This window comes from Streptomyces sp. NPDC028991, from assembly GCF_055564775.1.
Map to the genome: position 1 here is coordinate 1 of NZ_JBVHVP010000010.1, position 112,706 is coordinate 112,706.

104 protein-coding genes, 1 tRNA gene and 1 pseudogene (1 of these 106 running past the window's edge) are annotated in these 112,706 nt (G+C 71.4%); 51 read left to right on the forward strand and 55 right to left on the reverse strand.

The annotated features are described in order from the left end of the window. The 4 genes and pseudogenes from ACZ4V1_RS20540 to glgB form a co-directional block, all read left to right on the forward strand. Positions 1-711, forward strand: a pseudogene (locus ACZ4V1_RS20540) (alpha-1,4-glucan--maltose-1-phosphate maltosyltransferase); the annotation flags it as partial. After that, positions 708-2,408, forward strand: coding sequence for a maltose alpha-D-glucosyltransferase (treS, locus tag ACZ4V1_RS20545; RefSeq protein ID WP_468337951.1), 1,701 nt, complete (start codon positions 708-710; stop codon positions 2,406-2,408). The pseudogene ACZ4V1_RS20540 and the gene treS, both read left to right, overlap by 4 nt. 99 nt (positions 2,409-2,507) lie before the next feature. Continuing rightward, positions 2,508-3,902, forward strand: coding sequence for a maltokinase N-terminal cap-like domain-containing protein (locus tag ACZ4V1_RS20550; protein WP_468337954.1), 1,395 nt, complete (start codon positions 2,508-2,510; stop codon positions 3,900-3,902). Positions 3,903-3,942: 40 nt separating this feature from the next. Further along, positions 3,943-6,483 (forward strand): 1,4-alpha-glucan branching enzyme, encoded by a 2,541-nt coding sequence (gene glgB / locus ACZ4V1_RS20555; RefSeq protein ID WP_468337957.1) that lies wholly within the window; start codon positions 3,943-3,945, stop codon positions 6,481-6,483. 13 nt (positions 6,484-6,496) lie between these two features. On the opposite strand, the gene ACZ4V1_RS20560 is transcribed toward glgB, so the two are convergent. The 4 genes from ACZ4V1_RS20560 to ACZ4V1_RS20575 all read right to left on the reverse strand — a co-directional run bounded on the left by ACZ4V1_RS20560 (position 6,497) and on the right by ACZ4V1_RS20575 (position 11,207). Further along, the gene (locus ACZ4V1_RS20560) at positions 6,497-8,794 is read right to left on the reverse strand and encodes a HelD family protein (RefSeq protein ID WP_468338536.1); all 2,298 of its coding nucleotides are present in this window, start codon (positions 8,792-8,794) and stop codon (positions 6,497-6,499) included. 85 nt (positions 8,795-8,879) lie between these two features. Next, the gene (locus ACZ4V1_RS20565; protein WP_468337959.1) at positions 8,880-9,209 is read right to left on the reverse strand and encodes a thioredoxin family protein; all 330 of its coding nucleotides are present in this window, start codon (positions 9,207-9,209) and stop codon (positions 8,880-8,882) included. Next, positions 9,206-9,604 carry a MerR family transcriptional regulator gene (locus ACZ4V1_RS20570; protein WP_468337962.1) on the reverse strand — a complete coding sequence of 133 codons (399 nt, stop codon included), beginning with the start codon at positions 9,602-9,604 and terminating at the stop codon, positions 9,206-9,208. The genes ACZ4V1_RS20565 and ACZ4V1_RS20570 overlap by 4 nt, the downstream gene beginning before the upstream one ends. A 208-nt stretch (positions 9,605-9,812) precedes the next feature. Next, complete coding sequence (locus ACZ4V1_RS20575; RefSeq protein ID WP_468337964.1) at positions 9,813-11,207, reverse strand: cation:dicarboxylate symporter family transporter; 1,395 nt, start codon at positions 11,205-11,207, stop codon at positions 9,813-9,815. A 153-nt stretch (positions 11,208-11,360) separates the two neighbouring features. Here ACZ4V1_RS20575 and ACZ4V1_RS20580 point away from each other — a divergent pair, with 153 nt between their 5' ends. From ACZ4V1_RS20580 to ACZ4V1_RS20605, 6 genes are all read left to right on the forward strand, one after another. Beyond that, positions 11,361-13,079, forward strand: coding sequence for a sensor histidine kinase (locus ACZ4V1_RS20580; protein ID WP_468337967.1), 1,719 nt, complete (start codon positions 11,361-11,363; stop codon positions 13,077-13,079). Next, positions 13,076-13,777 carry a response regulator gene (locus tag ACZ4V1_RS20585; RefSeq protein ID WP_468337970.1) on the forward strand — a complete coding sequence of 234 codons (702 nt, stop codon included), beginning with the start codon at positions 13,076-13,078 and terminating at the stop codon, positions 13,775-13,777. The genes ACZ4V1_RS20580 and ACZ4V1_RS20585 overlap by 4 nt, the downstream gene beginning before the upstream one ends. Before the next feature lie 106 nt (positions 13,778-13,883). Continuing rightward, positions 13,884-15,254, forward strand: a complete 1,371-nt coding sequence (locus ACZ4V1_RS20590) for an extracellular solute-binding protein (protein ID WP_468337973.1) — start codon at positions 13,884-13,886, stop codon at positions 15,252-15,254. Further along, complete coding sequence (locus tag ACZ4V1_RS20595; protein ID WP_468337977.1) at positions 15,251-16,213, forward strand: carbohydrate ABC transporter permease; 963 nt, start codon at positions 15,251-15,253, stop codon at positions 16,211-16,213. Before ACZ4V1_RS20590 ends, ACZ4V1_RS20595 begins: the two co-directional genes overlap by 4 nt. A 1-nt stretch (position 16,214) precedes the next feature. After that, a complete protein-coding gene (locus ACZ4V1_RS20600) occupies positions 16,215-17,072 on the forward strand; it encodes a carbohydrate ABC transporter permease (RefSeq protein ID WP_468337980.1) in 858 nt (285 codons plus the stop codon). Between the two features lie 110 nt (positions 17,073-17,182). Beyond that, positions 17,183-17,896 carry a helix-turn-helix domain-containing protein gene (locus ACZ4V1_RS20605; RefSeq protein ID WP_468337984.1) on the forward strand — a complete coding sequence of 238 codons (714 nt, stop codon included), beginning with the start codon at positions 17,183-17,185 and terminating at the stop codon, positions 17,894-17,896. 35 nt (positions 17,897-17,931) lie between these two features. On the opposite strand, the gene ACZ4V1_RS20610 is transcribed toward ACZ4V1_RS20605, so the two are convergent. After that, positions 17,932-18,957 (reverse strand): ATP-dependent 6-phosphofructokinase, encoded by a 1,026-nt coding sequence (locus tag ACZ4V1_RS20610; protein ID WP_375914768.1) that lies wholly within the window; start codon positions 18,955-18,957, stop codon positions 17,932-17,934. A 269-nt stretch (positions 18,958-19,226) separates the two neighbouring features. Here ACZ4V1_RS20610 and pta point away from each other — a divergent pair, with 269 nt between their 5' ends. The 3 genes from pta to pyk all read left to right on the forward strand — a co-directional run bounded on the left by pta (position 19,227) and on the right by pyk (position 24,067). Then, positions 19,227-21,320: a phosphate acetyltransferase gene (gene pta, locus ACZ4V1_RS20615; protein ID WP_468337987.1), complete on the forward strand. Its 2,094-nt coding sequence runs from the start codon at positions 19,227-19,229 to the stop codon at positions 21,318-21,320. Further along, a complete protein-coding gene (locus ACZ4V1_RS20620; RefSeq protein WP_468337991.1) occupies positions 21,317-22,528 on the forward strand; it encodes an acetate kinase in 1,212 nt (403 codons plus the stop codon). Before pta ends, ACZ4V1_RS20620 begins: the two co-directional genes overlap by 4 nt. 108 nt (positions 22,529-22,636) lie before the next feature. After that, positions 22,637-24,067 (forward strand): pyruvate kinase, encoded by a 1,431-nt coding sequence (gene pyk / locus ACZ4V1_RS20625; RefSeq protein ID WP_468337994.1) that lies wholly within the window; start codon positions 22,637-22,639, stop codon positions 24,065-24,067. Positions 24,068-24,183: 116 nt separating this feature from the next. Here the strand turns inward: pyk and ACZ4V1_RS20630 are convergent, their stop codons facing one another. The 4 genes from ACZ4V1_RS20630 to ACZ4V1_RS20645 all read right to left on the reverse strand — a co-directional run bounded on the left by ACZ4V1_RS20630 (position 24,184) and on the right by ACZ4V1_RS20645 (position 28,587). Next, complete coding sequence (locus tag ACZ4V1_RS20630) at positions 24,184-25,611, reverse strand: hypothetical protein (RefSeq protein WP_468337997.1); 1,428 nt, start codon at positions 25,609-25,611, stop codon at positions 24,184-24,186. Then, complete coding sequence (locus ACZ4V1_RS20635) at positions 25,601-26,206, reverse strand: DUF6114 domain-containing protein (RefSeq protein WP_468338000.1); 606 nt, start codon at positions 26,204-26,206, stop codon at positions 25,601-25,603. The genes ACZ4V1_RS20630 and ACZ4V1_RS20635 overlap by 11 nt, the downstream gene beginning before the upstream one ends. A gap of 118 nt (positions 26,207-26,324) precedes the next feature. Next, positions 26,325-26,957 carry a DUF6230 family protein gene (locus ACZ4V1_RS20640; protein ID WP_468338003.1) on the reverse strand — a complete coding sequence of 211 codons (633 nt, stop codon included), beginning with the start codon at positions 26,955-26,957 and terminating at the stop codon, positions 26,325-26,327. 652 nt (positions 26,958-27,609) lie between these two features. Then, entirely contained in the window at positions 27,610-28,587 is a 978-nt protein-coding gene (locus ACZ4V1_RS20645) for a tetratricopeptide repeat protein (protein ID WP_468338006.1), read from the reverse strand. 239 nt (positions 28,588-28,826) lie between these two features. Between ACZ4V1_RS20645 and ACZ4V1_RS20650 the strand changes: the two genes are divergently transcribed. Next, entirely contained in the window at positions 28,827-29,549 is a 723-nt protein-coding gene (locus tag ACZ4V1_RS20650; RefSeq protein WP_468338009.1) for a TetR/AcrR family transcriptional regulator, read from the forward strand. Here ACZ4V1_RS20650 and ACZ4V1_RS20655 read toward each other — a convergent pair whose 3' ends face one another. The 5 genes from ACZ4V1_RS20655 to ACZ4V1_RS20675 all read right to left on the reverse strand — a co-directional run bounded on the left by ACZ4V1_RS20655 (position 29,550) and on the right by ACZ4V1_RS20675 (position 32,962). Beyond that, the gene (locus tag ACZ4V1_RS20655; RefSeq protein WP_468338012.1) at positions 29,550-31,250 is read right to left on the reverse strand and encodes an acyl-CoA mutase large subunit family protein; all 1,701 of its coding nucleotides are present in this window, start codon (positions 31,248-31,250) and stop codon (positions 29,550-29,552) included. Positions 31,251-31,342: 92 nt separating this feature from the next. Then, positions 31,343-31,684: a DUF3817 domain-containing protein gene (locus ACZ4V1_RS20660; protein WP_468338015.1), complete on the reverse strand. Its 342-nt coding sequence runs from the start codon at positions 31,682-31,684 to the stop codon at positions 31,343-31,345. 56 nt (positions 31,685-31,740) lie between these two features. After that, the gene (locus ACZ4V1_RS20665) at positions 31,741-32,250 is read right to left on the reverse strand and encodes a MarR family winged helix-turn-helix transcriptional regulator (protein WP_468338018.1); all 510 of its coding nucleotides are present in this window, start codon (positions 32,248-32,250) and stop codon (positions 31,741-31,743) included. A 77-nt stretch (positions 32,251-32,327) separates the two neighbouring features. After that, entirely contained in the window at positions 32,328-32,621 is a 294-nt protein-coding gene (locus ACZ4V1_RS20670; protein WP_282084332.1) for an MTH1187 family thiamine-binding protein, read from the reverse strand. Then, positions 32,618-32,962, reverse strand: a complete 345-nt coding sequence (locus tag ACZ4V1_RS20675; RefSeq protein ID WP_019326818.1) for a DUF3817 domain-containing protein — start codon at positions 32,960-32,962, stop codon at positions 32,618-32,620. Before ACZ4V1_RS20675 ends, ACZ4V1_RS20670 begins: the two co-directional genes overlap by 4 nt. Positions 32,963-33,145: 183 nt before the next feature. On the opposite strand from ACZ4V1_RS20675, the gene ACZ4V1_RS20680 reads away from it, so the two are divergent. The 4 genes from ACZ4V1_RS20680 (at position 33,146) to ACZ4V1_RS20695 (ending at position 35,780) form a co-directional block, all read left to right on the forward strand. Then, entirely contained in the window at positions 33,146-33,778 is a 633-nt protein-coding gene (locus ACZ4V1_RS20680) for an AIM24 family protein (RefSeq protein ID WP_468338022.1), read from the forward strand. A 1-nt stretch (position 33,779) separates the two neighbouring features. Beyond that, positions 33,780-34,430, forward strand: coding sequence for an AIM24 family protein (locus tag ACZ4V1_RS20685; protein WP_468338025.1), 651 nt, complete (start codon positions 33,780-33,782; stop codon positions 34,428-34,430). Then, the gene (locus tag ACZ4V1_RS20690) at positions 34,427-35,203 is read left to right on the forward strand and encodes an AIM24 family protein (RefSeq protein ID WP_468338027.1); all 777 of its coding nucleotides are present in this window, start codon (positions 34,427-34,429) and stop codon (positions 35,201-35,203) included. The genes ACZ4V1_RS20685 and ACZ4V1_RS20690 overlap by 4 nt, the downstream gene beginning before the upstream one ends. Positions 35,204-35,303: 100 nt before the next feature. Beyond that, positions 35,304-35,780, forward strand: a complete 477-nt coding sequence (locus tag ACZ4V1_RS20695) for a MarR family winged helix-turn-helix transcriptional regulator (RefSeq protein WP_217254511.1) — start codon at positions 35,304-35,306, stop codon at positions 35,778-35,780. A gap of 37 nt (positions 35,781-35,817) precedes the next feature. Here ACZ4V1_RS20695 and ACZ4V1_RS20700 read toward each other — a convergent pair whose 3' ends face one another. Both ACZ4V1_RS20700 and ACZ4V1_RS20705 read right to left on the reverse strand, forming a co-directional pair. Then, entirely contained in the window at positions 35,818-37,245 is a 1,428-nt protein-coding gene (locus ACZ4V1_RS20700; RefSeq protein WP_468338030.1) for a sensor histidine kinase, read from the reverse strand. After that, on the reverse strand, positions 37,242-37,964 hold the full coding sequence (locus tag ACZ4V1_RS20705; RefSeq protein ID WP_468338034.1) for a response regulator transcription factor: 723 nt from the start codon (positions 37,962-37,964) through the stop codon (positions 37,242-37,244). Before ACZ4V1_RS20705 ends, ACZ4V1_RS20700 begins: the two co-directional genes overlap by 4 nt. Positions 37,965-38,098: 134 nt before the next feature. Here ACZ4V1_RS20705 and ACZ4V1_RS20710 point away from each other — a divergent pair, with 134 nt between their 5' ends. After that, positions 38,099-38,851, forward strand: coding sequence for a PepSY domain-containing protein (locus ACZ4V1_RS20710; protein WP_468338037.1), 753 nt, complete (start codon positions 38,099-38,101; stop codon positions 38,849-38,851). Between the two features lie 294 nt (positions 38,852-39,145). On the opposite strand, the gene meaB is transcribed toward ACZ4V1_RS20710, so the two are convergent. After that, the gene (gene meaB, locus ACZ4V1_RS20715; RefSeq protein ID WP_468338040.1) at positions 39,146-40,102 is read right to left on the reverse strand and encodes a methylmalonyl Co-A mutase-associated GTPase MeaB; all 957 of its coding nucleotides are present in this window, start codon (positions 40,100-40,102) and stop codon (positions 39,146-39,148) included. A 67-nt stretch (positions 40,103-40,169) separates the two neighbouring features. After that, positions 40,170-41,384 carry an acetyl-CoA C-acetyltransferase gene (locus ACZ4V1_RS20720; RefSeq protein WP_468338043.1) on the reverse strand — a complete coding sequence of 405 codons (1,215 nt, stop codon included), beginning with the start codon at positions 41,382-41,384 and terminating at the stop codon, positions 40,170-40,172. A gap of 149 nt (positions 41,385-41,533) precedes the next feature. Here ACZ4V1_RS20720 and mce point away from each other — a divergent pair, with 149 nt between their 5' ends. The 7 genes from mce (at position 41,534) to ACZ4V1_RS20755 (ending at position 51,498) form a co-directional block, all read left to right on the forward strand. Next, the gene (mce, locus tag ACZ4V1_RS20725; RefSeq protein ID WP_468338046.1) at positions 41,534-41,974 is read left to right on the forward strand and encodes a methylmalonyl-CoA epimerase; all 441 of its coding nucleotides are present in this window, start codon (positions 41,534-41,536) and stop codon (positions 41,972-41,974) included. Positions 41,975-42,206: 232 nt separating this feature from the next. Continuing rightward, positions 42,207-46,190: a polarized growth protein Scy gene (gene scy, locus ACZ4V1_RS20730; protein WP_468338048.1), complete on the forward strand. Its 3,984-nt coding sequence runs from the start codon at positions 42,207-42,209 to the stop codon at positions 46,188-46,190. 207 nt (positions 46,191-46,397) lie between these two features. Continuing rightward, positions 46,398-47,333 carry a cellulose-binding protein gene (locus tag ACZ4V1_RS20735; RefSeq protein WP_468338051.1) on the forward strand — a complete coding sequence of 312 codons (936 nt, stop codon included), beginning with the start codon at positions 46,398-46,400 and terminating at the stop codon, positions 47,331-47,333. A gap of 96 nt (positions 47,334-47,429) precedes the next feature. Further along, positions 47,430-48,440, forward strand: a complete 1,011-nt coding sequence (locus ACZ4V1_RS20740) for an ABC transporter ATP-binding protein (protein ID WP_468338053.1) — start codon at positions 47,430-47,432, stop codon at positions 48,438-48,440. Beyond that, entirely contained in the window at positions 48,437-49,213 is a 777-nt protein-coding gene (locus ACZ4V1_RS20745) for an ABC transporter permease (RefSeq protein ID WP_468338056.1), read from the forward strand. Before ACZ4V1_RS20740 ends, ACZ4V1_RS20745 begins: the two co-directional genes overlap by 4 nt. A 141-nt stretch (positions 49,214-49,354) precedes the next feature. Then, positions 49,355-50,632 carry an ABC transporter ATP-binding protein gene (locus tag ACZ4V1_RS20750; RefSeq protein WP_468338059.1) on the forward strand — a complete coding sequence of 426 codons (1,278 nt, stop codon included), beginning with the start codon at positions 49,355-49,357 and terminating at the stop codon, positions 50,630-50,632. Beyond that, positions 50,629-51,498 (forward strand): ABC transporter permease, encoded by an 870-nt coding sequence (locus ACZ4V1_RS20755; protein ID WP_468338062.1) that lies wholly within the window; start codon positions 50,629-50,631, stop codon positions 51,496-51,498. The genes ACZ4V1_RS20750 and ACZ4V1_RS20755 overlap by 4 nt, the downstream gene beginning before the upstream one ends. A 10-nt stretch (positions 51,499-51,508) precedes the next feature. On the opposite strand, the gene ACZ4V1_RS20760 is transcribed toward ACZ4V1_RS20755, so the two are convergent. Next, on the reverse strand, positions 51,509-51,841 hold the full coding sequence (locus ACZ4V1_RS20760) for an ATP/GTP-binding protein (protein ID WP_468338065.1): 333 nt from the start codon (positions 51,839-51,841) through the stop codon (positions 51,509-51,511). A gap of 252 nt (positions 51,842-52,093) precedes the next feature. Between ACZ4V1_RS20760 and ACZ4V1_RS20765 the strand changes: the two genes are divergently transcribed. Next, complete coding sequence (locus ACZ4V1_RS20765) at positions 52,094-53,122, forward strand: LLM class flavin-dependent oxidoreductase (protein ID WP_468338068.1); 1,029 nt, start codon at positions 52,094-52,096, stop codon at positions 53,120-53,122. 79 nt (positions 53,123-53,201) lie between these two features. Here the strand turns inward: ACZ4V1_RS20765 and ACZ4V1_RS20770 are convergent, their stop codons facing one another. After that, positions 53,202-53,594, reverse strand: coding sequence for an SCO5389 family protein (locus ACZ4V1_RS20770; RefSeq protein ID WP_055421911.1), 393 nt, complete (start codon positions 53,592-53,594; stop codon positions 53,202-53,204). Positions 53,595-53,873: 279 nt separating this feature from the next. Between ACZ4V1_RS20770 and nucS the strand changes: the two genes are divergently transcribed. Further along, positions 53,874-54,545 (forward strand): endonuclease NucS, encoded by a 672-nt coding sequence (nucS, locus tag ACZ4V1_RS20775; protein WP_468338071.1) that lies wholly within the window; start codon positions 53,874-53,876, stop codon positions 54,543-54,545. Between the two features lie 134 nt (positions 54,546-54,679). Here the strand turns inward: nucS and ACZ4V1_RS20780 are convergent, their stop codons facing one another. The 3 genes from ACZ4V1_RS20780 to ACZ4V1_RS20790 form a co-directional block, all read right to left on the reverse strand. Next, positions 54,680-57,343 (reverse strand): ATP-binding protein, encoded by a 2,664-nt coding sequence (locus ACZ4V1_RS20780; protein WP_468338074.1) that lies wholly within the window; start codon positions 57,341-57,343, stop codon positions 54,680-54,682. Between the two features lie 296 nt (positions 57,344-57,639). Then, the gene (locus tag ACZ4V1_RS20785; RefSeq protein WP_003973611.1) at positions 57,640-57,963 is read right to left on the reverse strand and encodes an STAS domain-containing protein; all 324 of its coding nucleotides are present in this window, start codon (positions 57,961-57,963) and stop codon (positions 57,640-57,642) included. Between the two features lie 193 nt (positions 57,964-58,156). Further along, positions 58,157-59,005, reverse strand: coding sequence for a 3-hydroxyacyl-CoA dehydrogenase family protein (locus tag ACZ4V1_RS20790; protein ID WP_468338077.1), 849 nt, complete (start codon positions 59,003-59,005; stop codon positions 58,157-58,159). 445 nt (positions 59,006-59,450) lie between these two features. Here ACZ4V1_RS20790 and ACZ4V1_RS20795 point away from each other — a divergent pair, with 445 nt between their 5' ends. Beyond that, entirely contained in the window at positions 59,451-60,023 is a 573-nt protein-coding gene (locus tag ACZ4V1_RS20795) for a cob(I)yrinic acid a,c-diamide adenosyltransferase (protein WP_468338080.1), read from the forward strand. On the opposite strand, the gene ACZ4V1_RS20800 is transcribed toward ACZ4V1_RS20795, so the two are convergent. Beyond that, on the reverse strand, positions 60,020-60,214 hold the full coding sequence (locus ACZ4V1_RS20800; protein ID WP_468338083.1) for a DUF5708 family protein: 195 nt from the start codon (positions 60,212-60,214) through the stop codon (positions 60,020-60,022). The two genes, ACZ4V1_RS20795 and ACZ4V1_RS20800, sit on opposite strands and share 4 nt — an antisense overlap. Beyond that, positions 60,211-60,801: a hypothetical protein gene (locus tag ACZ4V1_RS20805; RefSeq protein WP_468338086.1), complete on the reverse strand. Its 591-nt coding sequence runs from the start codon at positions 60,799-60,801 to the stop codon at positions 60,211-60,213. Before ACZ4V1_RS20805 ends, ACZ4V1_RS20800 begins: the two co-directional genes overlap by 4 nt. Before the next feature lie 152 nt (positions 60,802-60,953). On the opposite strand from ACZ4V1_RS20805, the gene ACZ4V1_RS20810 reads away from it, so the two are divergent. The 3 genes from ACZ4V1_RS20810 (at position 60,954) to ACZ4V1_RS20820 (ending at position 64,744) form a co-directional block, all read left to right on the forward strand. Further along, the gene (locus tag ACZ4V1_RS20810; protein WP_468338089.1) at positions 60,954-62,150 is read left to right on the forward strand and encodes a sensor histidine kinase; all 1,197 of its coding nucleotides are present in this window, start codon (positions 60,954-60,956) and stop codon (positions 62,148-62,150) included. Continuing rightward, on the forward strand, positions 62,147-62,788 hold the full coding sequence (locus ACZ4V1_RS20815; protein WP_468338092.1) for a response regulator: 642 nt from the start codon (positions 62,147-62,149) through the stop codon (positions 62,786-62,788). Before ACZ4V1_RS20810 ends, ACZ4V1_RS20815 begins: the two co-directional genes overlap by 4 nt. Positions 62,789-62,920: 132 nt before the next feature. Further along, positions 62,921-64,744 carry a glycosyl hydrolase family 18 protein gene (locus ACZ4V1_RS20820; RefSeq protein WP_468338095.1) on the forward strand — a complete coding sequence of 608 codons (1,824 nt, stop codon included), beginning with the start codon at positions 62,921-62,923 and terminating at the stop codon, positions 64,742-64,744. Between the two features lie 65 nt (positions 64,745-64,809). Here ACZ4V1_RS20820 and ACZ4V1_RS20825 read toward each other — a convergent pair whose 3' ends face one another. The 26 genes from ACZ4V1_RS20825 to ACZ4V1_RS20950 form a co-directional block, all read right to left on the reverse strand. Continuing rightward, a complete protein-coding gene (locus tag ACZ4V1_RS20825) occupies positions 64,810-65,256 on the reverse strand; it encodes a DUF2550 domain-containing protein (protein ID WP_468338098.1) in 447 nt (148 codons plus the stop codon). Between the two features lie 142 nt (positions 65,257-65,398). After that, positions 65,399-65,773: a F0F1 ATP synthase subunit epsilon gene (locus tag ACZ4V1_RS20830; protein ID WP_468338101.1), complete on the reverse strand. Its 375-nt coding sequence runs from the start codon at positions 65,771-65,773 to the stop codon at positions 65,399-65,401. 130 nt (positions 65,774-65,903) lie between these two features. Further along, positions 65,904-67,340, reverse strand: coding sequence for a F0F1 ATP synthase subunit beta (atpD, locus tag ACZ4V1_RS20835; protein ID WP_468338104.1), 1,437 nt, complete (start codon positions 67,338-67,340; stop codon positions 65,904-65,906). Continuing rightward, positions 67,340-68,257, reverse strand: coding sequence for a F0F1 ATP synthase subunit gamma (locus ACZ4V1_RS20840; RefSeq protein ID WP_468338107.1), 918 nt, complete (start codon positions 68,255-68,257; stop codon positions 67,340-67,342). The genes atpD and ACZ4V1_RS20840 overlap by 1 nt, the downstream gene beginning before the upstream one ends. A gap of 21 nt (positions 68,258-68,278) precedes the next feature. Continuing rightward, positions 68,279-69,868, reverse strand: coding sequence for a F0F1 ATP synthase subunit alpha (gene atpA / locus ACZ4V1_RS20845; RefSeq protein WP_468338111.1), 1,590 nt, complete (start codon positions 69,866-69,868; stop codon positions 68,279-68,281). Between the two features lie 156 nt (positions 69,869-70,024). After that, the gene (locus ACZ4V1_RS20850) at positions 70,025-70,840 is read right to left on the reverse strand and encodes a F0F1 ATP synthase subunit delta (protein ID WP_468338114.1); all 816 of its coding nucleotides are present in this window, start codon (positions 70,838-70,840) and stop codon (positions 70,025-70,027) included. After that, positions 70,837-71,391: a F0F1 ATP synthase subunit B gene (locus ACZ4V1_RS20855; protein WP_121749216.1), complete on the reverse strand. Its 555-nt coding sequence runs from the start codon at positions 71,389-71,391 to the stop codon at positions 70,837-70,839. The genes ACZ4V1_RS20850 and ACZ4V1_RS20855 overlap by 4 nt, the downstream gene beginning before the upstream one ends. 40 nt (positions 71,392-71,431) lie before the next feature. After that, positions 71,432-71,662, reverse strand: coding sequence for an ATP synthase F0 subunit C (atpE, locus tag ACZ4V1_RS20860; protein ID WP_009321656.1), 231 nt, complete (start codon positions 71,660-71,662; stop codon positions 71,432-71,434). 77 nt (positions 71,663-71,739) lie between these two features. Continuing rightward, positions 71,740-72,582, reverse strand: a complete 843-nt coding sequence (gene atpB / locus ACZ4V1_RS20865; RefSeq protein ID WP_468338118.1) for a F0F1 ATP synthase subunit A — start codon at positions 72,580-72,582, stop codon at positions 71,740-71,742. A gap of 210 nt (positions 72,583-72,792) precedes the next feature. Next, positions 72,793-73,227 carry a hypothetical protein gene (locus tag ACZ4V1_RS20870; protein WP_468338121.1) on the reverse strand — a complete coding sequence of 145 codons (435 nt, stop codon included), beginning with the start codon at positions 73,225-73,227 and terminating at the stop codon, positions 72,793-72,795. Positions 73,228-73,516: 289 nt separating this feature from the next. Beyond that, positions 73,517-74,842, reverse strand: a complete 1,326-nt coding sequence (locus tag ACZ4V1_RS20875) for an MraY family glycosyltransferase (protein WP_468338124.1) — start codon at positions 74,840-74,842, stop codon at positions 73,517-73,519. Positions 74,843-74,972: 130 nt separating this feature from the next. Continuing rightward, positions 74,973-76,229, reverse strand: coding sequence for a serine hydroxymethyltransferase (locus ACZ4V1_RS20880; protein ID WP_468338127.1), 1,257 nt, complete (start codon positions 76,227-76,229; stop codon positions 74,973-74,975). 111 nt (positions 76,230-76,340) lie between these two features. Beyond that, complete coding sequence (locus tag ACZ4V1_RS20885; RefSeq protein ID WP_468338130.1) at positions 76,341-77,018, reverse strand: arsenate reductase/protein-tyrosine-phosphatase family protein; 678 nt, start codon at positions 77,016-77,018, stop codon at positions 76,341-76,343. Continuing rightward, entirely contained in the window at positions 77,015-77,662 is a 648-nt protein-coding gene (locus tag ACZ4V1_RS20890; protein ID WP_468338133.1) for an L-threonylcarbamoyladenylate synthase, read from the reverse strand. Before ACZ4V1_RS20890 ends, ACZ4V1_RS20885 begins: the two co-directional genes overlap by 4 nt. A 49-nt stretch (positions 77,663-77,711) precedes the next feature. After that, positions 77,712-78,551: a peptide chain release factor N(5)-glutamine methyltransferase gene (prmC, locus tag ACZ4V1_RS20895; RefSeq protein ID WP_468338136.1), complete on the reverse strand. Its 840-nt coding sequence runs from the start codon at positions 78,549-78,551 to the stop codon at positions 77,712-77,714. 79 nt (positions 78,552-78,630) lie between these two features. Beyond that, complete coding sequence (prfA, locus tag ACZ4V1_RS20900) at positions 78,631-79,707, reverse strand: peptide chain release factor 1 (protein ID WP_468338139.1); 1,077 nt, start codon at positions 79,705-79,707, stop codon at positions 78,631-78,633. A gap of 109 nt (positions 79,708-79,816) precedes the next feature. Beyond that, positions 79,817-80,041, reverse strand: coding sequence for a 50S ribosomal protein L31 (gene rpmE, locus ACZ4V1_RS20905; RefSeq protein ID WP_019326867.1), 225 nt, complete (start codon positions 80,039-80,041; stop codon positions 79,817-79,819). Between the two features lie 151 nt (positions 80,042-80,192). Beyond that, positions 80,193-81,335 (reverse strand): LCP family protein, encoded by a 1,143-nt coding sequence (locus ACZ4V1_RS20910; protein ID WP_468338142.1) that lies wholly within the window; start codon positions 81,333-81,335, stop codon positions 80,193-80,195. A gap of 341 nt (positions 81,336-81,676) precedes the next feature. Continuing rightward, positions 81,677-83,476: a trypsin-like serine protease gene (locus ACZ4V1_RS20915; protein ID WP_468338144.1), complete on the reverse strand. Its 1,800-nt coding sequence runs from the start codon at positions 83,474-83,476 to the stop codon at positions 81,677-81,679. A 212-nt stretch (positions 83,477-83,688) separates the two neighbouring features. Next, the gene (rho, locus tag ACZ4V1_RS20920; RefSeq protein ID WP_468338147.1) at positions 83,689-85,797 is read right to left on the reverse strand and encodes a transcription termination factor Rho; all 2,109 of its coding nucleotides are present in this window, start codon (positions 85,795-85,797) and stop codon (positions 83,689-83,691) included. Between the two features lie 426 nt (positions 85,798-86,223). Then, positions 86,224-87,141: a homoserine kinase gene (thrB, locus tag ACZ4V1_RS20925; RefSeq protein ID WP_468338150.1), complete on the reverse strand. Its 918-nt coding sequence runs from the start codon at positions 87,139-87,141 to the stop codon at positions 86,224-86,226. A gap of 338 nt (positions 87,142-87,479) precedes the next feature. Next, positions 87,480-88,538: a threonine synthase gene (thrC, locus tag ACZ4V1_RS20930; protein ID WP_121749205.1), complete on the reverse strand. Its 1,059-nt coding sequence runs from the start codon at positions 88,536-88,538 to the stop codon at positions 87,480-87,482. A gap of 6 nt (positions 88,539-88,544) precedes the next feature. Continuing rightward, positions 88,545-89,837, reverse strand: a complete 1,293-nt coding sequence (locus tag ACZ4V1_RS20935; protein ID WP_468338154.1) for a homoserine dehydrogenase — start codon at positions 89,835-89,837, stop codon at positions 88,545-88,547. Between the two features lie 209 nt (positions 89,838-90,046). Next, positions 90,047-91,438, reverse strand: coding sequence for a diaminopimelate decarboxylase (lysA, locus tag ACZ4V1_RS20940; RefSeq protein ID WP_468338157.1), 1,392 nt, complete (start codon positions 91,436-91,438; stop codon positions 90,047-90,049). Between the two features lie 18 nt (positions 91,439-91,456). Further along, positions 91,457-92,590 carry an ArgS-related anticodon-binding protein NrtL gene (gene nrtL / locus ACZ4V1_RS20945; protein WP_468338160.1) on the reverse strand — a complete coding sequence of 378 codons (1,134 nt, stop codon included), beginning with the start codon at positions 92,588-92,590 and terminating at the stop codon, positions 91,457-91,459. Positions 92,591-92,684: 94 nt separating this feature from the next. Beyond that, on the reverse strand, positions 92,685-93,194 hold the full coding sequence (locus ACZ4V1_RS20950) for a response regulator (protein WP_468338163.1): 510 nt from the start codon (positions 93,192-93,194) through the stop codon (positions 92,685-92,687). 142 nt (positions 93,195-93,336) lie between these two features. Here ACZ4V1_RS20950 and ACZ4V1_RS20955 point away from each other — a divergent pair. Beyond that, positions 93,337-93,408: transfer RNA gene (locus ACZ4V1_RS20955), tRNA-Arg, on the forward strand. A gap of 508 nt (positions 93,409-93,916) precedes the next feature. Beyond that, on the forward strand, positions 93,917-94,048 hold the full coding sequence (locus ACZ4V1_RS20960; RefSeq protein ID WP_468338166.1) for a hypothetical protein: 132 nt from the start codon (positions 93,917-93,919) through the stop codon (positions 94,046-94,048). Positions 94,049-94,385: 337 nt separating this feature from the next. On the opposite strand, the gene ACZ4V1_RS20965 is transcribed toward ACZ4V1_RS20960, so the two are convergent. Further along, the gene (locus ACZ4V1_RS20965; RefSeq protein WP_468338169.1) at positions 94,386-96,257 is read right to left on the reverse strand and encodes an FAD-dependent oxidoreductase; all 1,872 of its coding nucleotides are present in this window, start codon (positions 96,255-96,257) and stop codon (positions 94,386-94,388) included. A gap of 372 nt (positions 96,258-96,629) precedes the next feature. Here ACZ4V1_RS20965 and ACZ4V1_RS20970 point away from each other — a divergent pair, with 372 nt between their 5' ends. The 10 genes from ACZ4V1_RS20970 (at position 96,630) to ACZ4V1_RS21015 (ending at position 104,970) form a co-directional block, all read left to right on the forward strand. Continuing rightward, positions 96,630-97,862: a SchA/CurD-like domain-containing protein gene (locus tag ACZ4V1_RS20970; protein WP_468338172.1), complete on the forward strand. Its 1,233-nt coding sequence runs from the start codon at positions 96,630-96,632 to the stop codon at positions 97,860-97,862. A 179-nt stretch (positions 97,863-98,041) separates the two neighbouring features. Continuing rightward, entirely contained in the window at positions 98,042-98,554 is a 513-nt protein-coding gene (locus ACZ4V1_RS20975; protein WP_468338175.1) for a cupin domain-containing protein, read from the forward strand. Continuing rightward, positions 98,551-99,822 (forward strand): beta-ketoacyl-[acyl-carrier-protein] synthase family protein, encoded by a 1,272-nt coding sequence (locus ACZ4V1_RS20980; RefSeq protein ID WP_468338178.1) that lies wholly within the window; start codon positions 98,551-98,553, stop codon positions 99,820-99,822. The genes ACZ4V1_RS20975 and ACZ4V1_RS20980 overlap by 4 nt, the downstream gene beginning before the upstream one ends. After that, positions 99,819-101,111 carry a ketosynthase chain-length factor gene (locus tag ACZ4V1_RS20985; RefSeq protein WP_468338181.1) on the forward strand — a complete coding sequence of 431 codons (1,293 nt, stop codon included), beginning with the start codon at positions 99,819-99,821 and terminating at the stop codon, positions 101,109-101,111. Before ACZ4V1_RS20980 ends, ACZ4V1_RS20985 begins: the two co-directional genes overlap by 4 nt. A gap of 71 nt (positions 101,112-101,182) precedes the next feature. Then, positions 101,183-101,452, forward strand: coding sequence for an acyl carrier protein (locus tag ACZ4V1_RS20990; protein ID WP_468338184.1), 270 nt, complete (start codon positions 101,183-101,185; stop codon positions 101,450-101,452). A 1-nt stretch (position 101,453) separates the two neighbouring features. Continuing rightward, entirely contained in the window at positions 101,454-101,933 is a 480-nt protein-coding gene (locus ACZ4V1_RS20995) for an SRPBCC family protein (RefSeq protein WP_468338187.1), read from the forward strand. A gap of 99 nt (positions 101,934-102,032) precedes the next feature. After that, entirely contained in the window at positions 102,033-102,368 is a 336-nt protein-coding gene (locus ACZ4V1_RS21000) for a TcmI family type II polyketide cyclase (RefSeq protein WP_468338190.1), read from the forward strand. Between the two features lie 264 nt (positions 102,369-102,632). Beyond that, the gene (locus ACZ4V1_RS21005; RefSeq protein ID WP_468338193.1) at positions 102,633-103,589 is read left to right on the forward strand and encodes a DUF3152 domain-containing protein; all 957 of its coding nucleotides are present in this window, start codon (positions 102,633-102,635) and stop codon (positions 103,587-103,589) included. Positions 103,590-103,655: 66 nt separating this feature from the next. After that, complete coding sequence (locus ACZ4V1_RS21010; RefSeq protein WP_468338196.1) at positions 103,656-104,090, forward strand: PPOX class F420-dependent oxidoreductase; 435 nt, start codon at positions 103,656-103,658, stop codon at positions 104,088-104,090. Positions 104,091-104,223: 133 nt separating this feature from the next. Further along, positions 104,224-104,970 carry a DUF4142 domain-containing protein gene (locus tag ACZ4V1_RS21015; protein WP_468338199.1) on the forward strand — a complete coding sequence of 249 codons (747 nt, stop codon included), beginning with the start codon at positions 104,224-104,226 and terminating at the stop codon, positions 104,968-104,970. Positions 104,971-105,000: 30 nt separating this feature from the next. On the opposite strand, the gene ACZ4V1_RS21020 is transcribed toward ACZ4V1_RS21015, so the two are convergent. Then, positions 105,001-105,537 carry a MarR family winged helix-turn-helix transcriptional regulator gene (locus ACZ4V1_RS21020; RefSeq protein ID WP_468338202.1) on the reverse strand — a complete coding sequence of 179 codons (537 nt, stop codon included), beginning with the start codon at positions 105,535-105,537 and terminating at the stop codon, positions 105,001-105,003. Between the two features lie 183 nt (positions 105,538-105,720). Here ACZ4V1_RS21020 and ACZ4V1_RS21025 point away from each other — a divergent pair, with 183 nt between their 5' ends. The 5 genes from ACZ4V1_RS21025 to ACZ4V1_RS21045 all read left to right on the forward strand — a co-directional run bounded on the left by ACZ4V1_RS21025 (position 105,721) and on the right by ACZ4V1_RS21045 (position 109,219). Next, entirely contained in the window at positions 105,721-106,254 is a 534-nt protein-coding gene (locus ACZ4V1_RS21025; RefSeq protein WP_468338205.1) for a nitroreductase family deazaflavin-dependent oxidoreductase, read from the forward strand. Positions 106,255-106,492: 238 nt separating this feature from the next. After that, positions 106,493-106,996 (forward strand): hypothetical protein, encoded by a 504-nt coding sequence (locus ACZ4V1_RS21030; protein WP_468338208.1) that lies wholly within the window; start codon positions 106,493-106,495, stop codon positions 106,994-106,996. A gap of 22 nt (positions 106,997-107,018) precedes the next feature. Further along, on the forward strand, positions 107,019-107,672 hold the full coding sequence (locus ACZ4V1_RS21035) for a TetR/AcrR family transcriptional regulator (RefSeq protein ID WP_468338211.1): 654 nt from the start codon (positions 107,019-107,021) through the stop codon (positions 107,670-107,672). A gap of 46 nt (positions 107,673-107,718) precedes the next feature. Further along, positions 107,719-108,438, forward strand: a complete 720-nt coding sequence (locus ACZ4V1_RS21040) for an ABC transporter ATP-binding protein (RefSeq protein ID WP_468338214.1) — start codon at positions 107,719-107,721, stop codon at positions 108,436-108,438. Further along, entirely contained in the window at positions 108,425-109,219 is a 795-nt protein-coding gene (locus ACZ4V1_RS21045) for a hypothetical protein (RefSeq protein WP_468338217.1), read from the forward strand. The genes ACZ4V1_RS21040 and ACZ4V1_RS21045 overlap by 14 nt, the downstream gene beginning before the upstream one ends. A gap of 6 nt (positions 109,220-109,225) precedes the next feature. Here ACZ4V1_RS21045 and ku read toward each other — a convergent pair whose 3' ends face one another. After that, positions 109,226-110,374 carry a non-homologous end joining protein Ku gene (ku, locus tag ACZ4V1_RS21050; RefSeq protein WP_468338220.1) on the reverse strand — a complete coding sequence of 383 codons (1,149 nt, stop codon included), beginning with the start codon at positions 110,372-110,374 and terminating at the stop codon, positions 109,226-109,228. A gap of 86 nt (positions 110,375-110,460) precedes the next feature. Between ku and ligD the strand changes: the two genes are divergently transcribed. Further along, the gene (gene ligD / locus ACZ4V1_RS21055) at positions 110,461-111,342 is read left to right on the forward strand and encodes a non-homologous end-joining DNA ligase (RefSeq protein ID WP_468338223.1); all 882 of its coding nucleotides are present in this window, start codon (positions 110,461-110,463) and stop codon (positions 111,340-111,342) included. Between the two features lie 33 nt (positions 111,343-111,375). On the opposite strand, the gene ACZ4V1_RS21060 is transcribed toward ligD, so the two are convergent. Continuing rightward, positions 111,376-112,179, reverse strand: coding sequence for a nuclease-related domain-containing protein (locus ACZ4V1_RS21060; RefSeq protein WP_468338226.1), 804 nt, complete (start codon positions 112,177-112,179; stop codon positions 111,376-111,378). A 107-nt stretch (positions 112,180-112,286) separates the two neighbouring features. Between ACZ4V1_RS21060 and ACZ4V1_RS21065 the strand changes: the two genes are divergently transcribed. Further along, on the forward strand, positions 112,287-112,706 hold the 5' portion of the coding sequence (locus tag ACZ4V1_RS21065; RefSeq protein WP_468338229.1) for a protein-tyrosine phosphatase family protein. It continues 87 nt past the right edge of the window; only the first 420 of its 507 coding nucleotides appear in the window; it begins with the start codon at positions 112,287-112,289; the stop codon falls past the right edge of the window.

A 112,706-nucleotide genomic window follows, 5' to 3' on the forward strand; every position in this document is an offset into this window, starting at 1 on the left:
CAGCAGTCCTACACCTACTTCACCTGGCGCAACACCAAACAGGAACTGACCGAGTACCTCACCGAACTGACCGGGGACGCCGCCGCCTACATGCGGCCCAACTTCTTCGCCAACACCCCCGACATCCTGCACGCCTACCTCCAGCACGGCGGCCGCCCCGCCTTCGAGGTCCGCGCCGTCCTCGCCGCCACCCTCTCCCCCACCTGGGGCATCTACAGCGGCTACGAACTCTGCGAGAACACCCCCCTGCGCGAAGGCGGCGAGGAATACCTCGACAGCGAGAAGTACCAGCTCAAACCCCGCGACTGGGCCACCGCCGCCCGCGAGGGCACCACCATCGCCCCCCTCATCACCAAGCTCAACACCATCCGGCGCCAGAACCCGGCCCTGCGCCAACTGCGCGATCTGCACTTCCATCCCACGGACAAGGAGGAGGTGATCGCCTACTCGAAGCGGCATGGGTCGAACACGGTTCTGGTGGTCGCCAACCTCGACCCCCACCACACCCAGGAGGCGACGGTCTCGTTGGACATGCCGCAACTCGGCCTGGACTGGCACGAGTCGGTGCCGGTGCGCGACGAGCTCACCGGCGAGACCTACCACTGGGGCAGGGCCAACTATGTGCGCCTGGAGCCGGGCGTCACGCCCGCGCACGTCTGCACGGTTCTGCGACCGTCCCACCCGCAGATCGGAGGGTCACCCACCACATGATCGTCAACGAGCCCGTGCCGGACACCTTCGAGGACACACCGGCCAAGGACCGTGACCCGGACTGGTTCAAACGAGCCGTCTTCTACGAGGTCCTCGTCCGCTCCTTCCAGGACAGCAACGGCGACGGCGTAGGTGACCTCAAGGGCCTCACCGCCAAGCTGGACTACCTGCAATGGCTGGGCGTGGACTGCCTGTGGCTGCCGCCCTTCTTCAAGTCGCCGCTGCGCGACGGCGGCTACGACGTCTCCGACTACACCGCCGTCCTGCCCGAGTTCGGCGACCTGGCCGACTTCGTCGAGTTCGTGGACGCCGCCCACCAGCGCGGCATGCGCGTGATCATCGACTTCGTCATGAACCACACCAGCGACCAGCACCCGTGGTTCCAGGAGTCGCGCCGCGATCCCGACGGCCCGTACGGCGACTACTACGTCTGGGCGGACGACGACAAGCAGTTCCAGGACGCGCGGATCATCTTCGTCGACACCGAGGCGTCGAACTGGACCTACGACCCGGTGCGCAAGCAGTACTACTGGCACCGCTTCTTCTCCCACCAGCCGGACCTGAACTACGAGAACCCGGCCGTGCAGGAGGAGATGATCTCCGCCCTGAAGTTCTGGCTGGACCTGGGCATCGACGGGTTCCGGCTGGACGCGGTGCCCTACCTCTACCAGGAGGAGGGCACCAACTGCGAGAACCTCCCGGCCACACACGCCTTCCTGAAGCGGGTGCGCAAGGAGATCGACGCGCAGTATCCCGACACCGTGGTGCTGGCCGAGGCCAACCAGTGGCCGGAGGACGTCGTCGACTACTTCGGCGACTACTCGGCGGGCGGCGACGAGTGCCACATGGCGTTCCACTTCCCGGTCATGCCCCGCATCTTCATGGCCGTACGCCGCGAGTCCCGCTACCCCGTCTCCGAGATCCTCGCCAAGACCCCGGCCATCCCGTCCGGCTGCCAGTGGGGCATCTTCCTGCGCAACCACGACGAGCTGACCCTGGAGATGGTCACCGACGAGGAACGCGACTACATGTACGCGGAGTACGCCAAGGATCCGCGCATGCGGGCCAACATCGGCATCCGCAGGCGCCTGGCCCCGCTCCTCGACAACGACCGCAACCAGATCGAGCTGTTCACGGCGCTGCTGCTCTCCCTGCCCGGCTCGCCGATCCTGTACTACGGCGACGAGATCGGCATGGGCGACAACATCTGGCTCGGCGACCGCGACGCGGTGCGCACCCCGATGCAGTGGACGCCGGACCGCAACGCCGGCTTCTCGTCGTCCGACCCGGGACGGCTGTTCCTGCCCACGATCATGGACCCGGTCTACGGCTACCAGGTGACGAACGTCGAGGCCTCCATGGCCTCGCCCTCCTCCCTGCTGCACTGGACCCGCCGCATGATCGAGATCCGCAAGCAGAATCACGCCTTCGGCCTGGGCACCTACACCGAACTGCCGTCCTCCAACCCCGCCGTACTCGCCTTCCTGCGCGAGTACGAGGACGACCTGGTGCTGTGCGTCCACAACTTCTCCCGGTTCGCGCAGCCCACCGAGCTGGATCTGAGCGCCTTCGGGGGGCGCCATCCGGTCGAGCTGTTCGGCGGAGTCCGTTTCCCGGCGGTCGGCGAACTGCCGTACCTGCTGACCCTCGGGGGACACGGCTTCTACTGGTTCCGGCTCCGCAAGGACGCCGTTTAGGCCTCACCGGCCCGAACCCCGGCGCGGGGCGGTTTCTGCCGTCCCGCCCGGGGCACGCATCAGTAACACCCCGACGACCCGGGGAAAGGACGCGACGCCATGTCGGAAGCCGTCACACGCACCGTCACGAGCCCGTCAGGCCTTCTGGCGTCACTTGATCCACTGCTGCGGGACTGGCTGCCCCGGCAACGCTGGTTCGCGGGCAAGGGACGCCCGGTCACCGGATTCTCGCTGGTGGCCGCCACGGAGCTGCTTCCGGCCGACTCCCGTCTCGGCCTCTACCACGTGCTGGTGCGCGCCCACCAGCAGCGGTTCGCGGCCACGGGCGCGCCCGAGGAGCCCGGCGACTGCTACCAGCTCCTCATAGCCGCGCGCGAGGCGCTGCCGCCGCGGCTGGCGCCCGCGCTCATCGGACACGTGACCGAGGGCCCGCTGGCCGGCCGCACCGCCTACGACGCCCTGTACGACACCCGGCCCGCCGAGGTGCTCCTGGAGGCGCTGCGCACCGGGGCCCGCATCGGCGGGCTTCGTTTCGAGCGGGAACCGGACCAGGAGATACGCACGGGACTGGTGCCGCGGCTCATGACCGCCGAGCAGTCGAACTCGTCGGTCGTGTATGGAGATACGTTCATTCTCAAGTTGTTGCGCCGGATCGTACCCGGTGTCAACCCCGATCTGGAGCTGCCGCTGGCGCTGGCCCGCGAGGGCTGCCCCCGGGTGCCGGCGCCGACGGGATGGATGGTGGCCGACCTGGCGGGCCGGTCCTGGGTGCTGGGCGTACTCCAGCCCTATGTGCAGGGCGCCACCGACGGCTGGGAGCTGGTCCTGCGGGAACTGGCCAAGGGCGAGGACTTCGCCGCCGAGGCCCGGGCACTGGGCCGGGCCACCGCCGAGGTGCACACCGCCCTGGCCCGCGCGCTGCCGACCGTCACGCTCGGCCACGGGCAGATCCAGCGGCTCGCCGACGGCATGATCGAGCGGCTGGAGGAGGCCGCCCACGCCGTGCCCCTGCTCCGGCCGTACGCGCCCGCACTGCGTACGGCGTTCACGGCGTTGGGCGACCTGGCCGCCGAGGGCCGCACCTGGACCGCCCAGCGTGTCCACGGTGACCTGCACCTCGGCCAGTGCCTGCGCTCGCCCTCCGGCCGGTGGTCGCTGATCGACTTCGAGGGAGAGCCCGCCAAACCCCTGGCCGAGCGGCGGCTGCCGCAGCCGCCGGTGCGGGACGTCGCCGGGATGCTGCGCTCCTTCGACTACGCCGCGCACTCGGCCGACGCCCCGGTGCCGGGCTGGGCCGGGTCCTGCCGGGCCGCGTACTGCACCGGGTACGCGGAGGTCGCCGGCGCCGACCCGCGCACCGACCCGGTGATGCTCCGCGCCCACGAGACGGACAAGGCGGTGTACGAGGTCCTGTACGAGGCCCGGCACCGTCCCGACTGGCTGGCGGTGCCCCTGTCCGCGGTGCGCCGCCTGTCCACGCCCGAACCGGCATGACGCCCGCCCCCGACCCCACTTCGCCCAGGAGGCTCCACCCGTGACCCCCCGCCCCTCGTCCAGCGGTCCCGACCCGAAGAAGACGGCCGAGGAGAAGAGCGCCGCGGAGAAGGCGGCGCCGTCTCAGAAGGCGGTGGCCAAGAAGACGACCACGAAGAAGACGGCCCCGAAGAAGACCGCCACTGCCAAGAAGGCGGCCACTGCCAAGAAGGCGGCCGCGAAGAAGACGGCGGCCGAGAAGGCGGTGGTCACGAAGGCAGCGCGCAGGAAGACGGCGGCCGGGAAGGCAGTGGCCGAGACGACGACGGCCGGGAAGGCGAAGGCCAGGAAGGCGTCCGCCGGGAAACCGGCCGCCGGGAAGGCCGTGAAGGGGGCGGTGCCGGTCGAGGTCGCCGTGTCCCCGGCCATGGACGCCGCCGACCGGGAGCGGCTGCTCGCCGGCACGCACCACGACCCCCACTCCGTGCTCGGCGCCCACCGGGTACCCGGCGGGGTCGCCTTCCGGGTGTTCCGGCCGTACGCCCTGGCGGTGACCGTCCTGTCCGGGGAGCTGCGGGTCGAGCTGCACGACGACGGGGACGGGTTCTTCTCCGGGCTGCTGCCGCTCCAGGAGGTTCCCGTACACCGGCTCCTGGTGACGTACGAGGGGACGGTCCAGGAGACCGAGGACCCGTACCGCTTCCTGCCCACGCTGGGCGACCTGGACCTGCACCTGATCGGCGAGGGCCGGCACGAGCAGCTCTGGCAGGCGCTCGGCGCGCATCCGGCGGCCCACGAGGGCGTCGCGGGCACCCGCTTCACGGTGTGGGCGCCGAACGCGCGCGGGGTCCGGGTGGCCGGCGGCTTCAACTTCTGGGACGGCACCGGTCACCCGATGCGGTCACTGGGCGGCACCGGCGTGTGGGAGCTGTTCCTGCCCGGCATCGGCGCGGGCGAGCTGTACAAGTTCGAGATCACCCGGCCCGACGGCTCGCGCACGTTCCGCGCGGACCCGCTGGCCCGCCGTACGGAGGTCCCGCCCGCCACCTCGTCCGTCGTGCACACCTCGGACTACACGTGGGGTGACGAGCAGTGGCTGGCCCGCCGCGCCGTCGCGCCCGCGCACGAGGCGCCGATGTCGGTCTACGAGGTCCACCTGCCCTCCTGGCGTCCCGGCCTGACGTACCGGCAACTGGCCGACCAGCTCCCCTCGTACGTCGCGGACCTGGGCTTCACGCACGTCGAGCTGATGCCGGTCGCCGAGCACCCCTTCGGGGGCTCCTGGGGCTACCAGGTCACCGGCTTCTACGCGCCCACCGCCCGCCTCGGTGACCCCGACGACTTCAAGTACCTGGTCGACCGGCTGCACCAGGCCGGCATCGGCGTCCTGATGGACTGGGTGCCGGCCCACTTCCCGCGCGACGACTGGGCGCTGGCCGAGTTCGACGGCCGTCCGCTGTACGAGCACTCCGACCCGCTGCGGGCCGCGCACCCGGACTGGGGAACGCTGGAGTTCGACTTCGGCCGCCGGGAGGTGCGCAACTTCCTCGTCGCCAACGCCGTGTACTGGTGCGAGGAGTTCCACATCGACGGGCTGCGGGTCGACGCGGTCGCCTCGATGCTCTACCTGGACTACTCGCGCGAGCCGGGCCAGTGGACGCCGAACGAGCACGGCGGCCGGGAGAACCTGGACGCGGTGGCGTTTCTTCAGGAGATGAACGCGACGGTGTACCGGCGGGTTCCGGGGGTGGTGACCGTCGCGGAGGAGTCGACGGCCTGGGACGGGGTCACGCGGGCCACGCACCACCAGGGGCCGAGCGGCTTCGGCGGGCTCGGGTTCGGGCTGAAGTGGAACATGGGCTGGATGCACGACTCGCTCCAGTACATGAGCCACGAGCCGGTGCACCGCAAATACCACCACGGCGAGATGACCTTCTCCATGGTGTACGCGTACAGCGAGAACTACGTGCTGCCGATATCCCACGACGAGGTGGTGCACGGCAAGAGGTCGCTGGTGTCGAAGATGCCCGGCGACTGGTGGCAGCAGCGCGCGAACGAGCGGGCGTACCTGGGCTACATGTGGGCCCACCCCGGCAAGCAGCTGCTCTTCATGGGGCAGGAGTTCGCGCAGGGCGCGGAGTGGTCCGAGGCGCACGGTCCCGACTGGTGGCTGCTCGACCCGGAGTACGGGGCGGCGGCGGACCACCGGGGCATGCGCGATCTGGTGCGGGACCTGAACACCGTCTACCGGGGCACGCCCGCGCTGTGGCGGCTCGACACCCACCCCTCCGGGTTCGCCTGGGTGGTCGGGGACGCCGCCGAGGACAACGTCCTCGCGTTCCTGCGGCTGGACGCCGACGGCACCCCGCTGCTCGCGGTGTCGAACTTTGCCCCGGTCGTCCGCCCCGACTACCGCCTCGGCGTCCCCGACGACGTCCCCGCCTGGCACGAGGTGCTCAACACCGACGCCGCACGGTACGGGGGCGGCGACGTGGGCAACCCCGGCCCGGTCAAGCCGGAACCGCAGGGGTGGCACGGCCGGCCGGCGAGCATCCGGCTGACCCTGCCGCCCCTGTCCACGGTGTGGCTGCGCCCGGCCTAGCGGGCCGTTCGCCTCACCCGTCCACCAGACCCTTGGGCAGCGGCCCGGTGTGCAGCACGCCGAGCCGCTGGGTGGCCCGGGTGAGGGCCACGTACAGGTCGCTCGTGCCGTAGCGGCCGGGTTCGACGACCAGCACGGAGTCGAACTCCAGGCCCTTGGACTGGCGCGGGTCGAGCAGGACGACGCCGCGCGTGAGGTCCGGCTCGGCGCCCGCCGTCACCCCGTCCAGCCGGGCGGCGAGCGCCTGGTGCAGCTCGCGCGGGGCGATGACGGCGAGGCGGCCGTCCTCGGGGGCCAGCTCCCGGGCGGCCTCGGCGACGGCGGCCGGGAGGTCGCCGGTGGCGCGGATCCAGGGCCGTACGCCCGTGGACCGAACCGAACTCGGCGGGGCGAAGGCGGGGTCCTCGGCGCGGACGACGGCCGCCGCCAGGTCCATGATCTCGGCCGGGGTCCGGTAGTTGACGCCCAGGCGGGTGTGCTCCCAGCGGTCCTCGACGTACGGCGCGAGGATCTTCGACCAGGAGCCGACGCCGGCCGCCTCCGCGGTCTGCGCCGGGTCGCCGACCAGGGTCATCGAACGGGTCGGGCAACGGCGCATCAGCAGCCGCCACGCCATCGGGGACAGCTCCTGCGCCTCGTCCACGATGATGTGCCCGAACGCCCAGGTGCGGTCGGCCGCGGCGCGCTCGGCGGCGCTGCGGTGGTCGTCCTCCTCCTGGCGTTCGGCGAACCGCTCGGCGTCGATGATGTCGTGCGCCGACAGCACCTCCGCGTCCTCCTCGTCCTTGTCCTCGAACTCGTAGGTCCGGGACGCGTACGACACGTCGAGCACGCCCTGCGCGTAGGCGATCTGCTGTTCCCGCTCGCGTTCGGCACGGGAGCGGGCGATCCGGTCGTCCTCGCCGAGCAGCTCGGCGGCCTCGTCGAGGAGGGGTACGTCGGCGACGGTCCAGCGCCGGGTCACCGGGCGTCGGACGGCTGCGGCGTCCTCGGCGGGGACGAAGGCCTCGGGGGCGGCGAGGAAGTCGGCGACCAGGCGCTGCGGCGTCAGCCGGGGCCACAGCCGGTCGATGGCCGACCAGACCTCGGGGTTCTCGGCGAGTTCGTCGCGGATCTGGGTGATGTCGCTGGGGTCGAGGAGGTTGGTGCCGTCGTAGGGGTCGGTGCCGATGCGTTCGGCGACCATGTCGGTGAGGGTGTTGAGGATGTGGCCCTCGAAGTGCTCGCGGGCCGCGTTGTGCGGCAGCTTCGCGGCCCGGGTGCGCTCGCGGGCGACGTTGGCCAGGTCGTCGTCCAGCATGAGGATCTCGCGGTCGTGCTCGATCGCGATGACCGGGTCGGGCAGCGCCTGCCGGTCGCGGACCACCTCGGCGAGGACCTCCGCCATGCCGGCCCGGCCCTTCACCGCCGCCGCCCCGGGCGTGTCCGTCGCCGTGGCCTTCACGCCGGGGAACAGCTCGCCGACGGTGGCGAGGAGCACGCCGGTCTCGCCGAGCGAGGGCAGCACCTCGCCGATGTAGCCGAGGAAGGCGGGGTTGGGGCCGACGATGAGGACCGCGCGCTTGGCGAGCAGTTCGCGGTGCTCGTAGAGCAGGTAGGCGGCGCGGTGCAGGGCGACGGCCGTCTTGCCGGTGCCGGGGCCGCCCTCGACGACCATGACGCCGCGGTGCGGGGCGCGGATGATGCGGTCCTGGTCGGCCTGGATGGTCTGCACGATGTCGCCCATGCGGCCGGTGCGGGCCGAGTTCAGCGCGGCGAGCAGCACGGCGTCGCCGGACGGGTCCTCGTGGCCGGTGCGCGTCTCGTCGCCGACGTCGAGGAACTCGTCGTGCAGGGCGGTGACCCTGCGGCCCTCGCTCGCGATGTGCCGGCGGCGGCGCAGGCCCATCGGGGTGTGGCCGGTGGCCAGGTAGAAGGGGCGGGCGACCTCGGCCCGCCAGTCGATCAGGACCGGGGTGCGTTCGGCGTCGTCGGCGCGGAGCCCTATGCGGCCGATGTGGTGGCCGGCACCGGAGGTGAGGTCGATCCGGCCGAAACAGAGGGAGCCGTCCACCGCGTCGAGGGCGGCGAGCAGCCCGGAGCGCTCGGCGACCAGGATGTCCCGCTCCAGGCGGGCCTGCATGGGGGTGCTGCCCTGCGCGAGCGCGTCCGTGACCGAGACCTCGGTGTCGCCGCGCAGCGCGTCCACCCGTGCGTACAGCCCGTCGATGAATTCCTGCTCGTGCCGCAATTCATCGTCCGGAAATTCGGTGTTTGACAATTCCACTCCCGCCCGGATATACTCTGCCCATGAACTTCTTCGTGTCCTCATTGATTTGAAGGCGCGAATCAACGAATATACGCAAAGCAATCCCCCGAGCGCAATTGCTCGGGGGATTTCTCGTGGGACGCGCGGGTCAGAGCACGTCGGCCAGCTCCGCCAGCAGCCGCCGCTTGGGCCGGGAGCCCACCATCGACTTCACCGGCTCCCCGCCGCGGAACACCATGAACGTCGGCATGGACAGCACCTTGTACGCGTTCGTGGTCGCCGGGTTCCGGTCGACGTTCAGCTGCACCACCCGGAGCCGGTCGCCCTCCTCCTCGGCCAGGGCGCTGAGTACCGGAGCCATCTGCCGGCACGGCGGGCACCAGTCCGCGGTGAACTCCACCAGCACCGGCAGCTCGCTGCCCAGCACCTGCGTACCGAACTCCGCGTCCGTCACCTCGGTGACCCCGATGCCCGTCATACGTGCCCTCCCAGTTCGCACTTCGGCTCCGGACCCCCCGGAACCGCCGCCTCGGCCCGCGCCAGCTGCGCACCGACCTGTTCCCGCACCGACGTCAGTTGCTCGATCAGGGCGTCCAGCTCCGCCAGCTTGCGCCGGTAGACCACGAGGGAGGCCGGGCAGGAGTCGCCCTCGGGGTGCCCGGCGCGCAGGCACTCCACGAACGGGCGGGTCTCCTCCAGGTCGAACCCGAAGTCCTGGAGCGTCCTGATCTGCCGCAGCAGCTTCAGGTCGTCCTCGTCGTACGTCCGGTAGCCGTTGCCGGTGCGCCGCGCGGACAGCAGCCCCCGCGACTCGTAGTACCGCAGCGTCCGCGTCGTGGTCCCGGCCCGTGCGGCCAGCTCGCCGATTCGCATGGACACGAACGTAGGCCTTGACGCGGACGTCAAGGCAAGAAGCCCCGCGCCGGAAGGCGCGGGGCAAAGCACCGGAGAGGGGCCGGGGCGGGGACGGGGGGTGGGGACGGGGGTGGGGACGGGGGAGGCAGGGAGAGGGGGAACCGGGCGGCCGAGCAAGCGGGGGGAGCACCTCAGCCGCCCGGAGTGGGTGGGCGTGGCGCGGGCCTCAGGCCCTGGCCAGCTCCTTCTCGCCGCCCTGCTCGGGCACCTCCGGGGTGCCGTCCGCCTCGTCGGCGCCGTCGTGGTCGTCGAGGAGGGTCTTCTCGTCGAACGGTGCGTGCCCGGCGAGCACCTCGTCCACCCGGGACTTGTCGATCTCCTTGGTCCAGGTGCCGATCAGGACCGTGGCGATGGCGTTGCCCGCGAAGTTGGTCAGGGCGCGGGCCTCACTCATGAAGCGGTCGATGCCGACGATGAGGCCGATGCCGTCCACCAGGGCGGGCTTGTGCGAGGACAGCCCGCCGGCCAGCGTGGCGAGCCCGGCACCGGAGACACCGGCCGCGCCCTTCGAGGCCACCAGCAGGAAGAGCAGCAGCGGGATCTGCTCACCGATCGACATCGGCGTACCCATGGCGTCGGCGATGTACAGCGAGGCCATGGTCATGTAGATCATGGTGCCGTCGAGGTTGAAGGAGTAGCCGGTCGGGACCGTGATGCCGACCACCGGCTTGCTGACGCCCATGTGCTCCATCTTCGCGATGAGGCGCGGCAGCGCCGACTCCGACGAGGAGGTGGAGAGAATCAGCAGGAACTCGCGGCCCAGGTACTTGAAGAGCGAGAAGACGTTGACGCCGGCGATGATCCGCAGCAGCGCGCCCAGCACCAGGAAGACGAAGAGGAAGCAGGTGACGTAGAAGCCGAGCATCAGCACGGCCAGGCTCTTGAGCGCGTCGACGCCGGCCGAGCCGGTGACCGCGGCGATGGCGCCGAAGGCACCGACCGGGGCGGCCCACATGATCATCGCCAGGACGCGGAAGACGAGTCGCTGGATGTGCTCGATGCCGCGCAGGACGGGCTGCCCGGCGGAGCCCATGGCCTGCAGGGCGAATCCGCAGAGCAGGGCGATCAGCAGGGTCTGCAGGACCTCGCCCGCGGTGAACGCGGAGACGATCGTGGTCGGGATGATGCCCAGGAGGAACTCGACGGTGCCCTTGGCCTCCGCGTCGACCTGCGCCTGACCGGTCTCCTTGACGGCGTCGGTGACCGCGAGGCCCGTACCCGGGTCGAGGATGTTGCCGACGACCAGGCCGATGGCGAGGGCCACCAGCGACATCACCAGGAAGTAGCCCAGGGCGATACCGCCGACGGCGCCGACCTTGGCGGCCTTGCGCACCGAGCCGATGCCCAGCACGATCGTGCAGAAGATGATCGGCGAGATCATCATCTTGATCAGGCTCACGAAGCCGCTGCCCAGCGGCTTCAGCTCGGTCGCGAAGTCGGGGGCGGCAAGACCGACGGCGATACCGAGGGCGACCGCGATGATCACCGCGATGTAGAGATAGTGCGTGCGGTCCCGCTTGGCTTTGGGTGCGGCAGCTGCCGTAGCGGCTTTGCTGGTCACGGCGGCCCTCCTTGACGACGTCGTCGGCATCACCGGCGTGCGGCTCACGTCCGGGGGTTTGTTTCGGGGATGCGGTGACTATCTCCCGGGCTGTGAGCGCGGTCACCCTTGCGTTCATTTAGTTCACAATCAGCCAAGAGGGAGACTGGCGACATGCCCCTCCGCGTCCCGAGACCCCGCAGCCTGGCCGGTCAGCTCTTCGCCATGCAGGCCGTGCTCATAGCGGTCGTCGTCGCCGGGTACGCGCTGTTCACCTACGTCAGCGACCGGCAGCAGGCCCAGGAGGCGGCCGGGCGGCAGGCCAGGTCGGTGTCGCTGGCGATCGCCGACTCGCCGTCCGTGCTGGAGGCGATCCGCACGCCCGACCCGACGGCGCGGCTCCAGCCGTACGCGGTGCGGGTCATGCGGGACACCGGCGTGGACTTCGTGACGATCATGAATCCGCAGGGCATCCGCTGGACCCACCCGGACCCGAAGCAAATCGGCCATCCCTTCCGCGGTCACATCGAGCGCGCGCAGCGGGGCGAGACGTTCACCGAGACCTACACGGGCACGCTGGGGCCGTCGGTGCGGGCGGTGACGCCCGTGGAGGACGCCGGGCGGGTGGTCGGCCTGGTCAGCGCGGGAATCAAGGTCGAGGAGATCAGTAAGCGGGCGCAGGACCAGCTGACGGCCCTGCTCGGGGTGGCCGCCGGTGCGCTGCTGCTCGGTGCGGTCGGCACGTACGTGGTCAACGCGCGGCTGCGCCGGCACACGCACGGGATGAACGCGGACGAGCTGAGCCGGATGCACGACTACCATCAGGCGGCGCTGCACGCGGTGCGCGAGGGACTGCTGATGCTGGACGGACAGTACCGGGTCGCGCTGATCAACGACGGCGGACGGGAGCTGCTCGGTGTGACGGGTGACGTGGTGGGCGCCTCCGTCGCGGACCTGGGGCTGCCGGCGCAGCTGACGGGGGCGCTGCTGGCCTCGGAGCCGCGGGTGGACGAGGTGCACCTGGCGGCGGAGCGGGTGCTGGTGGTGAACACCTCGCCGGTCTCCGGCGGCGAGCGCCGGGGCACGGTGGTGACGCTGCGCGACGTGACCGAGCTGCAGTCGCTGACGGGCGAGCTGAACTCGGAGCGCGGCTTCACGCAGGCGTTGCGCTCGCAGGCGCACGAGGCGGCCAACCGGCTGCACACGGTCGTCTCGCTGATCGAGCTGGGGCGCGCGGAGGAGGCCGTGGACTTCGCGACGGCCGAGCTGGAACTGGCGCAGGCGCTCACCGACCAGGTGGTTGCGGCGGTCGGCGAGCCCGTGCTGGCCGCGCTGCTGCTGGGCAAGACGGCACAGGCCAACGAGCGTGGAGTGGAGCTGGTGGTGTCGCGGGACAGCCGACTGGACGACGGGCTGCTGCCGCCGTCTCTGCCCGCCCGGGACCTGGTCACGATCCTGGGCAACCTGGTGGACAACGCGGTGGACGCGGCCCAGGGCGGGGTGCCCTCGCGGGTGACGGTGGCGGCGTACACGGAGGCGATGGGCGGACGGCGGACGGCCGGGGGCGAGGACGTCTCCGGTGCGGACCCGGCGGCGGGTGGCTCCGAGCTGGTGCTGCGGGTGTCGGACACGGGTGCCGGGGTCGATCCCGCCCATGCCGACCTGGTCTTCCAACGGGGTTTCTCGACGAAGCCGGCCGGTGAGGGCGGCCGTGGTCTGGGGCTGGCGCTGGTCAGTCAGGCAGTGCAGCGGCACGGCGGCACCCTGACCGTGACGGAGGCCGAGGGCGGCGGCGCCCGTTTCGAGGCCCGGCTGCCGCTGGACGACCCCGGGGGTCACGTGCCGGCCCCGGATGCCCTGGCGGGCAGACACGAGTTCGGGGGCGCCGTATGAGCACCGCCCCGCAGCCGATCCGTGTCCTGGTCGTCGAGGATGACCCCGTCGCCGCCGACGCGCACGTGATGTACGTCGGCCGGGTGCCGGGGTTCACGGCCGTCGGCAAGGCGCACACGGGGGCGGAGGCCCGGCGCGTGCTCGACCGTACGCCGGTGGATCTGCTCCTGCTCGACCTGCATCTCCCGGACGTGCACGGGCTGCAGCTGGCCCGTTCGCTGCGGGCGGCGGGGCATCACACCGACGTGATAGCGGTGACGTCGGCGCGGGACCTGACGGTCGTGCGGGAGGGAGTCTCGCTGGGTGTCGTCCAGTACGTGCTGAAGCCGTTCACCTTCGCCACCCTGCGGGACCGGCTGGTGCGGTACGCCGAGTTCCGGGGCGCCGCCGGGGAGGCGAGCGGCCAGGACGAGGTGGACCGGGCACTGGCCACACTGCGGGCTCCCGGCCCTGCCGCCCTCCCGAAAGGGCTGAGCGGGCCGACGCTGGAGCGGGTGACGGGCGCGCTGCGCGGCACCGAGGAAGGGCTCACGGCGGCCGGGGTGGCCGAGGCCGTGGGCATCTCCCGGATCACGGCCCGGCGTTACCTGGAACATCTGGTGGACGCGGGGCGGGCGGGACGAAGCCCGCTGTACGGGCAGGTGGGGCGGCCGGAGTTGGTGTACCGGTGGGTCCGCGAGGTCGAGCGGGGCCGATGAACACAGGTTGTCCACCGCACACGCATTGACCTGACTAGACCAGTCCTCTTACGTTCGCCGAGCAGCCGTCCCGGCCACAGCGTCGTGCCCGTAGGAGGTCGTGCCCGTGCGTCCCACCGTCCGGATCACCGCTCTGTTCACCCTCACCGCGCTCGCCTCCACCACCCTCGCCGCCTGCGGAAGCGGCTCCGGCAGCGACCCGGACACGGTGAAGGTCTCCTTCAAGCAGTCGACGGACAACTCCATCAAGGTGATGGACACCTATCTCGCCGACGTCAAGAAGCAGTTCGAGAAGGCCAACCCGGGCAAGAAGGTCGAACTCGTCCCCATCAAGGCCCCGGACGCGGAGTACTACACCAAGCTCCAGCAGATGCTCCGCTCCCCCAAGACCGCGCCGGACCTGGTCTACGAGGACACCTTCCTCATCAACTCCGACATCACCAGCGGGTACTTGAAGCCCCTCGACGAGTACCTGGCGAAGTGGAAGGACTGGGACCAGTTCATCGACACCGCGAAGGCGGCGGCGAAGGGCGAGGACGGCAAGACGTACGGCGTACCGGACGGGACGGACACCCGGGGCCTGTGGTTCAGCAAGGACGTCTTCGCCAAGGCCGGCCTGCCCGCCGACTGGCAGCCGAAGACCTGGGACGAGGTGCTGGCCGCGGCCCGCGCCATCAAGGAGAAGGTGCCGGGCGTCGTCCCCCTCAATGTGTACACCGGCAAGCCGGCCGGTGAGGCGGCCACCATGCAGGGCTTCGAGATGCTGCTGTACGGCACGAACGACGGCACCACCGACCCGCTGTACGACAAGGGCAGCAAGAAGTGGATCGCGGCCGGGCAGGGGTTCGAGGACTCGCTCGCCTTCGTCGAGACCGTGTACCAGGAGCAGCTCGGCCCGGAGGTCTCCGACGCGCTCGACCCCAACTTCGGCACCAAGGTCCGCGGCGAACTCCTCCCGCAGGGCAAGCTCGGCATCGCCCTGGACGGGTCCTGGCTGCCGCAGGACTGGCTGGAGGGCAGCGGGCACGAGTGGCCCGAGTGGTCGCGGGAGCTGGGGCTGGCGGCCATGCCGACGCAGAACGGCCAGGCTCCGGGCAAGGTGAGCATGTCCGGCGGCTGGACCTGGTCGATCCCGGCCAAGGCGGGCAACCCGGACCTGGCCTTCGAGTTCATCAAGACGATGCAGACCAAGGCCAACGCCCAGAAGTGGTACATCGCCAACTCCGGCATCGCGGTCCGCGAGGACGTCGCGAACGACCCCGCGTACGTCGACGCCCAGCCCGGCATCAAGTTCTTCACCGACCTCGTCGAGAGCACGCACTACCGGCCCGCTTACCCGGCGTACCCGAAAGTCTCCGTCGCCATCCAGGAGGCGATGGAGGGCGTGACGACCGGTGACATGTCGGTCGAGGAGGCGGCGCGCGGCTACGACGAGGCGCTCAAGGAGGCCACCGACAACCAGGTGGTCCGCAAGTGACGGCGGCCACGCCGCAGCACACGGGTCCGGGGCCGGGGCCGGAAGTCCGTAAGGCGCCGCCGGGCCCGCCCGTCCCGGCCCGTCGCGCGAGGTCCGCCACCACTCGCCGCGCCCTCTTCCGTGCCCTGCCCGTCTCCCCCGCCGTCGTCCTGCTGCTGCTCTTCCTCGCCGGCCCCATCGCCTACTGCGTCGTCATCGCCTTCACCGACCTCCAGCTCACCGGGCAGGCCGAGTCGTCCTTCGTCGGCTTCGAGAACTTCCGGCGGGCGTTCCAGGACGAGGCGTTCCTCAACGCCGTGTGGCTGACCCTCGTGTTCACGGTGCTGTCGTCGCTGATCGGGCAGAACACCCTGGGGCTCGCGCTGGCCTCGCTGATGCAGCGGGCGTCCAAGCCGGTCCGTACGCTCACCGGCGGCATCGTTGTCACGGCGTGGGTGCTGCCGGAGGTGGTGGCGGGCTTCCTGCTCTACGCCTTCTTCCGCCGCGAGGGCACCCTCAACGCCATCCTCGACTGGCTCCATCTGCCGTCCCAGAACTGGCTGTTCACGCTGCCGATCCTGGCGGTGTCGTTCGCCAACGTGTGGCGGGGCACGGCGTTCTCGATGCTGGTGTACTCGGCCGCACTCAACGAGATCCCCAAGGAGGTCACCGAGGCCGCCGAGGTGGACGGGGCGAGCGGCTGGCGCCGGATGTGGCACATCACGCTGCCGATGATCCGGCGTTCCATCGGCACCAACCTCATGCTGAACACCCTGCAGACCCTGTCGGTGTTCGGACTGATCTGGGTGATGACGCGGGGCGGTCCGAGCGGCAAGAGCCAGACGCTGCCGCTGTTCATGTACGAGCAGGCCTTCCAGAACAGCCTGATCGGCTACGGCACGGCGGTGGCACTGCTGCTGCTGCTGATCGGCTCGCTGTTCTCGGTCGTGTACCTGCGCCTGCTGCGGACGGAGGTCTGACATGGCATCCGCCTTCGCGTCCCGCCGCGCCCCCTCCTCCCGGCGCAACCGGCGCCGGCTGGCCGCCGACGCCGGGCTGCTGGTGGCCGCCGCCGCGTTCGTGCTGCCACTGGCCTGGGTGGTGCTGTCCGCCCTGGACCCGCGCGCGAGCCTGCGGGTGAAGGTCCCCGACGGACTGACGCTGGAGAACTTCGACGCGATCCTCACCCCTGAGATCACCTTCACCCCGCTGCTCAACAGCCTGATCCTGTGCGGCGGCGCGACCCTGCTGACGGTGGTGTGCGCGGCGCTCGCGGCCTATCCGCTCTCCCGTTTCCGGTCGCGGCTGAACCGGCCGTTCCTGCTGACCATCCTGTTCGCGACCAGCCTGCCGATCACGGCGATCATGGTGCCGGTCTACGCCCTCTTCGTGCGGGTGAACATGATCGACACCATGCAGGGGACGATCTTCTTCTTCGCCGCCTCCCAGCTGCCCTTCGCGATCTGGCTGATGAAGAACTTCATGGACGGTGTGCCCAAGGAGCTGGAGGAGGCGGCGTGGACGGACGGGGCGTCGTCGTTCCAGTCACTGCTGCGGATCGTGCTGCCGCTGATGGGGCCGGGCGTGGCGGTGGTGACGGTGTTCTCGTTCGTGATGATGTGGGGGAACTTCTTCGTCCCCTTCATGCTGCTGCTCTCCCCGGACCAGATGCCCGCCTCGGTCAGCATCAACGACTTCTTCGGCAACCGGGGCATGGTGGCGTACGGGCAGCTGGCGGCCTTCTCGATCGTGTACTCGACGCCGGTCATCCTGCTGTACGTGCTGATCTCCCGGCGGCTGGGCGGGGGGTTCGCGCTGGGCGGGGCGGTGAAGGGGTGAGCGGGATGCGTCGGTTGCGCCCGCAATACGCCCGTCATACCCCCGTAGGTTCGTACAATCCGTATCGCTGGCTGAACAGCCCGTAGTCAGCACCGCACCGGCCCCCTACGGTGTGGCCCGTGCGCCGACCCTCACCTCACCCGAACCAGTCGGGTCCCCCGTTCAACGCCCTCGCCGCCCGCCGGCTCCGTGCCGCCCTCAACATGGGGCCCGAGCACGTCGCCCACGGCATGCGGGTCTCGTACGGGCTGCCGTACGTCACCCCGGATCTCGTCATCGCCTGGGAGCGGGGCGTCGCCTCCCCCCAGAACCACGAGCTGACCGCGCTCGCGGGGGTGCTGTGGTGCTCGCCCGGTGATCTGATCGGGCGGCCGCAGACCCTGCGCGAGCACCGCATCGCCCGTTCCCTGGCGCCGGAGGACGTGGCCCGTGCCGTCGGGATCGCGCTTTCGGCGTACCTGCGGATGGAGGAGACGGACGGCTGGCGCGGCAACGACCGCCAGTCGGCCGCGCTCGCCGACGTGCTCGGCCTCGGCCTGCCCGACTTCGTGACCGTCACGGGGCGCGAGGAGAAGCTCGCCGACCTGCTGACGAGCGCCGTCAAGACCCGCTGGCAGGGCTATGTGCGCCCGGTCGCCAAAGTGGCACCGCTGGACCGGCGGGTCCTGGAGAACGTCCTCCAGGTACTGCACCAGGACTACCAGGGGCACATGGCCGCCACCCTCAGCTGGGGCGGCGGCAGCGGCGACTCCCACGAGGCGGGCCGCGACTTCCTCGACCGGATCGTGGAGCACTTCTGGACGGCGGTCGAGAAGCACCCCTGAACGGTGGCGTCCGGCGGAGCGGTGGCGTCCGGCGGCTAGAAGACCGACTCCGCCTCGTCCATCCGGTCCTTCGGCACCGTCTTCAGCTCGGTCACGGCCTCCGCCAGCGGCACCATGACGACGTCCGTGCCGCGCAGCGCGGTCATCCGGCCGAAGTCGCCCCGGTGCGCGGCCTCCACCGCGTGCCAGCCGAAGCGGGTGGCGAGCACCCTGTCGTAGGCGGTGGGCACGCCGCCGCGCTGGACGTGGCCGAGGATGACCGGCTTGGCCTCCTTGCCGAGCCTGCGCTCCAGCTCGTACGCCAGTGCCGTGCCGATGCCCTGGAAGCGCTCGTGGCCGAACTTGTCGATCGCGCCCTTGCCGTAGTCCATGGAGCCCTCGGCGGGGTGGGCGCCCTCGGCGACGCAGACGACGGCGAACTTCTTGCCGCGGGAGAAGCGCTCCTCGACCATCTTGACCAGGTCGGCGGGGTCGAAGGGGCGCTCGGGCAGGCAGATGCCGTGGGCGCCGGCGGCCATGCCGGACTCCAGGGCGATCCAGCCGGCGTGCCGGCCCATGACCTCGACGACCATCACGCGCTGGTGGGACTCGGCGGTGGTCTTGAGGCGGTCCATCGCCTCGGTGGCCACGCCGACCGCCGTGTCGAAGCCGAAGGTGCGGTCGGTGGAGGAGATGTCGTTGTCGATGGTCTTCGGCACGCCGACCACCGGGAGGCCGGCGTCCGACAGCATCCGGGCGGCCGTCAGCGTGCCCTCGCCGCCGATCGGGATGAGCGCGTCGATGCCGAAGCTCTGGATCATGTCGCCGGCGTTCTCGCAGGCCTCGCGGAGCCGGTCGCGCTCCAGCCGGGAGGAGCCGAGGATGGTGCCGCCGCGGGCCAGAATGCCGCTGACCGCGTTCAGGTCGAGGGTGCGGTAACGGCCGTCCAGCAGGCCCGCGTAGCCGTCCTCGAAGCCGATGACCTCGTCGCCGTAGTTGTCGACCGCTCGGTGCACGACCGACCGGATCACTGCGTTCAGGCCGGGGCAGTCGCCGCCTGCGGTGAGAACTCCGATACGCATCGTGCTGTGTCTCCTGCTCACTGTTGATACCGGGGAGCCGATCCAATTGTTCCACGGCCGGAGCGCCGACGAGCACTGACGGACGCCGACGGGCACCGGGGGCACTGGCGGGCTCGGTCGCCGCCCGGCCGCCGCCCGGCCGCCGCTCGGCCGGGCGCTGACGGGCGCCTTAGCCACCGCCGGAGGTATTGTCAAGAGGGTTCCGCTCACCCCGGTGGGCGATTTTGTGTGCACGGGACAGCCGCCACCAGACGAAACGGAGAGCACGCGTGACGCGCAGCGTGTACGTGACCGGCATCGACCGCGGCGACGGCCGCCAGGTCGTCGAACTGGGGGTCATGGAGCTCCTGACCCGGCAGGTCGACCGGGTCGGCGTCTTCCGTCCGCTGGTCCACGACGGGCCCGACCGGCTCTTCGAGCTGCTGCGCGCCCGCTACCGGCTCGCGCAGGACCCGGCGACCGTGTACGGCATGGACTACCAGGAGGCGTCCGCCCTCCAGGCCGAACAGGGCACGGACGAGCTGGTGTCCGCGCTGGTCGACCGGTTCCACCTGGTGGCCCGGGACTACGACGTCGTCCTCGTCCTCGGCACCGACTACGCCGACACCCAGTTCCCGGACGAGCTGTCGCTGAACGCACGGCTCGCCAACGAGTTCGGCGCCTCGGTCGTCCCGGTCGTGGGCGGCCGCAAGCAGCCCGCGGAGTCCGTGCTCGCCGAGACCGTCAACGCCTTCCGCGCCTACGACGGGCTGGGCTGCGACGTCCTGGCCATGGTGCCCAACCGGGTCGCCCGCGAAGACCGGGACGTGATCGCCGAGCGGCTGGCGAACCGGCTGCCGGTGCCGTGCTGGGTGGTGCCGGACGAACCCGCGCTGTCGGCGCCGACCGTCTCGCAGATCGCGCACGCCCTCGGTGCCAGGGTGGTCCTCGGCGACGACTCGGGGCTCGCCCGCGACGCGCTCGACTTCGTCTTCGGCGGGGCCATGCTGCCCAACCTGCTGAGCGCCCTGACCCCGGGCTGCCTGGTCATCACCCCCGGCGACCGCGCCGACCTGGTGGTCGGCACGCTCGCCGCGCACAGCGCCGGCACCCCGCCGATAGCCGGCGTCCTGCTGACCCTGAACGAGGTGCCCGGCGACGGCATCCTCACCCTCGCCGACCGCCTCGCCCCCGGTACGCCGGTGCTCTCGGTGACCGGCAACAGCTTCCCCACCGCCGAGCGGCTCTTCTCCCTGGAGGGCAAGCTCAACGCGGCCACCCCGCGCAAGGCGGAGACCGCTCTCGGCCTCTTCGAGCGGTACGTCGACACCGCGGACCTCAGCAAGCGGGTCTCCGCACCGAGCAGCGACCGCGTCACGCCGATGATGTTCGAGCACACGCTGCTGGAGCAGGCCCGTTCCGACCTCCGCCGGGTCGTCCTGCCGGAGGGCACCGAGGAGCGGGTGCTGCACGCGGCGGAGGTGCTGCTGCGCCGGGGCGTGTGCGAACTGACGCTGCTCGGCCCCGTCGAGCAGATCCGCAAGAAGGCCGCCGACCTGGGCATCGACCTGGAGAACGCGCGGCTGATCGACCCCGCGGTCTCCGAACTGCGCGACTCCTTCGCCGAGAAGTACGCCGCCCTGCGCGCCCACAAGGGCGTCACGGTGGAGCTGGCGTACGACGTGGTCTCCGACGTGAACTACTTCGGCACGCTGATGGTGCAGGAGGGGCTGGCCGACGGCATGGTGTCGGGGTCGGTGCACTCGACGGCGGCGACGATCCGTCCGGCGTTCGAGATCATCAAGACCAAGCCGGAGGCGTCGATCGTCTCGTCCGTCTTCTTCATGTGCCTGGCCGACAAGGTCCTCGTCTACGGCGACTGCGCGGTCAACCCCGACCCGAACGCCGAGCAGCTCGCCGACATCGCGACCCAGTCGGCGTCCACGGCGGCGCGGTTCGGGGTGGATCCGCGGATCGCGATGCTGTCGTACTCGACGGGCACGTCCGGTTCCGGCGCGGACGTCGACAAGGTGCGCGAGGCGACGGAGCGGGTCCGCTCGCGCCGCCCGGACCTCAGGGTCGAGGGGCCGATCCAGTACGACGCCGCCGTCGAGCCGTCGGTGGCCGCGACCAAGCTGCCCGGCTCCGAGGTCGCCGGGCAGGCCAGCGTGCTGATCTTCCCGGACCTGAACACCGGCAACAACACATACAAGGCCGTGCAGCGTTCGGCCGGCGCCATCGCCGTGGGCCCGGTGCTCCAGGGCCTGCGCAAGCCGGTCAACGACCTGTCCCGGGGCGCGCTCGTCCAGGACATCGTCAACACCGTCGCCATCACGGCGATCCAGGCCCAGCAGTCCCCCAGTGAGAAGGCGTCCGACCTGTGAGCCCGACCCCGTCCCGCGTCCTCGTCCTCAACTCCGGCTCGTCGTCGGTGAAGTACCAGCTGCTCGACATGCGCGGCGGCGACCGGCTGGCGGTGGGCCTGGTCGAGCGGATCGGCGAGGAGAACTCACGGCTCAAGCACACCCCGGCGGGCGGCGGGAGCCGGGAGTGGAGCGGGTCCGTTCCCGACCACGACGCGGCGCTGAAGGCCGTGGCGGCGGAGCTGGCCAAGGACGGCCTCGGCCTGGACTCGCCCGAGCTGGCCGCGATAGGGCACCGGGTGGTGCACGGCGGGAAGCGCTTCACCGAGCCGACCGTCGTGGACGACGCGGTGCTCGCCGAGATCGAACGGCTGATCCCGGTCGCCCCGCTGCACAACCCGGCCAACCTCACCGGCATCCGCACGGCGCAGGCGCTGCGCCCCGACCTGCCGCAGGTCGCCGTCTTCGACACCGCGTTCCACACGACCATGCCGGAGTCCGCGGCCCGCTACGCGATCGACGTCGAGACCGCCGACGCGCACCGCGTCCGGCGGTACGGCTTCCACGGCACCTCGCACGCCTACGTCTCGCGGGAGACCGCGCGGCTGCTGGGCCGGGCGCCCGAGGAGGTGAACGTCATCGTGCTGCACCTGGGCAACGGGGCGTCCGCCTCTGCGGTGCGGGGCGGTCGCTGTGTGGACACCTCCATGGGGCTGACGCCCTTGGAGGGGCTCGTGATGGGTACGCGCTCGGGTGACATGGATCCGGCCGTCATCTTCCATTTGATGCGTGTTGGTGGAATGTCCGCCGACGAGATCGACACTCTTCTCAACAAGAGGAGCGGTCTGGTCGGTCTGTGCGGAGACAACGACATGCGGGAGATCCGCCGCCGTGTCGACGCCGGCGACGAGCGGGCGCGGCTGGCCTTCGACATCTACGTTCACCGGCTGAAGAAGTACATCGGTGCCTATTACGCCGTTCTCGGACGGGTGGACGCCGTGGCCTTCACCGCCGGGGTCGGGGAGAACGCGGCACCGGTGCGGGAGGCCGCCGTGGCGGGCCTGGAGGGGCTCGGCCTGGTGGTCGACGCCGGGCTGAACGCCGTACGCGGGGACGGGGCGCGGCTGATCTCGCCCGCGGACGCGCGGGTGGCGGTGGCCGTGGTGCCGACCGACGAGGAAATGGAGATCGCGACCCAGGCCTACGCTCTGGTCGAAAAGGAAAGGTGAGGGCATCCCAGGACAGCTGAATAAATCTCTTGTGAGCACCGAGGCGCCCATTTGTATCTTCCGCCAGACGGAATATTCCGCAGCGAAACAAACCGATAGGATCGCCCCATGCGCCGTTCGAAAATCGTCTGTACTCTCGGCCCCGCGGTCGACTCCCACGAGCAGCTCGTATCGCTGATCGAGGCCGGCATGAACGTGGCCCGCTTCAACTTCAGCCACGGCACCCATGCGGAGCACCAGGGGCGTTACGACCGTGTCCGGGCCGCCGCCAAGGAGACCGGCAGGGCCATCGGTGTCCTCGCCGACCTCCAGGGTCCGAAGATCCGCCTGGAGACCTTCGCCGAGGGTCCCGTCGAGCTGGTGCGCGGTGACGAGTTCACCATCACCACCGAGGACGTGCCGGGCGACCGGACGATCTGCGGCACGACGTACAAGGGCCTGCCCGGTGACGTCACCAAGGGCGACCAGGTGCTCATCAACGACGGCAACGTCGAGCTGAAGGTCACCGAGGTCGAGGGCCCGCGGGTGCGGACGATCGTCATCGAGGGCGGCGTCATCTCCGACCACAAGGGCATCAACCTGCCCGGCGCGGCCGTGAACGTCCCCGCGCTGAGCGAGAAGGACGTCGAGGACCTCCGGTTCGCGCTGCGGATGGGCTGCGACCTGGTCGCCCTCTCCTTCGTCCGGGACGCCAAGGACGTCGCCGACGTCCACCGCGTGATGGACGAGGAGGGCCGCCGCGTCCCCGTCATCGCCAAGGTGGAGAAGCCCCAGGCGGTGGAGAACATGGAGGGCGTCGTCGCGTCCTTCGACGCCGTCATGGTCGCCCGTGGCGACCTGGCCGTCGAGTATCCGCTCGAGAAGGTCCCCATGGTGCAGAAGCGCCTGATCGAGCTGTGCCGGCGCAACGCCAAGCCGGTGATCGTGGCGACCCAGATGATGGAGTCGATGATCACCAACTCCCGTCCGACCCGCGCCGAGGCCTCGGACGTGGCCAACGCGATCCTGGACGGCGCGGACGCGGTCATGCTGTCGGCGGAGTCGTCGGTGGGCGCGTACCCGATCGAGACGGTCAAGACGATGTCGAAGATCGTCACCGCCGCCGAGCAGGAGCTGCTGTCCAAGGGCCTGCAGCCGCTGGTGCCGGGCAAGAAGCCGCGCACGCAGGGCGGTTCGGTGGCCCGTGCCGCCGCCGAGATCGCCGACTTCCTGGGCGGCAAGGGCCTGGTGGCCTTCACCCAGTCCGGTGACACCGCGCGCCGGCTGTCCCGCTACCGCGCCGCCCAGCCGATCCTCGCCTTCACCACCGACGAGTCGACCCGCAACCAGCTGGCGCTCAGCTGGGGCGTCGAGCCGCACGTGGTGCCGTTCGTGAACAGCACCGACGAGATGGTCGACCTGGTGGACCAGGAGACGATGCGCCTCGGCCGGTTCAACGACGGCGAGATCGTCGTGATCACCGCCGGTTCGCCCCCCGGCGTGCCCGGCACCACCAACATGGTCCGCGTGCACCACCTGGGCGAGACCCGCCGCGCCTGACGGTCCCGCACACGGCTTCCGCCGGCTTCTGTACGGCGTTGAGGGCGCCCCCTGCGCGCAGGGGGCGCCCTCAGCGGCGTCGCGGCTCCCGAACGGGCTTACCCGGGCGGGCCCGGTCAGGTCGTGTACTGGTGCAGCCCCGGAATGTGGAGCGTGCCGCCGAACTGGCCGGCCTGGACGACCGTCACCTTCGTGAAGTAGATCAGCGGAATGTCGAGCGGCGGCGGGTTCTCGGGGTCGAAGGTGACCGGGATCAGCCCGAGCAGGTTGCCCGAGATGCTCTCGGTGTACATCACCGTCTTGCCGTCGCGGATCGTGGACGTGGAGCCCTCGGCCGCCTGCACGTGGTACGTCTTGCCGGACTGCTCGTCCTTGACCGTCTGGTGCAGGTCGCCGATGTCGGTGCCGTTGGATATGACGTACTTCAACACCTTCTTGGTGCTGCCGTTGGCCGTCCTCACCTCGACGATGCCCTCGTAGGCAGCGCCCTTCAGCAGCAGCGAGCTGGCGTTGAGCTGCCAGGGGTCGTCGGGCAGCGGCACCGTGTTGTCGACGCCGCCCTCCTTGTCCGTGGCGACCGGGCAGTCGTCCGGGTCCGTGCCGGCGCTCTCGGAGGCGCTGGGAGTGGGGCTGGGCGAGGCGGTGGCCTCACCGGCCGCCTCCTTCGCCTCCTTCGCCTCCTCGGCCGCCTTGTCCGCCGATTCCCCGGTGTCCCCGGCCGTTCCGGACGCCGCGTCGGTCGTGTCCTCGACGGCGTCGTCCGCCGCGTCGGTGACCTTGTCGGCGGCCTCGCCCGTGTCCTTGCCGGTGGTCTCCTTCGCCGGGTCGGACGCGCCGTCGCCGGCGCCCTGGGACGCCGACGCCGAGGGGCTCGGCGTAGGACTCGGGCTCTCCTCGGCCTTCTCGCCGCCGGTGAAGATGCCCTCGACGGCGTCGCCGATGCCTTCCAGCACACCGCCGCCGGACTCGGAGGGGGACGGCGCCGCGGTGCCCTCGCCGGCCTCCTCCCCGCTCTGCGGCTCCTTGCTCTGCGACTCCCGCGACGCGGACGTGCTCGGGGCGGGGCCGGTCTCGTCGGCCGTGTCGCCCTCGTCGTCGGAACCTGAATCCGACGAAGATGACTCACCCGTGTCCGCGTCCGCGTCCGTGTCCGCGTCCTTGCCGGAGGCCGAGGGGCCGGGCTCCGTCTCGTCGCCCTTGTCGCCCTTGTCGTCGTCGGCGCCGTCGGTCGCCGAGGGTGACGGCGTGGGCGACTCGGACGTGCCCTTCTCGGCTTCCTCCAGGGCCGCCACGCAGTCCTTGTACTCGTCGGCCGTCAGGCTGTTGGAGGTCGGCGCGGAGTCGTTGCCGTCGGCGAGGGCCAGCGTAGGCGTGAACCCCATCCCCATGAGGACGGCCGTGGGCATCGCCGCCAGGGCTATCGCCTTCCCGGCCGGCATGTGGAACCTCGTGAACAACGGCTTCTTGGGTGCCGCGTGGCGCGGCCCGGTTCTCACACGGGACGACTCCACGTCAGTCCCGCGGGTCACCTCGTCAGCCGGCACTTTGCCTCCCGTTCGCCCCGTTGGCCGGGCTCGTTCCTGACAGGTCATTCGGATCGTCCGCCCCGTCCCGCGGCTGCGGAATCGTGGCGTCGGGCATCGGCGTTCCGGGCACCGGGGTGCCGGGCACGGTGGTGCCGGGGACCACGCCCTCGGGGGCGTCGCCCGTTCCCTTGCCCTCCACCGGAGGCTCGGCCTGCGGCGGCTCACCCGGCACCCACGACACGGCCATCGCCCCGCCGATCAGCGAGAGCAGGAAGCCGATGAAGAAGCCGCCGAGGTTGGACACGGGGAGGGACACCAGCGCCAGCAGGATCGCCGCCACGCCCGCGAAGACCCGGACGTGCTTCTGGAACCACAGGCTGACGCCCAGGACGACCAGCAGCACACCGATGATCAGGGACCCGGCGCCCGCGGTGGTGGCCATCGCCAGCGTCAGGTGCCCGATCTGGAGGTTCGCGTACGGGAAGTAGGCGATGGGGAGTCCGCCGAGCGCGACGAACAGGCCGGCCCAGAACGGCCGCGCGCCTCGCCAGGCACGGAACTGCAGCCTCCGGCGGGTGAACTGGCCGGCTGCGACAGGAGTCTCGGCGCTCATGGAAAACAGCTCCCTGGTACGGCTTTGCTGTGGTGGAGATGTGGGCCGCGAGTGAAGGCACGGCCGGAGAGTGGGACGGGCGGGGGCGCCACCGGCTCCCCCGCCCGTCAGCGAGTGCTTAGTAGCACTCCTTGACACCCTTGGACAGCGACATCTTCAGTCCGCTGAGCTTGAAGGTTCCGGCAGTGGTGGCCCACGCCGTCTGCTTCACGTTCTTCAGCGTGGCCGAGTCGGCCTGCTGCGCGAATCCGAACGGGTTCGCGGTGTCGCCCTTCTTGATGCCGGGACCCTTGCTGGCGTCCTTGGCGGCCACGCCGATGTCGATGCCGCGGAAGGTGGCATCGGCCTCGAGTTCCTCGACGTCGATGTACAGGTTCTGGGCCTCGACCGGCTTGCTGCCGCCGCCCGCCTTCAACATGAGGCTGACCGAGCCGATCAGCGGGATGTCCGGGGTGACCACGGACTGGCACATGTTCTGGATCGACGCGGACTTGAACGCCGAGACGGCGACGGGGTGAGCCGTCTTCTTGCCGTCGAGCGTGTAGCCCGAGTCAATGGCCCCGTACTGGGAGAAGCCCGTACCGTCGAGCCGGTCCGCCGTCACCTTGAACGACTGACCGGAGACGCTGAACGACGCGGCCAGGGCACCCTGCCCCAGCGCGACGCCTATCGCAGCCGTGGCGGCCACGCTGGGCACCATCACCACAGCGAACCGCTTCCATCTGGTCCCGCCACGCACCTGGGACTCCATATTTCCTCCTTCTCGGACGTACATCTCCTGGCCTCGGCCGGCCCCCGGGATCGGCGGCTCGGCCTGGCAGGGATGGGAGAAGTGCTACGTCCTCGGGAAGGAGAGCGCCCGCGCTCGGCGGCACGTACAACGCACCCGAATCACCGGCGATCACCCCCGAGCGACAACCACTGGTCGCGCCTGACACGATCACGCACAACCCTGCTGGACAGGCTTCGCCGGGTGGGCGAAGACCCCCCTGCCCAAGAGCCGGCTCCACTGCCGCCGGCTCTGCTCGGTGGGGACCCAGGAACCCCCGCGACCCGACTGGCTTTCGGGGTACGGGAATGGACCGAGCGTCGCCGATCGTGGTGCATTCTCGCCGCCGACACAAGGGGGTTCGTTACTCACTAGTAACGGCCGGATAACCGCGGGACGACGCACCGGCCCCGAACGGCGACGCTCGGTGTGCCATGGGGGCGGAACAAAACAATTGATCGCTGGACAGAATCCGACAGACCGACGGCATCGACTTACTGGCAGTAACAGCGGCCGCGATTGCCAAGATTTGGCAAAGCGCGGCCGCATTGGCGTCCCGTCGACAGCTCTTTCACTCGGGCACCACGCGGACGGTCGGTCGGCGACCGGTCGGCGAAGCGAGCCCGAACCGCCCCTAGAACAGGGCGCGGGCCAGCGCCCTGCGCGCCGCGGCGACCCGCGGGTCGTCGGCGCCGACCACCTCGAACAGCTCCAGCAGCCGCAGCCGTACGGCGTCCCGGTCGTCCCCGGCCGTGACGCGGACCGTGTCGATGAGGCGCGCGAAGGCGTCCTCCACGTGACCGCCCACCAGGTCCAGGTCGGCGGCGGCGATCTGCGCCTGGGCGTCACCCGGCTTGTCGGCCGCGTCCTGACGGACCCGCTGCGGGTCGGCGTCCTGCACCCGCTGGAGCAACTCGGCCTGGGCGAGACCCAGTTTGGCCTCCGTGTTGCCGGGGTCCTGGCCCAGCACGTTCTTGTACGCCTGGACGGCTCCGGCCAGATCGCCCGCGTCCAGCGCCTGTACGGCGGCCTCCAGGGCCGCGTCGTGCGGGCCGGCCGGACGCTCGGGGGCGGCGGCGGGCTGTGCGCCCGGCTCCGCTTCGGGATCGACGGCGAGACCGGTCAGGCCGAAGCGCTCCTCGGCGACCTGCACCAACTGGTCCAGGGTCTGACGGATCTGCGCCTCACCGGCGGCGCCCTGGAAGAGCGGCAGCGCCTGTCCGGCCACGACCGCGAACACGGCCGGGATGCCCTGGACACCGAACTGCTGCATCAGCATCTGGTTGGCGTCGACGTCGATCTTGGCGAGGACGAAGCGACCGCCGTACTCGACGGCGAGCCGCTCGAGGACCGGGCTCAACTGCTTGCAGGGCTCGCACCACTCGGCCCAGAAGTCGATGACGACCGGGACCTCGGTGGACCGCTGCAGGACATCACTCTCGAAGCGGGCCTCGTCGACGTCGATGACGAGATCGGCCGGGGAGACGGCACCCGTGCCGCCGTTCCGGGCCGCCTCGGCGCGAGCCTGCTCCGCCTTCGCCTTGGCCTCCTGGGCCGCCTTCACCGCGGCGAGGTCGACGACCCCGCTCATGGACATGTTCCGTGGCTGCATGGGCCTATCCTCCCCCGTAGTCCGCGCGTGCGTGAAAAGCGGGTCGAAAGCCCGCTCTGAAGTGTTGTGCCGGCACCGGGTCCCCACCCGCGCCCGTGGTCGTCGCTGGGGCACGGGCGAACCGCCCATGCTTTCGCTACGACCCGTAGCGTAATGCCACGAGGGGCCGCGGGAACACCCCTCCCCCGTGATCTTCCTCACGGCCGCTCGCGGGGTTACCCGCCGGTTAAGGTCGGGGAATGCAGAGCAGCACCCCCGCCGGCCGTACCGGGCGCCCGCGCAGCGCCGCGGCGGACACCGCGATCCTGGCCGCCACGCGGGCGGCCCTGGTCGACCTGGGCTGGTCGAAGCTCACCCTGGGAGACGTGGCCGCGCGGGCCGGGGTTGCCAAGACGACGCTCTATCGCCGCTGGGCGGGCAAGAACGAACTGGTGGTCGACGCGGTCGCCGAGCTCTTCGACGAACTGCGGCTCCCCGACCGCGGCTCACTGGCCGCCGACATCGAGGGCGTGGTGCTCCAGTTCGCGGCGATCCTGGCCCGCCCGGAGGCCAAGAGCGGCCTGATGGCGGTAGTCGCCGAGTCCACCCGCGACGACGCGCTGCGGGAGCGCATCCGCGCGTCGATCGTCGAGCGGCAGAAGCGCCTGGTACTGGAGGGCAGGGCGCGCGCCCAGGCGCGGGGTGAACTGCCCCCCGAGACCGACCCGGCGGAGGCCGCCCGCACCGCGGACCTGATCTTCGACGTGGTGGCGGGCGCGGTGGTCCACCGCACCCTGGTCAGCGCGGAACCGGCGGACGGGGAGTGGGTGCGGGGCCTCACCCGGGTGTTGCTGTGGGGGCTGGCCGCTCAGCCGGCCGAGTCGGACGGCGGGTGGCATAGCCCCGCGGCTCCAGGGCACGAAGCCCCGCGGCTCCAGGAGGCGAAGCCCCCTGGAGCCGCCCGCACCGGTCAGGGCACCTGACTAGAAGCCCGCCGGTTCCGTGTACACCCCCCACTCGTCGCGGAGCACCCCGCAGATCTCACCGAGCGTCGCCTCGGCGCGCACCGCGTCCAGCATCGGTCCGATCATGTTGCCGCCGGAGCGGGCCGCGGCCAGCATGCCGTCCAGCGCGCCGCGCACGGCGGCGTCGTCGCGGGCCGTCCTGCGCTCGCCCAGAACCCGCACCTGCTCGCGCTCCACCTCGTGGCTGACCCGAAGGATCTCCAGATCGCCGGTGACGGAGCCGGTGTGGACGTTGACGCCGACCACCTTCTTGTCGTCCTTCTCCAGGGCCTGCTGGTAGCGGAAGGCGGACTCGGCGATCTCACCGGTGAACCAGCCGTCCTCTATGCCGTGCAGGATGCCGGAGGTGATCGGCCCGATGGGGTGCCGCCCGTCGGGGTGGGCGCGCAGGCCCCGCTCCTTGATCTGGTCGAAGATCTTCTCGGCGTCGGCCTCGATGCGGTCGGTCAACTGCTCGATGAACCAGGAACCGCCCAGCGGGTCGGCGACGTTGGCGACACCGGTCTCCTCCATCAGCACCTGCTGGGTGCGCAGGGCGATCTCCGCGGCCTGCTCGCTGGGCAGGGCGAGGGTCTCGTCGAGCGCATTGGTGTGCAGGGAGTTGGTGCCGCCGAGCACCGCCGCCAGGGCCTCCACGGCCGTACGGACGACGTTGTTGTAGGGCTGCTGGGCGGTGAGCGAGACGCCGGCGGTCTGCGTGTGGAAACGCAGCCACTGCGCCTTGTCGGACCGCGCGCCGTACACGTCCCGCATCCAGCGGGCCCAGATGCGCCGGGCCGCGCGGAACTTGGCGATCTCCTCGAAGAAGTCGAGGTGCGCGTCGAAGAAGAAGGAGAGGCCGGGGGCGAAGACGTCGACGTCCAGTCCGCGCGACAGGCCCAGCTCCACGTACCCGAAACCGTCCGCCAGCGTGTACGCCAGCTCCTGCGCGGCCGTCGCACCCGCCTCGCGGATGTGGTAGCCGGAGACCGACAGCGGCTTGTAGTCGGGGATGCCGGCCGCGCAGTACTCCATCAGGTCGCCGATCAGGCGCAGGTGCGGCTCGGGCTGGAAGAGCCACTCCTTCTGGGCGATGTACTCCTTGAAGATGTCGGTCTGGAGCGTGCCGTTGAGCACGGAGGCGTCGACGCCCTGCCGTTCCGCGGCGACCAGGTACATGCAGAACACGGGCACGGCGGGCCCGCTGATCGTCATGGAGGTCGTGACGTCCCCGAGGGGGATGTCCTTGAACAGCAACTCCATGTCGGCGGCCGAGTCGATGGCCACGCCGCAGTGCCCGACCTCGCCGAGCGAGCGCGGGTCGTCGGAGTCGCGGCCCATCAGCGTCGGCATGTCGAAGGCGACCGAGAGCCCGCCCCCGCCGTTGCGGAGGATCATCTTGTAGCGCTCGTTGGTCTGCTCGGCGTTCCCGAAACCGGCGAACTGCCGGATGGTCCACGTCCGCCCCCGGTAGCCGGTCGGATACAGGCCGCGGGTGAAGGGGTACTCCCCCGGCCAGCCGATCCGCTCGAAGCCCTCGTAGGCGTCCCCGGGCCGGGGCCCGTACACCGGCTCCACGGGATCGCCGGAGAGCGTGGTGAAGTCCGCGTCGCGCTTGCGCGCCGCGTCGTACCGGGCCTGCCAGCGAAGGCGGCCCTCCTCTATGGCGTGAGCGTCCATACCCTCGAATTTACTAGGACGTCCAAGTAAATGTCGATGGGGTACCACCGTACGGGGCACCGCACGGTGGTGAGAGGGCTTGACAGGCCGGCTCAGGCCTTCGCGGCAGCGGGCGCCTCGGCCGCGGCGACCTTGGCGTCCAGCTCCTGGCTGACCTTGCGCTCCACGAAGAACGCGGCGGTCGGGATGGTCCCGGCCAGCAGCACCCACAGCTGCTTGCTGACCTTCCACTTCGCCTTGGCGCCCAGGTCGAAGGCGAAGACGAGGTAGACGACGTACAGCCAGCCGTGCGCGATGCTGACGATGCGGGTGAAGTCGGCGGCACCGTCCATGTCCAGCAGATACTTGGCGATCATGCCGAGGCAGAGCAGGATCAGCAGCACACCGGTGACGTACGCCATGACCCGGTAGCGGGTCAGCACGCTCTTTTTCATGCGTCCGAGCGTAACCGTCCGTTTCGCGCGATCTTCGGGCGGGCCCGGCGACTCGCTCAGGCCTCTTCGAAGTCCCCGGCGGCGACCCGCAGCGGCCTGAGCATCGCGAAGATCTCGCCGCACTCCTCGGCGTCGTACGCGCCCAGACCGAAGTCCATCGCCATGAGGTCACGGGTGGCCGCCTCGACCACCTCGCGGCCCCGGTCGGTGATGGTGGCGAGCGTGCCGCGGCCGTCCTTGGGGTTGGGGCGCTTGTCCACCAGGCCCGATCTCACGAGCCGGTCGACGGTGTTGGTGACGGAGGTGGGATGCACCATGAGGCGCTCGCCGATCTTGGACATCGGCAGCTCCCCCGACTTGGAGAAGGTGAGCAGCACCAGCGCCTCGTAGCGCGCGAAGGTCAGCCCGTACGGCTTGACCACCGCGTCGACCTCGGCCAGCAGGATCTGGTGCGCCCGCATGATCGAGGTGATGGCGGGCATGGAGGGCACGCTGCCCCAGCGCTGCTTCCAGAGTTCGTCGGCACGGGCGATGGGATCGAAGGAGAGACTGAGGGGCTTCGGCACGGCATCAGACCCTACCGGCCGGTCATATCCCGGTCAGCCCCGTCTCGCCTTTCGATACCGCCGCCCGCGGCGCACCGCTACCCGGCGAGGTGCCGCTCCACCGTCTCCACCTTCGACGTGAGGCCGTCCGTCACGCCGGGGCGGATGTCCGCCTTGAGGACCAGGGAGACGCGCGGCGCCCGCGCCTCGACGGCGGCGACGGCCCGCCGGACGACGTCCATGACCTCGCCCCACTCGCCCTCGACGGACGTGAACATCGCGTCGGTGCGGTTCGGCAGGCCCGACTCGCGGACCACCCGGACGGCGTCGGCGACGTACTCCCCCACGTCCTCGCCGACGCCGAGCGGCGTCACGGAGAAGGCGACGATCACGCGCCCACGACCCCTTCCCGGCGGGCGCGGGAGGCGATGACCGCGCTCTCGGCCTCACGCTTGAGCCTGCGCTCGGCGAAGAAACCGCCGGTCGGCAGGACCGACATCACGAAGTAGAAGGCGGCGGTGCCGAAGGACCACTTGGCGCGGTTCCAGGCGTCCGCCCAGAAGATCACGTACAGGACGAAGAGAACGCCGTGGACCATGCCCATGACGGGCACCGCGTTGAAGTCGGTGGTCCGCTTCAGCACGGAGCAGACCAGCAGCAGCAGGAACGAGATCGCCTCGGGGCCGGAGACCAGGCGGAGGCGGCGGAGGGCGGAGGCGGTCTTGAGGTCCACGGGTCACCTTCGGTGGGAGAGGGATCGGGAGAGGGATCGATGCGTCGGACACCGCCGGACAGGCGGTTTGTGAACGTGCGCACAAGCGCGCGTCCATTGTGGCAAACCGCCGACGCGCCCGGGCTAGGGGGGCGGGAACCTGTCGGCGGGCCCGCCCGGCGGGCTACCTTCCCATTTGTGGCGATGTTCCGACTTCAGGACAGCAAGGTACTCGCCGTCGACATGACCGGGGACGCCGTGAAGGCGAAGAACGGCTCGATGGTCGCGTACGACGGCGAGATGGCCTTCAAGAAGCTGAGCGGCGGCGGTGAGGGGATCCGGGGGATGGTGACCCGGCGGATCACCGGCGAGCAGATGACGGTGATGGAGGTGAAGGGGCACGGGACCTGCTGGTTCGCGGACCGGGCGTCGGAGATCAACCTCGTGGGTCTCCAGGGCGACACGCTGTACGTCGAGTCCAGTAACTTCCTGGCGGCCGACGCCGGGCTGCGGACGGGCACCAGCTTCACGGGGGCGCGCGGCGCCTCCCAGGGCAACGGGCTGTTCACCACGACCGTGGAGGGACACGGGCAGGTGGCGATCATGTCGGACGGTCCTGCGCTGGTGCTGCGGGTCAGCGCGCAGTACCCGCTGACGGTCGACCCGGGCGCGTACGTCGCGCACCAGGGGAACCTGCGGCAGTCCTTCCAGTCGGGTGTGACGTTCCGCACGCTGTTCGGCGAGGGCGGCGGCGAGGCCTTCCAGATCCGCTTCGAGGGCGACGGCCTGGTGTACGTGCAGCCGAGCGAGCGGAACACGATCGCGGGGGATGTGTGAGATGGCCTTCCAGGAGATCAACTCCAAGATGGTGCGGGCGACCGTGGCCCCCGGGCAGCGGCTGTTCAGTCAGCGCGGCGCCATGCTCGCCTACCAGGGCGAGGTGACCTTCACCCCCGACCTGCGGGGCGGCCAGGGCGGCGTCATGTCGATGATCGGCCGCCGGGTGGCCAACGAGGACACGCCGCTGATGACCGTGGAGGGCAGCGGCACCGTGCTCTTCGGGCACGGCGGCCACCACGTCCAGGTGATCGGCCTCGCCGGCGACACCCTGTACGTGGAGGCGGACCGCCTCCTCGCCTTCGAGGGCACTCTGGAGCAGGGCACGGTGTTCCTGGGCTCGCAGGGCGGGGTCATGGGCATGGTGCGCGGGCAGGTCAGCGGGCAGGGGCTGTTCACGACCACGCTCAAGGGCCACGGCTCGGTGGCGGTGATGGCCCACGGGGGCGTCTTCGAGATCCCGATCACCCCGCAGCGCCCGGTGCGCGTCGACCCGCAGGCCTACGTCGCCCACCACGGCGACGTACGCAACAAGCTGTCCACGGCGATGGGGTGGCGGGACATGGTGGGGCGCGGCTCCGGCGAGGCGTTCCAGCTGGAGCTCAGCGGCAGCGGCACGGTGTTGGTCCAGGCGTCCGAGGAGAAGCTGTGAGCACGGTCCACCACGACCCGGCGACGCTGCCGGCCGATGACAACGTCAACGCGTACACCTTCTGCGTGGAGCTGAAGGGGAGCCAGTGGTTCCTGCAGAAGGGAAAGATGATCGCCTACTACGGGACGATCGAGTTCGACGGGATCGGGCACGGCCGGCTGGACCGTCTGGTGCGCACGTCCTTCCATTCGCCTCTGCACGCGAGCGACTGGGTCGTGGCGGCGGGCTCGGGCAAGATGCTCCTCGCCGACCGGGCCTTCGACGTGAATTCGTATGACCTCGAAGACGGCAACCTGACCATTCGCTCGGGCAACTTGCTTGCTTTTCAGCCAACTCTCGCCCTCAAGCAGTCGATCGTGCCGGGTTTTCTGACACTGATCGGAACCGGAAAGTTCGTGGCCGCGTCGAACGGTCCGGTGGTGTTCATGGAACCCCCGGTCCGGGTCGACCCGCAGGCCCTGGTCGGCTGGGCCGACTGCCCGTCTCCGTGCCATCACTACGACCACGGGTACATGACCGGCCTGATGGGCGGTCTACGTGCGATGACGGGGCTCGGCGGGGCCTCCGGGGAGGAGCACCAGTTCGAGTTCGCGGGGGCGGGCACGGTGCTGCTGCAGTCGAGCGAGGCGCTGATGGCGGAGCAGGCCACGGGGGCCACTCCGCAGCAGGCGGGGGTGCCCGGCGGCGGCGCGTCCGGGGCGCCGGGAGGCCGGTCCGGGGCACCGGGGCTTCCCGGACAGCTGGGGGACCTCCAGCGCCGCTTCGGGCTGTGAGCGGTAATCTGCGGAGTGTGACGTCGAACGCGTGCGCACCGTCACCGTCACGGAAAGCCCTCACTAGTTCGCCTTTCAACATTTTAGGTAGACTTCATTCATGGAGACCGAGACGGCCACCCGCTGGCTGACCGATACGGAGCAGTGTGCTTGGCGCACCCACCTGGAGGTCAACAGGCTGTTGACGCACCAGCTCGAGAAGGACCTGCAGCCGTTCGGCCTGACGATGAACGACTACGAGATCCTGGTGAATCTCTCCGAGTCGGAGGGCGACAGGATGCGGATGAGCGACCTGGCCACCGCCACGATGCAGTCCAAGAGCCGCCTCTCCCACCAGATCACGCGCATGGAGAACGCCGACCTGGTCCGGCGGGAGAACTGCGAGTCCGACCGCCGCGGGCTCTACGCCGTCCTCACCGAGCACGGCCTGGAGACGATGCGGAAGGTCGCACCGCACCACGTGGCGTCCGTCCGCAGGCACTTCATCGACCTGCTGGCCCCCGAGGCCCTGACGGAGCTCGACAAGGCGCTCAAGCCGATCGCGGAACACCTGCGCGGTCAGCGAGGACGTCCCTGACCACGCCCTTGATCACGCCCTTGCGGGCCGGGAGGGCCTAGGCAGCCGGCAGGCGGAGCTCGAACAGGGCGCCGCCTGCCGGGGCCTCGTGGACGGTGAGCGTGCCACCGTGCCGTACGGCGACGTCCCGGGCGATGGCCAGCCCCAGCCCCGCCCCGCCGTCGTCGCGGCTGCGGGCGGCGTCGAGCCGTACGAACCGCTCGAAGATCCGCTCCCGGTCGGCCGCCGGCACTCCCTCCCCGTCGTCGGCCACCGCGACCACCGCCACGTCACCGTCCCGCCGGACGGACACCTCCACCGCCGAGCGGGCGTGCCGCTGAGCGTTGTCGAGCAGATTGGCCAGCACCCGCCCCAGCTGTCCCCGCGAGCCCGCCACCGTCAGGTCACCCGCGCCCTCGGCCCGCACGCTCACCCCGGTCCGTCCCCCGGCCTCCTCCCGCGCGAGCGCCGCGAGGTCGACGCCCGCGTCGGCGGGCCGCTCCCCCGCGTCCAGCCTGGCCAGCAGCAGCAGGTCCGCGGCGAGTCGCTGCAGCCGTACGGTGTCCTCCACGGCGCCGTCGAGGTCGAGCAGCTCCGGGTGGGCGGCGGCCACCTCCAGCTGGGTGCGCAGCGAGGCGATCGGGCTGCGCAGCTCGTGCGAGGCGTCGGCGACGAAGCGGCGCTGCCGCTCCACCGAGGCCTCCAGGGCGGCCAGTGTCTGGTTGGTGGTCGAGGCGAGCCGGGCGACCTCGTCGTGGGTGTCCGGCACCGGGACGCGGCGCGCGAGGTCCTCGCTGGCGGTGATCGCGGCCATCTCCCTGCGGATGCCCGCCACGGGGCGCAGCGCCCGCCCGGTGACCAGCCAGGTCACCCACCCGACGACCCCGAGCAGCAGCGGGAAGCCGATCAGCATGACGGTCAGCGCGGTGTTCACGGCGCCGTGTTCGGCGGAGAGCGGGGCGCCGGCGTAGACGGTGAGGTCGTCCCCGGCCCGGTTCTGCACGGGCACGGCGGCGAAACGGTAGTCCTCGGTGTCGCCGTCGATCGTCGCCGAACCGTCGCTGACGGTGGTCCGCTCGCCGATCTCGCCCGGCTCCAGGGACTCGCCGGAGTCGTCATCGTCGTCGGAGCCGCCGTCGTCGCCGTCACCGGTGGGGGCGGGGGCGGGCCGCGGCTTCACCGCGTCGACGCCGGTGCCGCTGATCCGCTCCAGGTCCTCGCTGGCGGCGACCAGTCCGCCGTCCTCGTCGACGACCTGCACCGGGCGGTCGTCCACGTCCAGCGACAGCTCGCCGTACGGCGTGCCGACGGCCAGCTCGGTGGCGACCTCGCGCGCGGAGCGCTCCGCCTGGGTGCCGGCCTCGCCGAGCAGGTTGGAGCGCAGGGACAGCAGGACCGCGGTGCCGGCCGCGACGAGGGCGACGGCGACCACGAGGGTGGCACCGAGCGTGGCCCGGGCCCGGACCGACCCGAGGAGGCGGCTCATCGCTCCGCCTCCAGCCGGTAGCCGGCGCCGCGCACGGTGCCGATGAGACCGGGGCGCAGCTTGCGCCGCAGGGCGCTGACGTACACCTCGACGATGTTGGGGTCGCCGTCGTAGGCGAAGTCCCAGACGTGTTCCAGGATCTCCGCCTTGGACACGACCTGTCCGGCCCGCACCACGAGCTGCTCCAGTACGGCGAACTCCTTCGCGGTGAGGGTGGCTTCGCGCTCGCCCAGGAAGACCCGGCGGGCGGCGGTGTCGACCTTCAGGTCGCCGTGGACGTGCACGGGTGACGCCCCGCCGCCCTGTGCCCGCCGCCGCAGCAGGGCCTTCACGCGGGCGACGAGGACGACGTAGGAGAAGGGCTTGGTGAGGTAGTCGTCCGCGCCCGTGTCCAGGCCCTCCGCCTCGTCGTACTCGCCGTCCTTGGCGGTGAGCATCAGGATCGGCACGTCGTGCCCGGCGGCGCGCAGGGCGCCGCAGACCCGGTAGCCGTTGAGGCCGGGCAGCATGATGTCGAGGATGACGAGGTCGTAGGTGCCCTCGCCGGCCCGGTGCAGGCCCTCCCGGCCGTCGTGCACGACGTCCACGGCGTAGCCCTCGGCGGTGAGTCCCTTGGCGAGCGACAGGGCCAGCCGCTTCTCGTCCTCCACGATCAAGATCCGAGAGGGGCGGCGCGAAGCGCCTCCGGCAGGGTGGTGGTGGGCGACGGGTGGGCGCATGGCCCAAGGGTCGCAAAGCGAAGCTGAAGATCCCTTCAGGCGGCTTCAGCCTGGCCTCAGCGTCGGGCGGTGACAGTGAAGGCGTCGAAAGCACAGCGACGCGAACGACTCCGTACGACTCGGGAGGAATCAGCATGAAGCACAACATCGTGATCGCCGCCGTCACCGCCGCCGCACTGATCGGAGGCGGTACGGCGACGGCCCTGGCGACCACGGGGGACGACCCCGGTACGACGCGTCAGTCGGACGTCCGGGCCTCGGACGGCGACGCGGACGACGCGCGTGAGGACGCGGACGACCGGACGGACTCCGATGACGACGCCGACGACGCCGGCGCCGACGACCGGGACGGCTCCCGTGACCGCGACGAGGACGGTGCGCGGGCCGCGTCCGCGCAGGTGACGGCCGCCGACGCCATCGCCACCGCGCTGAAGAAGGCGCCGGGCACCGCCGTCTCCGCCGAACTGGACGACGAGGACGGCGACGACGACCGCGAGCGGGCGGTCTGGGAGGTCGACGTCCTCTCCGGTGACGGCACCTGGCACAGCGTGCGCATCGACCCGGCCACCGGCGGGGTCCTCGGCTCGGAGAAGGACGACGAGGACGACACCGACGAGGTGCGGGCCGCGCTCGAGGGCACGTCCGTGGACGCCGCCGAGGCCGCGAGGGCCGCCGCCGGCCACGGCACCGTGACCTCCGTGGAACTGGACGACGACGGCTACCACGGCGACGGCAAGGCGGCCTGGGAGGTCGAGACCCGCTCCTCCGGCAAGGCCGGGCAGGACTGGCGCGTCGACCTGAAGACCGGCGAGGTCACGGCCGATCGCTCACACGGCCCGGACTCCGGCGACCCGGACTCCGACGACTCCGGCTCGGACGACGACTGAGCGGCCCCGGCCGCCCGGTGGACCGACCACGGCGGCGCCCCGACGCCGGCGCCGCCGCCACGGAGACCGCCCCGGACACCGCGAAGCACGCCGGCAGCGGCAGCCGTTCCACCAGCGGTCCCACCGCCCCGCCCCGGCGGAGACGCCCGCGAGGGAGGCGACGAGGGGACGCCGAAGCGCGCGACGGCCGGGTGCGGCGGTCGCGTGCGGGGCGGGCCCTGGGCCAAGAGGAGGAACACGCGGATCGACGTACCGGCGCGGCGCTGCGGCCGCACCGGGTTTCGGGGCTCGGCGTCAGCCGCTCGTCAGTCCGGCCACCAGTTCGTCCGCCGCGCGGTACGGGTCCAGCTCACCCGCGACGATGCGCTGCGCCAGCGCGCCGAGGCGGCGGTCGCCGTGCAGGTCGCCGATGCGTTCGCGCAGGGTGGTGACGGCGATGGTCTCGACCTCGCGGGCGGCGCGGGTCCGGCGGCGTTCGGTGAGGACGTCCCGTTCCCCCATCCACGCGCGGTGCTTCTCCAGGGCCTCGACGACCTCGTCGACGCCCTCGCCGCGCGCGGCGACCGTTTTGACGATGGGCGGGCGCCAGTCGCCGGGGCCGCGGGCCTCGCCCAGGCCCAGCATGTGGTTCAGCTCGCGGGCGGTCGCGTCCGCGCCGTCGCGGTCGGCCTTGTTGACGACGTAGACGTCGCCGATCTCCAGGATTCCGGCCTTGGCCGCCTGGATGCCGTCACCCATGCCGGGGGCGAGGAGGACGACGGAGGTGTCGGCCTGGGAGGCGATCTCGACCTCCGACTGGCCGACCCCGACCGTCTCGACCAGGACCACGTCGCAGCCCGCCGCGTCGAGGACGCGGATCGCCTGCGGCGCCGCCCAGGCGAGGCCGCCGAGGTGGCCGCGGGTCGCCATCGAGCGGATGTAGACGCCCGGGTCGGAGGCGTGCTCCGACATCCGGACGCGGTCGCCGAGCAGGGCGCCGCCGGAGAAGGGGGAGGACGGGTCGACGGCGAGGACGCCGACCCGCTTGCCCTGCCTTCGGTACGCCGTGACCAGCGCCGAGGTGGAGGTGGACTTGCCGACGCCCGGCGAGCCGGTCAGACCGACCACGTACGCCCCGCCGGTCAGCGGTGCCAGGGCCGCCATGACCTCCCTGAGCTGCGGGGACGCCCCCTCCACCAGGGAGATCAGCCGGGCCACGGCCCGCGGCCGGCCTTCCCTGGCCTGGGCGACCAGCGAGGAGACGTCCTGCATCACAGCTCCGTTCAGTGAGAAGTCGCGGCCCGGGTCGTTCCTCGGGCCGTCACCCGGTGGCCCGGACTCAGGCCTTGGGCACCCGCACGATCAGCGCGTCACCCTGGCCGCCGCCGCCGCACAGCGCCGCCGCGCCGACCCCGCCGCCGCGCCGCTTCAGTTCCAGCGCCAGGTGCAGCACGAGGCGGGCGCCGGACATGCCGATGGGGTGGCCGAGGGCAATGGCACCGCCGTTGACGTTCACCTTTTCGGTGGACACGCCGAGGTCCTTCATTGACTGCACGGCGACGGCGGCGAAGGCCTCGTTGATCTCGATCAGGTCGAGGTCCGACACCTCCAGGCCCTCCTTCTTCAGGGCGTGCCGGATCGCGTTGGAGGGCTGCGACTGCAAAGAGTTGTCCGGCCCGGCGACGTTGCCGTGCGCGCCGATCTCCGCGATCCACTCCAGGCCGAGCTCCTGCGCCTTGGCCTTGCTCATGACGACCACGGCCGCGGCGCCGTCGGAGATCTGCGAGGCGGAGCCCGCGGTGATCGTGCCGTCCTTCGAGAAGGCCGGGCGCAGCTTGCCCAGCGACTCGGCGGTGGTGTCGCCGCGGATGCCCTCGTCCTTGCTGAACAGCACCGGGTCGCCCTTGCGCTGCGGGATCTCGACCGGGGTGATCTCGGCCTCGTAGACGCCGTTCTTCTGGGCGGCGGCGGCGCGCTGGTGGGAGAGGGCGGCGATCTCGTCCTGGACGCCGCGCTCGATACCGAGGCGGGTGTTGTGCTTCTCGGTGGACTCGCCCATGGCGACGCCCTCGAAGGAGTCGGTCAGGCCGTCGTACGCCATGGCGTCGATCATCTGGACCGCGCCGTACTTGTAGCCCTCGCGGGACTTGGGCAGCAGGTGCGGGGCGTTGGTCATGGACTCCTGGCCGCCGGCCACCACGACGTCGAATTCGCCGGCGCGAATGAGCTGGTCGGCGAGCGCGATGGCGTCGAGTCCGGAGAGGCACACCTTGTTGACGGTGAGCGCCGGGACGTTCATGGGGATGCCGGCCTTGACGGCGGCCTGACGCGCCGGGATCTGTCCCGCGCCGGCCTGGAGCACCTGGCCCATGATCACGTACTGGACCTGGTCGCCGCCGATCCCCGCGCGGTCGAGGGCGGCCTTGATGGCGAAGCCGCCGAGGTCGGCCCCGGAGAAGGACTTCAGCGAGCCGAGCAGCCGCCCCATCGGGGTGCGGGCACCCGCGACGACGACGGAGGTCGTGCCGTTCGTTCCAGAAGTTGCGGAAGACATGAGCTGCGATCCCCTTTTCCGGCCCGCACAGGCCGAGGAGTGAACGAGGGTTTACTCGAATGTACTGAGCGGTATCCCGCCCGTCACCCGGCGGTCGGTGTGATCGCGCGCACGTTGCGTAACCACCTCCCGCGCGCTGCACTGAATCCATGCTGACGCGAATCGACCACATCGGAATCGCCTGCCACGATCTCGACACGACCGTCGAGTTCTACCGTGCCACCTACGGCTTCGAGGTGTTCCACACCGAGGTCAACGAGGAGCAGGGTGTGCGGGAGGCCATGCTCAAGATCAACGGTACGTCGGACGGCGGCGCCTCGTACCTCCAGCTCCTGGAGCCGACCCGGGAGGACTCCGCGGTCGGCAAGTGGCTCGCCAAGAACGGCGAGGGCGTCCACCACATCGCGTTCGGTACGGCGGACGTGGACGCGGACGCCGCGGACATCCGGGACAAGGGCGTGCGCGTTCTGTACGACGAGCCCAGGCGAGGTTCCATGGGGTCGCGGATCACCTTCCTGCACCCCAAGGACTGCCACGGCGTACTGACGGAACTGGTCACTTCGGCGGCCGTTGAGTCACCTGAGCACTGACTCTCGTACATATGGGCCGGTAGGGTTGGGTGCGGTCGCCGCTCAGTCCAGGGTGACCCGGTCCTGTCGTCTGTGGTGGCGGGACCGCCGGGGTCGTGTTTCGGGGGGCCAACGCCGGGGCAGAAGCGCGTGCTCCGCCGTTGATCTGACACCATTCCCCGGGGGCCCCGTCCGGCGGACGGACGGAGCTCGTTCGGGAAGTTTGCGACCAGGGGACGGATGGGACCGCGCAGTGCGGGGCTACGAGAGCCAGGAGCGAGAGCCGGCGGCTGACGTCGACCACCTCTCTCGGTTCGAGGCCGAGATGAAGCGGCTGAAGACCGAGCGGGAAAAGGCGATCCAGCACGCCGAGGACCTCGGCTACCAGGTCGAGGTGCTGCGCGCCAAGTTGCACGAGGCGCGGCGCACCATCATGTCCCGGCCCGCCTTCGACGGCGGCGACATCGGGTACCAGGCCGAGCAGTTGCTGCGCAACGCGCAGACGCAGGCCGACCAGCTGCGCGCGGACGCCGAGCGGGAGCTGAGCCAGGCGCGGGCGCAGACGCAGCGCATCCTCCAGGAGCACGCCGAGCAGGCCGCCCGGCTCCAGGCCGAGCTGCACCAGGAGGCGGTGACCCGGCGCCAGCAGCTCGACCAGGAGCTGGCCGAACGCCGGCAGACCGTCGAGTCGCACGTCAACGAGAACGTGGCCTGGGCCGAGCAGCTGCGCGCCCGCACCGAGCAGCAGGCCCGCCGGTTGCTCGACGAGTCCCGTGCCGAGGCCGAGCAGGCCATGGCCACGGCCCGCGCCGAGGCGGAGCGGCTCACCTCCGAGGCCCGGCAGCGGTTGCAGAACGACGCCGAGAGCGCCCGCGCCGAGGCCGAGCAGATCCTGCGCCGTGCCCGCGCGGACGCCGAGCGGCTGCTGAACGCCGCCTCCACACAGGCGCAGGAGGCCACCGACCACGCCGAGCAGCTGCGCAGCTCCACCGCCACCGAGTCGGAGTCCACCCGCCGCCAGGTCCAGGAGCTGAGCCGGGCCGCCGAGCAGCGGATGTCCGAGGCCGAGGAGGCGCTGCGCAAGGCGCAGGCCGAGGCCGAGAAGGTGGTCGCCGAGGCCAAGGAGTCCGCGGCCAAGGCGCTCGCGAGCGCGGAGCAGACCAACGAGCAGCGCACCCGCACCGCCAAGGAGCAGGTCGCCCGGCTGGTCGGCGAGGCCACCAAGGACGCCGAGAGCACCAGGACCGAGGCCGAGCAGCTCGTCGCGGACGCCCGGGCCGAGGCCGAGAAGATCGTCGCCGAGGCCGTCGAGAAGGCCCGTACGCTCACCGCCGAGGAGTCGGCCACCCAGCTGTCCAAGGCGGCCAAGACCGCCGAGGACGTGCTGAACAAGGCGTCCGAAGACGCCAAGCGGACCACGAAGGCCGCCGCCGAGGAGGCCGAGCGGATCCGCGGCGAGGCCGAGGCCGAGGCGGACCGGCTGCGCGGCGAGGCGCACGACATCGCCGAGCAGCTCAAGGGCGCGGCGAAGGACGACACCAAGGAGTACCGCGCCAAGACGGTCGAACTCCAGGAGGAGGCGCGCCGGCTGCGGGGCGAGGCCGAGCAGCTGCGGGCCGACGCGGTCGAAGAGGGCGAGAAGATCCGCGCGGAGGCCCGCAAGGAGGCCGTGGCGCAGATCGAGGAGGCGGCGAAGACCGCCGAGGAGCTGCTCGCCAAGGCCAAGGCGGACGCCGACGAGCTGCGGCAGACCGCGACGACGGACAGCGAGAAGGTCCGCACCGAGGCCATCGAGCGGGCGACGACCCTGCGCAGGCAGGCCGAGGAGACCCTGGAGCGCACCCGCGCCGAGGCCGAACGGCACCGCGCGGAGGCCGCCGAGCGTGCCGAGGAGCTCCAGGCGGAGGCCGAGCGGGCCGCCCGCGAGCTGCGCGAGGCGACCGAGCGCGCCGTCGAGGCCCGGCAGGCGGAGGCCGCCGAGGAGCTGACGCGACTGCACACCGAGGCCGAGGAGCGCCGCACCGCGGCCGAGGAGGCGCTGACCGAGGCCCGTGAGGAGGGCGAGCGGACCCGCCGCGAGGCCGCCGAGGAGAGCGAGCGGCTGCGCACCGAGGCGGCGGAGCGGATCCGCACGCTCCAGGAGCAGGCCGAGACGGAGGCCGAGCGGCTGCGCACCGAGGCCGCCGCGGACGCCTCCGCCTCCCGTGCGGAGGGCGAGGCCGTCGCCGTACGGCTGCGTTCGGAGGCCGCGAGCGAGGCGGAGCGGCTGAAGTCGGAGGCGCAGGAGAGCGCCGACCGGGTGCGGGCGGAGGCGCAGACCGCCGCCGAGCGCATCGCCGCCGAGGCGTCGGAGGCGCTGGCCGCCGCGCAGGAGGAGGCCGCCCGGCGCCGCCGCGAGGCCGAGGAGCTGCTCGGCTCCGCCCGGCAGGAGGCCGACCAGGAGCGTGAGCGGGCCCGCGAGCAGAGCGAGGAGCTGCTGGCCTCGGCGCGCAACCGCGTGGAGGAGGCCCAGGCCGAGGCGACCCGGCTGGTCGAGGAGGCCGACCGGCGCGCGACCGAGATGGTGTCGGCCGCCGAGCAGCACGCGCAGCAGGTACGGGAGTCGGTCGCCGGGCTGCACGAGCAGGCGCAGGAGGAGATCACCGGGCTGCGCAGCGCCGCCGAGCACGCGGCGGAGCGCACCCGGCGCGAGTCCGAGGAGGAGGCGGACCGGGTCCGCGCGGACGCCTACGCGGAGCGGGAACGCGCGAGCGAGGACGCCGGACGGCTGCGGCGCGAGGCGCAGGAGGAGACCGAGGCCGCCAAGGCGCTGGCCGAGCGGACCGTGTCCGAGGCCATCACGGAGGCCGACCGGATCCGTACGGACGTCTCCGAGCACGCCCAGCGGGTGCGCACCGAGGCCTCCGACACCATCGCCGAGGCCGAGCAGTCCGCGTCGCGCACCCGGGCGGACGCCCGCGAGGACGCCAACCGCATCCGGTCCGACGCGGCGACGCAGGCGGACACCCTGATCACCGAGGCGCGCTCCGAGGCGGAGCGGCTCACCACCGAGACGGTCGCCGAGACCGACCGGCTGCGCACGGAGACGGTCGCGGAGGCGGAGCGCGTCCGCACCGAGGCGGCGAACGAGGCCGAGCGGGTCCGGACGGAGGCGGTCGACGAGGCGGAGCGGCTGCGGACCGAGACGGTCGCCGAGGCCGAGCGGGTCCGGGCCGAGGCCAGTGCCCGGGCCGAGCAGTTGGTCTCGGACGCCGCCGGGGAGGCGGAGCGGCTGCGGGCCGAGGCCGCCGAGACGGTCGGTTCCGCCCAGCAGCACGCCGAGCGCGTCCGCACCGAGGCCGAGCGGGTGCGGGCCGAGGCGGCGGCGGAGGCCGAGCGCGTCACCACGGCCGCCCGCGAGGAGGCCGAGCGCACCCTCGACGAGGCCCGCAAGGACGCCAACAAGCGGCGCTCGGAGGCGGCCGAGCAGGTCGACACGCTCATCACGGAGACCACGGCAGAGGCCGACAAGCTGCTCACCGAGGCCCGGCAACAGGCCCAGAAGACCACCGCGGACGCCGAGTCGCAGGCCGACACGATGGTCGGCGCGGCCCGCACGGAGGCCGACCGGATCGTCTCGGAGGCGACGGTCGAGGGCAACACCCGGGTGGAGAAGGCCCGCACGGACGCGGACGAGTTGCTGGTCGGCGCCCGCCGGGACGCGACCGCCATAAGGGAGCGGGCGGAGGAGCTGCGCGAGCGGCTCACCTCCGAGATCGAGGAACTGCACGAGCGGGCCCGCCGCGAGGCCGCCGAGACGATGAAGTCGGCCGGCGACCGCTGCGACGCGCTCGTCAAGGCCGCCGAGGAGCAGCTCGCCAAGGCGGAGGCGAAGGCCAAGGAGCTGGTGTCGGAGGCCAACTCCGAGGCCGGCAAGGTGCGCATCGCCGCCGTCAAGAAGGCGGAGGGGCTGCTCAAGGAGGCCGAGCAGAAGAAGGCCACGCTGGTCCGGGAGGCCGAGGAGCTCAAGGCCGAGGCGGTCCGGGAGGCCCGGCGCACGGTCGACGAGGGCAAACGCGAGCTGGAGATCCTGGTGCGGCGCCGCGAGGACATCAACGCCGAGATCTCCCGGGTGCAGGACGTGCTGGAGGCACTGGAGTCCTTCGAGGCGCCGACGGGCGGCGGCAAGGACAACGGGGTCAAGGCCGGTGCCACGGTGGGGGCCCCACGTTCGGGTGGCAAGTCGTCAGACGGCTAGCCTTCGGGGCGGATTCGGTGTCTGCTGGAGATCTTTGGCCGGAGTCCTGACCAGACCCTTGACCAGAACTTTGGCAAGCCATCCGTGGGTCAGCCACCCAAAAGAGGTGTCATTCTCCGTATCAAACGTGCATCCGCTCGATGACACACCGCATTGGCGCCTAGGATTCCCTCTATCACCTCACCGGTCTCTTTCGACAGGAACCCCATGAGCGACACTTCCCCCTACGGCTTCGAGCTTGTGCGGCGTGGGTACGACCGCGCTCAGGTGGACGAACGTATCTCCAAGCTCGTCTCCGACCGTGACAGCGCTCTCGCCCGCATCACCGCTCTGGAAAAGCGCATCGAGGAGCTCCACCTCGAAACCCAGAACGCCCAGGCCCAGGTCAACGACGCCGAGCCGTCGTACGCCGGTCTCGGCGCCCGGGTCGAGAAGATCCTGCGTCTCGCCGAGGAAGAGGCGAAGGACCTGCGCGAGGAGGCCCGGCGCGCGGCCGAGCAGCACCGCGAGCTCGCCGAGTCGGCGGCCCAGCAGGTGCGCAACGACGCGGAGTCGTACGCCGCCGAGCGCAAGTCCAAGGCCGAGGACGAGGGCGTCCGGATCGTCGAGAAGGCCAAGACCGACGCCTCGCAGCTGCGTTCCGAGGCGCAGAAGGACGCGCAGTCCAAACGCGAGGAGGCGGACGCCCTCTTCGAGGAGACCCGCGCCAAGGCCGCGCAGGCCGCCGCCGACTTCGAGACGAACCTCGCCAAGCGCCGCGAGCAGTCCGAGCGCGACCTGGCCTCCCGTCAGGCCAAGGCCGAGAAGCGCCTCGCGGAGATCGAGCACCGCGCGGAGCAGCTTCGCCTCGAGGCGGAGAAGCTGCGCACGGACGCCGAGCGCCGCGCCCGCCAGACCGTCGAGACGGCGCAGCGCCAGGCCGAGGACATCGTGGCCGACGCCAACGCCAAGGCGGACCGGATCCGTTCGGAATCGGAGCGCGAGCTCGCGGCCCTCACCAACCGCCGCGACTCCATCAACGCGCAGCTCACCAACGTGCGCGAGATGCTGGCGACCCTCACGGGCGCCGCGGTGGCCGCCGCCGGTACGCCGGCCGAGGACGAGCCCGTCTCCCGCGGGGTGCCGGCCCAGCAGTCCCGCTGACGCGGGGCGTACGCCGGCCCAACAAGGGCGTAACAAGTACGAAGCCTTCTGTCACTGGGGTGGCAGAGGGCTTCGTCACGTTTTAGCGTGGGCGCCATGATCGAGCTCGAGGGGCTGACCAAGCGGTACGGCGAGAAGGTGGCGGTCAACAATCTCTCCTTCACCGTCAGACCGGGCATCATCACGGGCTTCCTCGGTCCCAACGGCGCGGGCAAGTCGACCACCATGCGGATGGTGCTGGGCCTGGACCGGCCCACCGCCGGGGACGTCCGGATCGACGGCAAGCACTACGACCAGCTCAAGGACCCGCTGACGTACATCGGCGCGCTGCTGGAGGCCAAGGCCTGGCACGGCGGGCGCAGCGCCTACAACCACCTGCTGTGTCTCGCCCAGAGCAACGGCATTCCGGCGAGCCGGGTGCGTGAGGTGCTGGACACGGTCGGGCTCACGGCGGTCGCCCGGAAGAAGACCAAGGGCTTCTCCCTCGGCATGGGCCAGCGGCTCGGCATCGCCGGCGCACTGCTCGGCGACCCGCGGATCCTGATGTTCGACGAGCCGGTCAACGGCCTCGACCCCGAGGGCATCCACTGGATCCGCAACCTGATGAAGACCCTGGCCTCCCAGGGCCGTACGGTCTTCGTCTCCTCCCACCTGATGAGCGAGATGGCGCTGACCGCCGACCACCTGGTGGTCATCGGCCAGGGCAGGCTGCTGGCGGACACCTCGATGGCCGAGTTCATCGCGGAGAACTCGCGCAGCTACGTACGGATCCGCACCCCGCAGCGCGAGCAGTTGCTCGATGTCCTGCACGCGGAGGGCGTCACGGTCGTCGAGTCCGGCGACGGAGTCCTCGAGGTGGACGGCGACAAGGCCGAGACCATCGGCGAGCTGGCGGCGCGGCAGCAGATCGTGCTGTACGAGCTGAGCCCGCAGCGGGCCTCGCTGGAGGAGGCGTTCATGCAGCTGACCGCGGAGTCCGTGGAGTACCACGCGCACGACGGGCAGCCGCCCGGTCCGGTACCGCCGCAACAGCCGCAACAGCAGCAACAGCAGCAACAGCAGCAACAGGGACAGCGGCAGTGGGGCAGCGACTGGAGGAAGGGATGAGCATGGCGGCGACACAGGCCGTACGGTCCGAGTGGACCAAGATCCGGTCGGTCGCGTCCACCGTGTGGACGCTGGGCCTCGCCGTGGTCGTCACCATCGCCCTCGGCATGCTGATCTCGGCGCTGTCGAAGAGCGAGTTCGGCAACATGAGCGAGCAGGACCAGCTCACCTTCGACCCGACCTTCATCAGCTTCGCCGGGACGAGCCTCGGCCAGCTGGCGATGATCGTGTTCGGGGTCCTGGTCGTGGCGAACGAGTACAGCTCCGGCATGATCCGCACCTCGCTGGCCGCCGTTCCGCGGCGCGGCACCTTCCTGTTCAGCAAGATCGCGGTGGCCACCGGTCTCGCGCTCGTCGTGAGCATGATCACCAGCTTCGCCACGTTCTTCCTCGGCCAGGCGATGCTCGGCGATCTCAAGGCCTCGATCGGGGACCCGGGGGTGCTGCGGGCGGTCATCGGCGGCGGCCTGTACATGACCCTCATCGCGGTGTTCTCGATGGGCGTCGCCGCGATGCTGCGCTCGCCGATGCTGTCGCTGGGCATCCTGATGCCCTTCTTCTTCCTGATCTCCAACATCCTGGGCAACGTCCCGGCGACGGAGAAGGTCGGCCGGTTCCTGCCCGACCAGGCCGGCAGCAAGATCATGCAGGTGGTCGCGCCGATCGACGACGACGTCCCCTACGGTCCGTGGGGCGGCCTCGGGATCATGGCCCTGTGGGTGATCGCGGCCCTCGTCGGCGGGTACGTTGTGCTCAAGAAGCGGGACGCCTGAGGAGCGGGCAGACGCTGGAAGGGTTCCGTCCGAGCCCGGATTTTGCCCGGGCTTGAACGGAACCGTCAGCGCCTCGATATCCTCCTAACCCTTACGGGGGCGTGTGCCCTGCTGTCCTGAACCTTCCGATGGGTGCGGAGCATGATCGAGGCTGTCGGCCTGACCAAGCGCTATGGCGACAAGACCGCTGTGTACAACCTCTCCTTCCAAGTGCGGCCCGGCGCCGTCACCGGCTTCCTCGGGCCCAACGGCTCGGGCAAGTCGACGACGATGCGCATGATCCTCGGCCTCGACAACCCCACCGCCGGGCACGTGACCATCGGCGGCCACCCCTACCGCAAGCTGCCCAACGCCCCCCGCCAGGTCGGCGCGCTGCTCGACGCCAAGGCGGTGCACGGCGGCCGGGCCGCCCGCAACCACCTGCTGAGCCTGGCCCAGCTGTCGGGCATCCCGGCCCGGCGCGTGGACGAGGTGCTCGGTGTGGTCGGCCTCCAGGACGTGGCCCGGCGGCGTTCCAAGGGCTTCTCCCTCGGCATGGGCCAGCGGCTCGGCATCGCCGCCGCGCTGCTCGGCGACCCCCAGGTGCTGCTGTTCGACGAGCCGGTCAACGGCCTCGACCCCGAGGGCATCCACTGGGTGCGCAACCTGATGAAGGCGCTCGCGGCGGAGGGCCGTACCGTCTTCGTCTCCTCGCACCTGATGAGCGAGATGGCGCTGACCGCCGACCACCTGATCGTCATCGGGCGCGGTCAGCTGCTCTCCGACATGAGCGTGAAGGACTTCATCTCGGCCAACTCCGCCGACTTCGCGCGCGTACGGACGCCGGACGGCGAGCCGCAGCTGCGCGAGAAGCTGACGTCCGCGCTGACCGAGGCGGGCGGGCACGTGATGTCCGAGCAGGACGGCGCGCTGCGGGTGACCGGGCTGGCGCTCCCCCGGATCAGCGACATCGCGCACAGCGGCGACGTACGGCTGTGGGAGCTCTCGCCGCACCAGGCCTCGCTGGAGGAGGCCTACATGCGGATGACCCAGGGCGCCGTCGACTACCGGTCGACCGCCGACCAGAAGGCCGGGCTCCAGCAGCCGCTGCCGCCCGGCGCGCAGCCGCCGATGCCGGTGCCCGGACAGGGCCAGCCCGGCTGGTACGCCCCGCCGCCGCCCCAGCAGGGCCATCAGCCCTTCCCGGCGCCGCAGGGCGGGCCGGGCCAGGCCCCGGCGGGACCGTACGGCGCCCCGGCCGCTCCCGGTGCGGTGCCGGGCGGGCAGTCCGCCAACCCGTACGCGGCACAGCAGGCGCCGCAAGCCCCGCAGCCCCCGCAGGCGCCGGCCCAGGCACCCGCGCCGCCCGTCGCCGCCCCCTCGCCCACTTCCGCCCCCGCGCCCGTCACCGACCCGACCAAGCCCGAGGACGCACGATGAGCACGCCCCAGCCCCCGACGCAGCAGGCCGCACCCGACTGGCAGGCGGCGCCCGGGTCGCCGTACCCGACCTACACGTCGCCGATCCCGGTGGTGCGCACGCACCTCGGGCACGCGCTCGCGTCCGAGTGGACGAAGATCAAGTCGGTGCGCTCGACGATGTGGACGCTGGGCGTGTTCGTCCTGCTCGTCGTCGGCATCGGCCTGCTGACCGGCCTGGTGGTGGCGAGCTCCTCGACCGACCTGGCCGGTGAGAGCGCGCTCAGCCTCGGCTTCTTCGGCCTGCTGCTCGGCTGCATCTGCCTCATCACCCTCGGCGTGCTGACCACCGCCTCGGAGTACGGCACCGGCATGGTGCGGACCACGATGACCGCCTGCCCCAGTCGCGGCCGCGTCCTCGCCGCCAAGGGCATCGTGTTCTTCCTGGTGGCCTTCGTGGTGACGCTGGTGTCCGTCTCCCTCATCGGCCTGATGCACGTGGCGCTGCTGGAGGGCAACGGCGCCTCGGACCCCACCGGCGGGGAGTGGCTGAAGGGCACCGTCGGCGTCTCGCTCTACGTGGCGCTGCTCGGGCTGCTCGCGCTGGCCATGGGCTCGATCATCCGCCACTCGGCGGGTGCCATCACGATCATGATCGGGGCGCTGCTCGCCCCGCTGGTGATCGCGCTGTTCATGTTCTCGGAGTCGCTGAGGGACGTGCAGCAGGCGCTGTTCGAGTACTCGATCCCCAACCAGATGAGCATCTTCTACGCCAACTCGCTCAGCGAGTCCGGCCCGTCCGGCTGGGACCCGCTGTGGATCATGCTCGGGGTGACGGCCGCCGCGTTCGCCGGCGCCTTCGCGCTGCTGGAGAAGCGGGACGTCTGACCCCGCGCGGTCAGAATTTCGGCGCGTTACGGGACCGCTGCACCCGCGTGGTGCGGCGGTCCTTCGCGTTCCAGCAGGCCTTGTGCCAGTGCCGGCGGTCGTCGACGCCCGAGTGCGCGGGCCAGGCCACCACGTGCGGGACACCGTCCGGAATGAGCTGGTCGCAGCCCGGGCATCGGTACGACTTCCCGTGCGCGCTCGCGCCCGCCACGTGCCGTACGCTCCAGTCGTCGCCCCGCCAGGTCTCCGACGACTGCCAGCCGCCGTACCGGCCGGAGCCGTCCGCCTCGGCGCTCCGGCCGGACGAACCGGCTCCCTTGGGTCGGTTGCGACGCGGGGACACAGAACACCTCACGGAGCTATACAGGGAATACGGGCGGCGACCAGCCTACGCGGCACGGACAGGGGTACGCGTACGCCGCCAACCACCGCAACTCCCCTGCGCTGAGCCGCCCCGGGGCCCGCCGAGGACCTCCACACGGCTGATTCTGCAGACAATCCGCAAATCTCTTCGCCCGGCCGTGTCCTCGGCACGTGTCAGACGGTTATGCCCTGTGGGGGAGCTCCGTGTCGGGGCCGAGGAAGCAGGAAAGCAATGCGCGTAGGAAGTTTCGTGTTGGGCGCCCAGTTCCCGGGCCAGGGCCAGGGGGAGGCGCTGCACCGCGCGGTCCGCTCGGCCGAGGTCGCCGAGGAGGCGGGGCTCGACGCGGTCTGGCTGGCCGAGCACCACTTCGTGCCGTACGGCACATGTCCGTCGGCCGTCACGCTGGCCGCGCTGCTGCTGGGCCGCACCCGTCGCATCCGGGTCGGAACCGCGGTCAGCGTGCTGCCCACCGCCCACCCGGTGGCGCTCGGCGAGCAGGCCGCGCTGCTGCACGTCACGAGCGGCGGCCGGTTCTCGCTGGGCGTGGGCCGGGGCGGCCCGTGGGTGGACCTGGAGGTGTTCGGCGCGGGGCTCGAGGCGTACGAGAAGAACTTCCCCGAGTCACTCGATCTGCTGGTCCGCTGGCTGCGCGAACCGGCCGTCGGCGCCTCGGGCGAACGCTTCCGGTTCCGCGAGGTGCCCGTCGTCCCGCGCCCGTCGGAGTCCCTCACGGAGGGCGCGGGCCCCGAGGTGGTCGTCGCCTGCACCTCCCCGGCGAGCGTGCGCATGGCGGCCGAGCGAGGGCTGCCGATGCTGCTCGGCATGCACGTCGGGGACGAGGAGAAGGCCGAGATGGTCGCGCTGTGGCGGCAGCACGCCCGCGCGGCCGGACGCCCGGCCGCGGAGATCCGCGGCGCGGCCCATGTCTCGGCCGGCGTCTGCCAGATCGCGGACCGGCGCGTCGACGCGGCGGAGACCCTGCTCAAGGCGATGCCCGGCTGGCTGCGGCAGGGACTGGGAGCCCATGTCACGGTGGACGGCCGCGCCCGGCGGATGCGCGACCCGCACGCCTACACCGAACTGCTCTGCGGACTGCACCCGGTGGGCCCGCCCCGGCTCTGCGCGGACCGGCTCGCGGCGACCGGCGAGCGGACCGGCATCAGCCGCTTCGCCCTGCTCGTCGAGGGGTCCGGAGACCTCGCGGCGACCGAGGAGAACGTCCGGCGGCTCGGGGCCGAGGTACTCCCCCAACTCCGCTGAGCACCTGGGCGATGAGCTTGCCGCTCCGGTACGGAACTGCACCTCCCGCGTACGGAACGGCAAGCGGACGACCGTGAGGTCAGCAGTCGCGGAACTCGGGCGACTGGTTCAGGACCTGGCTGCGCACCGAGGTGAAACGGGTCAGCTTCTCGTCGACGGAGGAGTCCAACGGGAACACCGCCACCCGGTGGCAGTTCTGGAAGGCCAGCCGCACACCGAAGTGCCGCTGCAGTGCACCGCGTATGGCGTCACTCGCGAGCGCACGCAGCAGCTGACCGCGCGCCTGCTCGTCCGGCGGGGGCGTCTGGTTGTCGGCGAACGCTCCGCCGTCGACCTTCAGCTGTGCCACCAGGGAGCTGACCATCTCCCATGCGTAGGGCAGGGAAGTCCGGACGCAGTCGACGAAGGCTGCTTCGTCGACCTCGCCTCGCTCGGCCTGTTCGAGTAGGGCCGGTGAGACGTCGAGCGACATGGGTTCTCCTCTCGCACCCCCGACTGACAGGGGTTGCCGGACAGTTAGCGGGAGGGCGATTTCGAACACGCTGAGTACACACCTCGCGACCTCCCGTTCAATACCGTAAGCAACCGATCGGGACGGCACCAGGAGAATGCCCAGATGGGCACCATCCCGTAGGCCCACAATCGGCCAGTGTGCAAGTTGGGGCCAATGGGAGAAGCGGGACAGCGTCCGGAGCCGTCCCGGCACGGGCGAATCGCGTCGGGCCGGGCGCGTCGAGTAGCGTTGCCGACCATGCGTCTCGTCATTGCCCGCTGCTCCGTCGACTACGCCGGACGGCTCACCGCCCACCTGCCCTCGGCTCCCCGGCTGATCCTGGTCAAGGCGGACGGCAGCGTCTCGATCCACGCCGACGACCGGGCCTACAAGCCCCTCAACTGGATGTCGCCGCCCTGCACCCTGAAGGAGGGCGCGGGCGAGGAGGAGGGCGTCTGGACCGTCGTCAACAAGGCGGGCGAGAAGCTCATCATCACGATGGAGGAGATCCTCCACGACTCCTCGCACGAACTGGGCGTGGACCCCGGCCTGATCAAGGACGGCGTGGAAGCACACCTCCAGGAACTGCTCGCCGACCGTATCGAGACCCTCGGCGAGGGCTACACCCTCATCCGCCGCGAGTACATGACCGCCATCGGCCCCGTCGACATCCTGTGCCGGGACGCCGAGGGCCGCACCGTAGCGGTCGAGATCAAGCGGCGCGGCGAGATCGACGGCGTGGAGCAACTCACGCGCTACCTGGAACTGTTGAACCGCGATCCCCATCTCGCCCCGGTGCGGGGCGTGTTCGCCGCCCAGGAGATCAAGCCGCAGGCCCGCGTGCTCGCCACCGACCGAGGCATCGGCTGCCAGGTGCTGGACTACAACGCCATGCGGGGCATCGAGGACGACAAGCTGCGGCTGTTCTGAACGGACGTCACGTACGGCGTTACGGGAGGGCCGGGTCCGTGTGGCGGACCCGGCCCTCCCGTGCTGTCCCGTGCTGTCCCGTGCTCTGTCCCGTGCTGTTCCGGCAAGGCGTTCCGGGAGCCGTTCCGGGAGCGTCAGATGATCTGACCCGTCGCCGGGCCCGGACCGCTCGGCGTCCCCGTGCCCGTGCCGCCGGTCGCGGTGCTGCTCTGCGACGCGGTCGCGGTACCGGCCGGGGAGCCGGCGGTGGTGGGGGGCGTGCCGGGTCCGCTGGCCGTGTCGGACGTGGACGGGCTGGTCGACGGAGGATCGTCCGTCTCCGTCTGGCTGGGACTGGGGTCGGGGTCGCCGGTCGGCGTGGTGGGGTCGGGGTCCGGCTCGGTGTCGGTGGGATCCGGCGAGGACGGGTCCGGCGGCGGCGCGCTGGACGTGGGCGGCCTGGACGACGAGGTCGGGTCCTCCGGCTCGTCCGAGTCACCCGGACCCGGTGAGCCGGGGGCGTCGGGCTCGCCCGAGCCGCTCGCGTCGTCCGAGGGGCTCGGCGACTCGCTCGGCGCCGGGTCGTCCGACGTGCCGAGGGTGCCGTCCGGGCCGGGGTCGGTGGGCCGGGCGGTGTCTTCCGGGTTGGCGCCGTCGTCGGACGGCCGGTCCGCGCCGAGGCTGCCGTCGTCGACGCCCTGGCTGGCGGACGGGTTGACGCCGACCTGGTCGGAGGGGTCGCCGGCGTCGTTCTCCGACGTGGCGCCGAGGGTCACCACCGTGCCGAGCACGGCGACGAGCAGCGCGCCCGCTCCGGCGGCAACCAGATTGCGCCGCGCGAAGCCCTTGATGCCGACGCCCGCCTTGCGGGACGGTCCGGGGGACGTCTCCCGGCTGGTGACCAGGGTCGGCGACTGCGCGGGCGGCTGGAGCGGCGGGAAGGGCGCGGGTACACCGGCGGGCGGCGACGCCGACTCCTCGTTCCGGGCGTCGGGCACCTCCTCCCCCGCGGTCGGACCGGGGCCGGGTCCCACGCCGGCGGCGCCGAGTCCGGCAGCGGCACCGACGGCACCGAACACGCCCGCTCCCGTGCCGAGGCCGGGCGTGTCCCCGGTCCGGTCGGAGACCAGCGCGAGGGCACGGCGGCCCGCGACGGCGCCGCGCTTGTCGGACAGCGCGCCGCGCAGCCCGATGGACGCCTCCAACTCGGCCCGGGCCCGGTCGAGCTGTCCCTCGCACAGCGCGAGGACCCCGAGTTCGTGGTGGAAGTAGGCCTGTTCCGCGACGTCCCCGGCGAGCCGGGAGGCCTCGGTGCCGGAGCGCAGCGCCCGTTCCCAGGCGCTCCAGTGCAGCCCGGCGGCGAACGCGGGCGCCGCGGTGCGGGCGAGCTGGACGGCGGGGCTCTCCTCGTCGTCCGCGGGCGGGGTCGTCGCCGGCGCCAGCACGGCCAGCGCGGCCAGCACGGCGTCGGCCTCGGCGCAGACCCGCTCCGGGGTGACCGAGGGGTGCCCGGCCCACCAGGCGTAGTGCTGGGCCGCGGCCAGCGCCCGCTCCCGTACCTCGTCGGCGTATCCGGCGTCCTCCAGTTGGGTGAGCACACCGGCGGCGAGCCGGTAGCGGGAGCCGACCGGCGAGACCATTGCGCAGTCGGTCAGCTCGCCGAGGGCGGCGTCCGCGTGGGTGTCGCCGACCAGGGCGGGCAGATGCGCCTGGTGCGGCACCTCGCCGCCGAGCGCTACGGCGAGCTCCAGGGTGGTGCGGGCGGAGGCGCTCAGCCGGGAGGCGAGCAGCGGTGCGGGCGCCGCGGCCTCACCGAGGGACGGCAGGGGTACGTCGTCGGCCTCGGCGGCGTCGTAGGGCGTGTCGTCGGCCGGGCGGGCGTCGGCGAAGACGCCGAACTCGTCGACCGCGTCGGCGCCGGCCCGCTGCCGGTCGCGGCGGCGCAGCAGGGCGCCGGCCTGGACGAAGCGCAGCGGCAGGCCCTCGGACTCGAACCAGAGGTCGCCGGCCCAGTTGGCCTCCTCCTCGGTGAGGGTGCGCCCGGCGGCGCGCTCCAGCAGTTCCACGCCGTCCGAGCGGTCCAGGCCGGTGAGGAAGACCTCCTCGACGGCCGAGTCGGCGGAGGGCGCGGGCACGTCCGGGGTGGCGCCGATGAGCCAGGCGCACTCGGGGGTGGCGTCCAGCAGCTCGTCGAGGGCGGCGCCGCCGAACTCGACGTCGTCCAGGACGACGACCGCGCCGACCTCCCGGAGCCGGCCGAGCAGTGCGTCGCGCTCCGGGCGGTGCAGGGGCGCGCGGTGGACGGCGTAGAAGAGGTCGTGGAGCAGGTCGTCGGCGGTGCGGTGGAAGCCGTTCAGCCGGACGACGCCGTCGGGTGCGAGCCCCGCGCAGTCCTCGGCGACGACGTCGAGGAGGCTGGTGCGGCCGGACCCGGCGGGGCCGGTGAGGCGGACGGAACGGCCCCGGGCGAGCAGCCGCACGAGACGCTCGCGTTCCTCCTCGCGGGCCAGCAGCCCCAGCACCGTCCGCACCGGTCCCGGTGGGACGGGCGGCCGCGCGGCACGCTCCGCCTCGGCGCGTTCGGCCGCGGTGAGCTTCCCGGGCCGGGCGGGCCGCTCCGCGGGCGGGCAGAGCTCGATCTCACTGCCGTCGACGGGATTGACGGTGAGCAGGAAGTCGCCGGACACGAGCTGCACCGTGCGGGCGAGCGCGGGCTGTCCGAAGTCGGAGGTGAGAGGGTCCCTGGGCGGGCGCGGGCGCGGCGCCTGGTGGTCGCCGTCTTGGCCGTGCTCCTCGGGTCCCCGGTTGTTCGGGTCCATAGGTTCAAGCCCCCCAAAAGCGTCGTGTGCGGGCCCCGGGTCGAGACCACCCCTCCCGGCCTTGCCGCACACCGCGCTGTCGCTTCTGGTCCGGGCCCGCCAGTGGGTTGCAAGTTAGCGGGCAGCCAGACCCTAAACCTTCGCTCAGTATCTCCGACAGTCCGGGGTACCGGCCCGTCCGAGACGTCACAGTCTCGTGAGGATTGCGTGCGTCGGGCGATTCGCCGAGGGGTGTCCGGGTCTCCCCGGCCGCACCGGTACGTGGCGTCCCATCCCTTGGGCGGCACGCCGAGGGGTCACACCCTGGGCAGGGTCTCCACGCCGATGCCGCCCTCGATGGCCAGGATCCGGTGCAGCCGGGTGGCCACCAGCAGGCGCTGCATCTGCGGCGGTACGCCGCGCAGCACCAGCCGCCGGCCGCAGCGGCCGGCCCGCCGGTGGGCCCCCATGATCACGCCGAGTCCGGTGGCGTCCCAGGAGTCCAGTTCGGACAGGTCCAGCACCAGGTCGCCGACTCCGTCGTCGACGGCCGAGTGCAGGACCGTACGGGCGTCCGCCGCGCTGCGGACGTCGAGGCGGCCCCCGACGACCAGCTCGACGTGGTCGCCCCTGATGTGCATATGCGCTCCCCGGCGTCCGTCTTCGTCGTCTCTTCGGTTCTTCGGTTCTTCGGCTCTTCGTTTCGCTGTGGTCCATCGGCGATATCAGGTGTTGCAACCTCTGACTGGCCGAAACGATCGGAGGTTGCCGCCTGTAAGCGAACCGATACCGAATTCACCCCGGCGTGTGACGTGCTCCGGGGCCGACGCGATCTCAGTGCTTGTAGAAGCCCTGCCCGCTCTTGCGGCCGATGTCACCGGCGTCCACCATCCGGCGCATCAGCTCCGGCGGGGCGAACTTCTCGTCCTGGGACTCGGTGTAGATGTTGCCGGTGGCGTGCAGCAGGATGTCGACGCCCGTCAGGTCGGCGGTGGCCAGGGGCCCCATGGCGTGACCGAAGCCCAGCTTGCAGGCGAGGTCGATGTCCTCCGCGGTGGCGACGCCCGACTCGTACAGCTTCGCGGCCTCGACGACGAGGGCGGAGATGAGGCGGGTGGTGACGAAGCCTGCGACGTCGCGGTTGACGACGATGCAGGTCTTGCCGGTGGACTCGGCGAACTCCCGTGCGGTGGCGAGCGTTTCGTCGCTGGTCTTGTAGCCGCGCACCAGCTCGCACAGCTGCATCATCGGGACCGGCGAGAAGAAGTGGGTGCCGACTACCCGCTCGGGGCGCTCCGTCACGGCCGCGATCTTGGTGATCGGGATGGCGGAGGTGTTGGACGCGAGGATCGCCTCGTCCTTCACCAGCTTGTCGAGGGCGCGGAAGATCTCGTGCTTGACTTCCAGCTTCTCGAAGACGGCCTCGACCACGACGTCCGCGTCGGCGACGGCGTCCATGTCGGTGGTGGCGGTGACGCGCGCGAGGGCGGCCTCGGCGTCGTCGGCGGTCATCTTCCCCTTGGCGACGAACTTGTCGTACGAGGCCCTGATGCCGTCGGTGCCGCGCCGGAGCGCCTCGTCGGTGACGTCGCGCAGGACGACCTCCCAGCCCGCCTGGGCGGAGACCTGGGCGATTCCGGACCCCATGAGACCGGCTCCGATGACGGCGAGCTTCCGTGCCACTGTGCGACTCCCCTGATACGCGCTGATTCTCGTCTCTCGGCCGGAGATTATCGGGCGTGAGGGGCTGTGTGACCGGTTAGTAACGCGCGTCACGTCTCAGATGACGGACATCACACCGAGGAGTGCCATCCGGGTGTCAGCCCGCGCCCCGTACGGCGTAGTTGGGCACCGTCGCACTCAACGGCTCCTGCGTTCGGCCCGGCGGCGGGAGTGCTTCGCGGGAGACCTCCGGCGGTCCGCCGCCGGAGGACAGGCGCTCTCCGACGGCCGCGATGACCGTCCCGTGCGGCCGGTCGGCACGGCTCGCGCCGCCGATCGCCCGTCGCGCCGCCCGCGCACCGGCCGGGCCGGGTGCCGCGGGACGCCACCGTCTTCGCCTCCCCGGCGGTGGTGACGGTGGGCACACGCGTGTTCCGTACCGCCGGAGCCTCACTACGCTGGCCTCATGGTCAACCTGACGCGCATCTACACCCGGACCGGCGACCAGGGCACCACCGCCCTCGGTGACATGAGCCGGGTCCCCAAGACCGACCTGAGGATCTCCGCCTACGCCGACGCCAACGAGGCGAACGCGGTGATCGGCACCGCGATCGCCCTCGGCGGCCTGCACGAGGAGGTCGTCAAGGTCCTCGTCCGCGTCCAGAACGACCTGTTCGACGTGGGCGCGGACCTGTCCACGCCGGTGGTGGAGAACCCGGAGTTCCCGCCCCTGCGGGTCGAGCAGTTCTACGTCGACAAGCTGGAGGCGGACTGCGACCGCTTCCTGGCCGAGGTGGAGAAGCTCCGTTCCTTCATCCTGCCCGGCGGCACGCCCGGCGCGGCCCTGCTGCACCAGGCGTGCACGGTGGTCCGGCGGGCGGAGCGCTCGACGTGGGCGGCGCTGGAGGTGCACGGCGAGACGATGAACCCGCTGACCGCGACCTATCTGAACCGGCTCTCCGACCTGCTCTTCATCCTCGCCCGCGTGGCCAACAAGGAGGTCGGGGACGTGCTGTGGGTGCCGGGCGGGGAGCGCTAGCCGTTCTGCCGGCGCGCCGACCGGAGCAGCCCCCACCCGGCCTGCGCGCCGCCGACGCACGTCATCACGACGCCGGCCTTCGTCAGGTCGACGACGGGGATCTCCACATCCCCGGCGAACAGCCAGAGGCCGAGGCCGACCACGACGGTGGCCGCGCCCTCCCACAGGTTCCGCTTGGGCTGGTACCTCATCGGCGCGCGCCCTCCGTCTCCTTGGCCGCCTCGGACGTGGCCGGGTCCGTACCGGCCGGGGCCTTCTTCGGCCAGATCAGGTACCCGAGGGCCACCAGGCCGTGGATGGCGGCGGCCCGGACGGCCACCCACTGGAAGGCCCGCAGCGACGACACGTCGCCCCCGTCACCGACGTACCAGACGGCGCCCTGGAGCAGCGCGCACGCCACGGCCGCGCCGAGCAGCGTGCGCAGCCACAGCCGGCCCTCGTGCGCGGCCCTGGCCCTGCCGTAACGCGGCGGCTTCGGCGGTGGCGGGCCGCCGCCCAGGCGGTGGGCGGCGTGGCCGTCGAGCCAGCGGATCGTGTAGTGGCCGTACGCGACCGTGTAGCCGATGTACAGCGCCGCCAGGCCGTGCTCCCAGCCCGGCTCGGCGCCGTTCTCGAGGTCGATCGCCGTCACGGCGAACAGCACCAGTTCCAGCACTGGCTCGCACAGCAGCAGGAACACGCTGGTCCGGCGCCACTTCAACAGGTAACGGGCGGCCAGTCCGAGCGCCAGCAGCACCCAGAAGCCGACCTCGCAGGCGATGATCAACGCGACGACCACGACGTACTCCCTTCGTTCACCCCTCCAGGCTCCCGCCGGAACGCGCCCGGTTCGTCGTCGCCGGTGACGAACCTCCGGTACATCGAAAGATGCAGTAAGGGACCGTTCCGCGGGATCAGGCGGGCGGGACGCGGGCCGTGTTGGATGGTGGCATGGCCGTACGACTCCCCCGCCCGCGCCGCTTCGACGCGTACGCCGCGTCGGCCGGTCTGCTGGGCGGCCTGCTGCTGTGGGGCATCGGCCTGGGCGTGCGGCCCGCCGGTCAACCGGTCGTGCTGTTCGACGGCCGCTGGCCGCTGCTGCTCCCGCTCGTCGTCATGGCGGGCTGCGAGCTCCTGCGCCGGGCCGCGCCGCGCACCGGTCTGCTCATCGGCACGGCCGCGCTGATCGTCGACACGGTCACGCAGGGCAGCCTCGTCACGGTGATCATGTACACCGATCTGATGTACGCCGCCGTGCTGTACGGCCCGCCCGCCTCGGCCCGCCGCATCCCGTGGATCACCGGTCTGGTCACGGTGGCCGCGACGGTGGTGCCGTTCGCGGTGTGGCGGGTGCCGGAGGCACTGCTGATCGGTGTGGCCACCGGCATCGTGTCCTTCGCGCCCGCCTCCACCGGGCTGATCGTGCGCAACCACCGCGAGGCCGCCGACGCCGCCCTGCTGCGTGCCGAGCAGACCGCGCTGCTGGCCGAGATGGACCGAGGCCAGGCGGTGACCGCGGAACGGGCCCGGATGGCCCGCGAGTTGCACGACATGGTCGCCAACCACCTCTCCGCGATCGCCATCCACTCCACGGCCGCGCTCTCCCTGGACGACCCGGCGACCACCCGGCAGGCGCTCGGCGTCATCCGCGAGAACAGCGTCGAGGGACTGGCCGAGATGCGACGGCTGATCGGCATCCTGCGGGACGACGGCGGGGACACCGAACCGGCCGCCGTCCCCACCCTCGACGGGCTCGCCGCGCTGGTGGACGGCGCCCGCGCCAACGGGCTCGACGTCACCCTGGAGACGGTGCCCGGCGAGGGGCTGCCGGCGCCGGTCGAGCTCGCCGCGTACCGGATCGTGCAGGAGTCGCTCACCAACGCGCTCAAGCACGCCTCGCGGGGGACGGTACGGGTCTGGCTCACCCGGCACGACGACGTCCTGAGCATCCGGGTGACCAGCCCGTACGGCGACCGGGAGGCCCCGCGCGCCCCCGGCTCGGGTGCCGGTCTGGTCGGCATGCGGGAGCGGGCCGCACTGCTGCACGGCACCATCGAGGCCGGACCCGTCGCGGATCCCGGCTCCACGGGCGGCAAGATCTGGACCGTACGGGCCACCCTGCCCCTCACCGAAGGAGACCTCTCATGATCCGCGTCCTCGTCGCCGAGGACCAGTCCGCCGTCCGTGCGGGACTGGTGCTGATCCTGGGCAGCGCACCGGACATCGAGGTGGTCGGGGAGGCCGCGGACGGCGAGCGGGCGGTCGCGCTGGCCCGGGAACTGCGGCCCGACCTGGTGCTGATGGACGTTCAGATGCCGCGCATGGACGGGGTGACGGCCACCCGGCTGGTGGTCGCCGAGCAACTCGCCGACGTGCTCGTGCTGACCACCTTCGATCTGGACGAGTACGTGTTCGGGGCGCTGCGCGCGGGGGCCGCCGGGTTCCTGCTGAAGAACACGGAGGCGAAGGACCTCCTCGCCGCCGTGCGCACGGTGGCGGGCGGCGAGGGGATCGTCGCCCCGGCCGTCACCCGGCGGCTGATCGCGGAGTTCGCCGCGAAGCCGGTCCGGGAGCCGGCCGCCGATCCGGCGGTACTCGAGGACCTCACCCGGCGCGAGCGCGAGGTGCTGTCCTGTCTCGGCGAGGGGCTGTCCAACGCGGCGGTCGCGGAGCGGCTGGACATGGCCGAGGCCACGGTGAAGACGCATGTCAGCCGCCTGCTGGGCAAGCTGGGGCTGCGCAGCCGGGTGCAAGCGGCGGTGCTCGCGCAGGAGTTGGGGATCTAGTTCCTTCCTCAACTACAGCCCGTAGCACTGGTCCAGACCTATTGACCTATGGTCCAGACCTTTCTATTCTCGCGGCACTGCGGGCATGAGGCTCAGCATGCCCACGACACATCCCCACATAAGGAGGCGCGCATGCGCTTCAGACACAAAGCAGCGGCGCTCGTCGCGGCCCTGGCGCTTCCCCTCGCCGGATTGGTCGGGCTCGCGAGTCCCGCCCAGGCGGCCACCAGCGCGACGGCCACCTTCGCCAAGACCTCGGACTGGGGCACCGGCTTCGGCGGCAAGTGGACCGTGAAGAACACCGGCACCACGACCATCAACTCCTGGAACGTCGAGTGGGACTTCCCCTCCGGCACCAAGGTCACCTCCGCCTGGGACGCCACGGTCACCAACTCCGGTGACCACTGGACCGCCAAGAACGTCGGCTGGAACGGCACCCTCGCCCCCGGGGCGTCGGTCTCCTTCGGCTTCAACGGCAGCGGCCCCGGCTCCCCGTCCAACTGCAAGCTCAACGGCGGCAGCTGCGACGGCACCTCCGTCCCCGGCGACAAGGCACCCTCGGCGCCCGGAACGCCCACCGCGTCGGGCATCACCGACACCTCGGTGAAGCTGTCCTGGTCGGCGGCGACCGACGACAAGGGCGTCAAGAACTACGACGTCCTGCGCGACGGCGCCAAGGTCGCCACGGTCACCGGCACCACCTACACCAACACCGGCCTGACCGCCGGCACCGACTACTCCTACACCGTCCAGGCCCGTGACACCGCCGACCAGACCGGCCCGGTCAGCGGCGCGGTCGCGGTCCGCACCACCGGCGGCGGGGGCGGCAACCCGGACCCCGGCGGCGAGGTCAAGCTCGGCTACTTCACCAACTGGGGCGTCTACGGGCGCAACTACCACGTGAAGAACCTGGTCACCTCCGGCTCCGCCGAGAAGATCACGCACATCAACTACGCCTTCGGCAACGTCCAGGGCGGCAAGTGCACCATCGGTGACGCCTATGCCGACTACGACAAGGCGTACACCGCCGCCCAGTCCGTCGACGGCGTCGCCGACACCTGGGACCAGCCGCTGCGCGGCAACTTCAACCAGCTGCGCAAGCTGAAGGCCCAGTACCCGCACATCAAGGTGCTGTTCTCCTTCGGCGGCTGGACCTGGTCCGGCGGCTTCCCCGACGCCGTGAAGAACCCGGCCGCCTTCGCCAAGTCCTGCCACGACCTGGTCGAGGACCCGCGCTGGGCCGACGTCTTCGACGGCATCGACCTGGACTGGGAGTACCCCAACGCCTGTGGTCTCAGCTGTGACACCACCAGCGCCCCGAACGCCTTCAGCACCATGATGAAGGCCATGCGGGCCGAGTTCGGCGACGACCTGGTCACCGCCGCCGTCACCGCCGACGCCTCCGACGGCGGCAAGATCGAGGCCGCCGACTACGGCGCCGCGGCGCAGTACATCGACTGGTACAACGTGATGACGTACGACTTCTTCGGCGCCTGGGCGAAGAACGGCCCCACCGCCCCGCACTCGCCGCTGACCTCGTACGACGGCATCCCGCAGCAGGGCTTCAACTCCGCCGAGGCGATCGCCGGGTTCAAGGCGGCGGGCGTGCCCTCCGGCAAGCTGCTCCTCGGCATCGGCTTCTACGGCCGCGGCTGGACCGGCGTCACCCAGTCCGCGCCCGGCGGCACGGCCACCGGCCCGGCGACGGGCACGTACGAGGCGGGCATCGAGGACTACAAGGTCCTCAAGAACAGCTGCCCGGCCACCGGCACCGTCGCCGGCACCGCCTATGCGCACTGCGGCAGCAACTGGTGGTCCTACGACACCCCGGCCACCGTCAAGTCGAAGATGGACTGGGCCGAGCAGCAGAAGCTCGGCGGCGCCTTCTTCTGGGAGTTCAGCGGCGACACCGCCAACGGTGAGCTGGTGAGCGCGATCGACAGCGGTCTGAAGTAGGACCCGGCACGTTCCGAACCTCGTCCGCCCTCCCCCGTACTTCCCCTGGGGGAGGGCGCACGTGGTTACGCCACGTTCACCCGCTGTCCGGGCGGGGCCGCCTCCAGCCACGCGAGAAACCCGGTCAGCGCGTCCTCGCTCATCGCCAGCTCGAGCCGCGTGCCCCGGTGCAGACAGGCCAGGACGACGGCGTCGGAGAGCAGCGCCAGCTCCTCCTCGCCGTCGGGGACGCGGCGGCCGGCCACCTCGATCGCGGAGCGCTCCAGGACGCGGCGCGGGCGCGGGGAGTACGAGAAGACGCGGTACCACTCGACCCGGTCGCCGTTGTAGCGGGCCACCCCGTAGGACCAGCCCTTGCCGCCGCCGTCGCCCTCTTTGGGGGCCTCCCAGCGCAGGGAGCAGTCGAAGGTGCCGCCCGACCGCTGGATCAGCCGGCGGCGCAGACCGAAGACGAAGAGTCCGATCACCACCAGGGCGACGACAATTCCGCACACAGTCAGAGCGAGGGCCATCGACACCGACCTCCTCGTCTCCTAGGTAACGGAACGGAAAAAACACCCGGATCTGCCTCAGCCGCGGCCGGGTCCGGATGGCTCCGGTCCCAGCCGCGGCTGAGTGACGTCATGACACGACGCTATCGCACAGTGCTGTGGATCAGCGTCCCGCCGCCGCGCGCAGTCGGACGTCCGCGCGACGCTCGGCGTGGGCGTCGCCCTCCGCCTTCGCGCGCTCGAGCTCCCGCTCCGCGCTCTGGACATCGATCTCGTCCGACAGCTCGGCGATCTCGGCCAGCAGCGACAGCTTGTTGTCGGCGAACGAGATGAAACCGCCGTGCACCGCGGCGACGACCGTCCCACCGTCACTCGTACGAATGGTCACCGGGCCCGACTCCAGCACACCGAGCAGCGGCTGGTGACCGGGCATGACGCCGATGTCGCCGGACGTGGTGCGCGCGACGACCAGAGTGGCCTCGCCGGACCAGACCTCTCGGTCGGCCGCGACCAGCGCGACGTGCAGATCAGCAGCCAAGGTGGCTCCTCGGGTCACCACCCGGCGGGAGAGCCGGGTGTTGGTTACAAGTCTAAGGGGCGTGACGGAGGGGGCGGGACGCGCCCGCCCCCTCCGGTGTGAGCCCTGGGGCTCACGGTGAGCGCGAGGCTCAGGAGACGCCGAGCTCCTTCGCGTTCTTCTTCAGGTCCTCGATGCCACCGCACATGAAGAACGCCTGCTCCGGGAAGTGGTCGTACTCACCGTCGCAGATCGAGTTGAACGCGGCGATCGACTCCTCCAGCGGCACGTCCGAACCGTCCACGCCGGTGAACTGCTTGGCGACGTGGGTGTTCTGGGACAGGAAGCGCTCCACGCGACGGGCACGGTGGACGACGAGCTTGTCCTCCTCGCCGAGCTCGTCGATACCGAGGATCGCGATGATGTCCTGCAGGTCCTTGTACTTCTGCAGGATGCTCTTCACCCGCATCGCGGCCTGGTAGTGGTCCGCCGCGATGTACCGCGGGTCGAGGATGCGGGACGTCGAGTCCAGCGGGTCCACGGCCGGGTAGATGCCCTTCTCGGAGATCGGACGGGAGAGCACCGTCGTCGCGTCGAGGTGGGCGAAGGTGGTGGCCGGGGCCGGGTCGGTCAGGTCGTCCGCGGGGACGTAGATCGCCTGCATCGAGGTGATCGAGTGACCACGGGTCGAGGTGATGCGCTCCTGGAGGAGACCCATCTCGTCGGCCAGGTTCGGCTGGTAGCCCACCGCGGAGGGCATGCGGCCGAGCAGGGTCGACACCTCGGAGCCCGCCTGGGTGAAGCGGAAGATGTTGTCGATGAAGAACAGCACGTCCTGCTTCTGGACGTCGCGGAAGTACTCGGCCATGGTCAGGCCGGCCAGCGCGACGCGCAGACGGGTGCCCGGCGGCTCGTCCATCTGACCGAAGACCAGCGCGGTCTTGTCGATGACGCCGGACTCGCTCATCTCGTCGATGAGGTCGTTGCCCTCACGGGTGCGCTCACCGACACCGGCGAACACGGAGACACCGTCGTGGTTGTTGGCGACGCGGTAGATCATCTCCTGGATGAGCACCGTCTTGCCGACGCCGGCACCGCCGAACAGACCGATCTTGCCGCCCTTGACGTACGGGGTCAGCAGGTCGATGACCTTGACGCCGGTCTCGAACATCTCGGTCTTCGACTCGAGCTCGTCGAAGTTCGGCGCCTTGCGGTGGATCGGCCAGCGCTCACCGGTGTAGGTCTCGTCGACGTTCAGCACCTCACCGAGGGTGTTGAACACCTTGCCCTTGGTGAAGTCGCCGACGGGGACGGAGATGGCCGTGCCCGTGTCGGTCACCGGGGCCTGGCGGACCAGGCCGTCGGTGGGCTGCATGGAGATGGTGCGGACCAGGCCGTCACCCAGGTGCTGGGCGACCTCCAGGGTCAGCGTCTTCAGCTCGCCCGCCTTCGCCGGGTCGGCGACCTCGACGTGGAGGGCGTTGTAGATCTCCGGCATCGCGTCGACGGGGAACTCCACGTCGACGACCGGGCCGATGACCCGGGCGACGCGGCCCGTGGCCGTCGCGGTCTCAACAGTGGTGGTCATTAGTTGTCACTCCCCGCGTTCGCGTCGGCCAGGGCACTGGCGCCACCGACGATCTCGCTGATTTCCTGGGTGATTTCGGCCTGGCGGGCCGCGTTGGCAAGACGGGAGAGCGTGTTGATCAGCTCGCCCGCGTTGTCGGTGGCCGACTTCATCGCGCGCCGCGTGGCGGCGTGCTTGGAGGCGGCCGACTGGAGCAGCGCGTTGTAGATGCGGCTCTCGACGTAGCGCGGCAGCAGGGCGTCGAGGACGTCCTCCGCCGACGGCTCGAAGTCGAACAGCGGAAGGATCTCGTCCTTCGTCGCCGACTCCGCGGCCACCTCGTCGAGGCGCAGCGGCAGCAGCCGGGAGTCGACCGCCGTCTGCGTCATCATCGAGACGAACTCGGTGTAGACGATGTGGAGCTCGTCCACGCCGCTCTCCGCCGTCTCCTTCTCGATGGCCTCGATCAGCGGCGCCGCTACCTTCTTGGCGTCCGCGTAGGAGGGCTCGTCGGTGAAGCCCGCGAACGACTCCGCGACCTTGCGCTCACGGAAGTTGTAGTGGGCCAGACCGCGCCGGCCGACGATGTACGTGTCGACCTGCCTGCCGTCGCGCTCGAGGCGCTCGGTCAGCTGCTCCGCCGCCTTGATGGCGTTGGAGTTGAAGGCGCCGGCCAGACCGCGGTCGCTCGTGAGGAGCAGGACCGCGGCACGGGTCGGGTCCTCCGCCTCCGTGGTGAGCGGGTGCTTGGTGTTCGACCCGGTACCGACCGCCGTGACCGCGCGGGTCAGTTCCTGCGCGTACGGCGTGGAGGCCGCCACCTTGCGCTGCGCCTTGACGACGCGCGAGGCGGCGATCATCTCCATCGCCTTGGTGATCTTCTTGGTCGCGGTGACGGATCGGATGCGACGCTTGTAGACCCGGAGCTGGGCTCCCATGAGTCAGGTCCCTTCCTTACGTCACTTGGCGGTGGACGGGGCGTCCTCGCCGAGCAGCCTGCCGTCCGAGGTCTCGAACTGCTTCTTGAACGCGGTGATCGCCTCGGCGATGGCCTGCAGGGTGTCGTCGGACATCTTGCCGCCCTCGCGGATGGAGGTCATCAGGCCCTGCTCCTGGCGGTGCAGGTACTCGAGGAGCTCCTTCTCGAAGCGGCGGATGTCGGCGACCGGCACCTCGTCCATCTTGCCGGTGGTGCCGGCCCAGACGGAGACGACCTGGTCCTCGGTGGCCATCGGCTGGTACTGGTCCTGCTTCAGCAGCTCGACCATGCGCTGGCCGCGCTCCAGCTGCGACTTCGACGCGGCGTCCAGGTCGGAACCGAAGGCGGCGAACGCCTCCAGCTCACGGAACTGGGCGAGGTCCACGCGCAGTCGGCCGGAGACCTGCTTCATGGCCTTGTGCTGGGCGGAGCCACCGACGCGGGAGACCGAGATACCGACGTTCAGGGCCGGACGCTGACCGGCGTTGAACAGGTCGGACTCCAGGAAGCACTGGCCGTCGGTGATGGAGATGACGTTGGTCGGGATGAACGCCGAGACGTCGTTGGCCTTGGTCTCGACGATCGGCAGACCCGTCATCGAACCGGCGCCCTCGGCGTCGGAGAGCTTGGCGCAGCGCTCCAGCAGACGGGAGTGCAGGTAGAAGACGTCGCCGGGGTAGGCCTCGCGGCCCGGCGGGCGGCGCAGCAGCAGCGACACGGCGCGGTAGGCGTCGGCCTGCTTCGACAGGTCGTCGAAGATGATCAGGACGTGCTTGCCCTCGTACATCCACTGCTGGCCGATGGCCGAGCCGGTGTACGGCGCCAGGTACTTGAAGCCGGCCGGGTCGGACGCCGGGGCGGCCACGATGGTCGTGTACTCCAGCGCGCCGTTCTCCTCCAGCGCGCCGCGGACCGACGCGATGGTCGAGCCCTTCTGGCCGATGGCGACGTAGATGCAGCGGACCTGCTTGCTCGGGTCGCCGGTGCGCCAGTTGTCACGCTGGTTGATGATCGTGTCGACGGCCAGCGCGGTCTTGCCGGTCTGGCGGTCGCCGATGACCAGCTGACGCTGACCACGGCCGATCGGCGTCATGGCGTCGACGGCCTTGTAGCCGGTCTCCATCGGCTCGTGCACCGACTTGCGCTGCATGACGGTGGGGGCCTGCAGCTCGAGGGCGCGGCGGCCCTCGGTCTCGATCTCGCCGAGGCCGTCGATCGGGTTGCCGAGGGGGTCGACCACACGGCCGAGGTAGCCCTCGCCCACCGCGACCGACAGGACCTCGCCGGTGCGGGTGACCGGCTGGCCCTCCTCGACGCCGCTGAACTCACCGAGGATGACGCAACCGATCTCGCGCTCCTCGAGGTTGAGGGCGAGGCCGAGGGTGCCGTCCTCGAACTTCAGCAGTTCGTTGGCCATGGCCGAGGGGAGGCCCTCGACCTTCGCGATGCCGTCGCCGGCAAGGGTGACCGTACCGACCTCCTCGCGCGAGGCCGCGTCCGGCTTGTACGACTGGACGAAGTTCTCCAGCGCGTCCCGGATCTCCTCCGGCCGGATCGTGAGCTCCGCCATCTGAGTTCCCTGCTCTCCTTGTTGGGCCCGAAGTTTCACTTGGGGGGTATTCCACGAGTCGGGGACTCCCCCCAAAAAGAGGTGAATCCTCTGCACGGCCCAACCAGGGCCGTCGTAAGTACGTACTGCTTGCTGTGCTGTTGTCGCGCGGAAGTGTCAGCTCGCCAGTCGGCGGCCTGCGTCCTCCAGGCGGTCCGCGATGGAACCGTTGATGACCTCGTCACCGACCTGCACCCGGATTCCGCCGAGGACCTCGGGGTCCACGTCGAGGTTGAGGTGCATCGGGCGGCCGTAGACCTTCGCGAGGGCCGCGCCGAGGCGCTGCTTCTGCGTGTCGCTCAGCGGCACCGCCGAGGTGACGACGGCGACCATCCGGTCCCGCCGGTCGGCGGCGAGCCTGGACAGGGATTCGAGTCCCGCCTCCAGGCTACGTCCCCGCGGCGCGGTGACAAGGCGCGTCACCAGACGCTCGGTGGTCACGTCCGCCCGGCCGCCGAGCAGGCTGCGCAGCAGCTCGCCCTTGGCCGGGGTGGTGGCCGAGCGGTTGGTCAGCGCGGCGCGCAGCTCGGTGTTCGAGGAGACGATCCGGCCGAACCGGAACAGCTCGTCCTCGACGTTGTCGAGCCGGCCCCGCTTCTGCGCGGCGGTGAGGTCGGCGGTGTTCGCCAGCTCCTCCAGCGCGTCCACCACGTCGCGGGACTGCGACCAGCGGGAGCGCACCAGGCCGGCCACCAGGTCCGCGGTGGTACCGCTGACCTGGGTGCCGAGGAGGCGCTGAGCGAGGTCGGCCTTGCCCTGACCGTCCTGCGCCGGGTCGGTGAGGACCCGACGCAGCGACACCTCGCGGTGGAGCAGCGCGGTGACGGCGGCCAGCTCGTCGGCGAGCGAGCCGGCGTCCACGGACGTGGAGTCCGTCAGCGCGTCGAGACGCTCGCGTGCGGCAGCCAGGGCCTCGCGGCTCGCTCCGTTCATCGCGTTGCCTCTGCCTTCGTCGCCTTGTCGTCCAGCTCGTCCAGGAAGCGGTCGATGACGCGGCTCTGCCGGGCGTGGTCCTCGAGGGACTCGCCGACGAGCTTGCCGGCCAGCTGAGTGGCCAGCTGTCCGACGTCCTGGCGCAGCGCGGACGCGGCGGCCTTGCGGTCGGCCTGGATCTGGGCGTGACCGGCGGCGATGATCTCCTCACGCTGCCGCTGGCCTTCCGCGCGCATCTCGGCGATGAGCGTGGCGCCCTGCTCCTGCGCCTCCTGGCGCAGTCGCGCGGCCTCGTGCCGGGCCTCGGCGAGCTGGGCCTTGTACTGCTCGAGGACGCTCTGGGCCTCGGTCTGCGCGGCCTCGGCCTTCTCGATACCGCCCTCGATGGCCTCGCGACGCTCTTCCAGAACCTTGTTGATGTTCGGGAGCAGCTTCTTGGCGAGGAAGCCGAAGACGATGACGAAGGCGATCAGGCCGATGACAAGCTCGGGGATCGGCGGAATGAGAGGGTTCTCACCCTCTGATGCCGCGATCGTGAGCAGCTGGCTCATGTGGGTGCCTTTCGTCTAGTCGGCTGGTCTGTGTCAGCGATCAGTAGCCGTAGACGAACGGCATGACCAGACCGATCAGGGCGAGCGCCTCACAGAAGGCGAAGCCGAGGATCTGGTTGGCACGGATCAGGCCGGCGGCCTCGGGCTGGCGGGCGAGGGCCTGGGTGCCGTTACCGAAGATGATGCCGACGCCGACGCCGGGGCCGATCGCGGCGAGACCGTAACCGATGGAACCGAGGGAACCTTCGACGGCAGCAAGGGTCTGGGACATGCCAGTTCTTCCTTTTCCTTTACGGACCGGTGGGGGTTGGCCACCGGACGACTTGTTGAGGGCGGGCGGTTGCCGGCTCAGTGGTGCTCGGCCAGCGCGCCCTGGATGTAGGTGCACGTCAGCAGGACGAACACGTACGCCTGCAGGGCCTGGATGAACAACTCGAAGGCGGTCATCACGATGACCATCACGAACGAGACACCCGCGTAGGCGATGCCGACGCCGTTCAGCAGGTACCAGCTGGCGATCGTGAAGAGCAGCAGCAGCGTGTGACCGGCGAACATGTTGGCGAACAGTCGCACGGCGTGGGTGAACGGCCGGATCAGCAGGTTCGAGAAGAGCTCGATCAGCATGGCGAGCGGCAGCACCGCGCCGAGCGACTTGTCGTAGCCGGTGACGTTCTTCCAGAAGCCGACGAAGCCGTGCCGCTTGAAGGTGAGCGAGACCCACAGAACGTAGACGATCAGGGCCAGGACCATCGGGTAGGCGATGATCGAGGTGACCGGGAACTGGGCGACCGGAATGATCGACCAGAGGTTCATCATCCACACGAAGAAGAACAGCGAGACCACGAGGGGGACGTACTTCTCGCCCTCCTTCTTGCCGATGGTCTCGTAGACGACACCGCGCCTGATGAAGTCGTAGCCCGCCTCGGCCACCATCTGCAGCTTGCCCGGAACGACCTGCGGCCTGCGGAAGGCGGCCCAGAAGAAGCCGATGACGATGACCGAGCCGAGCAGCGCCAGCAGCATCGTCTTGTTGAAGTACAGGTTGCTGTCCCCGTCGCCCAAGAGGGGCTGGAACAGGAACGAGTGCAGGCCCGGGGAGACCTCTGCGAAGCCGCAGCCGTCAAAGATGTGACAGTCGGTGTCGAAGGCGAGCACCTGTGTCGGGTCAGCACTCACCGCGGGCTCCTTCATCGTGGCGCATGGGTACGGCAACCTCGTTGTGTCGGCGCGGCGCGCGGCCGCGGTTCGGCACGGGACTGGTGTTACGGATGTGGGGGCGGCTGTGGGGCATCTCGCCTCGCGATTGAGCAGGCGTCAGCTCGGATGCCCGCGCCCGCGATGCCGCAGTTGGCACCGGACGATAGCAGGACTTCACGTGCCTCTTTATCCCGGCCCTACCCCTCACGACGAGTGGCCCGTCTTTTCGGGCTTTTCGCTCGACGAGTCGGGTTCGACGTAGAGAATCTTGGACTTCATGTGGGCGCGCGTCTGGGCGGCGATCCAGGCAAGGGTGCCGGCGACCAGCGTGAGCGCGAAGGCCCGGGAGTTGAACAGCGTCGTGTTCTTGAACGCGGCGACGAAGATGAACAACAGAAGAATCTGTGCCGCGTAGAGCATCAGGCCCATCGCCTGAAAGAGGTGCGGAAGCGATTTCGCGGTGCGCTGCAGGATGTAGAGGCCGAGCCCCATGAAGAGGATCACGACGAGCGTCCCCACCACGGCGCCGACCGCCCCCTTGCCGCCGGCGACCACGGCGCTGACGACGGCGGCTACAGCGCCGACGGCAGCCGTGGGCACGGCAGCCTGAAGCAGGATCCGGACGTCATTGGACGGCATGGCGGCAACTCCGCTTTCACACACAGGGGGCAGGTGTCGTCATGGACGAGCGTAATCCCGGGCCGAACGGAGTCCTCGCGCCCAAGAGACCGTCGCACTACGGTCCTTAGGCTCTACCCGGGGGTTCTCGTGAACCGTATCACAAACTATTTGATGAGGTCTTTACCTGCGGGTGTGCTTGCTGTCACACATGAGAGTGACAGTGCGCGTCTGTGCAATTACTGCACCCACTTGTCTGGTAATGGGGCAGTTCGTTCCCCCACGAGTTGGCAATGCTCTAGTCAGATTCTTACCTTGTCCGCGAACGGGGGCCGACGGCGGTCGCCCCGTTGACCCCCGGCACGCCTGGGCCCCCCGAGACGCCGGCGGCGACCGGGACACGCTCGTCCGCCCGTTCCGCTTCCTCCCCGGCCACGGCGGGCCCGGCCTCGGCCGCCGCCACCGCCTTGCGGCGGCGGTAGCGGGGCGGCACGAAGCGCTCGGCCCAGCGCGGGGCGCGCGGTGTGAAGCGCGGCAGCAGGAGCAGGACCAGGCCGATCGCGCTCAGGAAGACGACGCTCAGCACGATCCACATGGACGCGGCGTTCACGGAGTAGGCGAGCGCGCCGAAGGCGATCAGCGCCGAGAAGAAGTACATGATCAGCACCGCGCGGCTGTGCGAGTGCCCGATCTCCAGCAGCCGGTGGTGCAGGTGCCCCCGGTCCGCGGCGAACGGCGACTGGCCGCGCCAGGTGCGCCGGACGATGGCCAGGATCAGGTCGGCGGCCGGGATGGCGATGATGGTCAGCGGCATCAGCAGCGGGATGTAGACGGGCACCATCTGGTGCACGGTGTTGCGCTCGGACCCGGAGAACAGCCGCATCGCGTCCGGGTCCACCTGTCCCGTCACCGAGATCGCGCCCGCCGCCAGCACCAGGCCGATCAGCATCGACCCCGAGTCGCCCATGAAGATCCGGGCGGGGTGCATGTTGTGCGGCAGGAAGCCCAGGCACATGCCCATGAGGATGGCCGCGAACAGCGAGGCGGGCGCCGCCGCCTCGATGCCGTACGAGTACCAGATCCGGTAGGCGTACATGAAGAACGCCGCCGCCGCGATGCACACCACGCCCGCCGCGAGACCGTCGAGGCCGTCCACGAAGTTGACCGCGTTGATGGTGATGACGACCAGCGCCACCGTCAGCAGGGTGCCCTGCCACTGGGTGAGCGCCACGTTGCCGACGCCCGGGACGGGAATCCACAGGATCGTCAGACCCTGCACCACCATCACGCCGGCGGCGATCATCTGTCCGCCCAGCTTGATCAGGGCGTCGATCTCGAACTTGTCGTCCAGGACGCCGATCAGCCAGATCAGGGCGGCTCCGGAGAGCAGGGCCCGCGGCTCGTTGGACTTCTCGAAGACCTCACTCAGGTTGGTGAGGTGGTCGGCGACCAGCAGGCCCGCGCACAGTCCGAAGAACATCGCGATCCCGCCGAGGCGCGGAGTGGGCTCCCGGTGCACGTCACGTGCCCGGATCTCCGGCATCGCCCCCGCCACGATCGCGAATTTCCGTACCGGCCCTGTCAGCAGATACGTCACCGCGGCCGTGATGCAGAGCGTCAGCAGGTATTCACGCACGGGCTTCCCCACAGGTCTCGCTGGCCATTCCCAGCCCACCACCCTAGCGATGCGCGCATACGGTTGGGGACTTCCGGGTAGCGACGATGGTTGCACGTGTGGCTGTGCACGTGCGTGCGGCTACCCCGGCTCAGTCCGGATAGGGCGGGAATTCCGCGACCAGATCCCGTACGTCGTCCCGCGCCGCGGCGGCGTCCGTGCCGCCCCGGAGCACCCCCGCGAGCAGGGTGGCCACCGCCCGCATCTCCCGCTCCCCCATGCCCTGTGTGGTCACGGCCGCGGTGCCCAGGCGCAGCCCGCGGGCGTCGCCGTGCGGCAGCGCACAGCAGTCCAGGACGATACCGGCCGCCGCGAGCCGGCCGCGCGCGGCCTTCCCGTCGACGCCCAGCGGCGCCGGGTCGGCGGTGATCAGATGCGTGTCGGTGCCGCCGGTGGTGACGACCAGCCCCTCGGCCACCAGATGGGCCGCGAGCGTCCGGGCGTTGGCGATCACCTGATGGGCGTACGCGGCGTACGCGGGGGTCGCCGCCTCACCGAACGCGACCGCCTTGGCGGCGATGGTGTGCATCTGCGCGCCGCCCTGCGTGAACGGGAAGACGGCCCGGTCCACCCGTTCGGCCAGTTCGCTCCCGCACAGGACCATGCCGCCGCGCGGCCCGCGCAGCACCTTGTGGGTGGTGGCGCACACGACGTCGGCGTACGGCACCGGACTGGGAGCCGCTCCCCCCGCGACCAGCCCGATCGGGTGGGCGGCGTCCGCGACGAGGTAGGCGCCCACCTCGTCGGCGACGTCGCGGAAGAAGGCGTAGTCGACGTGGCGGGGGTAGGCGATCGAGCCGCACACGATCGCCTTGGGCCGGTGCGTACGGGCCAGGGTGCGCACCTGGTCGTAGTCGATGAGCCCGGTCTCCGCGTCCACTCCGTAGCCGACGAAGTGGAACCAGCGGCCGGAGAAGTTCGCGGGCGAGCCGTGGGTGAGGTGGCCGCCGTACGGCAGGCCCAGCGCGAGGACGGTGTCGCCGGGGCGCAGCAGCGCGGCGTAGGCGGCCAGCACGGCGGAGGAGCCCGAGTGGGACTGCACGTTGGCGTGCTCGGCGCCGAAGAGCTCCCGGGCCCGCTCCACGGCGAGCCGCTCGGCGACGTCGACGATCTCGCAGCCGCCGTGGTGCCGGGCGCCCGGGTACCCCTCGGCGTACTTGTTGGCCAGCGGTGAGCCGAGGGCGGCCAGCACGGCGGGGGACGTGAAGTTCTCGGCGGCGATCAGCTGGAGGGTCGTCGACTGCCGGCGGCGTTCGGCGAGCAGGATCTCGGCCAGCTGGGGATCCTGGCGCAGCAGGATCCCGAGCATGCTGTCATCGGCCTCGCGGACGTCGTGGGTGACCGACATGATGCGCTCCGGGCGTGCGTCGACGGTGACGTACGACCAATGTAGGCCCGGGTGGCCGCAGGCGCCCGCGTTGTGGCGCCGCCGTGGGGGGCCACCCGGGCGCATCGCCGCCTACGTCCGCGCCGCGACCCCCGTCAGCGCCGTCACCACCGGGTCCAGCGCCTGGTGTATCTCGTCCCCGACCGACCGGAAGAACGTCAGCGGCGCCCCGTACGGGTCGTACACCTCGTCCGCCTCCACCGTCGGCGCCAGCAGCCACCCGCGTAGCGCGGCCGCCGCGCGGACCAGGGCGCGCGCCCGGGTGACCAGGCCCTCGTCCAGGGAGGGCAGGGTGGCGGGGTCGATGGCGTTCACCAGGCGGGTGAACTCCTTGAGGGTGAAGGTGCGCAGCCCCGCCGAGTGCCCCATGGAGATGACCTGGGCGCGGTGGTCCCGGGTCGCCGTCAGCACGAGGTCGGCACGGATGACGTGCTCGTCCAGCAGCTCGCGCCCGGTGAAGCCGGCCGCGTCCGCGCCGAAGTCCGCGAGGACCGTCTCCGCGTTCGCCTCCATGGGCGCGCCCTCGTGGCCCCAGGTGCCCGCGCTCTCCACGATGAGGCCGCCGCCCAGCACGCCGAGCCGCTCCGTCACGAAATGCCGGGTCAGCCGCTCGGTGATGGGCGAGCGGCAGACGTTGCCGGTGCTGACGTGGAGGATGCGGAAGCTGTCGCGCGGAAAGCCGAACGTCGTCGTGATCTCCGCGGCGCGTTCCCCGTTGCCTATGCCACGCCCCGTCTCAGGGGCCGTCAATTCGCCACCTCGAGGTCGGGTACCACCTTGCGCAGTTCCTCGGCCGACAGCGCGCCCGCGCGCAGCAGCACGGGCACCTCACGGGTCACGTCGACGATGGACGACGGGACGTTGCCGGGCGTGGGGCCGCCGTCGAGGTAGACGGAGACGGAGTCGCCGAGCATCTGCTGGGCGGCGTCGCAGTCCTCCGGCGCCGGGTGGCCGGTGAGGTTGGCGGAGGAGACGGCCATGGGGCCGAACTCGGTGAGCAGCTCGATGGCGACGGGGTGCAGCGGCATGCGGACGGCGACCGTGCCGCGGGTGTCGCCGAGGTCCCACTGGAGGGACGGCTGGTGCTTGGCGACGAGCGTCAGCGCGCCCGGCCAGAAGGCGTCGACCAGCTCCCAGGCCATCTCCGAGAAGTCGGTGACCAGGCCGTGCAGGGTGTTCGGCGAGCCGATGAGGACGGGCGTGGGCATGTTGCGGCCCCGGCCCTTGGCGTCCAGCAGGTCGGCGACGGCCTCCGAGGAGAAGGCGTCGGCGCCGACGCCGTACACGGTGTCCGTCGGCAGCACCACGAGCTCGCCACGGCGGACGGCGGACGCGGCCTCGCGCAGACCGGTCACACGGTCGGTCGCGTCGTTGGTGTCGTATCGCCGTGCCATTAGCGGGCCTCCTCGTACACGTACTGCGGGGTTGAAGTCTGGGCGGTGATCACGGCAGTGCCTTGCGGGCGGTCGCGAACCGCGGGCGGTTGTTGAGGTCGGGGTGGTCCGCCGCGTCGGCCCAGCCCCGCTCCTCGGTGAAGATCCACGGCACCTGGCCGCCCTGGGTGTCGGCGTGCTCGACGACGACGACCCCGCCGGGGCGCAGCAGGCGGTGGGCGGTGCGCTCCAGGCCGCGGATCAGGTCGAGGCCGTCCTCGCCGGAGAACAGGGCCATCTGCGGATCGTGGTCGCGGGCCTCGGGAGCGACGTACTCCCACTCGGTGAGCGGGATGTACGGCGGGTTGGAGACGACCAGGTCGACCTGGCCGTCGAGGTCCGGGAAGGCCGTCAGGGCGTCTCCCTGGCGAAGCTCGACCCTGGATCCCTCCACGTTCTTCCGCGTCCACTTGAGGGCGTCCTCGGACAGCTCCACGGCGTACACGCGCGAGCGCGGCACCTCCTGGGCGAGCGCGAGCGCGATGGCCCCCGAGCCGGTGCACAGGTCGACGATGCAGGGCTCGACGACGTCCATGGCGCGTACGGCGTCTATGGCCCAGCCGACGACCGACTCGGTCTCGGGGCGGGGCACGAAGACGCCGGGGCCCACCTGGAGCTCCAGGTAGCGGAAGTACGCGCGTCCGGTGATGTGCTGGAGCGGCTCGCGCGCCTCGCGGCGGGCGACGACCTCCCAGTACCGGGCGTCGAAATCCGCGTCCGGCACGGTGTGCAACTCGCCCCGCTTGACGCCGTGCAGATACGCCGCGAGTTCCTCCGCGTCGGTGCGCGGCGAGGGCACGCCGGCGTCGGCCAGTCGCTGGGTGGCCTGGGCCACCTCCGCGAGCAGCACGCTGCGGGGGTTCGGGGGTCGCCCCCCGTGATGTTGCCGCACGCTGGTCCTCCGAGCTGTCTGACGAGGCTGACGCGGGTTACGCGGCAGCGAGCTTGGCCGCCGAGTCCGCGTCGACGCAGGCCTGGATCACCGAGTCGAGGTCGCCGTCCAGGACCTGGTCCAGGTTGTACGCCTTGAAGCCGACACGGTGGTCCGAGATGCGGTTCTCCGGGAAGTTGTACGTACGGATCTTCTCGGAGCGGTCGACGGTGCGGACCTGGCTGCGCCGGGCGTCCGCGGCCTCCTTCTCCGCCTCCTCCTGCGCCGCCGCGAGCAGCCTCGAGCGCAGGATACGCATCGCCTGCTCCTTGTTCTGCAGCTGGCTCTTCTCGTTCTGGCAGGAGGCGACGACTCCGGTGGGAATGTGCGTGATGCGCACGGCGGAGTCGGTGGTGTTGACGGACTGGCCGCCGGGGCCGGAGGACCGGTAGACGTCGATGCGCAGGTCGTTCGGGTTGATCTCGACGTCGATCTCCTCGGCCTCGGGCGTGACGAGCACGCCGGCCGCGGAGGTGTGGATGCGGCCCTGGGACTCGGTCGCGGGCACCCGCTGCACGCGGTGCACCCCGCCCTCGTACTTCAGCCGCGCCCAGACGCCCTGACCGGGCTCGGTGGCGCCCTGGCCGCCCTTGGTCTTCACGGCGACCTGGACGTCCTTGTAGCCGCCCAGCTCGGACTCGGTGGCGTCGATGATCTCGGTCTTCCAGCCGACCCGCTCGGCGTAGCGCAGGTACATGCGCAGCAGGTCCCCGGCGAAGAGCGCCGACTCGTCGCCGCCCGCCCCGGCCTTGATCTCCAGGATGACGTCCTTGTCGTCGCTGGGGTCGCGCGGGACGAGCAGCAGCCGGAGCTTCTCGGTGAGCTCCTCGCGCCGCTTGTCCAGCTCCTTGACCTCGGCGGCGAAGTCCGGGTCGTCGGCGGCCAGCTCGCGAGCGGTGTCGACGTCGTCGCCGGTCTGCTTCCAGGAGCGGAACGTGGCGACGATCGGGGTGAGCTCGGCGTACCGCTTGTTCAGCTTGCGCGCGTTGGCCTGGTCGGAGTGGACCGACGGGTCGGCGAGCTTCTTCTCCAGGTCGGCGTGCTCGGCGACGAGTTCCTCGACGGCCTCGAACATCTTGGGCTCCTGCTTACTGCTTGGGAAGGGGAAGGCGGGCGACCAAAAACGCCGGTCCCGGCGCTCCCCCGGCTGGGGGCGCGGCCGTGGACCGGCGATTGGGGGCTCGCTACTTCTTGGAGCCGGCGGCAGCCTTGCCGAAGCGGGCCTCGAAGCGGGCCACACGGCCACCGGTGTCGAGGATCTTCTGCTTACCCGTGTAGAACGGGTGGCACTCGGAGCAGACCTCGGCCCGGATGGTGCCGGACTCGATGGTGCTGCGGGTGGTGAACGACGCGCCACAGGTGCAGCTGACCTGCGTCTCGACGTACTCGGGGTGGATGTCGCGCTTCAAGGTGTCTCCTACTGTTCCGGGAGGGCGCCGGGTCGCCGCCGCGGGATGCGGGAGCGTGAACCGGAGCCGACGTACCAGTCTGCCAGGACTGGGGTCTTCTCCCAAAACCGGGGGTCGCGGTCGTCTATTCCCCACGCCGTTCCCGACACCTCTACGGGGCGCTGTTCACCACGCCGTTGGCGCCGCCCGACGCGGTGCCTTCCGTGGCCGCCGCCGGAATCGGCTCGTCGTTCTTCAGGGCCGTCCACACCTGTTCGGCCTGGGTTTTCGCCACCAGGACGCGGTTGGCGTCCGCGGGGTCGTAGATCACCGGCATGGTGACCATGTGCATGTTGGCGGGGCCGATGCCCTTGAGGCCGCTCGCGAAGGACATCAGGGAGTTCACCGAGCCCAGGTCGGAGTCGGTGGTGACGGTCTTGGTGGCGGTGTCGGCGATGTCGTACAGCTTCTTGGGGTTGCCGAGCAGGCCGATGTCCTTGACCTGGTCGACCAGCGCCTTGACGAAGGCCTGCTGGAGCTGGATGCGGCCGAGGTCGGAGCCGTCGCCGACGCCGTGCCGGGTGCGGACCAGGCCGAGGGCCTGCTCGCCGTCGAGCGTGTGGGTGCCGGCCGGCAGGTCGAGGTGACTGTCGGGGTCCTTGATGGCCTCGGTGGTGGTGACGTCGACGCCGCCGAGGTCGTCGATGAGCTGCTGGAAGCCGGTGAAGTCGACCTCCAGGTAGTGGTCCATGCGCAGGCCGCTGACCGACTCGACGGTCTTCACGGCACACGCCGCGCCGCCCGTGGAGTAGGCGGAGTTGAACATCACGTCGGTGGCGGCGGCGTGCTCGCCGCCGTCGGTGTCGGTGCATTCGGGGCGGTCGATGAGGGTGTCGCGCGGGATGGAGACCACGCTGGCCTTCTTGTGGCCCTTGTAGACGTGCACGACCATCGCCGTGTCGGAGCGGGCGGTGCCGTCGTCGGTGCCGCCGCCGAGCTTCTTGTTGCCGCCGGAGCGGGTGTCCGAGCCGAGGACGAGGATGTTCTCGGAGCCGTTGTCGGCCTTCGCCGGCCGGTCGGTGCCGAGGGCCTGGTCGATGTCGACGCTCGTGAGGTTGCCGTTGAGCTTGAAGAACAGGACCCCGGCTCCGGTGCCGCCCAGCACGAGAACGCCCGCGGCGGTCCAGGCCGTGACCAGCAGGGCTTTGCGTCGCTTGTCGCGGGGCCTGCGGCGGCGGCCCTTGCCGCGGCGGCGCGACCCGGCGGCTCCGGACTCCCCCGGTATGCCGGGTTGCGGCGTGCTCTCGGCGGACATGTGCTCCTCGGTTCTCGTTGCGGTCGGGTACCCCCTGGGTGCGATGCCGTGTGCGGTCGGTCAAAACCCGTACGGCACCATCGTCGCTCCGTTCGGTACGACGGAGAAACCGGGGAAAGAGTTGCACAACGGTCTGTGGCGGCCGGGTGGAGCGACGGTCACACAGCGTGTTCGAAGTGCTGCGTCCCGCTCCGCTGACCTGCGGTTACCTCTCAGGCTCGGCAGGTGTTCGCAGTCGGTTACCGAGCGCACGCGTGTGGCGAAGATCGCAGTGTGTCACCGTGCGAAGGGCCGCCCCCGAAGGGGCGGCCCTGGGCTCCACCACGGTGCTACCGGTCGGATCAGCCGAGGAGGTCGAAGGCCCCCCAGCCGCCGCCGACCCGGACCCGGCTCGCGAACGTCGCCGAGGCCGAGCCGGTGCCCTTGTACAGCCACATCACACCGGAGGTGTCGCGGGCCAGCAGGTCGGGCCTGCCGTCGCCGGTGACGTCACCGGCGGTGGCGAAGGCGTCGTACGTGTTCCAGCCGCCGCCGACCCGGATGCGCTTGCCGAGCGCCGGCGAGGCTACGCCGGTGCCCGGGTAGAGCCACAGCACGCCGGAGCCGTCCCGCGCCAGCAGGTCGGGCTTGCCGTCGCGGTTGTAGTCGCCCTTGCCGGTGATGGTGTAGCTCGACCAGCCGCCGCCGATCCGGACGCGGGTGCCGAACAGCCCGTCGCCCTTGCCCGGGTAGAGCCACAGGACGCCGTACTTGTCCTTGGCCACCAGGTCGGGGCGGGCGTCGCCGGAGAGGTCGCCCGGAACGCGGATGTCCTTCATCACGTTCCAGCCGCCGCCGACGCGGATCGACTCGTAGCGGTCGTCCCCGTTGAACGCGAAGTCGTACAGGACGCCGTCCGGCGTGCGGTAGAGGTAGTCCTGGAAGAAGTCGCGGTTCAGGTCGGCCTGGCGCACCAGGCTCAGCCCGCCCCAGTCGCCCAGGGCGACGCGGTCGGCCAGGTAGGGCCACCGGTTGCCGAGGGAGTAGTACTCGTAGGCCTCGCCGCCGGGGGTGCGGGCGAACAGGTCCGCGAGGCCGTCGAAGTCGAGGTCGGCGTCGTCGACGCGCGCGTTGATCGCGCCGACGTAGGAACGGGTCTTGGCGAAGACGCTGTGGGCCCCCTTCGCGACGCAGTCCTTGACGCCCCAGGACACGACACCGGCGATGCGGCCGTTCACCACGAGCGGGCCGCCGGAGTCGCCGTTGCACGGGGAGACCGTGCCGGCGTCCTGGCCGGAGGCCGGGTCGCCGGCGCAGGCCATCCGGCCGGGCTGGAAGTCGGAGCCCCAGTAGGAGGTGCAGGACGCGTCCGACCGCATCGGCACGGTCGCCTTCTTCAGAGTCAGCGAGATGACCTCGCTGGTGGAGCTGGTGCGCCCCCAGCCGTACACCGTCGCCGGGGTGCCGTTCGCGTACGAGACGGTGTCGGAGCTCGATGTCGGCTGCAGCGTCTTGTACGGCAGCGCCTCGCTCAGCGTCAGCACCGCGACGTCACCGGCCAGGGTGGCCGTGTCGTACGTGGGCTCGACCCACTGGCGCCAGACGCCGGCGACCCGGCCGCCGTGCAGGTCGTCGTCGTCCGGCAGCCGGTCGGTGCCGGCGACGACGGCGCCGTGCGTCGCCCAGTCGAGGCCGGACACGCAGTGCGCCGCGGTCAGCACCTTCGCCGGGGCCACCAGGGTGCCGCCGCAGAAGTAGCCGTCGTCGTCGGCCGGGTCCTGGGTGCCCTTGTCGTCGTAGTAGTGCAGCTGCACCATCCACGGCGCCTCGGCGATGGTCGCGCCCGTCCCGCCGATGATCTTCGGGTCGGCGGTGCCGGACGGAGTCTCGGGGCCCGCGTCCGCCTCGGGGTCCGCGTCCGCCCCCTGCTTCGCGCCGGGCACGGCCGCGGTGCCGTCCTGGAGCGCGGTCTTGGAGCCCTGGATCCGCTCCAGCAGCTCGGCCTGGGAGGCGCCCGCCTTCTCGGTGACCGCAGGCTGGGGCGGTACGGGGGCGGCGCCGGACGCCTGGGCGGGGGTGGTCGCGAGGACCGCGCCCGAGAGGGCGAGTGCGGCGACGGCCGCGGGAAGAGCCAGGTGGGCTCTTCGAGGGGTGGATGTCACTCGGGTCTCCTGTCACCGTCGGTGTGCTGACAGGAGAGAAGAACCGGCGGACGCGGACCCGCCGGAGGCAGCACTGACCTCCCCGTGGGCGTATCCGAAAACACGTTCCCCCCCCCACTGCAGCGCGCTGATCCTACAAGGCAGAAGTCCCGCCCCGTCACCTGCGTGACGGGGCGGGACTTCGGTCCGCGCCGCAGTGGGGCGGAGGCGGCTCAGTCGCCGTTGCCGGGCGTCGGAGTCGTCTTCTGGATCTGCAGCAGGAACTCGGCGTTCGACTTGGTCTGCTTCATCTTGTCGAGGAGCAGCTCGATCGCCTGCTGCTGGTCGAGCGCGTGCAGCACGCGGCGCAGCTTCCAGGTGATGGCGAGCTCGTCGCTGCCGAGCAGGATCTCTTCCTTGCGGGTGCCGGACGCGTCGACATCCACCGCCGGGAAGATGCGCTTGTCGGCGAGCTTCCGGTCGAGCTTGAGCTCGGCGTTGCCGGTGCCCTTGAACTCCTCGAAGATGACCTCGTCCATGCGGGACCCGGTGTCCACCAGGGCGGTGGCGAGGATGGTCAGCGAACCGCCGTCCTCGATGTTGCGGGCCGCACCGAAGAAGCGCTTCGGCGGGTACAGGGCGGTCGAGTCGACACCACCGGACAGGATGCGGCCGGAGGCCGGGGCGGCGAGGTTGTACGCACGGCCCAGACGCGTGATCGAGTCGAGCAGGACGACCACGTCGTGGCCCAGCTCCACCAGGCGCTTGGCGCGCTCGATGGCGAGCTCGGCGACCGTGGTGTGGTCCTCGGCCGGACGGTCGAAGGTCGAGGAGATGACCTCGCCCTTGACCGACCGCTGCATGTCGGTGACCTCTTCCGGACGCTCGTCGACCAGGACGACCATCAGGTGGCACTCGGGGTTGTTGTGCGTGATCGCGTTGGCGATCGCCTGCATGATCATGGTCTTGCCGGTCTTCGGCGGGGCCACGATCAGACCGCGCTGGCCCTTACCGATCGGCGCGACGAGGTCGATGATGCGGGTGGTGAGGACGCCGGGGTCCGTCTCCAGACGGAGGCGGTCCTGCGGGTACAGCGGCGTCAGCTTGTTGAACTCCGGCCGTCCGCGGCCGTGTTCGGGCGCCATGCCGTTGACGGAGTCCAGGCGCACCAGCGCGTTGAACTTCTCGCGGCGCTCGCCCTCCTTGGGCTGGCGCACGGCACCGGTGAGGTGGTCGCCCTTGCGCAGCCCGTTCTTGCGGACCTGGGCGAGAGAGACGTACACGTCGTTGGGACCGGGCAGGTAGCCGGAGGTCCGGATGAACGCGTAGTTGTCGAGGATGTCGAGGATGCCGGCGACCGGGATGAGGACGTCGTCCTCGTTGATCTGCGGCTCCTGCACCCCCTCGTCGCGCCCACGGCGGCCACGGCGGTCCCGGTAGCGGCCGCGACGGCCGCGACGGCCGCCCTCGAAGTCGTCGTCGTCCTGCTGCTGGCGGTCGGGGCCGCCGCCCTGCTGCCGGCGCTGCTGGCCGCCGCCCTGGTTCTGCTGGTCGTCGCCCTTGTTGCGGCGGTCGCGTCCGCGGTCCCGGTCACCGCGGTCACGGTCACCACGGTCACGGTCGCGATCGCGATCGCCGCGGTCACGGCGGTCGCGACGGCGGCCCTCGCCGCCGTCACCGTCGGAGCGGGCGTCGCCCTGCCCCTGCTGGTGACCCTGGCCCTGCGACTGCTGCTGGGCGGAGGAATCGGCCTTCGGCTCGCTCTTCGTCTCGACGGCCACCGTCTCGGTGGCGGCGGACGGGCTGCCCGCGTCGGCGGTGGCCCGGCGACGACGGCGCTCGGAGGGGGCCTCGTCGGCGGGGGCGGCGGCCTGGTCGGCCGAGGGCGCGACCTTGGGCGACGGCTGACCGGGGATGTCGATCTGCTGCTGGGCGGCGCTCTTGTCGGCGACCGCCTTCTCCGCCTTCTTCTCGGCCTTGCCGGCCTTCGCCGCCTTCTCGGCGGGGGCCTCGTCGCCCGTACGGGACCGGGAGGTGCTGCGGCGCTTCGGCTTGGTCTCGCCGGCGGCGTCCGCCGCGTCGGGCGCGGCCTTGGCGGGGGCTCCTCCCGCGGCCTGCGCCTCCTTGATGACCTCGATCAACTGGCTCTTGCGCATACGCGCGGTGCCCCTGATGCCGAGGCCGGATGCGACCTGTTGCAGCTCGGCCAGCACCATGCCCTCGAGGCCGGTACCGCGGCGCCGCCGGGAGCCGGCACCGGTGGCAGGCGCGGAGGCGTCCGTGGAGGGCGCGGCAGCGGTCTCCTCGACACGTGCGCCCATCAGATCGGTGGTGTCGCTCACGAAGGGTCCTTCCCTGGAGCGGACGTCGGCCTGTCTGGCTCGGCGACCGGTTGTGCTGTCCGGCTTCGGTCCTTGCTGTGTGAACCGTGCCGGGGCGGTGGTCCGCCTGAACGGCGGAAGAGATATCTGGTGATGGCGCTTCCCCTAGCCGTGGCACCCAGTGGCTGTGTCCTGCGGCGTGGTCGCACCGGTTCCGAAACTCCCCCAGAGGGGGTGCCCCCACCGGTGGGCCGCTCAGTGTCCGCGTCGGCCGTACTGATCACGTACGACGTCCACTACACAATGCGGCTTGGGGGGCTCCCGGAAGAATGTCTGTCCCGGACGGGGACACGAGGCACCTCGCCATGGTGGGGTCGGGTGCAGACTTGAGGTTAACACTACCGGATCCAACAAACATTCCCCCTCTCGAAATCCGGCAACCGTGTGTCAGGTCGCCAGTGGCAGGACGCTCGCGCCCTGCTGGTCCAGGCCGAGCCGGTTGGCCGCCCAGTCCGTCCCGGCCAGCGCCTCGACCTTGTCGGCCGTGTCGGCGTCGGCCAGCGCCATCACCGTGGGTCCGGCACCCGAGATCACCGCGGGGACGCCGTCGCCGCGCAGCCGTTCCACCAGTGCCGCGCTCTCCGGCATGGCCGGGGCGCGGTACTCCTGGTGCAGCCGGTCCTCGGTGGCCGGCAGCAGCAGCTCGGGGCGCCTGGTGAGCGCCTCGACGAGCAGCGCGGCGCGGCCGGCGTTGGCGGCGGCGTCGACGTGCGGGACGCTGCGCGGGAGCAGTCCTCGCGCGGTCTGGGTCAGTACCGGTTTTCCGGGCACGAAAACCACCGGAACGATGGAATCGGCGGGCTCCATCCTGATCGCCCGGGCGGCGCCGGACTCCATCCAGGACAGGGTGAAGCCGCCCAGCAGACAGGCCGCCACGTTGTCCGGGTGGCCCTCGATCTCGGTGGCGAGGTCGAGCAGCGCGGCGTCGTCGAGGCGGGCCTCGCCGCCTATGGTCACCGCGCGCGCGGCGACGATGCCGGCGCAGATGGCGGCGGAGGAGGAGCCGAGGCCCCGGCCGTGCGGAATGCGGTTGGCGCAGACGATCTCGAGGCCGCGCGGCTGTCCGCCCAGGAGGTCGAAGGCGGTGCGCAGGGAGCGGACGAGGAGGTGCTTCTCGTCGTGCGGCAGCGTCTCGCTGCCCTCACCCGCGATGTCGATGTGCAGCCCTGAGTCGGCCACCCGGACGACGACGTCGTCGTACAAGCCCAGCGCGAGACCGAGGGCGTCGAAGCCCGGGCCGAGGTTGGCGCTGGTGGCGGGGACGCGCACCCGGACGGCGGCGGCGCGGAACGCTGGACCGGCCATCGCTTGATGACCCTCCTTGAGCTGCGTGACTGTCGAATGACATTCGATGACGTACGGAACCTGGGGTCGCCGCTGCCCGCCCGACGGCCGGCTGCCGCCTGCCCGACGGCCGGCTCTCCCGGCCGCTTCCCGACCTCGGAGACGGCGCGGCACCGCGGCATATGCGGCGGGCGGGTTCGGTACAGCCTATCGAAGGAAGGTTCTGTGGCGACATAGGGCGCACAGGAGGCGCACGATGCGTGTCGTAAGCCCCCTGTGCACCCCCCATGAATGACTTTCCCGGCTGGACGCCCCTTACGCCCTCTTCGCACGCTGGGCGCGTCGCTCGGGGAGGTCGCTCAGATCAGGCCGAGCCGCTCGGCGGCCGTCGCCGCGTCGACCGGGACGGTGACCGGCTGCGGGGCACCGGCGACGGCCCAGTCCGGGTCCTTCAGTCCGTTGCCGGTGACGGTGCACACGATCCGCTGCCCCGGGTCGACCTTGCCCTGCTCGGCGGCCTTCAGCAGGCCGGCCACCGACGCGGCGGACGCGGGCTCCACGAAGACGCCCTCCTGGGAGGCCAACAGCCGGTAGGCGCGCAGGATCTCACGGTCCGTCACCTCGTCGATGGCACCGCCGGACTCGTCCCGCGCGGCGAGCGCGAAGTCCCAGGAGGCGGGGTTGCCGATGCGGATGGCGGTGGCGATGGTCGACGGGTCCTTGACGACCTCGCCGCGCACGATGGGGGCACTGCCGGAGGCCTGGAACCCCCACATACGCGGCGCCTTCGTGCTGACCCCGTCGGCCGCGTACTCCCGGTAGCCCTTCCAGTACGCGGTGATGTTGCCCGCGTTGCCCACCGGCAGGACGTGGATGTCGGGAGCGTCGCCGAGCATGTCCACGATCTCGAAGGCGGCCGTCTTCTGCCCCTCGATACGCACCGGGTTGACCGAATTGACCAGTGCCACGGGGTAGTTGTCGCTCAGCGCGCGGGCAAGCGTGAGGCAGTCGTCGAAGTTTCCGTCGACCTGGAGGATCTTCGCCCCGTGCACGAGGGCCTGGCCCATCTTGCCGAGCGCGATCTTGCCCTGCGGCACGAGGACCGCGGAGACCATGCCCGCGCGGACACCGTACGCGGCGGCACTCGCGGAGGTGTTCCCGGTCGACGCGCAGATGACGGCCTGCGCGCCCTCCTCCTTGGCCTTGCTGATGGCCATGGTCATACCGCGGTCCTTGAAGGACCCGGTCGGGTTCGCGCCCTCCACCTTGAGGTGGACCTCGCAGCCCGTGCGCTCGGAGAGCACCTGCGCGGGCACGAGCGGTGTGCCGCCCTCACGGAGCGTCACGACGGGCGTGCTGTCGGAGACGGGCAGCCTGTCCCGGTACTCCTCGATGATTCCGCGCCACTGGTGGGTCATTGCTGGTTACTCTCCTTCAACCCGCATGATGCTGGCGACACCCCGCACGGTGTCGAGCTTGCGCAGCGCCTCGACCGTACCGCCGAGGGCGGCGTCGGACGCGCGGTGGGTGACGACGACGAGGGAGGCCTCGCCGTCCTTGCCGGACTGCCGCACGGTGTCGATGGAGACACCGTGCTCCGCGAACACGGTCGCGACCTGGGCGAGCACGCCCGGGATGTCGGCCACGTCGAGGCTGATGTGGTACCGGGTGACGACGTCGCCCATCGGGGAGACGGGAAGCGCCGCGTACGCGGACTCGCCGGGACCGGTCGCGCCGCCCAGCCGGTTGCGGCAGACGGCGACGAGGTCGCCCAGCACGGCGGACGCGGTCGGCGAGCCGCCGGCTCCGGGCCCGTAGAACATGAGCTGCCCGGCGGCGTCGGACTCGACGAAGACGGCGTTGTAGGCGCCGCGCACATTGGCCAGCGGGTGACTGAGCGGGAGCATCGCGGGATGCACGCGCGCGGTCACCGACGCCCCGTCCGCGGCCCGCTCGCAGATGGCGAGGAGCTTGATGGTGCAGCCCATCTCCTTGGCGGAGGCGAAGTCGGCGGCGGTGACCTCGGTCATGCCCTCGCGGTACACGTCGTCGAGGCGCACGCGCGTGTGGAAGGCGATCCCGGCGAGGATGGCGGCCTTGGCGGCGGCGTCGAACCCCTCGACGTCGGCGGTCGGGTCGGCCTCCGCATACCCGAGGGCGGTGGCCTCGTCGAGGGCCTCCTGGTAGCCCGCCCCGGTGGTGTCCATGGCGTCGAGGATGAAGTTGGTCGTCCCGTTGACGATGCCGAGCACCCGGTTGACCTTGTCGCCGGCGAGGGACTCGCGCAGCGGCCGGATCAGCGGGATGGCACCGGCGACGGCGGCCTCGTAATAGAGGTCCTTGTCGTGCTCGTCGGCGGCGGCGTGCAGGGCGGCGCCGTCCTGGGCGAGGAGCGCCTTGTTGGCGGAGACGACGGAGGCGCCGTGCTCGAAGGCGGTGGTGATGAGGGTGCGGGCGGGCTCGATCCCGCCGATGACCTCGACGACGACGTCGAGGTCCCCGCGTTTGACGAGGGCGGTGGCGTCGGTGGTGACGAGCGCCGGGTCGATGCCCTCGCGCACCCGGTCGGGCCGCCGCACGGCCACGCCCGCGAGCTCCACCGGGGCCCCGATCCGGGCGGCGAGGTCGTCGGCGTGCGTCGTCATGATGCGCGCCACCTCTGAGCCGACCACTCCACAGCCCAGCAGCGCCACCTTCAGCGGACGCGTACGCATCATCCGACCTCGTTTCCTCATACCGTCTACGGTTGGACCAGTCTCACGCACCGGACGGCATTTTCTGCCTTTCGTCCGGATCCTGAGACGTTTATTTCATTTTCACAGGGTCGAACGGCGGAAGATCTTCCGCCCCGGCTCGCCACCGGTTCACCCGCACACCTGCTCACCCGCACACCCGCACACCTGCTCACCCGTCCACGCGTCGGGGCTCATCCGACGTCGAGACGCAGCAGGTCCTCCTCGGTCTCCCTGCGCACGATGACCCGCGCCTCGCCGTCCCGTACGGCGACGACGGGCGGACGCGGCACGTGGTTGTAGTTGCTGGCCATGGAACGGCAGTACGCCCCGGTCGCCGGGACGGCGATGAGGTCACCGGGTGCCAGGTCACCCGGCAGGAAGGCGTCCTTGACCACGATGTCCCCGCTCTCGCAGTGCTTGCCGACGACCCGCGCGAGCATGGACTCGGCATCGGAGGTGCGGGAGACGAGGGCGACGCTGTACTCGGCGTCGTACAGCGCGGTGCGGATGTTGTCCGACATGCCGCCGTCGACGGAGACGTACGTGCGCAGTCCGTCGAGGGGCTTGACGGTGCCGACCTCGTAGAGCGTGAAGGCGGTGGGCCCGACGATGGCCCGCCCGGGCTCGACGGAGATGCGGGGCGTGCGCAGCTTCGCGCCCTCGCACTCCCGAGTGACGATCTCGGTGAGCGCCTTGGCGATCTCGTGCGGCTCGCGGGGGTCGTCGTCACTCGTGTACGCGATCCCGAGTCCGCCGCCGAGGTCGATCTCGGGAAGCTCGACGCCGTGCTCGTCGCGAATGTCCTTGAGCAGCCCGACCACCCGGTGGGCGGCGACCTCGAACCCCGACATGTCGAAGATCTGCGACCCGATGTGCGAGTGGATCCCGATCACCTCGAGTCCGTCGAGCCGCAGGGCCCGCCGCACGGCTTCCGCGGCCTGTCCCCCGGCCAGCGGAATCCCGAACTTCTGGTCCTCGTGCGCCGTGGCGATGAACTCGTGCGTGTGGGCCTCGACCCCGACGGTGATACGGATCTGCACCCGCTGCCGCGTGCCCAGCGACTGGGCGATGTGGGCGACACGCACGATCTCCTGGAAGGAGTCGAGCACGATCCGCCCGACCCCGGCCCGGACGGCACGCTCGATCTCCTCCGGCGACTTGTTGTTGCCGTGGAAGGCGATGCGGTCGGCGGGCATCCCGGCGGACAGCGCGGTGGCGAGTTCGCCGCCGGAGCACACGTCGAGGTTCAGCCCCTCCTCGTCCAGCCACCGCACCACGGCACGCGACAGGAAGGCCTTGCCGGCGTAGAAGACGTCGGCATCCGTGCCGAAGGCGGTGCGCCAGGCCCGCGCCCGGGACCGGAAGTCGGCCTCGTCGAGGACGTAGGCGGGGGTGCCGTACTCCTCGGCGAGCTGCGTGACGGTGATCCCGCCGACGGTGACGACACCGTCCGCGTCCCGGTCGACGGTCTGGGCCCAGACCTTGGCGTCGAGGGCGTTGAGGTCGGCCGGCGGGGCGGAGTAGTGCCCCTCGGACAGGACGTCGGCGTGACGGGGCCCGGCGGGGTGTGCGGAACGGCTCATGGCGTCTTCTGTGCTCTCTCAGAGGTGGTCGGGTGCGTCGATACCGAGGAGGGACAGGCCGCCGGCCAGCACCGTCCCGGCGGCTTCGGCGAGGGCGAGCCGGGCGCGGTGGGCGGCCGAGGGTTTCTCCCCACCGCGCGGCAGCACGGTGGGGAGGAAGGGCAGGGCGGCGTCGGCGACGGTGACGAGATGCCGGGCGAGCCGGTCGGGCGCGCGGTGCGCCGCGGCGGCGGCGAGGACGCGGGGGTGGTCGGCGAGGACGACGAGAAGGTCCTGCGCGGCGGCTACGGGACCGGGCTCGGCGGCTACGGGGCCGGGCTCGGCGGCCAGGGGATCGGGCTCGGCAGCAAGGGGATCGGGCCCGGCAGCAAGGGGGCCGGGCTCGGCGGCGAAACCGAGCTCGGCGGCGTTGCGTGTGAGGGCCCGGGTGCGGGCGTGGGCGTACCGCACCCGGAAGAGGGGGTTGCTCTCGCGCTGGACCAGGTGCTCGTCACCGGTCCGGGGCCGGTCGTGGGCGGCGGGGTGGAGCAGGGCCCAGCGGGCGGCGTCGCGGCCGAGAGGCAGGGGGTCGTCCGGGGCGGGTACGGGACGGACCCCGACGGGCAGCTCCGCGGGCGCGGGCCCGGCCGCGTCGACGCGCACGCCGAGGACGGCGGTCCACGCGGAATCGACGGGCGCGGCGCAGCTGGTGCGGACGAGGACGCCCTGGGAGCGCAGGATGCGGGCGGTGGCCTCGGCGACGACGACGGCACGGAGGTCGTGGGCGCAGTGCAGTTGCACGAGGCGGCCGCTCTCCGCGCCGGTCCCGTCGGCGTACCCGTAACGGTCCCCGCGGCGCAGGATTTCGACGACGAGGTCGGCGGGCGCGGTGCCGTGCAGGCTGATGTTGAGGAACCCGGGTCCGGTGAGGACGACGTCCGTGATCCCGTCGACGTCCACGAGATACGGCAGCAGCACCTCGGCAACGCGGTGCGGCGGCTGCCCGGCCGGCCGGGCGAGCTGGAGGGCGATGCCGGTGGCGTAGTCCCCGCAGCCTCCGGGCCCCGGCGGAGCGACCACGGCACGCGCCGGAACGGTCACGTTCAGCTCGCCCGCGTCGACGGCGCGACGCACCGCGTGCAGCACGGTGCGGGAGAGCTCTACGGGGGTCACGGGTCAAGCGTATGGGAGGAAGGGGGTGGGTAGGCGAGCAGGTTTCACACCGGTCCCGACATGTGGACGAAGGGCCCGCTCGCCCCTACGGGAGTCACCCGGCCGATTCAGCCTGAGCAGGCGATTCGCTCTCCCCGCCCACACCGGGCACCGTCTGGAGGGAAGCCGCGCTCCCGTGGGCCTTCCGCTCGACCAACTGCCGCACGAGTGCGACGAGCTCGGCGGGCTCGAACGGCTTGGACAGAAACGCGTCGGCCCCGGCGCCGAACCCGGCGTCCACCTCGTACGGCGTGCAGGCGCTGACGATGGCGATCGGAAGCTCCCGCGTCCGCGGATCGGCACGCAGCCGAGCCACGGTCCGCACCCCGTCCAGCCGAGGCATGACCACGTCCAGCGTGACGGCGTCGGGCCGCACCTGATGAACGACTTCAAGACACTCGGCACCATCGGCCGCGGTCACGACCTCGAAGCCCTCCAGCTCGAGATTGACCCTGATCAGCTGCCGGATGACCTTGTTGTCGTCCACAACAAGAACCCGGCCAGACGCCCTAGGCACAACTCGAGAGTAGGTCCGGACCGGCCACCGCGTCCGGGTTTTCCCCACTTCCGCCCCGTGCGGGGGACAACACCCCCACGGCTGACGCACCCGCACGTCCCGCGACCCGCGAAAACCCGTTCATGACCATCCCGGGGGAGCTGGTAGTGTTCTACCCGTCGCCGCGAGCAACACCGAACGCGACCGACACGCCCCCGTAGCTCAGGGGATAGAGCAACGGCCTCCGGAGCCGTGTGCGCAGGTTCGAATCCTGCCGGGGGCACCCTTAGTAAGGTGCCCAAGACCCCGCCATCAGCGAGTTCGCTGAGAACGGGGTCTTCGCGTATGTGCAGGTGGATGCCGTCGGAAGCAGGCGTTTGCCAGTGATCACGTAATCACGACGTAATGATCTTGGTGGCCCTGTGGACCATCCACGGACAGGTCAGGTCAGGTCAGGTCAGGTCAGGCGATCCCAACGATCTCCGCACCGCACACCCTCCTGCACGTTGCAGCCGCCTCGACTCCTCGCGCGCGATCAATCGCTCAGCCCACGCCAGCTGATCCAAGTGCACCAGATAGCGCGGGGAGCCGCTGGGAACCACGGTGAACGGAGCCAGCCAGGCGAGGCAACACGCTGGTCATTCGCCCAGGTCAGCCCTTGTTCCGGCCTCAAGTGCCCGCAGCTTCCCAATCTGATGTCGTGCACCGGTATGCCGTTCGTGGGGCTGCGGCGGCGGGGCGCCGGTCCCGGCCGAGCGGCATACCGGAACTGGTTCGCCGAAAACCTGCGCGTGGCAGCCGCTCTCGCCGAAGCGGGCTACGACTTCCGCCTTGTCCTGGGAGACGGTGGACACAGCCTCGACCACGGCGGCGTCCTGCTGCCCGACGCACTGCGCTGGCTGTGGCGGCCCAACGGAGATTGATCGATACCTGCTCATCCAACCTGGCGCCGGCAGTGGTGAGGTGGGCTGCGATCTGGTCACCGGTCCCCCACCGCTGCCCGAGCATGTTTCGACGGCACGGCCCGGAGTCACGTCGCCGCAGCCGTCGCGCGTCAGATCGAGCGGACGGACCCAACGAGCTCGTCGCGGTCGCGCGTACGCGGTCAGGTCGGCGCCCGGCACCAACGCCGTGTCCGCCGTGCCCACCCCCTCGCCTACGGGGGCCGCTCCCCGCTTGGCCTCCGAGCGAGACGCCGGCAGGTGGACGGGGAGTGGGCCTCGCGAGGTGGCGGGCGGGGTGGGCAGGGCGGGCCTCAGGTCACGTGCGTGCCAGCACCGTGTTCACGACCTGGCGCAGCATCGACTCCGGGTCCGGGGCCGGGCCCGGGGAGTGCCAGGCGACGAAGCCGTCGGGGCGGACGAGGACCGCGCCGCCGCGGGTCACTCCGTGGGCTTTCGCCCAGTCGGTTTCCTCGTCGTCCGGGGTGAGGTCGGCCTCCGGTGTGCCGCCCACGCGGTACGACTTCAGCGGGACCCGGAGGTCGGCCGCCAGCCGTGTCGCCGCCTCGTGCCAGCCGGTGGGCTGTGCGGCGTCGCTGAGCAGGACCAGGGAGTCCTCGTAGAGGTCGAGGGTGGACACGCGGGCGTCGTCGTCGCTTCGGCGCAGCCAGAGGTGGGGAGCCCGGCTGCCGGGAGCGCCGGTGAGGTCGAGGCTCTCCGGGACCACCGGGGTCGCCGGGTCGGCGCCGACCACCGCGCCCTGGGGGTAGCGGTAGCCGAGGGCGACGTTCAGGATGCCGCGCTGCGGGCTTCCGCCTGGGCCGCCACCGGGGCCACCCGCAGGGGGACCGACAGGACCGCCGGGACCGCCCGCAGGAGGTCCGCCAGGACCACCCCCGGGGCCACCCGCAGGAGGACCGCCCGCAGGAGGACCGCCGGGACCGCCGGGACCACCCGCAGGAGGTCCGCCAGGGCCGCTCCCGGGGCCGTCGGCCGGTGCCCCGCCCCCCATGCCCGGCGGTGGTGCGAACCCCGGGTGGCTGTGTTCGACCGAGCGTCCCGCGGCTCGGGCGCTGGTGGCCTCCGCGACCGGGCGGCGTTCCGCGTCGTAGGTGTCCAGGAGGCCCTCGCCCGCCCAACCCTCCAGGACCGCGGCGAGTTTCCAGGCCAGGTTGTGGGCGTCCTGGATGCCGGTGTTGGAACCGAAGGCACCGGTCGGGGACATCTCGTGGGCCGAGTCGCCGGCCAGGAGGACGCGACCGGAGCGGTAGCTGCGGGCGACGCGCTGGGCGGCGTGCCAGGGCGCCTTGCCGGTGATCTCCACGTCGAGGTCCGGGACGCCGATCGCGCGGCTGATGTGGGCGGCGCAGCGCTCGTCGGTGAAGTCCTCGACCGTTTCACCCTGTTCGGGGTGCCAGGGGGCGTGGAAGACCCAGTTCTCGCGGTTGTCGACCGGCAGGAGGGCGCCGTCGGCGTCCTCGCCGGTCAGGTAGCAGACGATGAAGCGGCGGTCGCCCACGACGTCGGCGAGGCGGCGGGAGCGGAAGGTGATGCTGACGTTGTGGAAGAGGTCGCCGGGGCCGCTCTGCCCGATGCCCAGCTGCTCGCGGACGGGGCTGCGGGGACCGTCGGCGGCGACGAGGTAGTCCGCGCGGATGGTGGTGTGCTCGCCGGTCTCCCGGCTCTTGACGATGGCGGTGACCCCCTCGGCGTCGGGCTCGAACGACAGCAGTTCCGTGCCGAAGCGCAGGTCGCCGCCGAGGTTCGTGGCGTGGGTGAGGAGTTCCGGCTCCAGGTCGTTCTGGGAGCACAGGCACCACGAGCTGGGGCTGAAGCGGGCCAGCCCGCCGCCTGCGTCCATCTCCTTGAACAGCCACTCCCCCGCGTCGCCGACCAGGGTGGGTGTCTGGAAGATGCCGTGGTTGTCGGCCAGGGTGGCGGCGGCCTTCCGGATGTCCGGCTCGGTGCCGGCCACGCGGAAGATCTCCATGGTGCGGACGTTGTTGCCGCGCCCGCGAGGGTGAATGGAGGTGCCGGCGTGGCGCTCCACCAGGGTGTGCCGGATGCCCAGCCGCCCCAGGAACACCGAGGTCGACAGACCCACCAGGGAACCGCCGACGATGAGGACCGGGACGCGGTGGACTCCGCCCCCGGGGGCGGCTCCGCCGGACCGGTCGGCTCTTTCGTTCATTGTTCGTCCTCCGTTGTGACGGACGTTCGTCCCGTGTCGTGACGGACGTCGTCTTCCGTTGTGAGGGACGTGGCCCTTCGCCGTGACGGACGTCTTCCGCAGTGGTGACAGACGTGCGCGCTCCGTACGCCGGACCGTCGTCGTGTGACTCGCCCCGCGACAGGAGTGCGCCGGGGGTCTTCATGCATGCCCCCTGCGGCCCGCGGCGGCTCAGGCTTCACCCGCTTAACCCTCCTGGTTCGCGGTCCCCGCGGGCACGGCCCACGATCGTGCTTACTGCGACCGCCGCACCACGCCGTAGCAATGGCGCACGCCGCGACGATCGCCTCCCCCCAGTCCACGAGGAAGTTCCCCGGAGAAGAGGTGGGCCGGATGACGGTCTCTCCCGTCGTAGCGACGGATACCGTGTCGGCGGATGCCCTGACCACAGACGCCGCGGCGGCATCGGCCGCCGTGGCCGCGGACGCGGGCGGCGTGTCGGTATCCGCGTTCGACGGATCCCGCGTGCGGGTCGTCCTGATGCTGGACATCCACGACGGAATGCAGCAGGAGTTCCTGGACGCCTACGACGGCATCCGGGACCGGGTCGCCGCCGTGCGGGGGCACGTCAGCGACCAGCTGTGCCAGTCCGTGGACAATCCCACCCAGTGGCTGCTCACCAGTGAGTGGGAGAGCGCGGAGCCCTTCCTGGCCTGGGTCAACAGCGAAGAGCACCTGGACACCGTCGAGCCCCTGCAGGACTACGTCCGCGACACGCACTCCCTGCGCTACAGCGTCCTGCGGGAGACCGCCGGCGGGGAGTCCCCGTCCGCCGCGGCGGGCGAGCCGCTGCGGGCCGCTCCCCGGATCGGGAGCAACGTCGTACGGCACGCCCTGACCTTCACCGTGCGGTCCGGCAGCGAGGAGGAGGTCGCCCGGCTGCTGTCCGGCTACGCGCCGCCCGACGCCCGCGTCGACGACTCCGGCCGACTGCTGCGCACCTCGGTCTTCCTGCACGGCAACCGGGTCGTGCGAGCCGTGGAGGTGCAGGGCGACCTGCAGACCGCGCTGCGCCACGTCGCCCGGCAGCCCGCGGTGCGGGCCGTCGAGGAGGCCCTCAACCCGTTCCTGGAGCAGCGGCGGGACCTGGGCGATCCCCGGGACGCCCGCCGGTTCTTCACGCGGGCCGCCATGCCGGCGGTCCACCATGTGGCGACCACCGCCGAGGCCGGCGCGCGCACGCAGCGCGTCGCGCTGCTCTACCCGGTCCGCCCCGGCGCCGGTCCCGAACTGGCCCGACTGCTGGCCCGCCAGGACGCGGCCGCCGCGCAGCATTCGGACAACCCGGTCCTGGCAGCCACCGTCTTCCACCGCGACGACCTGGTCGTACGGCTTCTCGACATGGACGGTGACCCGGACGACGCGCCCGCCTTCGTCCTGGGCCTGCACGGGGCCGCCGAGGCCTCCGGGGCCGCCGCGAGCCCCGGGGTCGCCGTGGCCGAGCGGCTGCTGGACACCGCCGCCGTCGGCATCGACGGGCCACTGACGGAGGCCCGCACGCTGTCCCAGCTGCTCGCGCGGGCCCGTATGACGCCCTTGACCGACCGGCGTTCCCCAGCCTCCTGAACCAGCCTCCTGAACCAGCGTCCGAAGCGCGCGGCCCCAGCACCCGGCCGCACCACGCATCCGAACCGCGCGGCCCCACCACGCGGCCGGGGGCCCAACGGCGCGCCCCGCCGGTCCGTGCGGAACTCCCCGGCCGCCCCGACCTCCCCCACCGCCTCCCGTCACCCGGAGTGAACGACATGACAGACCAGCAGGTACGCATCGTCTCCCTCGGCGACATCGCGCCGAACCGCCGCCGCGGCGGAGACCTCCGCGCCCTTCTCACACCCACCACCGCCGGGTCGACCAGCGGCTTCATGGGCGTGGCCATCGTGCAGCCCGGCGACCGCATCGCCGAGCACTACCACCCGTACTCGGAGGAGTTCGTGTACGTCACCGACGGCGCGCTCGAGGTGGACCTGGACGGGGTGCCGCACGCCCTCTCCACCGGGCAGGGACTGCTGATCCCGCAGGACATGCGCCACCGCTTCCGCAACGCGGGCGACGTCGAGGCGCGCCTCGTCTTCCACCTGGGGCCGCTGGCCCCGCGGCCGGAGCTCGGTCACGTCGACACGGAGGACGCGGCGGGCAACGCCCTCCCGCACGACCGGGACCGCGCCCGGGACCACGGCCAAAGCCACGGCCACGACCACGATCACGCCGGATGCGCGGGGCAGGGGCGTCCCGCCACCACGGCCGAGGTGGTGTCATGACCCGGCGACGGGTCGCCGTCACGGGCATAGGCGTCGTCGCCCCGGGCGGGATCGGCGTACCCCAGTTCTGGGGCCTGCTGTCCGACGGCCGTACGGCGACGCGCCGCATCAGCCTGTTCGACCCGGCCGGGCTGCGTTCGCAGATCGCCGCGGAGTGCGACTTCGAACCGTCCGAGCACGGGCTGGACCTCGCCACCGTCCAGCGGTCCGACCGCTACGTGCAGTTCGCGCTCGTGGCCGCGTCCGAGGCGGTGCGCGACGCGGACCTCGACATGACACGCGAGGACCCCTGGCGGGCCGGCGCCACGCTCGGCACGGCCGTCGGCGGAACGACCCGGCTGGAGCACGACTACGTGCTCGTCAGCGAGCGCGGCTCGCGGTGGGACGTGGACGACCGGCGGGCCGAGCCGCACCTGGAGCGCGCCTTCACCCCGGCGACGCTGTCGTCGGCCGTGGCCGAGGAGTTCGGCGTGCACGGGCCGGTGCAGACCGTCTCCACCGGGTGCACGTCCGGCCTGGACGCGGTGGGGTACGCCTACCACGCGGTGGCCGAGGGACGCGTCGACGTGTGCCTGGCGGGTGCGGCGGACTCGCCGATATCGCCGATCACCATGGCCTGCTTCGACGCCATCAAGGCGACCTCGCCGAACAACGACGACCCCGCGCACGCCTCCCGGCCCTTCGACGCCGACCGCAACGGCTTCGTCATGGGCGAGGGTGCCGCGGTCCTGGTCCTGGAGGACCTGGAGCACGCCCGGGCCCGTGGCGCGGACGTGTACTGCGAGATCTCCGGCTACGCGACGTTCGGCAACGCGTACCACATGACCGGGCTCACCAAGGAGGGCCTGGAGATGGCGCGGGCCATCGACACCGCGCTCGACATGGCCGGACTGGACGGCTCCGCCATCGACTACGTCAACGCCCACGGCTCCGGCACCCAGCAGAACGACCGGCACGAGACCGCGGCCGTCAAACGCTCGCTGGGCGAGCACGCCTACGCGACGCCCATGAGCTCGATCAAGTCCATGGTCGGCCATTCGCTGGGCGCGATCGGCTCGATAGAGCTCGCCGCGTGCGTGCTGGCGATGGCCCACCAGGTGGTGCCGCCCACGGCCAACTACACGACCCCCGACCCCGAGTGCGACCTGGACTACGTGCCGCGCGAGGCACGGGAGCGGACCCTGCGGCACGTGCTGTCGGTGGGCAGCGGCTTCGGTGGCTTCCAGTCCGCCGTCGTACTGAGCGGTTCCGAAGGAGGGCTGCGATGAGCGGACCACAACGGACCAGTCGCCGGAGCAAGGACCCGGGCAGGCGCGGCAGCAGGCGCGCCGTCGTCACCGGGCTCGGCGTGGTGTCCCCGCACGGCATCGGGGCCGAGAGGTTCTGGAAGGCGGTCGCGGACGGCACCAGCAGCCTCGGGCCGGTCACCCGGGAGGGCTGCGAGGACATGCCCCTGCGGGTCGCGGGCGAGGTGCACGGCTTCGACGCGGCCGAGACGGTCGAGGAGCGCTTCCTCGTCCAGACCGACCGGTTCACGCACTTCGCGCTGGCCGCCACCCAGCTGGGACTGGACGACGCCCGTTTCGGTCCCGCCGACATCGAGTCGCCGTTCTCGGTCGGCGTGGTCACCGCCGCGGGATCGGGCGGCGGCGAGTTCGGGCAGCGGGAGCTCCAGAACCTGTGGGGCCAGGGGTCCCGGTACGTCGGCCCTTACCAGTCGATCGCCTGGTTCTACGCGGCCAGCACCGGCCAGATCTCCATCCGCAACGACTTCAAGGGTCCCTGCGGGGTCGTGGCCGCCGACGAGGCGGGCGGCCTGGACGCCCTGGCGCACGCGGCGCTGGCCGTGCGGAACGGCACCGACACGGTGGTCTGCGGCGCGACGGAGGCGCCGCTCGCCCCGTACTCGATCGTCTGCCAGCTGGGTTACCCCGAGCTGAGCCGGGCCGCCGAACCCGACCGCGCCTACCGTCCGTTCACCGGTGCGGCCTGCGGGTTCGCACCGGCCGAGGGCGGTGCCGTGCTGGTGGTGGAGGAGGAAGCGGCGGCCCGGGACCGCGGGGCCGACGTGCGGGCGACGGTGGCCGGGCACGCGGCGACGTTCACCGGCCCGTCCCGCTGGGCGGAGTCCCGTCACGGGCTGGCCCGCGCGATCGAGGGCGCGCTGGCCGAGGCGGGCTGCCGGCCCGAGGAGGTGGACGTGGTGTTCGCGGACGCCCTCGCGGTCCCGGAAGCCGACCGGGCCGAGGCCCTGGCCCTGGCCGACGCCCTCGGCCCGCACGCGCGGCGGGTGCCGGTCACCGCGCCCAAGACCGGGACGGGGCGGGCGTACTGCGCGGCGCCGGTGCTGGACGTGGCGACCGCGGTGCTGGCCATGGAGCACGGGCTGATCCCGCCCACCCCGAACGTGTTCGACGTGTGCCACGACCTGGACGTGGTGGCCGGCCGGGCCCGCCCCGCCGAGACACGCACCGCCCTGGTCCTCGGCCGCGGGCTGATGGGCTCCAACTCGGCGCTCGTCCTGCGGCAGGGCGCCGCGCCGTCCGCGGACCGATGACCGATCCGACCAACACCGACCCACAAGCGCCACTCGGTGGCGCGCCGAACCGAGTCAAGGAGGACATCCACATGACCGACCAACTGGACTACCAGGTGACCGTCGAGGAGCTGGCGACGCTGATGAAGCGCACCGCCGGCGTGCATGTCGACCCGGTCACCCTCCAGCAGCAGTCCGACGCCGGTTTCGACACGTTCGGCCTGGACTCCCTCGGTCTGCTGGGCATCGTGGCCGAGCTGGAGAAGCGGTACGGGCTGGGCCTGCCGGAGCAGGCCGAGCGCTGCAAGACGCCCGCGGATTTCCTCGCGCTGATCAACGGCGCCCTGAAGACGGGAGTGTGACATGGCAGGCCACACCGACAACGAGATCACCATCGCCGCGCCGATGGAGCTGGTCTGGGACATGACCAACGACGTCGACAACTGGCCCCGGCTGTTCAGCGAGTACGCCTCCGTGGACGTGCTCGACCGCGACGGCGACCGCGTCACGTTCCGGCTCACCATGCACCCGGACGCGGACGGCAAGGTGTGGAGCTGGGTCTCCGAGCGCGTCGCCGACCCGACGACCCGCACCGTGCGCGCCCACCGGGTCGAGACCGGTCCCTTCCAGTACATGGACATCGTCTGGGAGTTCAACGAGACCGCGGACGGCACCCGGATGCGCTGGGTCCAGGACTTCGCGATGAAGCCGGACGCGCCGGTGGACGACGCCTGGATGACGGACAACATCAACCGCAACTCGCGGACGCAGATGGCCCTCATCCGGGACCGGATCGAGCAGGCGGCGGGCGAGCGGCGGACCGCCTCGGTGCTCGCCGACTGACCCCGTCGGACGACGGCACCGGGCGACAGCGCCGAACGACACCTCGGAAGACACCGCCGAACGAAACCGCCGAACGAAACCGACGGAGGGCACCTCCCCATGCACCACACCCTGATCGTCGCCCGGATGGCACCGGGCGCCGCACCGGACATCGCGAAGGTGTTCGCCGAGTCCGACAGCGGCGAGCTGCCGCACCTGGTGGGCGTCAACCGGCGCAGTCTCTTCGAGTTCGGTGACGGCGTGTACCTGCACCTCATCGAGAGCGACGAGGACCCGGCCCCCACGATCGGCAGGCTGACCGGGCATCCGGAGTTCCGTCAGGTGAGCGAGCGGCTGGAGCCGTACGTCTCGGCGTACGACCCGGCGACCTGGCGCGGTCCGAAGGACGCGATGGCGCGCTGCTTCTACCGCTGGGAGCGGGCCGCCGCCGGCTGACGTCTCCTCGCCTCCCGCACCGCGCCGGGGCTGCCCGGCTTCCGCCGGGCAGCCCCGGCGCACGTGTGCGCGTGCGGCGGTACCGGGGCTCGCGGACCTCCCGGGACGCCGAAAGGTTGTACCGCCGTAACCGAACACATGCGTGAGAAGCCCCACCCGCGGTCCGGTGATGGTTTCGCACGTCCTTCCGCTTTGATCTTTGGGGCGCAAAAGCACACGGGAGTCCACCGTGCACCCCGCCGACCAGCAGAGAGGACGCACGTCGTGGGCCGACCCACAGCCCGCCGGACCAGCCGGAGAGCCATGCCGGAAGGGGCCGGGCACAGGACCCGCGCCCGCAGACGCAGACGCAGACGCCGCGGTTCCGCCCGCGTCGTCCTGGCCGGCCTGACCTTCGGGGTGGTCCTGCTCGCCGCGGGCGCCGCCGTCGCGTACTGGCGGGACACCCGGCCCCCGGTGACGGACGACCAGGCGGCCGACGTGGCCGACGCCCTGGACGCAGCCGAGCGCACGGCCGGCCCCGGTGCCTCCGGCGGGACACCGTCCGTGTCGCCGAGCCCCTCCGCTTCGCCGTCCGCGAAGACCTCCCCCTCGCCGTCGTCCTCGCCGTCGTCCTCACCCTCGCCGTCGTCGTCCCCTTCCACCATCGCGATCCCCGCGACCGGGCCCGGCACCTTCGCCACCGCCGAGGCCGACGGCACGACCGTGGGCACCGGCAGCCGCGTGCGCCGTTACAAGGTGCTGGTCGAGGAGGGCATCGACGTCCGGCCGAGCGCAGCCGCGGCCGAGATATCCGACGTGCTCGCCGACCGCCGCGGCTGGACCAGGGACGGGACCAACTCGTTCCGCCTGGTCAGCTCGGGCTCCTACGACTTCGTGGTGAAGATCGCCACGCCGGGCACCGTCGACGAGATCTGCGGCGCCTACGGCCTGCTCACCCGGGGCGAGGTGAACTGCGCGGTCGGCACGGACGTCGTGGTGAACCTCAAGCGCTGGGTGCTGGGCTCCCCGCAGTTCGACGGTCCGATCGGCGAGTACCGGGCTCTGATCGTCAACCACGAGGTGGGCCACCGCATCGGCCACGGCCACGAGACCTGCCCCGGCCCCGGCCTGCCCGCCCCGGCGATGATGCAGCAGATCAAGGGCCTCAAGGGGTGCGTCGCCAACGCCTGGCCCTACGACCGCGACGGCGAATACCTGGGCGGTCCCTCGGTCTCCTGAGCCGGCGGGGGCGTCCGGCGGACGTTTCGCGGGACAGCCGGCGGGTCGGGGGGTGATGATCGGCCCATGACCACCACACCGCGCTTCGACCCCCGCGCCCTGCTGGCGGAGAGCCGGCTCGGCGTGCTCGCGACGATCAAGTCCGACGGCCGCCCGCAGCTCTCCCCCGTCATGCCCGCCTACGATCCGGAGGCCGGCGTCATCCGCGTCTCGACCCGGGACGGTCTGGCCAAGACGGCCAACCTGCGCCGCGACCCGCGGGCGACCCTGGAGGTGACCGCCCCGGACGGCAGGTCCTGGGCCACCGCCGAGTGCGTGGCGACCCTCACCGGGCCGGGCACCGACCCGCACGGGCCGGAGGTCGAGGCGCTGGTGGAGTACTACCGCGCCGCCGCCGGGGAGCACCCGGACTGGGACGAGTACCGGATGACGATGGTGTCCGACCGACGGGTGCTGATCACGATGACGGTGGAGCGCGTGTACGGGGCCGACGTCGGCTGAACGGGCGCCGGTCGGCGGCCCGCGAGAATTGTGCCGGAGCGGTGATAGATCCGCCCGCCGTTTCCGTACCTCATGGCGAACGAGTACGAGTACGAGTCGAGTGCGAGTCGCTCGCGTCGCCCCTGGAGGCATCATGCGCCTGTCCCGCAGCAGGATCGGAGTCGTCGTCCTGTTCGGTGCGATGACCCTGACCCTCACCGCGCTGGCCTTTCCGGCCATGCTCGGTCTGGACAAGGCCGACGGCGACCAGAACCGGGTCGTGGCCGCCACCAAGTTCGGGCCGCTCACCGAGGCCGACCGCGACTTCGTGGTCAAGGTCCGGGCCGCCGGGCTGTGGGAGTACCCGCTGGGCGAGATCGTGATGGAGCGCGGTTCGACGAAGGCCATGAAGACGGCCGGGGAACACCTGGTCGTCGGCCACGCCGGTCTCGACGCGATGTGCCGGGAGATCTCCCCCGAGCTGGGCATCACGCTGCCCAACCGGGCCTCCCCGCAGCAGGAGGGCTTCGTGTCGACGGTGAAGGCCAAGAGCGGCAGGGAGTTCGACTCGTCGGCGGTCAACATCATGCGGGTGACCCACGGCCAGATCTTCCCGGCGATCGCCAAGATCCGGGCCACCACCAAGAACACGCTGGTGCGGCAGCTGGCCGATCTGGCCAACGACACCGTCCTGGACCACATCACGGTGCTGGAGAAGACCGGGCTCGTCGAGTACGACCAGGTCACCTTCCAGCAGACCGGCCCGGCGAAGCTGCCGAGGGAGAAGGTCACCCCGCCCCCGCCGCAGCCGGGCGAGCGGGTGCTGGTGCTCAAGCCGCGGCCCGACCTGAACGTGAACACGGCCTCCCCGACGCCCACGCCCTCCCCGGCGGCTCCGTGACCCCCGCGACCCCCGTGGCCCCCGACCGCGTCAGGCGTCGCCGGCCGCGGTGACGTGCACGGCCCAGCCGAGCGGGTGCGGCTGAGGGTCGTCCGGTGCCGGGGCGAGGGGCTCGCCGCCCGCCTCGCTGAAGGCGGTGAGCGCCTCGACCAGGGCCGCCCGCTGTCCGGGGGCGAGCCGTTCGACGATCGCGGCGATCTCGGCGCGGCGCCGGGCGCTGACGTTCGCGACGGTGTGCCGGCCCTCCTCGGTGAGCGTGAGGAGGGTCTCGCGCCGGTTGCCGGGGTTGGTCTGCCGGTCGGCGAGCCCGGCCGCGATCAGCCGGTCCACCATGCGCATCGCCGTCGACGGGGCGACCTGGAGGTGGTCGGCGAGTGCGACGAGTTTGGTGGCGCCTCTCGTGGAGAGCACCATCAGCATCCGGAACTGGGGCAGCGTCACCCGTTCCTCGACCTCGGCGAGCGACCGCGCGGAGACGGCCACCAGCAGTCTCGACGCGGCCAGTACGGCCCTGGTGACCGCGTCGACGTCGTCCAGGCCCCCGACGGGCATCTCACGCTCCGGCATGTGTCCTTTCTACCTCGCCCAAGACCCTGCTCACTCACCTGATCGAAAGGTGGGAGGGGTCCGCGCCGGTGACGCGGGGGGGGGCACCACCGACCGGACGGGCGCAAAAGGAGCGGCTGCACTGCCCGCGGACCTTTCCCCTGTGCAAAGGTGGAGACGGAGTCCCGAATCAGGAGGGCGGGCATGGCACGCACGGACACCACACCCCACCGGCCCCGGCCGCCTGCCGGCCTGCGGCGCGCCGCCGCACGGCTGCCCATCCTTCTCTTCCGCGGAGGGCTCGGTCCCCTTTTCCGCAAGCGGCTGCTTCTGCTGCACCACACCGGCCGGATCAGCGGCCGGGACCGCCAGGTCGTCCTCGAAGTGGTCTCCCACGAGTCCCACGAGTCCCACGACTCCTCCGGGCCACGCGGGCGGAGCTGGACCGTCGCCTCCGGCTTCGGTCCCGGGGCGGACTGGTACCGGAACCTGCGGCGGCAGCCCAAGACGGTCATCCAGTTCGGCAACCGCCACCACGCCGTCACGGCCCACTTCCTGCCCGCCGAGGAGGGCGCCGGAATCATGGCGGACTACGCCCGGCGGCATCCGGGAACGGCCCGGCGTCTTTGCGCGTTCATGGGATTGGCGGTGGACGGCGGTGAGGCCTCGTTCCGTGAGGCCGGACGGGCCATCCCCTTCGTGCGGCTCGTCGCGGCGGACGGCGACCGCCGGCCATGACCGCCGGGACACGGGATCGGCGGTGGGCCGAAGAGGGGGGCCGGAGACCCTGGCGGGGCCTTTTTGCACTGTGCAATGATCCAGCGGGGGGCCGGCCCGCGGCCGGCTGCCGTACGGCGCCCGGGAGTGACACCGAAACGGTGCTGCGGCACAGGACGGCACACCGGCCGCCGGCGGGCTCCCCTCCCACTCCCGCCCGGCCGCCGCACGGATCGAAGACGAGAGGACGAGGGGCACCATGACCACTTCCGGACCGGGCGAGCCGGACGGTACGCCGTCCGTGCCGGACCACGTCTGGCGGAAGTTCCTGGAGGACGACGAGCACGCCATCCGCGCCTCCGCCCCCAGGGAACCCGCCGCGCGCGAGCGGACTCCGGGTTGGCACCCCGGGCCGCCCCCGGACGTGGTCGGCGAGCCCTGGCACCCGGCCGGTCCGCCGGAGCCGGGCCCGGCCTGGCGGGAACTGGACGGCCGGGCCCGGCTCCGGCGGGCCGGCCGGGTGATCGGCACGGCCGCCGCGGTCGCTCTCGCCCTGACCGCGTGGTCACAGCTGTCCACCGGCCCCGGCACCCCGGGCGGCGGGCCGGCCGACACCATCGGGCGGCATCTCGAGGAGAGTCCCGTCGTGCCCACCGCCGCCTCACTCGCGCCGACGGCCTCCGGCGACGCCAGCCCCGCGGTCTTCGAGCCCGCCCCCTCCACCGCCCCCGGGACGTCCGCCTCTCCCTGGACATTCGACTGAACACCCGTTTAGCATGTTGTACATGCGTTCAATCCCGGAGGACCGGACCACCCGGGCCCTCATCCGCGACGAGGCCCTCGGCCTGTTCGCCGCCCACGGCCCGGAATCGGTGACCGTACGGCAGATCGCCACGGCGGCCGGAGTGTCGCCCGGGCTCGTAGTGCACCACTTCGGCTCGAAGGACGGACTGCGCCAGGAGGTCGACCACCACGTCGTGGCCGTCTTCGAGGCCATGCTGGGCGAACTGACCGGCGAGAACGGCATGGAGCCACTCGACTCCGGCGCCGGAGCGGCGTCGCTGAGCGCGGCGTTCACCCGTCACTTCCCGGCCGGATCGCCGCTGCCCGGCTACCTCCGCCGCCTGCTGCTGGGCGACTCGGAGGCCGGCGGAGTCCTGTTCGGCCGCCTGTACGAGCTGAGCCGTGCCGCCCTGGACGACCTGGCGGCGGCCGGGCTCGCGGTGCCGGGCCGGGACCCGGCGGCCCGCGCGGCCATCCTGCTCGCCAACGACCTGGCCGTGTTCCTGCTGCGCGACCGCCTCGGCGAGGTCCTGGGCACCGACCCCCTGTCGGCCGACGGCATGTCCCGCTGGGCCCCCGAGGTGCTCGGCATCTACACCGGCGGGCTGAACGCGTCGCCTCCCCCGCCTCCCCGAGAGGCGCCCTCGGAGGCCTGAGAAGCACTGGAGCCCGAGAAGTACAGGAAGGCCATGGTGACCGCACATGCCGACCGACCCCGCGCCCACGACGCCCGACGCACCCGCACCCGCACCCGCACCCGCACCCGCACCCGCACCCGCACCGACAGCCCCCGTACTCCGCGCCCGTGACCTGCACAAGTCGTACGGCACCCACCGCGTCCTGCGCGGCGCCGACCTCACCGTCGGCCCCGGGCAGCTGATCGCGGTCGTCGGCGAGAACGGCGCCGGCAAGTCCACCCTGCTCAAGGCGTTGGCCGGCACCCTGCCGCCGGACCGCGGCGAGGTCTCCCTGGCCGGGACGCTCGGCTACTGCCCCCAGGCCCCGGTGCTGAGCGGCAGCCTGACGGTCGAACAACACCTGCGCTACTTCGCCGCCGCCCACCACCTGCCCGGCCTGGACCGCGGCCGGGAACTCGTCCGCGCCCTGGGCTACGAGCGCTACGCGCGGACCCCCGCCGATGAGCTGTCCGGCGGCACCCGGCAGAAGCTCAACCTCACCCTGGCCCTGCTGCACGACCCCGATGTGCTGCTCCTCGACGAGCCGTACCAGGGGTTCGACTGGGAGACGTACCTGCGCTTCTGGGACCTGGTCGAGGACCTGCGCACGCGCGGCAGGGCCGTCGTGGTCATCACGCACCTCGTCTTCGAGCAGGACCGTTTCGACCTGCTGGCCGATCTGGCGGACGGCCGCCTCACCGCCCGCACGGCCGCCGGAAGGGGGCACCACCGTGTCGACGCCTGACCTGACGACCCGCCCGGCTCCGCTGTACGGGCAGTTCCCCACCGCTCTGCGCTTCTCGGTGCGCGACCAGACCCGCAACCGGCTCGCCGGACTCCTCCTCGTGGTGTTCGTGCCCGTCTGGTACCTGGTGATGAACGCGATGGCCGGGGCCGAGGCGCTCGACTTCAGGCTGTACGCCACCGGCGAGATGCTGCACGTCGACGGCGGGCACCTCACCCTGATCTCTGCCGGGCTCAACTCCGTGACGATGATCGCCGGGTTCGTCGTCTTCGACGCCGTGCGCAAGTCCCTCGCCTTCGACCGGCGGCTCGTCTTCGCCGGGTACCGGCAGTCCACCCTGATCGGCGCCAAGACCCTCGCCGTCGCCGCGGTCGCCACCGGCATCGCCCTCTACACCGCGCTGGCGGTCCTGTTCTTCTGGCGCCCGGCGGCGGGTGCCTGGTTCGCCGTACTCGCCGGATTCACCGTCATGGCGCTCAGCTACGGCGCCCTCGGGCTGCTCCTCGGCGTGCTGGTCAAGCGGGACCTGGAGGGCTTCTTCCTGATCATCATGGGCGGGCTGATGGACACGTTCCTGCAGAACCCGCTGGGCAACCCGCTCGCCAACGAGCCGATCCTGCAGTGGTTCCCGTCCTTCGGCCCCATGCAGTTCGCGGCCGCCGGCGCCTTCGCGGACTCCGCGCTGTGGGGGCACCTCGGTCTGGGCCTGGCCTGGGCGGCCGGGTTCAGCGCGGTGGGGCTGGCCATCTTCCGGGCCCGGACCCACAACCGCACCCGCTGAGCGGAGTCAGGCGCCGTGCCTGCGGGACGGCGCCTTCTCGGCGGCGCTCTTCGCCGTGCTCTTCGCCGTGCTCTTCGCCGTGCTCTTGGCCGCGCTCTTCGTGGGCGCGCTCTTCGTGGCCGTGCTCTTCGTGGGCGCGCTCTTGCCGGCCGCTTCCTTGGCCGCGCCCTGCGCCGCCGTCTTCTTCGCGGACCGGGTGGACTTCGCCGTCGCCTTCCCGGTCCCCGAGGCTGCCGCCTTCTTCGCCGCCGTCTTCTTCGCGGCCGTGGACGTCGACTTCTTGCCGCCGGTCTCCTTGGGGGTCCGCCGGGACGGCGTCCGGCGCCGCGGCAGGGTGGTGACCTCGGCCTCCTCGGCCGGTCCGGCGCCTCCTCCCCCGCCCCGGGACTCCCGCGCCGCCCGCACGCTGCTCTCCAGCGCGGCCATCAGATCCAGCACCTTCCCGGGCGCGGCCTCCTCGTGGGTCTCCGGTGGCGCCTCGCCGGCCGCCTTGGCGGCGATGACCTCCTCCAGGGCTTCGCGGTACTCGTCGTGCAGGTCGTCCAGATCGATCTCACCGAGGGTGTCCATCAGGGCGTCCGCGAGGTCCAGCTCCTGTTCGCGGACGGTGACGCCGGTGTCCGGGGCGACGCCCTCGGGAGCGCGCACCTCGTCCGGCCACAGCAGGCCGTGCATCGCGATGGCGTCGCCGACGACCCGGAGCATGCCGAGGCGCTCACGGCCGCGCAGCGCGAACTTGGCGATGGCGACCCGGTTGCTGCGCCCCAGCGCCTCACGCAGCAGCGTGTACGGCTTGGCCGCGGCGGCGGCGCCGGCCGCGAGGTAGTACGCGGAGCCCATCTGGAGCGGGTCGATGCGTTCCTCGGGCACGAAGGCCACGATCTCGATCGTCCGTGCGGTCGGGATCGGCAGGTGGGCCAGGTCCTCGTCGGTGATCGGGATCATCGAGCCGTCGGCGTCCTCGTAGGCCTTGCCGATCTCGTCCTGGCCGACCTCGCGGTCCTCCAGTTCGCAGACCTTGCGGTAGCGGATCCGGCCGCCGTCCTCCGTGTGGATCTGGCGGAAGGAGACCGCGTGGCTCTCGGTGGCGTTCACCAGTTTGACCGGGATGCTGACCAGGCCGAAGGAGATGGCGCCGTTCCAGATGGATCGCACGTGCCGCACCCTTTCCAGCTTTCCAGTCGGTCGACTGCCGGAGGACCGCCGGGCGGTTTGTCCATGTTTCGTGAGATTCTCACGGTATGGCGCCTATCACAGAGGTGGAGGGGCGACGGGTCGCCCTCAGCAACCTGGACAAGGTGCTGTACCCCGCGACCGGCTTCACCAAGGGCGAGCTGCTGCACTACTACGCGACGACCGCCGAGGTGCTGCTGCCGCACCTGCGGGACCGGCCGGTGTCCTTTCTGCGGTACCCGGACGGTCCGGACGGCCAGGTGTTCTTCACCAAGAACGTGCCGCCGGGTACGCCCGACTGGGTCACCACCGCGGAGGTGCCCCGTTCGGAGGGGCCGGCGCGGATGGTGCTGGTGCAGGATCTCGCGTCCCTGATGTGGGCGGCGAACCTCGTGACCGAGTTCCACACGCACCAGTGGACCGCGGACGACCCCGGCGAGGCCGACCGGCTGGTGTTCGACCTCGACCCCGGGCCGCCGGCGACCGTCGTGCACTGCTGCGAGGTCGCGCTGTGGCTGCGGGAGCGGCTGGCGGCGGACGGGATCGAGGCGTACGCCAAGACCTCCGGGGCCAAGGGGCTGCATCTGCTGGCGGGGGTGCGGGGTTCCTCGTCGGAGCGGGTGTCGGAGTACGCGAAGGCGCTGGCCATGGAGGCGGAGCGGGCACTGCCGCGGTTGGTGGTGCACCGGATGACGCGGAGCCTGCGGCCGGGGAAGGTCTTCGTCGACTGGAGCCAGAACGCCGCCCGCAAGACCACGGCCGCTCCGTACACGATCCGGGCCCGCTCCGCGCCGGCGGTCTCCACACCGGTGACGTGGGACGAGGTGGCCGGGTGCCGACAGGCGGAGCGGTTCGCCTTCGGGGCGCAGGACGTCGGACCGCGGGTGCGGGACCACGGCGACCTGCTGGCGCCACTGTTCGAACGACGGCGGGCGGCGGCCCTGCCCTGACGCAGGCCGGCTCCGCCCCGAGCGCGACGGCGCTCAGACGCGCGTCCAGGTGGCGCGGTCGCGGGCCATGGCGTGCAGGGCCTCCACGTCCGCCGGTTTCAGCATTCCGCCCAGGCGGGCCAGCTCCGGCAGCTCGGCGTCCGTGAGCACGCGGACCGAGCGGGGCGGGGCCGTGACGGTCAGGTGCGCCGGGTCGACGAGGAGCAGGACGGGGCGGACCTCGGCCGTCAGGGCGTACGAGGCCCGGTCCGCGTCGGCTCGGACCCGGCGCAGCAGGGGAAGCGGTTCGCGGCGGCCCAGTGCGACCAGGGGATCGGTGACGTGGACGCGTTGTCTGCGGGCGGGCAGCACGTGGAGGGCGAAGAGGCCGCCGGGGCCGATCACCAGGTGGTGGACTCGGTCGCCGCCGGGCAGCGGGACGGAGTGCAGGGTGTGCCAGCCGGCGCCGTCGAGGCGGTCGAGGGCCGCCCCCGTCGCCTGCTCGGCCGCCAGCGCCCGGCGACGCGGGTCCGGGCGCAGCCGGTGCGGCGGGCCGGGGTCGCGCTCCAGGGCGACCAGGAGCGCCTCGCCGGGCCGGTTGGGGGCGAGGTCGTCGTCCGGGTGGAGGGAGAGCCGGGCCAGCTCGGCGGGGCTCGGGACCGGGGGCGGACCGACGGTGACCGGGCCGGTGAGGAAGGGGCCCAGGACTTGGAGGACCTCGTCCTTCCGGTCGTCGCCGATCAGGTTGACGCGGGCCGTCTCACGGTCGTACCAGGCGACGTTCCCGCCGTCCGGGAGGCAGACGTACAGCCGTTCCCGGCCGTGCCGCCAGGTCGGTATGACGCGCAGTCCGTTCATGCACCATCACCCCATGACCATGGGACCAGGCGGGGTGCTGCGGGGGCAAGAACCCGGCTACCTTTGAGGCGGTTGGGCAGACCCTCGGGCGGGATGGGGAGGCGCTGTTGCGTACCCGTGGGAAGGGACCGGACGCACCGGCTCCGGACAGGCCGTGGGACGAGATCGTGCCCGGGCTGTGGATGGGCGGGCACGAGTTCCAGCGGCAGGCGGGGAGGCTGGAGTTCGCCGTCGTACGGGACGAGTTCGATCTCGTACAGACTCTGCTGCGGCTGCCCGGGCACGGGCCGGACGACGGTGTCGAGCACCATGTGTGGCCGATCCCGGACGGTCCCCTCGACGGGACGCAGCTCGCGGGAGTGATCCGGCTGGCGGAGGCCGCGGGCGAGGCGCTGGACGGGGGCCGCAGGGTCCTCGTCCGCTGTTACCACGGGTACAACCGCTCCGGTCTCGTCGTCGCCCACACGCTGATGCGCCGGGGCGGCACCGCCGAGGAGACGGTCCGGCTGATCCGGGCCCGGCGCTCG

What these genes read in the sequence shown, in the direction of transcription:
- treS (WP_468337951.1), top strand. Translation starts at nt 708, where the DNA reads ATGATCGTCAACGAGCCCGTGCCGGACACCTTCGAGGACACACCGGCC.
- ACZ4V1_RS20550 (WP_468337954.1), top strand. Translation starts at nt 2,508, where the DNA reads ATGTCGGAAGCCGTCACACGCACCGTCACGAGCCCGTCAGGCCTTCTG.
- ACZ4V1_RS20560 (WP_468338536.1), bottom strand. Translation starts at nt 8,794, where the DNA reads ATGAGGACACGAAGAAGTTCATGGGCAGAGTATATCCGGGCGGGAGTG.
- ACZ4V1_RS20565 (WP_468337959.1), bottom strand. Translation starts at nt 9,209, where the DNA reads ATGACGGGCATCGGGGTCACCGAGGTGACGGACGCGGAGTTCGGTACG.
- ACZ4V1_RS20570 (WP_468337962.1), bottom strand. Translation starts at nt 9,604, where the DNA reads ATGCGAATCGGCGAGCTGGCCGCACGGGCCGGGACCACGACGCGGACG.
- ACZ4V1_RS20580 (WP_468337967.1), top strand. Translation starts at nt 11,361, where the DNA reads ATGCCCCTCCGCGTCCCGAGACCCCGCAGCCTGGCCGGTCAGCTCTTC.
- ACZ4V1_RS20585 (WP_468337970.1), top strand. Translation starts at nt 13,076, where the DNA reads ATGAGCACCGCCCCGCAGCCGATCCGTGTCCTGGTCGTCGAGGATGAC.
- ACZ4V1_RS20600 (WP_468337980.1), top strand. Translation starts at nt 16,215, where the DNA reads ATGGCATCCGCCTTCGCGTCCCGCCGCGCCCCCTCCTCCCGGCGCAAC.
- ACZ4V1_RS20610 (WP_375914768.1), bottom strand. Translation starts at nt 18,957, where the DNA reads ATGCGTATCGGAGTTCTCACCGCAGGCGGCGACTGCCCCGGCCTGAAC.
- pyk (WP_468337994.1), top strand. Translation starts at nt 22,637, where the DNA reads ATGCGCCGTTCGAAAATCGTCTGTACTCTCGGCCCCGCGGTCGACTCC.
- ACZ4V1_RS20635 (WP_468338000.1), bottom strand. Translation starts at nt 26,206, where the DNA reads ATGAGCGCCGAGACTCCTGTCGCAGCCGGCCAGTTCACCCGCCGGAGG.
- ACZ4V1_RS20640 (WP_468338003.1), bottom strand. Translation starts at nt 26,957, where the DNA reads ATGGAGTCCCAGGTGCGTGGCGGGACCAGATGGAAGCGGTTCGCTGTG.
- ACZ4V1_RS20645 (WP_468338006.1), bottom strand. Translation starts at nt 28,587, where the DNA reads ATGCAGCCACGGAACATGTCCATGAGCGGGGTCGTCGACCTCGCCGCG.
- ACZ4V1_RS20650 (WP_468338009.1), top strand. Translation starts at nt 28,827, where the DNA reads ATGCAGAGCAGCACCCCCGCCGGCCGTACCGGGCGCCCGCGCAGCGCC.
- ACZ4V1_RS20655 (WP_468338012.1), bottom strand. Translation starts at nt 31,250, where the DNA reads ATGGACGCTCACGCCATAGAGGAGGGCCGCCTTCGCTGGCAGGCCCGG.
- ACZ4V1_RS20660 (WP_468338015.1), bottom strand. Translation starts at nt 31,684, where the DNA reads ATGAAAAAGAGCGTGCTGACCCGCTACCGGGTCATGGCGTACGTCACC.
- ACZ4V1_RS20680 (WP_468338022.1), top strand. Translation starts at nt 33,146, where the DNA reads ATGTTCCGACTTCAGGACAGCAAGGTACTCGCCGTCGACATGACCGGG.
- ACZ4V1_RS20685 (WP_468338025.1), top strand. Translation starts at nt 33,780, where the DNA reads ATGGCCTTCCAGGAGATCAACTCCAAGATGGTGCGGGCGACCGTGGCC.
- ACZ4V1_RS20695 (WP_217254511.1), top strand. Translation starts at nt 35,304, where the DNA reads ATGGAGACCGAGACGGCCACCCGCTGGCTGACCGATACGGAGCAGTGT.
- ACZ4V1_RS20700 (WP_468338030.1), bottom strand. Translation starts at nt 37,245, where the DNA reads ATGAGCCGCCTCCTCGGGTCGGTCCGGGCCCGGGCCACGCTCGGTGCC.
- ACZ4V1_RS20705 (WP_468338034.1), bottom strand. Translation starts at nt 37,964, where the DNA reads ATGCGCCCACCCGTCGCCCACCACCACCCTGCCGGAGGCGCTTCGCGC.
- ACZ4V1_RS20710 (WP_468338037.1), top strand. Translation starts at nt 38,099, where the DNA reads ATGAAGCACAACATCGTGATCGCCGCCGTCACCGCCGCCGCACTGATC.
- meaB (WP_468338040.1), bottom strand. Translation starts at nt 40,102, where the DNA reads ATGCAGGACGTCTCCTCGCTGGTCGCCCAGGCCAGGGAAGGCCGGCCG.
- ACZ4V1_RS20720 (WP_468338043.1), bottom strand. Translation starts at nt 41,384, where the DNA reads ATGTCTTCCGCAACTTCTGGAACGAACGGCACGACCTCCGTCGTCGTC.
- mce (WP_468338046.1), top strand. Translation starts at nt 41,534, where the DNA reads ATGCTGACGCGAATCGACCACATCGGAATCGCCTGCCACGATCTCGAC.
- ACZ4V1_RS20735 (WP_468338051.1), top strand. Translation starts at nt 46,398, where the DNA reads ATGAGCGACACTTCCCCCTACGGCTTCGAGCTTGTGCGGCGTGGGTAC.
- ACZ4V1_RS20740 (WP_468338053.1), top strand. Translation starts at nt 47,430, where the DNA reads ATGATCGAGCTCGAGGGGCTGACCAAGCGGTACGGCGAGAAGGTGGCG.
- ACZ4V1_RS20745 (WP_468338056.1), top strand. Translation starts at nt 48,437, where the DNA reads ATGAGCATGGCGGCGACACAGGCCGTACGGTCCGAGTGGACCAAGATC.
- ACZ4V1_RS20750 (WP_468338059.1), top strand. Translation starts at nt 49,355, where the DNA reads ATGATCGAGGCTGTCGGCCTGACCAAGCGCTATGGCGACAAGACCGCT.
- ACZ4V1_RS20755 (WP_468338062.1), top strand. Translation starts at nt 50,629, where the DNA reads ATGAGCACGCCCCAGCCCCCGACGCAGCAGGCCGCACCCGACTGGCAG.
- ACZ4V1_RS20765 (WP_468338068.1), top strand. Translation starts at nt 52,094, where the DNA reads ATGCGCGTAGGAAGTTTCGTGTTGGGCGCCCAGTTCCCGGGCCAGGGC.
- ACZ4V1_RS20770 (WP_055421911.1), bottom strand. Translation starts at nt 53,594, where the DNA reads ATGTCGCTCGACGTCTCACCGGCCCTACTCGAACAGGCCGAGCGAGGC.
- nucS (WP_468338071.1), top strand. Translation starts at nt 53,874, where the DNA reads ATGCGTCTCGTCATTGCCCGCTGCTCCGTCGACTACGCCGGACGGCTC.
- ACZ4V1_RS20780 (WP_468338074.1), bottom strand. Translation starts at nt 57,343, where the DNA reads ATGGACCCGAACAACCGGGGACCCGAGGAGCACGGCCAAGACGGCGAC.
- ACZ4V1_RS20785 (WP_003973611.1), bottom strand. Translation starts at nt 57,963, where the DNA reads ATGCACATCAGGGGCGACCACGTCGAGCTGGTCGTCGGGGGCCGCCTC.
- ACZ4V1_RS20795 (WP_468338080.1), top strand. Translation starts at nt 59,451, where the DNA reads ATGGTCAACCTGACGCGCATCTACACCCGGACCGGCGACCAGGGCACC.
- ACZ4V1_RS20800 (WP_468338083.1), bottom strand. Translation starts at nt 60,214, where the DNA reads ATGAGGTACCAGCCCAAGCGGAACCTGTGGGAGGGCGCGGCCACCGTC.
- ACZ4V1_RS20810 (WP_468338089.1), top strand. Translation starts at nt 60,954, where the DNA reads ATGGCCGTACGACTCCCCCGCCCGCGCCGCTTCGACGCGTACGCCGCG.
- ACZ4V1_RS20815 (WP_468338092.1), top strand. Translation starts at nt 62,147, where the DNA reads ATGATCCGCGTCCTCGTCGCCGAGGACCAGTCCGCCGTCCGTGCGGGA.
- ACZ4V1_RS20820 (WP_468338095.1), top strand. Translation starts at nt 62,921, where the DNA reads ATGCGCTTCAGACACAAAGCAGCGGCGCTCGTCGCGGCCCTGGCGCTT.
- ACZ4V1_RS20825 (WP_468338098.1), bottom strand. Translation starts at nt 65,256, where the DNA reads ATGGCCCTCGCTCTGACTGTGTGCGGAATTGTCGTCGCCCTGGTGGTG.
- atpD (WP_468338104.1), bottom strand. Translation starts at nt 67,340, where the DNA reads ATGACCACCACTGTTGAGACCGCGACGGCCACGGGCCGCGTCGCCCGG.
- ACZ4V1_RS20840 (WP_468338107.1), bottom strand. Translation starts at nt 68,257, where the DNA reads ATGGGAGCCCAGCTCCGGGTCTACAAGCGTCGCATCCGATCCGTCACC.
- atpA (WP_468338111.1), bottom strand. Translation starts at nt 69,868, where the DNA reads ATGGCGGAGCTCACGATCCGGCCGGAGGAGATCCGGGACGCGCTGGAG.
- ACZ4V1_RS20850 (WP_468338114.1), bottom strand. Translation starts at nt 70,840, where the DNA reads ATGAACGGAGCGAGCCGCGAGGCCCTGGCTGCCGCACGCGAGCGTCTC.
- ACZ4V1_RS20855 (WP_121749216.1), bottom strand. Translation starts at nt 71,391, where the DNA reads ATGAGCCAGCTGCTCACGATCGCGGCATCAGAGGGTGAGAACCCTCTC.
- atpE (WP_009321656.1), bottom strand. Translation starts at nt 71,662, where the DNA reads ATGTCCCAGACCCTTGCTGCCGTCGAAGGTTCCCTCGGTTCCATCGGT.
- atpB (WP_468338118.1), bottom strand. Translation starts at nt 72,582, where the DNA reads ATGAAGGAGCCCGCGGTGAGTGCTGACCCGACACAGGTGCTCGCCTTC.
- ACZ4V1_RS20870 (WP_468338121.1), bottom strand. Translation starts at nt 73,227, where the DNA reads ATGCCGTCCAATGACGTCCGGATCCTGCTTCAGGCTGCCGTGCCCACG.
- ACZ4V1_RS20880 (WP_468338127.1), bottom strand. Translation starts at nt 76,229, where the DNA reads ATGTCGGTCACCCACGACGTCCGCGAGGCCGATGACAGCATGCTCGGG.
- ACZ4V1_RS20890 (WP_468338133.1), bottom strand. Translation starts at nt 77,662, where the DNA reads ATGGCACGGCGATACGACACCAACGACGCGACCGACCGTGTGACCGGT.
- prfA (WP_468338139.1), bottom strand. Translation starts at nt 79,707, where the DNA reads ATGTTCGAGGCCGTCGAGGAACTCGTCGCCGAGCACGCCGACCTGGAG.
- ACZ4V1_RS20910 (WP_468338142.1), bottom strand. Translation starts at nt 81,335, where the DNA reads ATGTCCGCCGAGAGCACGCCGCAACCCGGCATACCGGGGGAGTCCGGA.
- thrB (WP_468338150.1), bottom strand. Translation starts at nt 87,141, where the DNA reads ATGGCCGGTCCAGCGTTCCGCGCCGCCGCCGTCCGGGTGCGCGTCCCC.
- thrC (WP_121749205.1), bottom strand. Translation starts at nt 88,538, where the DNA reads ATGACCCACCAGTGGCGCGGAATCATCGAGGAGTACCGGGACAGGCTG.
- ACZ4V1_RS20935 (WP_468338154.1), bottom strand. Translation starts at nt 89,837, where the DNA reads ATGATGCGTACGCGTCCGCTGAAGGTGGCGCTGCTGGGCTGTGGAGTG.
- lysA (WP_468338157.1), bottom strand. Translation starts at nt 91,438, where the DNA reads ATGAGCCGTTCCGCACACCCCGCCGGGCCCCGTCACGCCGACGTCCTG.
- ACZ4V1_RS20965 (WP_468338169.1), bottom strand. Translation starts at nt 96,257, where the DNA reads ATGAACGAAAGAGCCGACCGGTCCGGCGGAGCCGCCCCCGGGGGCGGA.
- ACZ4V1_RS20970 (WP_468338172.1), top strand. Translation starts at nt 96,630, where the DNA reads ATGACGGTCTCTCCCGTCGTAGCGACGGATACCGTGTCGGCGGATGCC.
- ACZ4V1_RS20975 (WP_468338175.1), top strand. Translation starts at nt 98,042, where the DNA reads ATGACAGACCAGCAGGTACGCATCGTCTCCCTCGGCGACATCGCGCCG.
- ACZ4V1_RS20980 (WP_468338178.1), top strand. Translation starts at nt 98,551, where the DNA reads ATGACCCGGCGACGGGTCGCCGTCACGGGCATAGGCGTCGTCGCCCCG.
- ACZ4V1_RS20985 (WP_468338181.1), top strand. Translation starts at nt 99,819, where the DNA reads ATGAGCGGACCACAACGGACCAGTCGCCGGAGCAAGGACCCGGGCAGG.
- ACZ4V1_RS20990 (WP_468338184.1), top strand. Translation starts at nt 101,183, where the DNA reads ATGACCGACCAACTGGACTACCAGGTGACCGTCGAGGAGCTGGCGACG.
- ACZ4V1_RS20995 (WP_468338187.1), top strand. Translation starts at nt 101,454, where the DNA reads ATGGCAGGCCACACCGACAACGAGATCACCATCGCCGCGCCGATGGAG.
- ACZ4V1_RS21000 (WP_468338190.1), top strand. Translation starts at nt 102,033, where the DNA reads ATGCACCACACCCTGATCGTCGCCCGGATGGCACCGGGCGCCGCACCG.
- ACZ4V1_RS21010 (WP_468338196.1), top strand. Translation starts at nt 103,656, where the DNA reads ATGACCACCACACCGCGCTTCGACCCCCGCGCCCTGCTGGCGGAGAGC.
- ACZ4V1_RS21015 (WP_468338199.1), top strand. Translation starts at nt 104,224, where the DNA reads ATGCGCCTGTCCCGCAGCAGGATCGGAGTCGTCGTCCTGTTCGGTGCG.
- ACZ4V1_RS21020 (WP_468338202.1), bottom strand. Translation starts at nt 105,537, where the DNA reads ATGCCGGAGCGTGAGATGCCCGTCGGGGGCCTGGACGACGTCGACGCG.
- ACZ4V1_RS21025 (WP_468338205.1), top strand. Translation starts at nt 105,721, where the DNA reads ATGGCACGCACGGACACCACACCCCACCGGCCCCGGCCGCCTGCCGGC.
- ACZ4V1_RS21030 (WP_468338208.1), top strand. Translation starts at nt 106,493, where the DNA reads ATGACCACTTCCGGACCGGGCGAGCCGGACGGTACGCCGTCCGTGCCG.
- ACZ4V1_RS21035 (WP_468338211.1), top strand. Translation starts at nt 107,019, where the DNA reads ATGCGTTCAATCCCGGAGGACCGGACCACCCGGGCCCTCATCCGCGAC.
- ACZ4V1_RS21040 (WP_468338214.1), top strand. Translation starts at nt 107,719, where the DNA reads ATGCCGACCGACCCCGCGCCCACGACGCCCGACGCACCCGCACCCGCA.
- ligD (WP_468338223.1), top strand. Translation starts at nt 110,461, where the DNA reads ATGGCGCCTATCACAGAGGTGGAGGGGCGACGGGTCGCCCTCAGCAAC.
- ACZ4V1_RS21060 (WP_468338226.1), bottom strand. Translation starts at nt 112,179, where the DNA reads ATGAACGGACTGCGCGTCATACCGACCTGGCGGCACGGCCGGGAACGG.